This is a genomic window from Croceibacterium salegens, assembly GCF_009827435.1.
GTDB classification, from domain to species: Bacteria; Pseudomonadota; Alphaproteobacteria; order Sphingomonadales; family Sphingomonadaceae; genus Croceibacterium_B; species Croceibacterium_B salegens.
Genome location: NZ_WTYM01000044.1, coordinates 1 through 96,764, shown reverse-complemented (window position 1 = coordinate 96,764; position 96,764 = coordinate 1). Strand labels below are relative to the sequence as shown.

At 64.9% G+C, this 96,764-nt stretch carries 93 protein-coding genes and 1 tRNA gene; 38 read left to right on the top strand and 56 right to left on the bottom strand.

The genetic code is table 11. The features are described 5' to 3' along the window. The 8 genes from GRI89_RS11310 to GRI89_RS11275 form a co-directional block, all read left to right on the top strand. A partial coding sequence (locus GRI89_RS11310; protein WP_235913283.1) for a hypothetical protein occupies window positions 1-800 on the top strand: 800 nt, incomplete at its 5' end. A gap of 206 nt (window positions 801-1,006) precedes the next feature. Then, window positions 1,007-1,825, top strand: coding sequence for an alpha/beta hydrolase (locus GRI89_RS11305; protein WP_159795375.1), 819 nt, complete (start codon window positions 1,007-1,009; stop codon window positions 1,823-1,825). Between the two features lie 152 nt (window positions 1,826-1,977). Beyond that, window positions 1,978-2,589, top strand: a complete 612-nt coding sequence (locus GRI89_RS11300; RefSeq protein ID WP_159795372.1) for a DUF3885 domain-containing protein — start codon at window positions 1,978-1,980, stop codon at window positions 2,587-2,589. 195 nt (window positions 2,590-2,784) lie between these two features. Next, on the top strand, window positions 2,785-3,456 hold the full coding sequence (gene nthB / locus GRI89_RS11295; protein ID WP_159795369.1) for a nitrile hydratase subunit beta: 672 nt from the start codon (window positions 2,785-2,787) through the stop codon (window positions 3,454-3,456). 1 nt (window position 3,457) lies between these two features. After that, entirely contained in the window at window positions 3,458-4,120 is a 663-nt protein-coding gene (gene nthA, locus GRI89_RS11290) for a nitrile hydratase subunit alpha (protein ID WP_159795366.1), read from the top strand. Then, entirely contained in the window at window positions 4,117-4,413 is a 297-nt protein-coding gene (locus GRI89_RS11285) for a nitrile hydratase accessory protein (protein ID WP_159795363.1), read from the top strand. The genes nthA and GRI89_RS11285 overlap by 4 nt, the downstream gene beginning before the upstream one ends. 133 nt (window positions 4,414-4,546) lie before the next feature. Beyond that, window positions 4,547-4,813: an acylphosphatase gene (locus GRI89_RS11280; protein WP_159795360.1), complete on the top strand. Its 267-nt coding sequence runs from the start codon at window positions 4,547-4,549 to the stop codon at window positions 4,811-4,813. Between the two features lie 186 nt (window positions 4,814-4,999). Then, window positions 5,000-5,860 (top strand): hypothetical protein, encoded by an 861-nt coding sequence (locus GRI89_RS11275; protein WP_159795357.1) that lies wholly within the window; start codon window positions 5,000-5,002, stop codon window positions 5,858-5,860. 24 nt (window positions 5,861-5,884) lie between these two features. Here GRI89_RS11275 and GRI89_RS11270 read toward each other — a convergent pair whose 3' ends face one another. Both GRI89_RS11270 and GRI89_RS11265 read right to left on the bottom strand, forming a co-directional pair. Continuing rightward, on the bottom strand, window positions 5,885-6,721 hold the full coding sequence (locus GRI89_RS11270) for a substrate-binding domain-containing protein (RefSeq protein WP_159795354.1): 837 nt from the start codon (window positions 6,719-6,721) through the stop codon (window positions 5,885-5,887). Window positions 6,722-6,846: 125 nt separating this feature from the next. Continuing rightward, entirely contained in the window at window positions 6,847-8,181 is a 1,335-nt protein-coding gene (locus tag GRI89_RS11265; protein WP_159795351.1) for a chloride channel protein, read from the bottom strand. 171 nt (window positions 8,182-8,352) lie between these two features. On the opposite strand from GRI89_RS11265, the gene GRI89_RS11260 reads away from it, so the two are divergent. Then, the gene (locus GRI89_RS11260; RefSeq protein WP_235913281.1) at window positions 8,353-9,333 is read left to right on the top strand and encodes an RcnB family protein; all 981 of its coding nucleotides are present in this window, start codon (window positions 8,353-8,355) and stop codon (window positions 9,331-9,333) included. A gap of 79 nt (window positions 9,334-9,412) precedes the next feature. Here the strand turns inward: GRI89_RS11260 and GRI89_RS11255 are convergent, their stop codons facing one another. Then, window positions 9,413-9,967: a cytochrome b gene (locus GRI89_RS11255; protein ID WP_159795348.1), complete on the bottom strand. Its 555-nt coding sequence runs from the start codon at window positions 9,965-9,967 to the stop codon at window positions 9,413-9,415. Window positions 9,968-10,061: 94 nt separating this feature from the next. On the opposite strand from GRI89_RS11255, the gene GRI89_RS11250 reads away from it, so the two are divergent. Then, window positions 10,062-10,760 (top strand): prolyl hydroxylase family protein, encoded by a 699-nt coding sequence (locus tag GRI89_RS11250; protein WP_159795345.1) that lies wholly within the window; start codon window positions 10,062-10,064, stop codon window positions 10,758-10,760. A gap of 4 nt (window positions 10,761-10,764) precedes the next feature. On the opposite strand, the gene GRI89_RS11245 is transcribed toward GRI89_RS11250, so the two are convergent. Together GRI89_RS11245 and GRI89_RS11240 are read right to left on the bottom strand one after the other, a co-directional pair. Beyond that, a complete protein-coding gene (locus tag GRI89_RS11245; protein ID WP_328598218.1) occupies window positions 10,765-11,352 on the bottom strand; it encodes a DUF1003 domain-containing protein in 588 nt (195 codons plus the stop codon). Then, complete coding sequence (locus tag GRI89_RS11240; protein ID WP_159795342.1) at window positions 11,349-12,941, bottom strand: lysine--tRNA ligase; 1,593 nt, start codon at window positions 12,939-12,941, stop codon at window positions 11,349-11,351. The genes GRI89_RS11245 and GRI89_RS11240 overlap by 4 nt, the downstream gene beginning before the upstream one ends. Window positions 12,942-13,072: 131 nt before the next feature. Between GRI89_RS11240 and GRI89_RS11235 the strand changes: the two genes are divergently transcribed. The 3 genes from GRI89_RS11235 to GRI89_RS11225 are packed head-to-tail and all read left to right on the top strand — an operon-like array spanning window position 13,073 to window position 16,819. Then, the gene (locus GRI89_RS11235; RefSeq protein ID WP_159795339.1) at window positions 13,073-14,806 is read left to right on the top strand and encodes a MoaF N-terminal domain-containing protein; all 1,734 of its coding nucleotides are present in this window, start codon (window positions 13,073-13,075) and stop codon (window positions 14,804-14,806) included. Continuing rightward, complete coding sequence (locus GRI89_RS11230) at window positions 14,803-15,303, top strand: hypothetical protein (protein WP_159795336.1); 501 nt, start codon at window positions 14,803-14,805, stop codon at window positions 15,301-15,303. Before GRI89_RS11235 ends, GRI89_RS11230 begins: the two co-directional genes overlap by 4 nt. A 19-nt stretch (window positions 15,304-15,322) precedes the next feature. Beyond that, window positions 15,323-16,819, top strand: a complete 1,497-nt coding sequence (locus GRI89_RS11225) for a tannase/feruloyl esterase family alpha/beta hydrolase (protein WP_159795333.1) — start codon at window positions 15,323-15,325, stop codon at window positions 16,817-16,819. Window positions 16,820-16,875: 56 nt separating this feature from the next. Here GRI89_RS11225 and GRI89_RS11220 read toward each other — a convergent pair whose 3' ends face one another. Continuing rightward, window positions 16,876-17,934, bottom strand: coding sequence for a hypothetical protein (locus tag GRI89_RS11220; RefSeq protein ID WP_159795330.1), 1,059 nt, complete (start codon window positions 17,932-17,934; stop codon window positions 16,876-16,878). A 232-nt stretch (window positions 17,935-18,166) separates the two neighbouring features. Here GRI89_RS11220 and GRI89_RS11215 point away from each other — a divergent pair, with 232 nt between their 5' ends. The 3 genes from GRI89_RS11215 (at window position 18,167) to GRI89_RS11205 (ending at window position 21,774) form a co-directional block, all read left to right on the top strand. After that, window positions 18,167-20,890 (top strand): ATP-dependent DNA helicase, encoded by a 2,724-nt coding sequence (locus GRI89_RS11215; protein ID WP_159795327.1) that lies wholly within the window; start codon window positions 18,167-18,169, stop codon window positions 20,888-20,890. Between the two features lies 1 nt (window position 20,891). Next, window positions 20,892-21,425: a SixA phosphatase family protein gene (locus tag GRI89_RS11210; RefSeq protein WP_159795324.1), complete on the top strand. Its 534-nt coding sequence runs from the start codon at window positions 20,892-20,894 to the stop codon at window positions 21,423-21,425. A gap of 82 nt (window positions 21,426-21,507) precedes the next feature. Next, window positions 21,508-21,774, top strand: a complete 267-nt coding sequence (locus GRI89_RS11205; RefSeq protein ID WP_201290914.1) for a hypothetical protein — start codon at window positions 21,508-21,510, stop codon at window positions 21,772-21,774. A gap of 4 nt (window positions 21,775-21,778) precedes the next feature. On the opposite strand, the gene GRI89_RS11200 is transcribed toward GRI89_RS11205, so the two are convergent. The 5 genes from GRI89_RS11200 to rpmF form a co-directional block, all read right to left on the bottom strand. After that, a complete protein-coding gene (locus GRI89_RS11200; protein ID WP_159795321.1) occupies window positions 21,779-22,156 on the bottom strand; it encodes a MerR family transcriptional regulator in 378 nt (125 codons plus the stop codon). Between the two features lie 17 nt (window positions 22,157-22,173). Further along, the gene (locus tag GRI89_RS11195; RefSeq protein ID WP_201290913.1) at window positions 22,174-22,473 is read right to left on the bottom strand and encodes an integration host factor subunit alpha; all 300 of its coding nucleotides are present in this window, start codon (window positions 22,471-22,473) and stop codon (window positions 22,174-22,176) included. Window positions 22,474-22,584: 111 nt separating this feature from the next. Then, the gene (locus GRI89_RS11190) at window positions 22,585-23,550 is read right to left on the bottom strand and encodes a beta-ketoacyl-ACP synthase III (protein ID WP_328598217.1); all 966 of its coding nucleotides are present in this window, start codon (window positions 23,548-23,550) and stop codon (window positions 22,585-22,587) included. Further along, the gene (plsX, locus tag GRI89_RS11185) at window positions 23,547-24,602 is read right to left on the bottom strand and encodes a phosphate acyltransferase PlsX (protein ID WP_159795318.1); all 1,056 of its coding nucleotides are present in this window, start codon (window positions 24,600-24,602) and stop codon (window positions 23,547-23,549) included. Before plsX ends, GRI89_RS11190 begins: the two co-directional genes overlap by 4 nt. Before the next feature lie 27 nt (window positions 24,603-24,629). Beyond that, window positions 24,630-24,812, bottom strand: coding sequence for a 50S ribosomal protein L32 (gene rpmF, locus GRI89_RS11180; RefSeq protein ID WP_159795315.1), 183 nt, complete (start codon window positions 24,810-24,812; stop codon window positions 24,630-24,632). A 205-nt stretch (window positions 24,813-25,017) separates the two neighbouring features. Between rpmF and GRI89_RS11175 the strand changes: the two genes are divergently transcribed. Together GRI89_RS11175 and GRI89_RS11170 are read left to right on the top strand one after the other, a co-directional pair. Then, on the top strand, window positions 25,018-25,413 hold the full coding sequence (locus GRI89_RS11175) for an MAPEG family protein (protein ID WP_159795312.1): 396 nt from the start codon (window positions 25,018-25,020) through the stop codon (window positions 25,411-25,413). Between the two features lie 14 nt (window positions 25,414-25,427). Continuing rightward, window positions 25,428-26,369 carry an aromatic ring-hydroxylating oxygenase subunit alpha gene (locus tag GRI89_RS11170; RefSeq protein WP_159795309.1) on the top strand — a complete coding sequence of 314 codons (942 nt, stop codon included), beginning with the start codon at window positions 25,428-25,430 and terminating at the stop codon, window positions 26,367-26,369. On the opposite strand, the gene GRI89_RS11165 is transcribed toward GRI89_RS11170, so the two are convergent. Continuing rightward, window positions 26,366-27,028 (bottom strand): MBL fold metallo-hydrolase, encoded by a 663-nt coding sequence (locus GRI89_RS11165; protein ID WP_159795306.1) that lies wholly within the window; start codon window positions 27,026-27,028, stop codon window positions 26,366-26,368. The genes GRI89_RS11170 and GRI89_RS11165 overlap by 4 nt on opposite strands. Window positions 27,029-27,236: 208 nt before the next feature. On the opposite strand from GRI89_RS11165, the gene GRI89_RS11160 reads away from it, so the two are divergent. Next, window positions 27,237-28,850, top strand: coding sequence for a DUF5597 domain-containing protein (locus GRI89_RS11160; protein WP_235913274.1), 1,614 nt, complete (start codon window positions 27,237-27,239; stop codon window positions 28,848-28,850). Here GRI89_RS11160 and GRI89_RS11155 read toward each other — a convergent pair. The 6 genes from GRI89_RS11155 to GRI89_RS11130 form a co-directional block, all read right to left on the bottom strand. Then, a complete protein-coding gene (locus GRI89_RS11155; RefSeq protein ID WP_159795393.1) occupies window positions 28,847-30,409 on the bottom strand; it encodes an alpha-L-fucosidase in 1,563 nt (520 codons plus the stop codon). The genes GRI89_RS11160 and GRI89_RS11155 overlap by 4 nt on opposite strands. Before the next feature lie 55 nt (window positions 30,410-30,464). Beyond that, window positions 30,465-31,220 (bottom strand): class I SAM-dependent methyltransferase, encoded by a 756-nt coding sequence (locus GRI89_RS11150; RefSeq protein WP_159795303.1) that lies wholly within the window; start codon window positions 31,218-31,220, stop codon window positions 30,465-30,467. Window positions 31,221-31,326: 106 nt separating this feature from the next. Beyond that, on the bottom strand, window positions 31,327-32,523 hold the full coding sequence (locus GRI89_RS11145) for an MFS transporter (protein ID WP_159795300.1): 1,197 nt from the start codon (window positions 32,521-32,523) through the stop codon (window positions 31,327-31,329). Beyond that, the gene (locus GRI89_RS11140) at window positions 32,516-33,382 is read right to left on the bottom strand and encodes an SMP-30/gluconolactonase/LRE family protein (RefSeq protein WP_159795297.1); all 867 of its coding nucleotides are present in this window, start codon (window positions 33,380-33,382) and stop codon (window positions 32,516-32,518) included. Before GRI89_RS11140 ends, GRI89_RS11145 begins: the two co-directional genes overlap by 8 nt. A gap of 67 nt (window positions 33,383-33,449) precedes the next feature. Next, window positions 33,450-36,200 carry a preprotein translocase subunit SecA gene (gene secA / locus GRI89_RS11135; RefSeq protein WP_159795294.1) on the bottom strand — a complete coding sequence of 917 codons (2,751 nt, stop codon included), beginning with the start codon at window positions 36,198-36,200 and terminating at the stop codon, window positions 33,450-33,452. Between the two features lie 94 nt (window positions 36,201-36,294). Further along, window positions 36,295-36,570, bottom strand: coding sequence for a hypothetical protein (locus tag GRI89_RS11130; RefSeq protein WP_159795291.1), 276 nt, complete (start codon window positions 36,568-36,570; stop codon window positions 36,295-36,297). Between the two features lie 137 nt (window positions 36,571-36,707). On the opposite strand from GRI89_RS11130, the gene GRI89_RS11125 reads away from it, so the two are divergent. Continuing rightward, window positions 36,708-38,807: a spermine/spermidine synthase domain-containing protein gene (locus tag GRI89_RS11125; RefSeq protein ID WP_235913266.1), complete on the top strand. Its 2,100-nt coding sequence runs from the start codon at window positions 36,708-36,710 to the stop codon at window positions 38,805-38,807. Window positions 38,808-38,819: 12 nt separating this feature from the next. Here the strand turns inward: GRI89_RS11125 and GRI89_RS11120 are convergent, their stop codons facing one another. Continuing rightward, on the bottom strand, window positions 38,820-39,185 hold the full coding sequence (locus tag GRI89_RS11120) for an energy transducer TonB (RefSeq protein ID WP_159795288.1): 366 nt from the start codon (window positions 39,183-39,185) through the stop codon (window positions 38,820-38,822). Window positions 39,186-39,318: 133 nt separating this feature from the next. Between GRI89_RS11120 and argJ the strand changes: the two genes are divergently transcribed. Continuing rightward, the gene (gene argJ, locus GRI89_RS11115; RefSeq protein WP_159795285.1) at window positions 39,319-40,545 is read left to right on the top strand and encodes a bifunctional glutamate N-acetyltransferase/amino-acid acetyltransferase ArgJ; all 1,227 of its coding nucleotides are present in this window, start codon (window positions 39,319-39,321) and stop codon (window positions 40,543-40,545) included. Beyond that, window positions 40,542-41,348, top strand: coding sequence for an inositol monophosphatase family protein (locus GRI89_RS11110; RefSeq protein WP_235913262.1), 807 nt, complete (start codon window positions 40,542-40,544; stop codon window positions 41,346-41,348). The genes argJ and GRI89_RS11110 overlap by 4 nt, the downstream gene beginning before the upstream one ends. An 8-nt stretch (window positions 41,349-41,356) precedes the next feature. Here the strand turns inward: GRI89_RS11110 and trxA are convergent, their stop codons facing one another. The 8 genes from trxA to ahcY all read right to left on the bottom strand — a co-directional run bounded on the left by trxA (window position 41,357) and on the right by ahcY (window position 54,256). Continuing rightward, window positions 41,357-41,680: a thioredoxin gene (gene trxA, locus GRI89_RS11105; RefSeq protein WP_159795282.1), complete on the bottom strand. Its 324-nt coding sequence runs from the start codon at window positions 41,678-41,680 to the stop codon at window positions 41,357-41,359. 76 nt (window positions 41,681-41,756) lie between these two features. Further along, the gene (addA, locus tag GRI89_RS11100) at window positions 41,757-45,221 is read right to left on the bottom strand and encodes a double-strand break repair helicase AddA (RefSeq protein WP_159795279.1); all 3,465 of its coding nucleotides are present in this window, start codon (window positions 45,219-45,221) and stop codon (window positions 41,757-41,759) included. Next, a complete protein-coding gene (gene addB, locus GRI89_RS11095; RefSeq protein WP_159795276.1) occupies window positions 45,218-48,175 on the bottom strand; it encodes a double-strand break repair protein AddB in 2,958 nt (985 codons plus the stop codon). Before addB ends, addA begins: the two co-directional genes overlap by 4 nt. 119 nt (window positions 48,176-48,294) lie before the next feature. Beyond that, on the bottom strand, window positions 48,295-49,011 hold the full coding sequence (locus tag GRI89_RS11090) for a nucleotidyltransferase family protein (RefSeq protein WP_159795273.1): 717 nt from the start codon (window positions 49,009-49,011) through the stop codon (window positions 48,295-48,297). Next, on the bottom strand, window positions 49,008-49,985 hold the full coding sequence (locus tag GRI89_RS11085) for an aminoglycoside phosphotransferase family protein (RefSeq protein ID WP_159795270.1): 978 nt from the start codon (window positions 49,983-49,985) through the stop codon (window positions 49,008-49,010). Before GRI89_RS11085 ends, GRI89_RS11090 begins: the two co-directional genes overlap by 4 nt. Beyond that, window positions 49,982-50,419 (bottom strand): tRNA (adenosine(37)-N6)-threonylcarbamoyltransferase complex ATPase subunit type 1 TsaE, encoded by a 438-nt coding sequence (tsaE, locus tag GRI89_RS11080; protein ID WP_328598215.1) that lies wholly within the window; start codon window positions 50,417-50,419, stop codon window positions 49,982-49,984. The genes GRI89_RS11085 and tsaE overlap by 4 nt, the downstream gene beginning before the upstream one ends. Beyond that, window positions 50,416-52,764 (bottom strand): PAS domain-containing sensor histidine kinase, encoded by a 2,349-nt coding sequence (locus GRI89_RS11075; protein ID WP_159795264.1) that lies wholly within the window; start codon window positions 52,762-52,764, stop codon window positions 50,416-50,418. Before GRI89_RS11075 ends, tsaE begins: the two co-directional genes overlap by 4 nt. Before the next feature lie 85 nt (window positions 52,765-52,849). Further along, complete coding sequence (gene ahcY, locus GRI89_RS11070; protein WP_159795261.1) at window positions 52,850-54,256, bottom strand: adenosylhomocysteinase; 1,407 nt, start codon at window positions 54,254-54,256, stop codon at window positions 52,850-52,852. Window positions 54,257-54,708: 452 nt separating this feature from the next. Here ahcY and GRI89_RS11065 point away from each other — a divergent pair, with 452 nt between their 5' ends. Further along, window positions 54,709-57,747 carry a TonB-dependent receptor plug domain-containing protein gene (locus GRI89_RS11065; RefSeq protein WP_159795258.1) on the top strand — a complete coding sequence of 1,013 codons (3,039 nt, stop codon included), beginning with the start codon at window positions 54,709-54,711 and terminating at the stop codon, window positions 57,745-57,747. 109 nt (window positions 57,748-57,856) lie between these two features. Further along, window positions 57,857-58,336 (top strand): peroxiredoxin, encoded by a 480-nt coding sequence (locus GRI89_RS11060; protein ID WP_159795255.1) that lies wholly within the window; start codon window positions 57,857-57,859, stop codon window positions 58,334-58,336. A gap of 6 nt (window positions 58,337-58,342) precedes the next feature. Here GRI89_RS11060 and GRI89_RS11055 read toward each other — a convergent pair whose 3' ends face one another. The 7 genes from GRI89_RS11055 to GRI89_RS11025 all read right to left on the bottom strand — a co-directional run bounded on the left by GRI89_RS11055 (window position 58,343) and on the right by GRI89_RS11025 (window position 64,567). Next, window positions 58,343-59,863, bottom strand: a complete 1,521-nt coding sequence (locus GRI89_RS11055; protein WP_159795253.1) for a TolB family protein — start codon at window positions 59,861-59,863, stop codon at window positions 58,343-58,345. 58 nt (window positions 59,864-59,921) lie between these two features. Continuing rightward, window positions 59,922-61,214, bottom strand: a complete 1,293-nt coding sequence (locus GRI89_RS11050) for a UDP-N-acetylglucosamine 1-carboxyvinyltransferase (RefSeq protein WP_159795250.1) — start codon at window positions 61,212-61,214, stop codon at window positions 59,922-59,924. A gap of 31 nt (window positions 61,215-61,245) precedes the next feature. Further along, window positions 61,246-61,854 (bottom strand): GTP cyclohydrolase I FolE, encoded by a 609-nt coding sequence (gene folE, locus GRI89_RS11045; RefSeq protein WP_159795247.1) that lies wholly within the window; start codon window positions 61,852-61,854, stop codon window positions 61,246-61,248. Continuing rightward, a complete protein-coding gene (locus GRI89_RS11040; protein ID WP_235913261.1) occupies window positions 61,851-63,410 on the bottom strand; it encodes a phospholipase D-like domain-containing protein in 1,560 nt (519 codons plus the stop codon). The genes folE and GRI89_RS11040 overlap by 4 nt, the downstream gene beginning before the upstream one ends. A gap of 19 nt (window positions 63,411-63,429) precedes the next feature. Then, window positions 63,430-63,921, bottom strand: a complete 492-nt coding sequence (locus tag GRI89_RS11035) for a hemerythrin domain-containing protein (protein WP_159795244.1) — start codon at window positions 63,919-63,921, stop codon at window positions 63,430-63,432. 103 nt (window positions 63,922-64,024) lie between these two features. Beyond that, window positions 64,025-64,101: transfer RNA gene (locus GRI89_RS11030), tRNA-Arg, on the bottom strand. Window positions 64,102-64,147: 46 nt separating this feature from the next. Beyond that, on the bottom strand, window positions 64,148-64,567 hold the full coding sequence (locus GRI89_RS11025) for a (deoxy)nucleoside triphosphate pyrophosphohydrolase (RefSeq protein WP_159795241.1): 420 nt from the start codon (window positions 64,565-64,567) through the stop codon (window positions 64,148-64,150). A gap of 72 nt (window positions 64,568-64,639) precedes the next feature. On the opposite strand from GRI89_RS11025, the gene GRI89_RS11020 reads away from it, so the two are divergent. Both GRI89_RS11020 and GRI89_RS11015 read left to right on the top strand, forming a co-directional pair. Then, window positions 64,640-64,831, top strand: coding sequence for a Flp family type IVb pilin (locus GRI89_RS11020; RefSeq protein ID WP_159795238.1), 192 nt, complete (start codon window positions 64,640-64,642; stop codon window positions 64,829-64,831). A gap of 134 nt (window positions 64,832-64,965) precedes the next feature. Next, window positions 64,966-65,136 carry a Flp family type IVb pilin gene (locus GRI89_RS11015; RefSeq protein ID WP_159795235.1) on the top strand — a complete coding sequence of 57 codons (171 nt, stop codon included), beginning with the start codon at window positions 64,966-64,968 and terminating at the stop codon, window positions 65,134-65,136. Between the two features lie 86 nt (window positions 65,137-65,222). On the opposite strand, the gene GRI89_RS11010 is transcribed toward GRI89_RS11015, so the two are convergent. The 5 genes from GRI89_RS11010 to GRI89_RS18175 form a co-directional block, all read right to left on the bottom strand. Then, on the bottom strand, window positions 65,223-66,710 hold the full coding sequence (locus GRI89_RS11010; protein WP_159795232.1) for a M48 family metalloprotease: 1,488 nt from the start codon (window positions 66,708-66,710) through the stop codon (window positions 65,223-65,225). A gap of 92 nt (window positions 66,711-66,802) precedes the next feature. Continuing rightward, window positions 66,803-67,783: an acetyl-CoA carboxylase carboxyltransferase subunit alpha gene (locus tag GRI89_RS11005; RefSeq protein ID WP_159795382.1), complete on the bottom strand. Its 981-nt coding sequence runs from the start codon at window positions 67,781-67,783 to the stop codon at window positions 66,803-66,805. A 10-nt stretch (window positions 67,784-67,793) separates the two neighbouring features. Next, window positions 67,794-68,672 (bottom strand): tyrosine recombinase, encoded by an 879-nt coding sequence (locus tag GRI89_RS11000; RefSeq protein ID WP_159795229.1) that lies wholly within the window; start codon window positions 68,670-68,672, stop codon window positions 67,794-67,796. 105 nt (window positions 68,673-68,777) lie between these two features. Then, entirely contained in the window at window positions 68,778-70,610 is a 1,833-nt protein-coding gene (locus GRI89_RS10995; protein WP_159795226.1) for a hypothetical protein, read from the bottom strand. Then, window positions 70,607-70,741: a hypothetical protein gene (locus GRI89_RS18175; RefSeq protein WP_268891758.1), complete on the bottom strand. Its 135-nt coding sequence runs from the start codon at window positions 70,739-70,741 to the stop codon at window positions 70,607-70,609. Before GRI89_RS18175 ends, GRI89_RS10995 begins: the two co-directional genes overlap by 4 nt. Window positions 70,742-70,788: 47 nt before the next feature. Here GRI89_RS18175 and GRI89_RS10990 point away from each other — a divergent pair, with 47 nt between their 5' ends. Then, window positions 70,789-71,358: a shikimate kinase gene (locus tag GRI89_RS10990; protein ID WP_201290912.1), complete on the top strand. Its 570-nt coding sequence runs from the start codon at window positions 70,789-70,791 to the stop codon at window positions 71,356-71,358. After that, window positions 71,349-72,458: a 3-dehydroquinate synthase gene (gene aroB / locus GRI89_RS10985; protein WP_159795223.1), complete on the top strand. Its 1,110-nt coding sequence runs from the start codon at window positions 71,349-71,351 to the stop codon at window positions 72,456-72,458. Before GRI89_RS10990 ends, aroB begins: the two co-directional genes overlap by 10 nt. Window positions 72,459-72,466: 8 nt before the next feature. Here aroB and GRI89_RS10980 read toward each other — a convergent pair whose 3' ends face one another. From GRI89_RS10980 to GRI89_RS10970, 3 genes are all read right to left on the bottom strand, one after another. Beyond that, window positions 72,467-72,820 carry a Rap1a/Tai family immunity protein gene (locus GRI89_RS10980; protein WP_159795220.1) on the bottom strand — a complete coding sequence of 118 codons (354 nt, stop codon included), beginning with the start codon at window positions 72,818-72,820 and terminating at the stop codon, window positions 72,467-72,469. A 63-nt stretch (window positions 72,821-72,883) separates the two neighbouring features. Continuing rightward, on the bottom strand, window positions 72,884-73,861 hold the full coding sequence (locus GRI89_RS10975) for a DUF5597 domain-containing protein (protein WP_159795217.1): 978 nt from the start codon (window positions 73,859-73,861) through the stop codon (window positions 72,884-72,886). Window positions 73,862-74,026: 165 nt separating this feature from the next. Next, window positions 74,027-74,362 carry a beta-galactosidase gene (locus GRI89_RS10970; RefSeq protein ID WP_159795214.1) on the bottom strand — a complete coding sequence of 112 codons (336 nt, stop codon included), beginning with the start codon at window positions 74,360-74,362 and terminating at the stop codon, window positions 74,027-74,029. 139 nt (window positions 74,363-74,501) lie between these two features. Between GRI89_RS10970 and GRI89_RS10965 the strand changes: the two genes are divergently transcribed. After that, complete coding sequence (locus GRI89_RS10965; protein ID WP_159795211.1) at window positions 74,502-75,902, top strand: peptide MFS transporter; 1,401 nt, start codon at window positions 74,502-74,504, stop codon at window positions 75,900-75,902. Here GRI89_RS10965 and GRI89_RS10960 read toward each other — a convergent pair. The 4 genes from GRI89_RS10960 to GRI89_RS10945 all read right to left on the bottom strand — a co-directional run bounded on the left by GRI89_RS10960 (window position 75,899) and on the right by GRI89_RS10945 (window position 78,553). Next, window positions 75,899-76,345 (bottom strand): DUF488 domain-containing protein, encoded by a 447-nt coding sequence (locus GRI89_RS10960; RefSeq protein WP_159795208.1) that lies wholly within the window; start codon window positions 76,343-76,345, stop codon window positions 75,899-75,901. The genes GRI89_RS10965 and GRI89_RS10960 overlap by 4 nt on opposite strands. A gap of 10 nt (window positions 76,346-76,355) precedes the next feature. Further along, entirely contained in the window at window positions 76,356-76,628 is a 273-nt protein-coding gene (locus GRI89_RS10955; protein ID WP_159795205.1) for a hypothetical protein, read from the bottom strand. A 135-nt stretch (window positions 76,629-76,763) separates the two neighbouring features. After that, the gene (locus GRI89_RS10950) at window positions 76,764-77,024 is read right to left on the bottom strand and encodes a hypothetical protein (RefSeq protein ID WP_159795202.1); all 261 of its coding nucleotides are present in this window, start codon (window positions 77,022-77,024) and stop codon (window positions 76,764-76,766) included. Beyond that, window positions 77,021-78,553 (bottom strand): acyl-CoA carboxylase subunit beta, encoded by a 1,533-nt coding sequence (locus tag GRI89_RS10945; protein ID WP_159795199.1) that lies wholly within the window; start codon window positions 78,551-78,553, stop codon window positions 77,021-77,023. The genes GRI89_RS10950 and GRI89_RS10945 overlap by 4 nt, the downstream gene beginning before the upstream one ends. Window positions 78,554-78,685: 132 nt before the next feature. Between GRI89_RS10945 and GRI89_RS10940 the strand changes: the two genes are divergently transcribed. Then, window positions 78,686-79,342 (top strand): hypothetical protein, encoded by a 657-nt coding sequence (locus tag GRI89_RS10940; RefSeq protein WP_159795196.1) that lies wholly within the window; start codon window positions 78,686-78,688, stop codon window positions 79,340-79,342. Here GRI89_RS10940 and GRI89_RS18025 read toward each other — a convergent pair. The 6 genes from GRI89_RS18025 to GRI89_RS10915 form a co-directional block, all read right to left on the bottom strand. Then, on the bottom strand, window positions 79,339-79,593 hold the full coding sequence (locus tag GRI89_RS18025) for a hypothetical protein (RefSeq protein ID WP_235913250.1): 255 nt from the start codon (window positions 79,591-79,593) through the stop codon (window positions 79,339-79,341). The two genes, GRI89_RS10940 and GRI89_RS18025, sit on opposite strands and share 4 nt — an antisense overlap. After that, on the bottom strand, window positions 79,587-80,396 hold the full coding sequence (locus GRI89_RS10935) for a cytochrome c oxidase assembly protein (RefSeq protein ID WP_235913248.1): 810 nt from the start codon (window positions 80,394-80,396) through the stop codon (window positions 79,587-79,589). Before GRI89_RS10935 ends, GRI89_RS18025 begins: the two co-directional genes overlap by 7 nt. A gap of 41 nt (window positions 80,397-80,437) precedes the next feature. After that, complete coding sequence (locus GRI89_RS10930; RefSeq protein ID WP_159795193.1) at window positions 80,438-81,457, bottom strand: NAD-dependent epimerase/dehydratase family protein; 1,020 nt, start codon at window positions 81,455-81,457, stop codon at window positions 80,438-80,440. 16 nt (window positions 81,458-81,473) lie between these two features. Beyond that, a complete protein-coding gene (gorA, locus tag GRI89_RS10925; RefSeq protein WP_159795190.1) occupies window positions 81,474-82,820 on the bottom strand; it encodes a glutathione-disulfide reductase in 1,347 nt (448 codons plus the stop codon). A gap of 78 nt (window positions 82,821-82,898) precedes the next feature. Next, entirely contained in the window at window positions 82,899-83,588 is a 690-nt protein-coding gene (locus GRI89_RS10920; RefSeq protein ID WP_159795187.1) for a CDP-alcohol phosphatidyltransferase family protein, read from the bottom strand. A gap of 71 nt (window positions 83,589-83,659) precedes the next feature. Beyond that, window positions 83,660-85,051 carry a DEAD/DEAH box helicase gene (locus GRI89_RS10915; protein ID WP_159795184.1) on the bottom strand — a complete coding sequence of 464 codons (1,392 nt, stop codon included), beginning with the start codon at window positions 85,049-85,051 and terminating at the stop codon, window positions 83,660-83,662. A 252-nt stretch (window positions 85,052-85,303) separates the two neighbouring features. Between GRI89_RS10915 and GRI89_RS10910 the strand changes: the two genes are divergently transcribed. Together GRI89_RS10910 and GRI89_RS10905 are read left to right on the top strand one after the other, a co-directional pair. Next, window positions 85,304-85,870 (top strand): methyltransferase family protein, encoded by a 567-nt coding sequence (locus GRI89_RS10910; protein ID WP_159795181.1) that lies wholly within the window; start codon window positions 85,304-85,306, stop codon window positions 85,868-85,870. After that, window positions 85,867-87,087: an MFS transporter gene (locus GRI89_RS10905; protein ID WP_159795178.1), complete on the top strand. Its 1,221-nt coding sequence runs from the start codon at window positions 85,867-85,869 to the stop codon at window positions 87,085-87,087. Before GRI89_RS10910 ends, GRI89_RS10905 begins: the two co-directional genes overlap by 4 nt. A 4-nt stretch (window positions 87,088-87,091) precedes the next feature. Here the strand turns inward: GRI89_RS10905 and GRI89_RS10900 are convergent, their stop codons facing one another. Then, window positions 87,092-87,775: a hypothetical protein gene (locus tag GRI89_RS10900; RefSeq protein WP_159795175.1), complete on the bottom strand. Its 684-nt coding sequence runs from the start codon at window positions 87,773-87,775 to the stop codon at window positions 87,092-87,094. A 118-nt stretch (window positions 87,776-87,893) separates the two neighbouring features. Here GRI89_RS10900 and GRI89_RS10895 point away from each other — a divergent pair, with 118 nt between their 5' ends. The 6 genes from GRI89_RS10895 (at window position 87,894) to GRI89_RS10870 (ending at window position 94,069) form a co-directional block, all read left to right on the top strand. Continuing rightward, window positions 87,894-89,144: an NRAMP family divalent metal transporter gene (locus tag GRI89_RS10895; protein WP_159795172.1), complete on the top strand. Its 1,251-nt coding sequence runs from the start codon at window positions 87,894-87,896 to the stop codon at window positions 89,142-89,144. Between the two features lie 218 nt (window positions 89,145-89,362). After that, window positions 89,363-91,105 (top strand): amidohydrolase, encoded by a 1,743-nt coding sequence (locus GRI89_RS10890; RefSeq protein ID WP_159795169.1) that lies wholly within the window; start codon window positions 89,363-89,365, stop codon window positions 91,103-91,105. 493 nt (window positions 91,106-91,598) lie between these two features. Beyond that, window positions 91,599-92,522, top strand: a complete 924-nt coding sequence (locus GRI89_RS10885; protein WP_159795166.1) for an OmpA family protein — start codon at window positions 91,599-91,601, stop codon at window positions 92,520-92,522. 178 nt (window positions 92,523-92,700) lie between these two features. Then, entirely contained in the window at window positions 92,701-93,414 is a 714-nt protein-coding gene (locus GRI89_RS10880; protein ID WP_159795163.1) for a cytochrome b/b6 domain-containing protein, read from the top strand. Between the two features lie 4 nt (window positions 93,415-93,418). Continuing rightward, window positions 93,419-93,619 carry a hypothetical protein gene (locus GRI89_RS10875; RefSeq protein WP_159795160.1) on the top strand — a complete coding sequence of 67 codons (201 nt, stop codon included), beginning with the start codon at window positions 93,419-93,421 and terminating at the stop codon, window positions 93,617-93,619. A 12-nt stretch (window positions 93,620-93,631) separates the two neighbouring features. Further along, window positions 93,632-94,069: a molybdopterin-dependent oxidoreductase gene (locus GRI89_RS10870; RefSeq protein WP_159795158.1), complete on the top strand. Its 438-nt coding sequence runs from the start codon at window positions 93,632-93,634 to the stop codon at window positions 94,067-94,069. 302 nt (window positions 94,070-94,371) lie between these two features. Here GRI89_RS10870 and GRI89_RS10865 read toward each other — a convergent pair whose 3' ends face one another. The 3 genes from GRI89_RS10865 to GRI89_RS10855 all read right to left on the bottom strand — a co-directional run. Continuing rightward, entirely contained in the window at window positions 94,372-95,250 is an 879-nt protein-coding gene (locus GRI89_RS10865; protein ID WP_159795155.1) for a metallophosphoesterase family protein, read from the bottom strand. Between the two features lie 515 nt (window positions 95,251-95,765). Further along, on the bottom strand, window positions 95,766-96,059 hold the full coding sequence (locus GRI89_RS10860) for a VanZ family protein (RefSeq protein ID WP_159795152.1): 294 nt from the start codon (window positions 96,057-96,059) through the stop codon (window positions 95,766-95,768). A gap of 219 nt (window positions 96,060-96,278) precedes the next feature. After that, the coding region (locus tag GRI89_RS10855; RefSeq protein ID WP_159795149.1) for an FxDxF family PEP-CTERM protein at window positions 96,279-96,764 on the bottom strand (486 nt) is incomplete at its 5' end.

The following is a 96,764-nucleotide window of genomic DNA, read 5'->3' as shown; positions in this document are numbered from 1 at the left end:
AAAACATTGGAGATTTGGAGCACCTAGCCGCCCATGCTAAGGTTCGCAGCAGCGTCTTTGGGGGCAAGATTATGACTGGGCTGCTTTCGCGCTTCGGGGCATTAATCTTTCTTGGCTTTTTCCTAGTTGCGATCTGGGGTTTCTGGCCGACATATTTTTCCGGCCCATTTCATATGACCCAGGCCAGGCAGCAGTTTCCGCTCTACTATGTCCATGCGATTTCGATGACGCTCTGGTTCTGTCTGCTTGTCGTTCAACCGCTGTTGATACGAAAGGGCTATAGATCCCTGCACCGGCAGATCGGCAGGATAACGCCGCTCTTTGTGGCTTTCATCCTCACCGTCATGGTCCTTCTGATCCGGCAGCAGTTGATATTCATGGTCGGGCCGGATCAAGCCGTCCCGGAAGAACAGGTCGCGATGATTCCCCCCTTCCTGTTCATTTCCCTGGCCAGTGCCGCGCTCTTTGGAGCTTTCTTCACACTGGCACTCATCCACCGGAAACGGACTGCACTCCACGCACGCTATATACTATGCACGGTGTTCCCCATCATCACTGCAGCGACAGATCGCATCATCAACCGCACGGCTCCCACGGAGGCGACTTTCCCGGTCCTCGTCGGTTCATGGCTATTGTTGGACATTGTCTTGCTGACACTTGGGTTATGGGAACGCCGCAAGCTGGGAAGGCACAACCCATTCCTCATCGCCGCAGGACTTATGTTTGCCATGCAGGTATCGATGTTCACCTTGGCGCAGACGAGGCCTTGGCGGTCATTCTTCAACTGGTTTGTAAGCTAAATATCGGGCTCGAAGAAGAAATCACTTTCCCCCCTTAGCTGCCAAGTGGGAAACGACCCAAAGCGGACGCTTTCGAAACAGCTCAACCTACATAGTTCGGCCGCGATGGAACGTCATGCTAGCTTCTATACGTTCGAAGCAAATTGGAAGGTGCCGGCCGTCACGTGGCTTTGTGTATTGGAAGGATCAGGGAAAGGAGACTCACAATGAATAAGCGCGATTTCCTGAAGCTCTCTAGCGGGGCGCTGGCCGCTGGGGCCGCGTTTGCCTCAACCAATGCGAAGGCGCAGGTCTGCCGGGCGCCAGACAGCGAGAGCAAGACTTTCGTGCTAGTGCCGGGTGCATGGTGCGGAGCATTTGTTTACGACGAGGTGGCGTCGATATTGCGCACCAAGGGTCACACTGTCCACGCGCTCACACTGAGCGGCCTAGCCGAGGACTCGCACCGCCTGAACAACGAGATCAACCTCACCACTCACATCACCGACATCGTAAACGCGATCAAATTTCACGAATTGGACAATGTCGTCCTGGTCTCCCATTCCTATGGTGGCGTTCCCGCGACCGGAGCTGCCGACCGGATGGCCGAGCGCATCTCATCCCTAGTCTATCTCGACGCCTTTCTGCCCAAGGACGGAGATTCAGTTCTGAGCCTGAGTAGGGTGCCCGGAAGTCCCGAAGGGCCGCCTCCCGGCCCGCCTCCAGGCCCCTCAACCGGCGGAGCTCCCGCTGCGTTTCCGATGCCGACCGCGATGATGGACGAGTTCGGAATCCCGCAAGACCAACGTTGGCGCTACACACCCACGCCGATTGGGACCGGGTCCGAGCCGATTTCGCTGACTGGCGCAGTCGATGGCATCGCCAAAAAAGCCTATTTGTGGATACGCAGTTCGCCGCTGTTCCAGGGCAATTACGACAATTACAAAGATGATAGCAGTTGGTATGTCGAAGCATGGGACGGTGGGCACATGATGATGATCGATGAGCCGCAAAAGACTGCCGATTTCCTCCTGAGAGCCGCCTAACACCTTACGTCGCTACCTTGGAGGCCGACGAAGGCCAATGTCAGCTAACCACCTCGTCGTGAGCTCGTCGCCGAGCTATTCGAGCGTCGGGAGCGGACCGACCGCAAACGACCCAATTGCGGACGTCTTGCACTGCAAACTATAGACGAACAATGACTTTGACTTTGGGTCCAGACTGGGAGCGCAATTTGTGGGCCTCGCCGCATCGGCTCAGGTTTGGGCTAAATGAGGGCGGCGCTTATTTGACGATGTTCACGACTAGCTATGATCGCGCCCGTTGCCTGGCCCGAGCTGCGCTTCCAACGGACGGACTGATCGGCGTTATCGCTGCCTATCCCGACCCCAGAACAGATATAAGAGCTGAACAGCACGGTTGGATGGGGGGAACGGGCTTTGACTATCTCGAGGAGTTGGGAGTGCCGACCAAGGCGGCTCTTGCGACCTGGAAAGGCTATTGTTGGCCCGGGGATGACGAGGACGATGAGGCAGAGCTTTGGGTGCACCGCGCGGTTAATCTGACTTGGGATCAGGCGGATATTCTGATCTGGAATCAAGTCGCGCAGGACATCGGCATCGGCCCTGTTGCGCCAGTCAAATCCAAACTGGTGAATCTGGCGCACGGTGTGTCGGTCGACGCCTACGACGACCGGGGGATGGACATCACCTCAATCACCAAAGAGCAAACAGCTGGACTTTATGACCAGTTCAGAAGTTGGCTGCTCGACTATGACCGACCGCTAATGAAAGAAATATTCGAAGGCTGACGGGCCGTCCGCTTTCCACCCAGTTCGCGACCTCAACGCCGAGCTGGCAGAGCGCCAAGAACGGACCAGCCGCTAACGACCTAATTGCGGACATTTGTGCACCACCAAATATCTGTCCCAACGATTTCGTGACCTGCTATGCTATTCGAGGGTTACGATTACTGACCCACTGCATCGAGGCTTTGGGAGAAGCTGATGGACGGCATCCACGACATGGGCGGAATCACCACGTTCGGGCCGGTGATCCCCGAGCCCGGGTATCACCCATTCCACCACAACTGGCAGCGGCGCGCCTTCGCCCTGAACCTGCTGGCGACGCCGTTCCTCGGTCCGGTGGACCGCTGCCGCCATGCGCGCGAGCGAATCGAGCCGCCCCGCTACCTGAATCAGAGCTATTTCGAGAGCTGGATGACTATGGTCGCGATGCTGTCGCAGGAACTGGGCTTCGCCACGGCGGAGGAAATCGTGACCGGCAAGTCCAAGTTCAAGCCGGGACTGCCTTTCCCTGCTCCCGACGCGGAGGCGATTGCCGCTTTTCTCAAGGGTGGCGATCCGGCCATCCGCGATGTCGATATCACGCCTGCGTTCAAGCCTGACGACGAGGTCCGCGCCCGCAACATGGAGGTCAAAGGTCACACCCGCCTGCCCCGCTATGTGCGCGGAAAGCGCGGCACGGTGGTCGCCTATCGCGGCTGCCACGTCTTTCCCGACACGCATGCCCACGACCGGGGCGAAAACCCGCATCCGCTCTACGGCGTACGGTTCGAGGCGCGCGAATTGTGGGGCGATAATGTCACACGACGCGACTGCGTCTATATCGATTTGTGGGAAAGCTATCTGGAACCGCGTGCGGAAGGGGAGGCGTGACATGAGCCACGACGATCACGCCCATGACCACGGCCATGCGCATGATGCGCCGCCGAGCCCCTATCATAGCAGCCAGCGCAGCGAAGAGCGCAACCGCGAACTGACCGAAAAGGTCGCGCGGCTGGAAGATTTGCTGGTTGCCAAGGGGATCGTCGACCGCGGCGCGCTCGACCGCGCGGTGGACATCTACGAAAACGACCTTGGCCCGATGAATGGCGCCCGGGTGGTAGCTCGTGCGTGGACCGATCCGGCGTACAAGCAGCGGTTACTGGACAATGCCACCGCCGCAATCGCCGAGCTCGGCTATGGCGGGCTACAGGGCGAACACATGGTGGTGTGCGAGAACACGCCCGAGATACACAATGTCGTCGTCTGTACGTTGTGCTCCTGTTACCCGTGGCCGGTACTCGGCCTGCCGCCGACCTGGTACAAGGACTATGCCTATCGCAGCCGCGTGGTGGTCGATCCGCGCGGCGTGCTCGCCGATTTCGGCACCGAATTGCCCGACGATGTCGAAGTGCGCGTGTGGGATAGCAGCGCGGAGGTCCGCTACCTCGTCCTCCCCGAGCGACCGGCCGGGACCGAGGGGATGAGCGAGGAGCAGCTGGCCGAACTGGTCGAACGCGACGCGATGATCGGCGTGACCAAGGTCGAGCCGGCATGATCCAGGAACGGCTCGCCGATCCGGCCATTGCCGAAATGCCGGGGCGTGAGGCGCTGCCGCGCAAGAGCGGAGAGTTGGTGTTTCACGACGAATGGGAACGCCGCGCCTTCGCGATGGCGGTGAGCCTCGCCGAACAAGGCCGCTTCGCATGGGCCGACTTCCAGCAGGCGCTGATCGCAGCCGTGGCTGAGGCCGAAGGCGAGGATCCGCTCACCCCCAGTCGCGGCTATTTCGAAAGCTGGCTCGTGGCGCTTGAGGCGGTGCTGGCGGACAAGAGGCTTCTCGGAGAATGAGCTTAGGGTCAACGACTGCTTTCCACACGCTTAAGGTCATTCCCACGAATGCGGGAAGCCAGTCTGGTCTCTGCGCCGCGTGACGCTGAATCCCAAACTTCGTGAGGATGACGAGGTGAAGTAAGTTGGCCGCATGAACGCCCGCCATCTCATCATCCACGGACGCGTGCAAGGCGTGTTCTATCGTGAATGGACAGTCAGGACTGCGCATTCTCTCGGCGTGGCGGGGTGGGTCCGAAACCTGCCCGACGGCACGGTCGAGGCGCATGTCGAGGGCGAGGACGCTGCGGTCCTGCAAATGATCGCGGCGATGCACGAAGGACCCTCGCATGCCCGCGTCGAGCGGATCGAGGAGCGCGAGGTTGCGGTCGAGGGGTACGAGGGGTTTGGGAGGCGTTAAGGCAACCTTGCAGGCAAACCCACTTCGTCACCCCGGACTTGTTCCGGGGCGGTGCTCAACTTTTCCGGCGTTGCCAAGTAAAGCACTGGCCCGGAACAAGTCCGGGCTGACAACGGGGCTACGGTTACCCTAGAACGCGACGGCCCGGGTGCTGTCTGACGCCGGGAACGAGGGGGAGGAACATTCATGTCGCAGTGGACCAAAGGCGCAATCGGTCTGTCGGTTGCCCTGGCCGGGATGGCTTTTTCGACAAACGCCCACGCCGAATGCAGCCGCGCGATGCTGCAAGGGCTCGCGGCCACATACGTCGCGGCACAGGCGGCCGGGGACCCGGGCAAGTTGCCGCTTGCGGACAAGGCGTATTACGGAGAGAACAACCTGCCTGTGGCTATTGGCGCGGGCGTTCTCAGCCAGCCGCTGCCGGTCGATTTCACCCGCAGCTTCCTCGACACCACGCAGTGTGCGACCTTTACAGAGATAACTTCGGCCACAAACGCGCACCCCTACGTCATCCACACTCGGATGGAGGTGAACGACGCCGGCAAGGTGACCGTGATGGAGTCGATCGTAACCGACGACGGCGACTGGGTGTTCGGCGCCGACGCGCACCTTGCCCAGACACGAGTCGAGGACTGGGGCGAGATCCCTGAAGACAAGCGCGACAGGCGCGGGGTCCTGCAGGCCGCCGCCGACGCCTACATCAACAACTGGGGAGCACCGGACCTGCCCGTGCCGCACGGTACGCCCTGCGCCCGGCTCGAAGGCCGGATCTACACCGGCAGTCGGAACCCGGAGGGCAATACTTGCGACATGGGGGCGTTCCCGCAGCCGATTAGCACGGGTAACCGCCGCTACGTGATCGACGAGACCATCGGCGCTGTCAGCATCTTTCACAACTTCTCGTGGATCGATGCCGGTCTCGGCCCGTATCACCCAGGAACCCCGGCCAGCCAGACGTTCCGGATATTGAACGGCAAGAACCGCTACATTCACGAGGTGACAGTGTGCACAACGCCGAGCTGCGGCCGGAGCAGGCCCGGATCCTGAGCGCTCGCGAATTCTGAAGCGGCGTCAGGCCGCGCGCGCAACCGCTTCGATCACCGAAGCCCGCTCTACGATCTGGAACGGGATCTGCTCATGTCTCGCCCCGCGTGCAGGGTGGATGACGCGTTCCGCCACCAGCTTGCAGGCCATTTCGCCCATTTCCTCGAGCGGCTGACGCACGGTGGTGAGGCCGGGACGGATCGTCTTGGCGACGGCATTGTCGTCGAACCCGACCAGCGAGATGTCGTCCGGGACAGAAATTCCGGAGGCAACGGCGGCGTCGATGATGCCCGCGGCCATCTCGTCGTTGCTGGCGAAGATCGCGGTCGGTTTGGCGGCGAACAGCGCGGCAGCCTGCTCGCGTCCCGACTGACGCGAGAAGTCGCCCTGCGCGACCAGCGCGTGGTCGATCCGCAAGCCCTTGCCGCCGATAGCGTTGGCATAACCGTTGTAGCGCCGCATCGAGACGAGGTGGACGTTCGGTCCGCGCACGAAACCGATCCGCCGGTGGCCGCGCTGCAGCAGGTAGTCGGTGATCGCCCGCGCCGCGTCGTACTCGTCCATGATGACCGTGCAGCCGCGGCTGAGATCGAGCATCGGAGCGATCCGCACGTAGGGCAGCTTGCGCTCCTCGATCAGGCCCAGCACATGGCGGTCGTCCGACAATGGAGGCGTGAGGATGACGCCGGCGATCGTGTCGTCGGCGATGACGTCTGCCACCTGGCGGCCGCTGGAGAAAAGGTTCTCCGATACAACCTGGAAACCGGACGATCGGCCCGTGCGGGTCACGGATTCGCGAATTCGCGAGACATATTCGGCGCCGTTGTTGTCGAACAACAGCAGGATTCGCATGCCAGCGTTCATCTCTTCAGGCCCCTCTCAAGGCGCAACCCTTCCGCTTTTTGGCGGCTGTGAGCGATCCTAAACGCGCAGGGTGAACAATTCTTCAATGGCTGGCGAACGGTCGCGGGCCACGAGCTTCGGCTGCGTCAGGTGTAGCGGTTTTCTTCCGCCTTCGCCTCTGGCACCGGCGGCATGAAGTCCCGCGCCAGTGCGTGGTAGAGCCGCTCACGGCACACCATCGACCCGGCCCAGTCGCCGATCAGGCAGGTCGCGAACAGCGGCAGTATCACCGCGGTGGTCCCGGTCGTCTCGCTGAGGATGATCACTGCGGTCAGAGGAGCACGAACGACGCCGACGAAGTACCCGGCCATACCCAGCAGCACGATGGTGCCGCTCTGCTCGCTTGGAAACAGCGGGGTCAGCAGGTTGCCCAGCCCTGCCCCGACCGCCAGCGAGGGGGCAAAAATGCCGCCGGGAATGCCGCTAGCGCTGGTCACCAGTGCCGCAAGGAACTTGGCCGGGCCGAACCAGTAATCGCCGCGCGCGCCTTCGAGCAACGCCTTGGTCGGTTCATAGCCGGTGCCCCAGGTCGTACCGCCTGCGACCACACCGATCGCCGCGACGATCACTCCGCAGACGAGCGCGGTCACCAGAGGTCGCTTACCGAGCACGCCGCTCCAGCGGCCGCCCGGTCCGCGCAACGTGAGGAGCGCACGCGAGAAAAGCCCCCCGGCAACTCCGCCGAGAACGCCGGCGAGCGGCGCGGCGACGAGCACGCTCGACACCGGCATTCCGTGGCCGACGTGACCGAAATAGACGTAGTCGCCTGCGATCCCCTGGCTGGTCAGGCCGGCGATCATAACCGCCCCCATCACCAGCACCGCGACACGCTGCTCGTAGGCGACAGCCAGTTCCTCGATGGCAAAGGCGATCCCGGCGAGCGGGGTGTTGAAGGCCGCGGCGACGCCCGCCGCGCCGCCCGCGATGAGCACGCCGGGCGAAACGCGGACCTTTAGCAGGCGGTGGACCTGCACCATGATGGCCGCGCCGAGTTGCACGGTGGGCCCTTCGCGCCCCGCCGATGCACCGCCGAACAGCGCACCGACCGAGAGCAGAAGCTTGGCCACGCCGGTGCGGACCGAAAGAAGTTCGCCGCTCTCCGCCTTTTCCGAATCGCGGCTCGCGGCAATGACCTGCGGAATGCCGGAACCTCGCGCCTCGTTGGCCAGAGAACGGGTCAGCGCGGCGATGACGACAAAGATTACCGGAGTGAGGACCAAAGGCATGTACCATTCGCGCGCCGCCTGCGCCGCGAACACGCGCTGCGCGAAATCGCCGGCGGCGGCGAAGCCCACCGCGAGCAGGCCGATCAGCAGAGCGGAGACGAGCATGGCGAGCCGCCTGCGCCATTGCTGGAGCTCGACGAGGTCGTCCGGGACCCGTTCGGCGAGCCGCCGCAAGAGCTTGGCGAATGGCTGCATGGCAAGGGCCCTACATTCGCAATTGGCGCGGGTCCAGCGTTCAGGTGGGAGCCTCTCAACCTGAACGGGAGGCATACAGCGTGGTTCACATTCTTGTCAGCACAGCTGGAATAACAAGGAGTCATTCAAGGGGCCGCATCCCACTCAGCGGCAAGCTCAGGAGTAGCCGCGATGACAATTGGGAAGTTCTTCACCGGCGGGGCAGTGGCGGCCATTGCGGCTGCGCTGGCGCTCGCCTCGACACCGGTCGCCGCACGCGATGTCCGTGAAAACATGGGCCGTAGCTGGCAATCGGGTTCGAGCTCGAAATCGGACAACGCCCGCCAATCCCGCAGCGACAATGCGCGCAGCCAGCAGCGCAGCCAGCCGACCGCGCGGCAGCCCGCCCCACAACAGCAGCAGCAGCAGCGCTCGAGTCCGCCAGTTCGCCAGGCTCCGCAAGCCCGGCAGCGGGACAATCGCGGCACCCCGCAGGTCGCCCAGCGCGACACTTCACGCGGCAATGAGCGTTCGGGCAACAACGGCCAGCGCGGCAATGGCTGGAACCGCGGTGGCAATGGCACCCCGCCAGCGACGCGCAACGTCCCCGCGCCCGCTCGCAACGCGACTTATGCCGACGGGAACCGCAACCGCACCTATAGCGACAACGACCGCAACCGGAGCTACGACGGGCGCAACCGGAGCTACGACGGGCGTCGCGGCAATGACAATCGCTCGACCTACCGTGACGGCTATCGCGATGGCCGCCAGGCCGACCGGCGTGACGACCGCCGCGACAATCGCGCCGCCTACAACAATGGCCGGCGCGACGGATATCGCGACGGCCAGCGCGACCATCGCCGCTGGGACAACCACGGCTGGCGCAACGACCGCCGGTATGACTGGCGCAACTACCGCAACGCGCACCGCAGCACGTACCGTCTCGGCATCTACTATGCGCCGTACCGGAACTACTACTATCGCCGGCTGAACATCGGGTTCTTCCTCGACTCGCTGTTCTATTCGAACCGCTACTGGATCAACGATCCGTGGAACTACCGCCTGCCGGACGTTTACGGCCCCTATCGCTGGGTGCGGTATTACGACGATGCGCTGCTGGTCGACATGTACACCGGCGAAGTGGTCGACGTGATCTACGACTTCTTCTGGTAACCGCCCGGACCCACTCTTCGCCGGTGGAGTGGACCGGCGGAAGCGAAGCCCCCGTGCCGCAAGGCCGGGGGCTTTTGCGTTACGCCTCGGGCTGGCGCGGCTGGCCGAACGGCAGCATGCGCCACAGCTCGCCGTCCTTGTCCCAGAAATGATGCTTGAGCGCGCCGAGGATGTGCAGGCCGATCAGGTAGATGAAGATGTTGCCGAAGGTCCCGTGCAACTCGAGCAGTTCGTGCCCGCCATGGTCGTCCTTGGCGATTGGTAGCATCGGCACGGTGAACCAGCCGAAGAAGTCGATCGGGTGATCCTGCATCGAGGTGCCGATCCAGCCCATCAGCGGCAGCCCGATCATTGCCACATAGAACACGACATGGACCACACGGGCGAGCACGACCTCCCACTTCGGCAGGTGCGAACCGAGCGGTGGCTGTGCGTGGGTGAAGCGCCAGCCGAGCCGGATCAAGCTCAGCACAAGGATCAGGATGCCGGTAGCCATGTGCGGCCCAAGGACCTGCAGGTGCTGGTCGTGCGGCACGTGTTCTGCGGCCTCGGCGAGGCGCCAGTTGACGATGACCGCGATGGCGATGAGCCAGTGAAGGAGCATCGCTCCCTTGGAATAGCGGGTGACCGGCATCTGAACTCCTTTCGTCCATCATGGTAGCAAGCACGCCCGTTGCGGCAAGCTATGGCCTTGTCATGCGCGTCAGGGTTTGGAAAAGCTTTGCGGAATGACAAATTCCGACATCGCCAAGAAGTCTTTCGCACAGGCCAAGGTTCCCGACCAGGACGGGCTGCGGCGCACAGGCAGCAAGGTGCGCAAGCGGCTTGCTGCCAACCCGGTGGTCTATCCTGTACCGACGCAGGACCGGGCCGAGATCTTCGCTGTCGGCGACTTCATGAGCGCCGACGAGTGCGACCGAATGATCGGCCTGATCGACCAGGTAGCCAAGCCCAGCGCGGTGTTCGACCTTGCCTACGGCGCCGACTACCGCACCTCCTATTCGGGCGACGTCGATCCGCACGATCCCTTCGTGAAGAAGATCAGCCGGCGGATCGACGACCTGCTCGGGATCGACCCGTCGTGGGGCGAAACGATACAGGGCCAGCGCTACCTGCCCGGACAGGAGTTCAAGCCCCACAACGACTGGTTCTACACCCAGGCCAATTACTGGAAGATCGAGAAGGACCGCGGCGGGCAACGCAGCTGGACGGCCATGGTCTTCCTCAACGAAGTCGAGGCCGGGGGCACGACCGACTTCACCAGCCTCGGCCTGTCGATCGAGCCCAGGCGCGGCGCACTACTTGGCTGGAACAACGCCGATCCCGAAGGTCGGCCCAACGAATGGACGATGCACGCCGGAACACAGGTGGTATCCGGGATCAAGTACATCATCACGAAGTGGTACCGCACCAAGCGCTGGCGCTAGGCCGTCAGGTCAGCGGATCGTCCTTGCCGCCGTTGCGGGCGATGCGCCGTTCCAGCTTGTCGAGTTCGACCGAACCCTCCTCGTCGAGCTTGGCGCTTTGCAGGAACAGGTGCGCGAAGCGGTCGACCCGGCGCGACAGGCGCAGGATTTCGAGCTGAGTGCGCAGGTTGACCTCATAGTCGTGCCGCGCGGCCACGCGGTCCTTCGCGGCCTGCCGGTTCTGGCTCATCATGATGATCGGCGCCTGGATCGCGGCCAGCATCGACAGCATGAGGTTGAGAAAGATGTAGGGGTACTTGTCGAAGGCGGGGATGCCGAACGCGGTCACCGCGCCGCTGTTGAGGAGCATCCATGACAGCAGGACGATACCGAAGGCGGCGATGAAGCCCCAACTGCCGCCGACCGCAGCGACCCGATCGGCCAGCCTTTCGCCGAGGGTGGCATGGAGCTGCGCCGCCTCGTCGGCATCGATGCCGATGTAGGTTCCGGCGGCGACGCGGGCGAGAACGTCCTGTTCTTCCCGGTCGAGTTCTTCCAGCGAACGGCCGAGCAGGTCCTTGGCGAGCCGCTCGAGTTCCGCCGTTTCGGTCACCGCGCGAGCGCCTCGGCAATCAGCTTGCGCGTGTTTCCGACCCCGTAAAGCGCGATGAAGCTGCCCATGCGGGGCCCTTGTGCGCTCCCGAGCAGGGTTTCGTAAAGCGCCTTGAACCAGTGCCGCAGGCTTTCGAAGGCGAACGCCTCGTCCTTGCCGATCTCGTAGACCGCAGTCTGCATGTCCTCAGCCGAGGTATCGGCGGGAATGCCGGCGAGGTAGGCGTCAAGCGCCCTGAGCGCTTCGGCTTCGTTCGCCTCCGGCGCGCGCTTGTGCAGCGTCGGGGCGACAAAGTCGCGGTTGTAGTTGATCGCCGTGTCGATGAGCCTGGCGAGGTGCGGGTCCTTGCTCGCCCCGGCAATGTAATTGTCGACGTATTCGCCCAGGCTCTCCGCGGTCGCCTCGGTGCCCAGCACGCTGGCGAGATTGAGCAGCAGTCCGTAGGTCACCGGCAGGTTGTCACCATCGCCGCCTTCGTTTCCGTTGGCGCGCAGCAGGTGCCACACGGGGTTACCGAGCTGCTGTTCGAGCGGCTGTTCAGGAATTTTGGAGCGGAACTGCCAGTATTCGTCGACCGCGCGCGGGACGATCCCGGCGTGCAGGCTCTTGGCGCTCTTCGGTTCGCGGAACAGGTAGAGCCCGAGGCTCTCCTCGCTGCCGTAGCGCAGCCATTCGTCGATGGTCAGGCCGTTGCCCTTGGACTTGGAGATCTTCTCGCCGTTCTCATCAAGGAACAGCTCGTAGATCATGTTCTCGGGCATGCGCCCGCCGAGCGCGCGGACGATCCGGCCCGACTGGGTGACACTGTCGGTCAGGTCCTTGCCGCACATCTCGTAATCGACGCCGAGCGCGTACCAGCGCATCGCCCAGTCGACCTTCCACTGCAGCTTGGCCTTGCCGCCGAAGATGCATTGCTCGACCGTTTCGCCCTCATCCTCGAAGCGGACGATACCGGCAGCGGCATCGACGACCTCGACCGGTACCTGCAGCACCACGCCGCTCCTCTCGCTGATCGGCAGCACCGGCGAATAGGTCGCCTGCCGCTCGGCGCGCAGGGTCGGAAGCATGATGTCCATGATCGCCGAATACTTCTCGAGCACACGGGCCAGCGCGGCGTCGAAATCGCCGTGGTTGTAGCGGTCGCTGGCGGCGACGAACTCGTAGTCGAAGCCATAGCGGTCGAGGAAGTCGCGCAGCATTGCATTGTTGTGGTGCGCGAAGCTCTGAAAACCGGCGTTGAACGGGTCGGGAATGCGGCTCAGCGGCTTGCCGAGGTTGGCCTGCATCATCTCGTGATGCGGCACGTTGTCGGGGACCTTGCGCAGCCCGTCCATGTCGTCGCTGAAGGCGATCAGCCGGGTCGGTGCGCCGTCTGTGAGGATTTCGTAGGCGCGGCGCACCAGCGTGGTGCGCAAGACTTCCTGGAAGGTGCCGATGTGCGGCAGACCCGAGGGGCCGTAGCCGGTCTCGAAGACGACTGCCGCGCCATCAGGCTTGCCCTCGGGGTAGCGTTTGACGAGCTTCATCGCCTCCTGGAACGGCCAGGCCTTGGACACGCGGGCGGCTTCGATCAGGGCATCGTCAAACATAGCGCGAGGGGCCTTTGCCGAAGCGTGCCAGCGTTGCAAGTGTGAAGAGTTTGCCCTCGGGCAATCGGACCTTGCGCTTCGCCTCGTTCGTGGCAGGATAAAGTCAACGAAAAGGGAGAGAGGGGATAGGCATGGACATCGCCCGCAAGGCGTATCCCGACGTGCCGCTGTTCCGGTATCCATATACCGATCTCAGCGAAGGTCAGATCGCCGGCGCGATGACCGCTGCCGGCGGTCCTAAGGGGAAGCCCGCGTTCGATACCGCGGGGCTTGCCGGGAAGAGCATCCGGTTCACCGGCGAAGGCGCGCCCGCTCTATTGTGGGCCTTTGCCGCCAATAGCAGCGTGTCGCTCAACGGCGGACGAAGCGCCCCCTACGGCGCGCTGAACCTCGGCCCGATAACTCTCGTCACTCACCTCGTGCCCGACTCGACCCAAGCCTGGGCGCTGATCTGGAACCGCTCCACAAATGCTGCAACCGTGTTCGAACTGTGGTTCGGCGGCGGCCCTGCCCCTCGCGCCCGCGAAATCGACCGCGCTGTCTGGCATGGGACAATCGATGGGTTGGCTGCAGACGGTGCCGAACTGCACCATGCCACCCTGCGCAGCGAAGGCCGGGCCATCGCCTGGACCGAAGACACCGGCCTGCGGACGATCGAGTACTACTGCTCGGTATCCTACACCCACTGGATCGAACTCGACCGGCTTGAGGAGCATCGCGGCTATTCGGCCCCGGCGGATTACATCCAGCTGACCGAGGAGCTCTACGCCTTTGCCCGCGTGGAGGCGGAATTCTCCGGCTTGCTGCACCTCTACGTCTATGACGCCAACACGCTGCAATCGGCCGGCTTCCGGCTCGGCTTCAACGGCATCGACGAGCTCGAATATTACATGTTCCGCGGCACCGGCGAATGGCTCGGACAGAACGCGCGGTTCGAGAAGCTCGGCGATTTCAGCGCCGAGCCGCTCAAGATCGAGCGCGGCAAGAAGGGCGAGCGGCGCATCTACCGCCCGCTGGCGACGATGGACAAGATGACCTCCGCCGAAGTCGATGCGTCGATCGCGGCGGGCAATGTCCACGTCTTCGACCGCCCCAGCCCGATGGCCGGCAACGGCACCGAGAAAAGCGCTGGACTGTCCGGCAAGGCCTTCACCATCGCCTACGACAGCGGGCCGACGGTCGAATACCGCATGAAGGGCGCCGAAACGCTTGACTGGCGGATGGACGGCAAGGGCAGTTGGACCGAGGCGCGCTACAACGCGTGGGAGATGATGCCCGGCACCTTCATCTTCGGCCATCTGCTCGCTGGCACAAAGAACCACGACGGGCACATCGTCGTGGTCGACCTCGACGCCGGGCTCGCCACCTGCTTCCACGGCTATCTCCACACGCCCTACATCGCCAATGAAGCGGGCTGCGAGACGCTGTTCGGAAAGATAACCGGCGCGGGCATTCCCGATCCCGGCACCAGGCGGCACGAGCGCACGCGCGACCTGCTCGGGCGGGCCTTCACCTGGGAATATTCGCCCGGGCTCAACTCCATGCACCTCTATTCGACGCCCAACACGACGAGCTGGATCATCCCCACGCCCGACGGCCACTTCGCCACCGAGTGGAGCGGCAGCGGCGACTTCGTGAAGATCCGCGACCAGCTCTATTTCGCGCGCTGGCAGGAGGAGGCGTGTAACGGCACGCTCGGCACGATCTTTATCAACATGCGCACGATGCACGACGCCGGAATCGGCTATCACATGGGCAAGCAGGGCGGCCTCAGCCTGAGCGCGGTCGGCGCCCCGGCGCGCCATGCCGGCAAGATCGAGGTATCGCGCTTCTTTGGCCCCAACGCGTGGGAGAGAAAGGCATGAGCGAGACAATGACAGGCACCGACCGCCGCTCGTTCCTCAAGACCGGCGCCATCGCCGCCGCCCCGCTCGCCGCCCTCGCCCCCGTGGCCGCGCTGGCCGACGACGGAAGCAAGGCACGACTCGCGCGGATCGAGGACGAACGTGCGATTGAAGCGCTTGAACGCGAGCTGTTACGCCGCTTGAACGCGCCGGATACCGGCCGCTGCGCCGAAATGTTCGCTTGCGGCAAGGCCCCCGACCTCGGCGCGGTGTCGATCCGAGCCGACCTTGCGCGCGCGGAGTCGGAGATTGCCTTCGCCGATGACGCGAAAAGCGCCACCTTGCGCCGGACAGTCAGTGCCGAGCGCGAAATCCACTTCACCGGCAACACGACGGTCGAACAGATGGTCCGCCTGCAGGGTCACGGCAGCCACCGCCATGTCGAGGATCGCACGCTGGTAGCGCGGCTGAGCAAGAACAAGGACGGCTGGCGCTTCGAAACCGTCGAATTGGCCTGATTTCGGGAGAGAGAACTTGATGCGTACCGCTTCGATTGCCGCCGTTGCCCTGCTCGCCACCGGCTGCGCCGCCGACACCGCCCAGTCCACCGGGCCGGTCACCTTCAACGGCGTGCAGGAATGCTCCTCGCTCGACACGGCGAGCCTCGGCCTCGCCGGCGGACAGGCCACCTGGGTCGAGGCGAAGGACACCCTTCCCTCGTACTGCGAGGTTACCGGCATGCTGCATCCGGTCACCGGTTCGGACATCGGCGTGGTCTATCGCCTGCCCGAAGGGTGGAACGGCAAGGTCTACGGCGTCGGCGGCGGCGGCTGGATCGGCAACACCGACATCCGCACCGTGTCGGAGGCGCTCGGCCGCGGCTACGCGACGATGTCGACCGACGGCGGCCACCCGATCGGCAATGTGTGGGACAATTCCTGGGCCGCGAACGAGGAGAAGGCCAAGGACTTCAGCTACCGCGCGATCCACGAGATGACCGCGGCGGGCAAGAAGGTCGCCGCCGCCTACTACGGCAAGGCTCATACCCGCGCCTACTACCTCGGCTGCTCGACCGGCGGGCGCATGGGCCTGATGGAAGCTCAGCGCTTCCCGGCGGACTACGACGTCGTCGTCGCCGGCGCGCCGGTCTACACGCTGCAGGTGCAGACCAGCTCGGTGCTGCGAACCAACGTCTTCACCCAGAGCGGCGGCTTCAGCGCGGGCGATCTCAAGCTGGCCGAGGATGCCGCGCTTGCCCAGTGCGACGCCGACGACGGCCTCAAGGACGGGCTGATCAACAACCCGCGCGCCTGCCACTGGGACCCGGCGACGATCCAGTGCACCGGCGCCAAGTCCGATTCCTGCCTAAGCGCCAATCAGGTGACCGCACTCAAGGCGGTTTACGACGGCATCAAGTCGCCCGACGGCCAGTGGGCCATGCTGCCGATGAGCCGCGGGGGAGAAACGACCTGGTCGTTCTTCGTCGCTACCAACGGCGAGGGCAAGGACCCGACGCAGGGCGGCGGGCTCGTCGGGCTGGGCCCGATTATCTTCCCCGGCCGCACGGTCGACTGGGCGCACTTCTCCCCCGCCACCGACGTGCCGCAAGTCCGCTCGAGCGCCTTTGCCGCGATGTACGAAGCGAAAAGCACCGACCTGTCGAAGTTCTTCGGACGCGGCGGCAAGCTGCTGATGTGGCACGGTGAAAGCGACGCCGGTCCGAGCCCGGTCGGCAGTGCCGACTATGCCAAGGCCGTCATGGCGCAGAACCCGCGCGCCGCCGACCAGTACCGCTTCTTCCTCGCCCCCGGCGTCGCCCACTGCGGCGGCGGACCGGGCGCCGACGTCCTCCCGCTGCTCGACACCATCGAAGCGTGGGACAGCACCGGCAAGGCGCCCGACACCGTCGTCGCCAGCAAGCGCGACAAGTCGCTCACCCGCCTCGACTGCGCCTTCCCCAAGGTCGCGCACTACAACGGCAGCGGCGATGCCAACGACCCGGCAAGCTGGAGCTGCAAGGCCCCGGCGAGCTGACGCAAAGAAGGGCGGCCCTTGGGAGACCGCCCTTCCCTGCGAACCGGCAAAGAGGATCAGGCCGGTTCCAGGATGCGCGTGTCGACGTTCGTGGCAGGAGACGGACGTGCCGACCGCGCGGTGGGGGCCTGGCTCGGCCAGATCTGCGGGTACTGGCTGAAGTCGATCCACGGCCTGGCGTTCTCGAACTTGCGGCCGATCGACTGCAGGATCAGGCGGGCCCGGCGCCGGCGCGCGCGGCGGTTGGTGAACGGGTTTGCCTTGTCGGGCCGGGCGTCGACCATCCGCCTAATCAGCGCATCGCGTTCTTCGAAGGTCGCGGGCACCTCGCGGGGCAGGGCGACGGCTGCGCCGGTGCTCTCACTTTCTGGGTGATACACCGGTGCCGGACGCTCGACGATGACCGGCGCGGCAGCCGCCCGCGACATGGGCGTGGCGACCGAAGGCGGGCTCACCTCACGATACGGTACCGGCTTGTTGGGGACGATGACTGCTCGACGGTCCTGCGCGGTGCGCTTGCGCCGCCGAAACGCCATGGCGAGCAGCACGGCGACCGCGATAGCGATCAGGCCGGCCAGGGCCATGGCGAGAATTGCGGTAACGTCGCGCGCCTGCTCGGGCGTCGGCGCCATCTGCGCCGGGGGAGCGGCAGGCTCCGGCTGGGCGAAGGCATCCTGCGCGAGCGGGGCAACGGCGACGGGCTCCGCGAGGTCAACGGGCTTGCTTTCCGGAGCGACCGGAGCGGCAAGCGAAGCAGAGGGCGAGGGCCTGGGTGCCGGGGCAGCCTTCTTCGGCGCCGGGGTGGCAGCCTGCGGGGCAGGCGCCGCCTCTTCAACGGTCGGCTCCGGAGCGGCAGGAACGTCCTGCACGACCGGGACCGACGTGGTCGTCGGAGCGGGCTGCGAAGGCGAGACGGTCGTCACCGGCGCAGTGTACGCCGGAGCGGCCGGGTCGGGGGCCGCTGGCGAAGGTGCGGCAACCGGCGCGCTGTTGACGATCGGGCCGTCGAGCGTGGGAGTCGAAGCATCCTGCGCCAGGGCAGGAGCGACGGTCAGCGCGAGGGCAGCGGCAATCGCGGTCGTGGCGCTGAATGGGGTTCTGTTCTGGTTTCGCATAGTCCCAAAAAACCGCCGCCGCGCCGGGCCTGTTCCATGAATTGCCGTTCAGGAATCACCCAAACGCCCGGATTTCAGCCATTTTCTGAAAATCGAAAACCGGCGAGTCGAAACCGATTTGCGGCGAACCGAAACGCCCGACTCGCTGCAAATCGCCATCACGGCAGTGGATTTCCCGAGCCGCGCCGCGCCCGGCGTTTACTTTTCGTTCCGCCCCGGTAATCGTCCAGCCATGGAGCCGCTCGCCCTCCCCGCCCTCCATGCCAGCCACGCCGGGACCTGGCTTCGCGACGCTCGCGGTGTGACCCGCGGCGGCTCGAAGGGCGAGGCGATCATGGCCGCGGCGGACACCCCCCTGCTGCTTCTCAACGCCCCGCTGGTGGCCAGCCGGCTCGGCTATCCCGACCTCTCTGGCCTCGACCTGCTCGAACTTTACGCCTTCGTGCATCCGGCGCGTTTCGTTGTCCCCACGCCAAAGGGGCTCGCCCACGCGCTCGGACTCGAAGAAGCGGCGAGCGATGCCGATGTCCCGGCCCTGCTGCAAACCGCCGCCGCCGTGCTGCTCGATCGCTGCGCCGCCGACGACTGGCCCGAGCGCGAAGGTGCGTGGTCGGTCCTGCAATCGCTGGCCAAGCTGCGCTGGCCCTGGGCCGGGGTGCTCTCTGCTCATGTCCGCCAGCCGGAGAAGGCCGAGAAGTGGCTCTTCTCGCGCCTGCCCGAGTGGGAGGAAACGCCCGAGCGCCCCCAGCCCGCGCAAGTCGCCATCGACGAGTTCGAGATCGAGGCGCGGCTGGCAAAGCTGACCGGCGAAGGCGCCGAGCAGCGCGAGGGGCAGAAAAGCTATTCCCGCGAGGCCGGACGCATTTTCGCTCCGCGCGACCGCCGCAAGCTGCCGCATATCCTGCTGGCGCAGGCCGGGACCGGGATCGGCAAGACTCTCGGTTATCTCGCCCCCGCCTCGCTGTGGGCGGAAAAGGCGCACGGCACCGTCTGGGTCAGCACCTACACCAAGAACCTGCAGCGCCAGTTGCGGCGGGAAAGCGCCCGCGCCTGGCCCCCCGCACGACCCGACGGCAGCAAGCCAGTGGTCGTGCGCAAGGGGCGCGAGAACTACCTGTGCCTGCTCAACCTCGAGGATGCGCTGCAGGGCGGGTTCGGCGGGCGCGCGGCCGTGCTCGGACAGCTCGTCGCACGCTGGGCGGCCTACACGCAGGACGGCGACATGATCGGCGGCGACCTGCCTGGCTGGCTCGGCACCCTGTTCCGCAGCCGCGCGATCCGCAGCCTGACCGACCAGCGCGGCGAATGCGTCTATGCCGGGTGCCCGCATTACCGGAAGTGCTTCATCGAGCGCGCCGTACGCGCCTCGGCGCAGGCCGACCTCGTCATTGCCAACCACGCGCTGGTGATGGTCAACGCAGCCCGCGGTCGCGACCATGCCCAGCGCCCGACGCGCATCGTCTTCGACGAGGGGCACCATGTCTTCGAAGCCGCCGACAGCACCTTCGCCGCAGCGCTGACCGGGCAGGAGGCGATCGAGCTCAAGCGCTGGATCGTCGGGCCGGAGCGCGGATCGAAGGGCCGTCGGCGCGGGCTCGCGGCGCGACTCGCCGATGTCGCCAGCTACGACGAGGACGGCGGCAAGGCGATCGCCGCGGCGCGCGAGGCAGCCGACGCCCTGCCCTCCGACGGTTGGCTGCAGCGACTCGCCGACGGCATGCCCTCGGGCGAGATCGAGACGCTGCTCGCCGCGGTTCGCGCGATCACCTACGCCCGTGACGAGAGCGGCGGACAGGAGATGGGTTACGGCATCGAGACCGAGGCGGCCCAGCTCGACGGCAATATCGTCGAACTGGCGCAGCAGGCGGCGATGGCGCTGGGCGAGATCCGCCGCCCGCTGATCAAGCTAGGCGTGCGGCTCGAAGCGCTGATCGAGGATGCTCCTGACTGGCTCGACGCGCAGGGCCGCGCGCGTATCGACGGGGCGCGCCATTCGCTGGCCTGGCGCGCCGACACGCTTGCGGCGTGGGAGGCGCTGCTCGACCGGCTCGGCGGCCCGGCCGATCCCGATTTCGTCGACTGGCTGGCAGTCGATCGCTCCGACGCGCGCGAGTTCGACATCGGCATCCACCGCCGCTTCCTCGACCCGATGAAGCCCTTCGCCCGCGTCGTTCTCGAACCGGCGCACGGCGTGATGTTGACCAGCGCGACCCTGCGCGACGGGGAAGACTGGTTCGGCGCGATCTCAAAGTCGGGCGCCAACCATCTGGAAATCAAGCCTTTGCTGGCGGCGGCGGAAAGTCCGTTCGACTATGCCAGCAATGCCGAGGTGCTGATCGTCACCGACGTGAAGAAGGGCGATCTTGCGGGTCTGGCCGGAGCCTTCGCCGGGATCATCTCTGCTTCGGGCGGCGGCGTACTCGGGCTGTTCACCGCGATCCGCCGCCTGCGCGCGGTGCACGGACGCATCGCCGACCGGCTCGCCCGGGACGGGTTGCCGCTCTACGCCCAGCACGTCGACCCGATCGACACCGGCACGCTGGTCGACATCTTCCGCGACGACCCGCGCGCCAGCCTGCTCGGCACCGATGCGCTGCGCGACGGCGTCGACGTGCCCGGCCAGTCGCTGCGCTGCGTGGTGATGGAGCAGGTGCCCTGGCCCAAGCCGAGCATCCTGCACCGCGCCCGCCGCGCCGCAAATGGTGGCTCGGCACATGACGACGCGATCATCCGTGCCCGGCTGGCGCAGGCCTTCGGACGCCTGATCCGCAGCAAGGACGACCGCGGGCACTTCATCGTCCTCTCGCCCGCCTTCCCCAGCCGGCTGCTCTCGGCCTTCCCCAAGGGCACCCCGATTTTGCGCCTGACTCTCGAGGAAGCTTTACAGCGGCTCGGCGGCGGTGTTTCTTTAAACACGCCGGCCGCCGGAGAAGCGGCACACGGGGACCGACGCTGACATGAAACACCTTGGCCTCCTGCGCCACGCCAAGTCCGATTGGGACGATCTCGCCCTGCGCGATTTCGACCGCGGGCTGAACAACCGCGGGCGGCGTGGGGCAGCGGCGATCGGGGAGCATATCCGCAGCTTCGGCTGGCGCTGCGACATGGCGATCGCCAGTCCGGCCGAGCGCGTCCGCCGGACGATCGAAGCCAGCGGCCTCGACCTCGAACCCAGATGGGACGAACGGCTCTACCTCGCCGATGCGGCGACGCTGATCGCGGTGCTCAGGGAAATCGAGGGCGATCCCCGCCGCGTGCTGCTGGTCGGGCACAATCCCGGCCTGCAGGAACTCGTCTTCCGCCTCGCCGACCCGAACGTCGACGACGAACTGCTCGAACGCGCCGCGGAGAAGTTTCCCACCGCCACCCTCGCCGTGCTTGAATGCGATATCGAATCGTGGGCCGACCTTGCCCCCGGCTGCGCCCGCCTGGTGCACTTCGCCCGCCCCCGCGACCTCGATCCCGAACTGGGGCCCGAACGCGTCGGTTAACGCTACGGGGCCCCTACGTCCCAACGTTTGCAATTCGGCAAGGGTTCTAGGTTAAGACGCCGTTGGGAAAGGCGAGGCAAACTTGATCGAGATCGAAGTCCAGAACGAGACACACCAGAACCAGCTCAAACTGAAGTTCCTGGTGGTGCCTCGCATCGGTGAGGGAATTCGCCTGCTCGGCCCCGATGGCCAGTGGGGCTCGTTCGACGTGCTCGACGTGTGGTACGAAAAGGCCTCGTACGGCGACATCTGGATGCCGTTCATCCACGTTCGCGCGACCCCGCCGGAAACCGACTACGGCGCCGTCCTGCGGCCCGATGTGGAGGTCTACCCGGTCGACGCCGGGTAAGAGTTCAGGCTGCTTCGAGCGCCTTAGCCAGCCGCCCGCGAATCGCCATCAGCTTCGAGAGCAGCTCCCCGGAAGGAGCCGCCCCGCTTGCTGCTGCCAATGCAACCGGGGCGCTCTCCGCCTCGGCAGGTCCGTTTTCGAGAGCAAGGCGCGCGCCCTTGAGGGTGTAGCCCTCGTCATTCACCAGCCGGTCGATCATCTGGACCAGCGCCACGTCCTCGGGTCGGTAATAGCGCCGCCCGCCGCTGCGCTTCAGCGGCTGGAGCATCGGGAACTGCTGCTCCCAGTAACGCAGGACGTGCTGCTTGATACCGAGCGCGGCCGCCACTTCGCCGATCGTACGCATGGCCTGGGCGTCCTTGCCGTCGTCGAAAGACTGCATGGGAGGCCCGTTACTACTCACGAATCGGCGATCCGCGACTTGAGCTTCTGGCTGGCGCGGAACGTCAGCACCCGGCGTGGGGTAATCGGCACTTCGACCCCGGTCTTGGGGTTGCGTCCGATCCGCTCACGCTTGTCGCGCAGGATGAAGCTGCCGAAGCCGGAAATCTTGACGTTTTCGCCGTCGGCGAGTGCGTCGCACATCTTGGCGAGGATCGCTTCCACCAAGGCAAGGCTTTCGGCGCGAGAAAATCCCATCTTGCGGTTGATGGTTTCCGCAAGGTCAGCTCGGGTCAATGTACCAACCGATCGCATCATATGCGTCGTACCTCCCTGATAGCGACCCAGGAAAAAATGACCCCTTATGAAAATAGCGTAACAAATAATCGCTTGTTGGCAAGGTTATCGCCGACAGTTGCGTTTTTTTTGTCACAACCGCAGCAGGCTTGCCCCCCATGTGAAACCACCCCCCATGGCTTCGAGCATGACCAGGTCGCCCGGCTTCAGGCGCCCATCGCGCTTGGCCTCGTCGAAGGCCAGCGGCACCGAGGCGGCGGACGTGTTTGCGTGACGATCGACGGTGATGACGATCTTGTCGATCGGGAGGCCGAGCTTCTTCGCCGTGGCATCGAGGATGCGGCGGTTGGCCTGATGCGGCACGACCCAGTCGACGTCGGCGGGGCTATGCCCGCTGGCGACGAGGACTTCCTCGAGCACCTCAGCGAGATTGGTTACCGCGTGGCGGAACACCTCGCGGCCCTGCATCCGCACCTTGCCGACCGTCCCGGTGGTCGAGGGACCGCCGTCGACGTAGAGCAGCTCGCCATGCGCGCCGTCGGCATGGAGCCGCGTGGCGAGCACGCCGGGGCCGTCCTCCGGCACGTCTTCGGCCTTGAGCACCAACGCGCCCGCACCGTCGCCGAACAGCACGCAGGTCGCGCGGTCCTCCCAGTCGAGGATCCGGCTGAAGGTCTCAGCGCCGATCACCAGCGCGCACCTGGCCATGCCAGTGCGCAGCATCGAATCCGCCGTCGCCAGCGCATAGAGGAACCCGGAACAGACCGCCGCGACGTCGAACGCCGCACCGCCGCGACAGCCGAGTGCCTGCTGGACGCGAGTCGCGCTGGCCGGGAAAGTCTGGTCGGGAGTCGCGGTGGCGAGGACGATGAGGTCGACCGCGCTCGCGTCGATTCCGGCATCGGCGAGCGCAGCACGGGCCGCGTCGGTGGCCAGCGTCGCGGTCGTTTCACCCTCGCCGGCGATGTAGCGCTGGGCAATGCCTGTGCGTTCGCGAATCCATTCGTCGCTGGTGTCGACGGTCTTCGCCAGTTCGTCGTTGCTGACGACACGGCGCGGCAGGCCGGAGCCTGATCCCTTGACGACCGAGCGGATCACTTCGACTGTCCGTTACCGGTGACGCGCAGGCGTGCTTCGCCCAGTTCGGCCAGGTCGGCGGCAATACGTTCGGTCAGGCTTTCCTCCAGCAGGCGGGCGGCGACATTGACCGCATTGGCCACGCCCTTGGCGGTGGCGCTACCGTGCGATTTCACCACGACGCCGTTGAGGCCGAGGAAAACCGCGCCGTTGTGATTGTTCGGGTCGAGGTGGTGGCGCAGCAGCTCGGTGGCCGGGCGCGAGACCAGGAACCCGATCTTCGAGCGAAGCGAACTGGTGAAGGCGCTTCGCAGCAAATCGGTGACGAACCGCGCCGAGCCCTCGATCGCCTTGAGCGCGATGTTTCCGGAAAATCCGTCGGTCACGACCACGTCGGTCTGGCCGCGGTTGATCTTGTCGGCCTCGACGAAGCCTTCGAAGCTCATCGCCAGCCCGGTCGCGGCGCGCAGCTGCGCGGCAGCGGCCTGCACGCCTTCGGTGCCCTTGGTATCTTCGGTGCCGATATTGAGCAGCCGGACGCGCGGCGCTTCCTTGCCGGTGATGATGCGCGAATAGGCTGCGCCCATGATCGCGAACTGCACCAGGTTGCGTGCATCGCATTCGGTGTTGGCGCCGAGGTCGAGCATGATCACGTCATTGTCGCCCAGCGTGGGCATCAGCGCGGCAAGCGCCGGGCGGTCGATGCCGGGCATGGTGCGCAGCGCCAGCTTGCTCATCGCCATCAGCGCGCCGGTGTTGCCTGCGCTGACCGCAGCCCCCGCCTTGCCTTCCTTCACCGCATGGATGGCGAGACCCATGCTGGTGGTCTTCGCACGACGCAGCGCCTGCGTCGGCTTCTCGTCCATGCCGACGACGTCCTCGCAGTGGAGGATCTCGCTCGCATGGCGCATGTTGGGGTGTGCTTCGAGGGCGCGTTCGATCCGCGCCCGGTCGCCGACCAGCAGGAAGTTGAAGCGGTCGTGCTCGCGCCGCGCCAGCGCGGCGCCCGAGACGACCGTGCGCACGCCGTCATCGCCGCCCATCGCATCGACGGCGATACGCGGCAGGCTCATGCGCGAATTCCTCTCAAGTGAAAGGGCTTAGAGCCCCTTCGGCTCCATGATCAGGCGGCCGTTGTAGTGGCCGCAAGCCGGGCACATGTTGTGCGGGCGCTTGAGCTCACCACAGTTGCCGCATTCATGGAATGCCTCGACACGCAGCGAATCGTGCGAGCGACGGTTGCCCCGGCGGTGCGGCGATGTTTTTCTCTTGGGGACAGCCATTGCGTCACCTGTTCCTTAAGTCTCAAACCGTTGTTTCGAAGCCGCCCTAGGCCAAGCCCCCTGCCCGCGCAAGCGCGGCGCCGGAAGGCAACCATGCGGTGAAGGCGCGCCCTATAGCGAATTTTCGTGCCTGCGCAAGCGGCGCGGATTGCAGAGCGCCTCGCAGTGCCTTAGCCGAATGAAATCACCAGGGGGAGAGACCACCATGATCCTGTTGCCGACCACCCTCAGCGCTGCCGCCGCGGCGGCGCTGCTCAACTTCTGGCTTTCCACGCGTGTCGCCAAGGTGCGCCGGGCGAACCAGATCGCCCATGGCGACGGCGGGAATGCCCTACTGGGCCGACGGATGCGGGCGCACATGAATTTCGTCGAGTACACGCCGTTCGTCCTGATCCTGTGCGCCGCCATCGAACTGGCCGGCCGCGGCGGGATGATCCTCAAGGCGGTCATGGCAATCTATATGCTGGCGCGCGTGGCGCACGCCATCGGCATGGATGACGACAACGTACCGAAGACCCGCGTCATCGGCATTGCGATAACCTTCCTGACCATGCTCGGACTGGCGATCTATGCCGTGTTGATTGCCGCGGGAGTCGTCTAGACCGGACCCCGGCCATGTTTACCGATTTTGCCAATGTCTGGACCATTGTCGGTGCGGCCGACGATCTGAAGGCGGGCAAGATGCTGCCGCTCACCGTCGCCGGCGAGCGGGTGGTGCTGTTCCGCAATCCCGATGGCACGCCCGCCGCGTTGCTCGACCGCTGCCCGCATCGTGGGGTCCAGCTCTCGCTCGGCAAGCTCTGCAACGGCATGGTCGAATGCCCGTTCCACGGCTGGCGCTTCGACGGCAGCGGGGCCAACCGAGGTGTGCCGTGGAATCCCGACGCCAAGACCGAGGTGCTCGGCGCCACCGCACTGCCGGTGCGCGAGGTTGTCGGGCTGCTGTGGCTTTTCACCGGGCACGAAGCAGACGGCGAGCCGCAGCCGAGCCCGACGCTGACCGCAGCTGGCACGCGCACCATATTGCAATCGGAACGCTGGCAGACCCACTGGACCCGGGTGATGGAAAACATGCTCGACATGCCACACCTGCCGTTCGTCCACGGCGGCAGCATCGGGCGTGCGCTGCGCGACAAGACTGGTGAGCGCATGGACGTGCAGTGGACGCCGACCGAAACGGGAGCGCTGGTCGAGAACGTCAGCCCTGACCGCACGGGCAAGACCGGTTCGCTCGAATACCGCTATCCCAACGCGATGGAGCTCAACGTCAGCTCTTCCGACAAGGTCTTCCGCTTTATCTCGGTGGGCGTGCCTGAAACGGCGACGACGACGCGGATCATCTTTATCACCGTGCGCAGCTTCAACCGCTCGCGCCTGTTCGATCCGCTGTTTCGTTGGGGCAATCGGCGCATCGCGCGCGAGGACCAGGCGATCCTCGAAAGCTCCGACCCGTTCGAAATCCCGCCACCCGGTCAGGAGAAATCGGTCCGCACCGATGCGCCGACGCTCGCCTTCCGCAAGATCTGGTTCGAGCGCCTTAAAGGCAGCGCGGCCTAGGCGGCCCCGACCACGGCATCGCCGACGAACGGGTTGGACTGCCGCTCCCGCCCGAAGGTGCTGGTGCGGCCGTGGCCGGGGACGAAGGTCACTTCGTTGCCGAGCGGCCAGAGCTTCCGGGTGATCGAATCGATAAGGTCCTGGTGATTGCCCATCGGGAAGTCGGTTCGCCCGATCGAGCCTTCGAAAAGCACGTCGCCGACAAAGGCGAATTGCATCTGGCGGTGGAAGAACACCACGTGGCCCGGCGTGTGGCCGGGACAGTGGATCACCTCCAGCTCGACTTCGCCGAAGCTGACGGTGTCGCCGTCCTCGAGCCAGCGGGTTGGTTCGAACACCTTGGTCTCGATGCCGAAGCGCGGGCCGTCCTCGTCCAGCCGGCTGATCCAGAACCGGTCGGCTTCGTGCGGACCCTCGATCGGCAGGCCAAGCTCGGCGGCGAGAATTCCCGCCTGCCCGCAATGGTCGGCATGGCCGTGGGTCAGCAGGATCTTCTCCAGCGTCACCCCGGCGCGCGCGACGGCCTCTTTCAGCTTGTCGAGATCGCCCCCCGGATCGACCAGCGCCCCGCGCATCGTCTTCGAGCACCAGACGAGCGAGCAGTTCTGCACGAACGGCGTGACGGGAATAATCGCGGCGCGGAGGGGGCTTTCGGTCATGCGAGGCTAGGTGGCTGGAGCGAGTGGCGTTTGCAAGCTTTGGAGCAAGGCCTGCTAACGTCCCAAAAGCGGACGTAAGGCGAGACAACGCATAATTGCCCTGACGCCTTCGCCCCGGCTTCATTTGAATTGTTATAGTCCTACTCGGTCTAATTGCACTGCCGCGCGTATGGGCATTGTCCGACGGACTTGCTATCGTCTGGCCTGCATGGGGAGACGGATGGTCCTGACGCTGCTGGCGCCCGCGCTTGCCTTGCTGGCGAGTCAGCCTGCCGTTTCCCAAATCCTTCCGACGATCGAGCACCGCGACGGTCGCCATGCGCTGATCGTCGACGGCAAGCCGTTCCTCATGCTCGGGGCGCAGGCGCACAATTCGAGCAACTACCAGGCGATGCTCGACACCGTTTTCCCGATGCTCGACGAGATGCATGCCAACACTCTCGAAATGCCCGTGGCGTGGGAACAGGTCGAGCCGGTCGAGGGGCGGTTCGATTTCGGATTCGTCGATGCCTTGCTGGTTGCGGCCCGCCAGCACGACAAGCGGCTGGTGCTGCTGTGGTTCGGAACGTGGAAGAACACTTCGGCAAGCTACGTTCCGGAGTGGGTGAAGACCGACATCAAGCGCTTCAATCGCATGCGCGCGCCCGATGGGGCGGCGCACTACGCCCTCTCACCGCATTCGCGCACCACGCTCGAGGCCGACAAGCGCGCCTTCGTGGCGTTGATGCAGCACCTCAAGGCCGCCGATCCGCAGCACACCGTGATCATGGTGCAGGTCGAAAACGAATCCGGCTCATACGACCAGCCGCGCGACTTCGGGCCCGAGGCACAGAAGCTGTTCGACGGCCCGGTTCCCGCCGCGCTCCGCCGCAAGGGAACCTGGCGCGAGGCGTTCGGAGTTAGCGCCGATCGCGCCTTCAACGCCTGGTACACCGCGCGCTACATCGACGAGATCGCCGCCGCCGCGAAAGCGGTGCTCGACTTGCCCATGTACTGCAACGCCGCACTGTCCGATCCCTTCGCCGGACCCGAGGCATGGGGTGGCGCGAGCGGCGGGCCCGACTGGCCGATGATAGACGTCTGGAAGGCCGCGGCGCCGCACATCGATGTCGTCGCGCCCGACATCTACAACCGGGATGCCAAGGCCTACATCGCCTACCTTGACCACTACGCCCGCGCAGACAACCCGCTGATGGTGCCGGAAACCGGCAATGCGAGCGAATACGCCCGCTTCTTCTGGCCGACGCTCGGCCGCGGGGCGATCGGCTTTGCGCCGTTCGGGATGGATCGCTCGGGATATTCCAACTACCCGCTCGGCGCCACGGACGTCGACGATGCGACACTGAGCGCGTTTGCGGTGAAGTACCGCCTGTTCGCACCGATCGCGAACGACTGGGCGACGATCGCCCTCGCCCGTCCGACCTGGGGCTTCGCAAAAACTGACGACGGAGGGGACCAGTCGCAAGTCCTCGGTCGCTGGAAGGTCACCGCGCAGTTCGGCCTGCCGCAGTTCGGCGAACGCGATTGGACCTGGCTCAAGTGGGATCCGCCAGAGTGGGCCGATAAGCCGGTCGGCGGTGGGGTGGTCGCACAGCTTGGCCCGGACGAATTCCTTATTGCCGGCGACCATGTCCGGATGCGCTTCGCCCTCGCCGACCCGGCCAAGGGCGCGAAGATGCAGATCCTCTTTGCCGAGGAAGGCACTTTCGAGAACGGCAAATGGGTCATGCGCCGCCGCTGGAATGGCGACCAGACCGACTACGGCTTCAACTTCGCCGAGGAACCGGTGTTGCTGAAAGTCCGGCTCGGCACCTACCGCTAGACAAGACCAGCCCCGTAAATCCGGACGACCGGGACGAACTCGCCCCCTTGCGGCCGCGGAAGGTCGATGTGCAGCGCATCGCTACGCTGGGTGAAGGACACCGGGCGGCCGGCACCGGTTTCGACCCGTTCGACGGTCCCCTGACCCAGGCGGAACGTCTCGATCCGCGCGTCATCAGGCCAATCAAGGAAGATCGCGTGGACGGCGTCGCCCTTCGTCGTGAAGCGCACATCTTGTGCGGTGAATGGCGCGGCCTCGTGTTCGGCCATCAATCCGGTCGGCGGCTGCGTGGGCCCTTCGCCGAAAACCCGCCAAGGGCGCGTGCCGTAGATCGCCTCCCCGTTGGCCTCCGTCCACCGCGCGAGATCGGCGAGGATCACCTCTTCATCGGCGTCGATCGAACCGTCGCCGCGCATCGGCACCGACAGCAAGAGATTGCCGTTCTTCGACACGATGTCGGCGAGCCGTTGGATTACCAGCTTGGCGCCCTTGTAGCCGTGACGCTCGTAGAGCTCCCGGTCGTAGTGCCAGTTGCCTATGCAGGTGCAGGTCTGCCACGGTTCAGGCCGGATGTCGGCGACGAACCCCCGCTCGACGTCCTCCATGATCGCCTCGCGCTGGTAGTCACCGAGCCTCTTGGCCGTCAGCACGACATCGGGCGAACCATGCCATAACGTGGCCTGGTCGTAGAAATGCGCCACCGCATCGAGGCCATACTGGCCGAACGGCAACCGCGAATCGTCAAAGTAGACCAGGTCGGGCCGGTATTGCTCGACGAAGTCCATCTGCCGCGCCAGCCATTTGCGGGCAAAGGCCTCGTTGCCCGGCGGGACCATCTCGAGCCACTGCCCGTCGCGCGCGCCGTGCCACCGGTTCATCGCCTCGATGCTATCGATGCCGTCGGGAATGAGCATGTTAGGACCGGTGTAGAGATCCTGCGGATCGAGACCCTCCCAGAAGCGGCCCTTGCCATCGGCTGCGGTGAGGCGAAACGCGTCGTAGCGCTCGCCCATTCGCGGGCCCTCGACATCGTAGCCGTAGGCCGGTTGCCACCAATGCCACGCATGGCTTGAATGGTTCGAAATGCCGAACCTCAGCCCCGCCGCGCGGGTCGCCTTCTCCCATCGTCCGACAATGTCAGTCTTTGGGCCGACCATGGTGGCGTTCCAGCCGTGATGACGGCTGGCGAACATGTCGAAATTGTCATGATGGCTCGCCATCGAAACGATGTAGCGCGCGCCAGCGCGGCGATACTTTTCGGCCAGCGCCTCCGGGTCCCATTTGTCAGCCTTCCAGCGGCCGATCAGGTCGATGAATCCGAATTCGGCAGGGTGACCGTAAGTCTCAACGTGATGACGGTAGACGTGGTTGCCCTGCAGGTACATCTGCCGCCCATACCAATCGCCGTACTCGGGCACGCATTGCGGGCCCCAGTGCGACCAAATCCCAAACTTGGCGTCGCGAAACCACTCGGGGCATTCCCAGGCCGAGGCCAGCGTCGTCCAGTCGGCGAGAACGCCCGCCCGTGCGACTGCGGGCAGCGCAAGGCTGCCGGCCATTGCGCCCAGTGCGGAGCGGCGGGTCCAGCGAGTCACGATGGCGGCGGCCGGAACGCTATTCGGGCTTCTTGAACCTCAGCGCGAACTTGTCGCTCACGCCGCTGAACTGGCGCGGGCTGGCATCGTGCGGATCGTCGGGGTTGTGCAAGGCGTCGGATTCGCCGTCGAACACGAATCCTGCGGCGATGACTTGCGACTTGACCGCTGCGGGATCGATCCGATGGAGCGAATTGGTCGCTGTCAGCCCGGTACCCGGAGCAGCGTGGTCCTCGATGAAATAGAGCCCGCCCGGCTTGAGCGCGGCAAATGCCGCCTTGTCGGCCGGCTCGGCCGTGCCGCCATTGACGAAGTCGTGATAGTTCTCACTGGTCCAGGCGAGGTCGGCCATTTTCGGCAGCTTGTAGTTGCCGAAATCGGTCGGGATGATGTCGACGTTGCCGTACTGCGCGGCGAGCGCGTTCATCCGGTCCATATAGTCCTGCCGCCCGGCAAATCCCGCCGGGACCAGCGCATAGACATGACCGGTCGGGCCGACCGTCTTGGCCAGCAGGCGCGTGTAGTACCCACCGCCGGGCGAATACTCTATGACCACCATGCCCGGCCTGACCCCGGCGAAGGCGATGATCTTGCCCGGCTTGCGGGCCTCGTCGCGGGCGGTGTCCTCGGCCGGGCGCATCGTGTCGGCGACGGCGGCGGCGATGGCGTTCGCGGTCTCGGTCGTGATTGCGGCGTCTTCGGCGGCGAGCGGCAGCACGGTCACGACGAGCGCGCCCGATAGCGCAAGGGCGGCGGCGATTGCGGCGTGTTTCATGAACCTCTCCTTCGGGCAGGGATGCTAAAGCAACTGCCGCCGGGCGAAAAGGTGCCTGTTCGGGATAGGGAAAGCGCTCCGGAACGCGGCGCCGCACCGATCTTGGTCAGCCGTTCGCGCTGGGCTTTGCGAGCGCCACCAGTTGCAACGCCAACGGCACGATCAACGCGATCATCACGGCCCCAGCATACCACGGCAGATCGTGCCCGAACTCGTAGATCAGCCCGAAGGTCGGAGGCGCAACGATGCGCGAGAAGGCGTTACTGGCCATGAGAAACCCCATGACCGATCCCTGTCGGTCGACCGGCACCGTGCGGCTGGTCAGCGCCCCGGCGGTGGGGAAAGCGAGGCTGTGCCCCATCATCAGCAGGCCCATCAGCGCCACCGCTGTGTAAGGCTCCCGGAGGATCGGCTGCAATAGCATCGAGGCCGCCAGCGTGAAGAGGCCAAGCGCGATCACGCGTCCCTCGCCAAGGCGTGTTACCAGTGGCTGGAGGAAGAAGAGCTGGATGACAAGACCGCCCATCCCGATGGCGATAAAGGCGAAGCCGAGGTCGCGCGCGGTCCAGCCGAAGTTGGCCTCGCTCCACAGGCCGTAGACCGCCTCCATGCTGGCGAAGGCAGCGATGCCGAAGAAGCTGATCACGAAGAGCCGAAGCAGCGTCGGGTGCGTGGTGACGTAGTGCAGCCCCTCGCTGTAACGCGGCAGCGGCGCGGCCTTGCCGAGCGGCTCTTTGGCGTTGCGCAGGACGGCGAGCGACCACACGCACGTAATCGCACACAGCGCCGCCGCCGCGAGGATCGGGGCTCGGAAGTCGGCAAGGCTGCCGCCCGTTCCGGCCAGCAGGCCGCCGATGACCGGACCGAAGGCAAAGCCTACCGAAAAGCTCGACCCAAACAGGCCCATCGCCTTGGCGCGCTTCTCCGGCGGCGAGGCATCGGCGAGGAAGCCCTGCGCGACACTCAGCGTACCGCCGAAGAAGCCGTTGACGACGCGAACCGCGATGGCCAGCCACAGGCTCGGGACGAAGGCGAAGGCGACATAGGTCAGCGCGGCCCCGGCCGTAGTGACAATTAGCACCGCACGCCGCCCGTGCTTATCCGACTGCCGGCCCCAGTAGATCTCGCCGAAAACGTTGCCGAGGCTGTAGGCAGCGAACAGTAGCGCAACTTCGAACGGACCTGCCCCGAACAGCGGGCCGTAGAACGGCAGCAGCGGCAGGATCAGGCTGAAACCGGCGATGTTGACGAACACCGCGAACATCAGCGGCATCATCCGCTTGTAGTCGATGCCGTCAGCCATTGTACCTGGTTTCCGGAAGGCCCCGAACGCCAAGGTCGTCGATGACGTAATTCGCGCCATCGTCGGGGCCGGCTTCACGGCCCGGGATGAACGAGGGATCGATGGTCGGTACGAACAGGCGGTCGAGGTCGGGGCCGAAGAACATCACGCTCGCGGGAATGCGCGTCGGAAATTCGATCTCGCGCAGCACCTCGCCAGCGGGCGAAATGCATAGCACCACCCCGCCCTCGCAAATCGCACTCCACAGGTTGCCGTCGGCATCGACCGTCGCGCCGTCGGGGATCGGGCCCCACTTCTCGGAATTGAAGAAGGCGCGGCGGTTCGCCGCCTGCCCGGTCTCGATGTCGTAGTCGTAAGCGTAGATCGTGTGGCGCAGCGAATCCGCGTGGTAGAGCACGCGGTCGTCGGGAGACCAGCACGGCCCGTTGCCGAGGTGGACGTCGTCGTCGACTTGCGTCAGCACGCCACGGTCGAGCGAATAGAGCCCGCCGACGGGATGCGCCATCTTGCGATGACTGGTGCCGAACACGAACCGCCCGCGCCGGTCGACTTTGCCGTCCGCAAGCTGAACTTCGGGGTCGGGCGGATCGAGCAAGGCATGCGGTTCGACCGTGCCGCTCGCGAAATCGAGCAAGTGCACGCCGGTGCCAAGCGCAACGATGGCCCCGCCCTCTTCGCGCAGAGCCATCGAGCCGATGATGTCGGGCACGTCCCAACTCTTCAGGTCGTTCGTCGCCGGGTCCCAGCGGAACACCGCCTTGCCGACGATATCGATGTAGTAGAGCGCCTGTTCGGCAAAGTCCCACACCGGGCCTTCGCCAACCTTGCACTTCGGCAGGTCGAGCCGCGAGATGCGCATCAGTCACTCCCCTTTCCCGGCGGCGACTGTAACACTCGTTATGATTGCAGCAAGAGGGAGCGGCAGATCAGACCAGCGCGCCGTGACAGTGCTTGTATTTGTTGCCCGAACCACAAGGGCACGGCGCGTTGCGGCTGATGTCCTGCCCGGCAAAGGGATTGCCCGACGCACCACCCGGTCCGGCGGCTGCCATCGGCGATCCGGCGAGCGCGCCGAACAGCGCGGCACGCGCCGCCGAACCGTCGCCGTCGTTCGAATCCTCGAACCCCGTCAGCGGGTCGACGTGGCCTGTCAGGAAGTCCGGCAGGTCCGGCAGCGATGGCGGCGGAGGCGGCGGGGCGATGCGGAGTTGGCTGGTCAGCAGGATCTTTGTCACATCCTCGCGGATCGTTTCAAGCATCAACTCGAACAACCCAAAGGCTTCCTGCTTGTACTCGTTGATCGGCTGCTTCTGCGCATAGGCGCGCAGGCCGATGACCTGGCGCAGCGCGTCGAGCGTGGCGAGGTGCTCTTTCCAGTGATGGTCGAGCCGGTCGAGCAGGACCTGCTTTTCCACCTGTCGCCAGATCTCGTGATCGTTTTCGCCGATCTTCTCGTCCATCAGCTTGTCGGCGGCGGCGACGATGCGCTCCTCGATCAACTCGGGTTCGAGCGCGTCTTCCTTCATCCAGGCGTCGAACGGCAAGTCGATACCCGTGATCTCGCCGATGCGTTGCTTCAATCCGGCGACGTCCCACTGCTCGGGGTAAGATCCCGGCGGGCAGGCCATGCCGACGATGGCGTTGATAGCGTCGTGACGCATGTCGAGGACGACGTCGTCGACCTTCTCGGCGTCCATGATCTCGGCGCGCTGTTCGTAGACCACCTTGCGCTGGTCGTTCATCACGTTGTCGTATTCGACGACCTGCTTTCGGACCTCGTAGTTGCGCGCCTCGACCTTCTTCTGCGCGGTCTCGATGGCCTTGGAGAGCCACTTCGAACCGATCGCTTCGCCGTCGGCGAGGTTCGAGTTCATCATCTTGGCGAACAGCGTGTCCGGCCCGAAGATGCGCAGCAGGTCGTCTTCGAGGCACAGGTAGAAGCGCGACAGGCCGGGGTCGCCCTGGCGGCCCGAACGGCCGCGTAGCTGGTTGTCGATACGGCGGCTTTCGTGCCGTTCGGTGCCGAGCACGAACAGGCCGCCAGCTTCGAGCACCTTCTTCTTCTCTTCGGCGATCTCGGCCTTGATCCGGTCGATTTCAAGCGCGCGCTTGGGATCGTCATCGGCAATGTCCTTGAGCTCGTCATCGATGCGGAACTCGAGGTTGCCGCCCAGCTGGATGTCGGTGCCGCGGCCGGCCATGTTGGTGGCGATCGTTACAGCACCGAGGCGGCCGGCCTGGGCGACGATATGCGCTTCCATCTCGTGGAAGCGAGCGTTGAGGACGTTGTGCTTGACGCCTTCCTTGTCGAGGAACTGGCTGAGCAATTCGGACTTCTCGATCGAGACGGTGCCGACCAGCGTCGGCTGGCCGATCTTGCTCTTCTCGGCGATGGCCTTGGCGATGGCCTGGAACTTGTCCTGCGTGTTCTTATAGAACTCGTCTTCCTCGTCGATGCGCTGGACCGGAACGTTTGTCGGGATTTCGACGACGTTGAGCTTGTAGATGTCCCAGAATTCCGCCGCCTCGGTCGCCGCGGTGCCGGTCATGCCCGCCAGCTTGGGATACATGCGGAAGTAGTTCTGGAAAGTGATCGAGGCCATGGTCTGGTTCTCGGGCTCGATCCTGACGCCTTCCTTGGCTTCGACCGCCTGGTGCAGGCCGTTCGACCAGCGCCGCCCTTCCATCATGCGACCGGTAAATTCGTCGATGATGACGACCTTGTTGTCCTTCACGATGTAGTCGATGTCGCGCTTGAATATGATGTTTGCCCGGAGCGCCTCGCTCAGGTGATGCACCACCTGAGTGTTCTCGACGTCGTAGAGGTTGTCCGAGACCAGCAGGCCAGCCTGCATGATGCGGCGCTCGATCTCTTCGTTGCCTTCTTCGGTCATGTTGACCGTTCGAGCCTTTTCGTCGACGTCGTAGTACTCCTTCTCGAAGCCTTTCACGATCTCATCGAGCTTGATGTAGAGTTCGCTCTTGTCCTCGGTCGGGCCGGAAATGATCAACGGTGTGCGCGCTTCGTCGACCAGGATCGAGTCTACCTCGTCGACGATGGCGAAGTTGAAGGGGCGCTGCACCTGCTGGCTGCGCTCGTGCTTCATGTTGTCGCGAAGGTAGTCGAAACCGAATTCGTTGTTGGTGCCGTAGGTGATGTCGGACCCGTAGGCCTCGCGGCGCTGGTGCTCGGACAGGTTTGGTACGATCACGCCGACGGTGAGGCCGAGGAACCTGTATATCTGGCCCATCCATTCAGCGTCGCGCTTGGCGAGGTAGTCGTTGACGGTGACGACGTGGACGCCCTTGCCCTCGATGGCATTGAGGTAGGTGGCGAGCGTCGCCACGAGGGTCTTGCCCTCACCGGTCCGCATCTCGGCGATTTCGCCGCGGTGGAGCACGATGCCGCCAACCATCTGCACGTCGAAGTGGCGCATGCCGAGGACGCGCTTCGAAGCTTCGCGCACGGTAGCAAAGGCTTCGGGCAGGATGTCGTCGAGCGACTTTCCGCCTTCGAGCTGTTCGCGGAACTTCTGCGTCTGGGCGCGCAGTTCCTCGTCGGACAGCGCCTCGATCTGCGGTTCGAGCGCGGCGATGGTCTGGATCGTCTTGTCGAGCGACTTGACGTAACGGTCGTTGGAAGAGCCGAAAATGGCCTTGGCAATGGCGCCGATCATTGGGCGAAATCCTGCAAAACTGGAATAAAATCAGGGGCCGCGCGCGGCGCGGCAGCGGTCAGGTCTGTAAAGCGTATCGAGCGCTTTGCTCGCGTTATTCGCGCGCGCGATCGACCTGCAGCATCACCGGCGGGAAGTAGATGATCGAGGGCGCCGGCTTGGTGCCCTTCTTCTGTTCCTGGCGGCATTCGGTCGCGGGCTGCTTGCGCTCGTCGAGCCGGGCGACAGCCTGCTTGCTGCAGCGCGTGGTCAGCTCTGCCGACGCCACCATGCCGATTCCCGGCACTTCGAGCGCGCGCGCCTGCACGGGGGCACCGATGGCGGCGAGCCCGGACAGGAGTGCGAAAAGCGTGATCAGCCTGCGTAGCATGCGCGGCCTAGATAGCGCTTGCCGGGCATTTGTCCATCGGAAGCCGGAAACCTTTAACCTGTTAATAACCATAAGCCACGTAACCGCCGCTCTTGAACACCTGGCCGCTTCGGCTTCAGGGGGGCGGGAGCAGTCAATTGAACGGCATTGCGGGGACCATGAACGACAGCGCGGCAGCCAACGGCCTTGGGGCCAAAATCAGGGCGGCGCTCGCCGTCTCCGAAACCGACCGTGAGGATGCGAACAACAGCGCGGTCGCCCGCCTGCTGATGTCGAGCTTCCTGATGCTGTTCCTCGAATTGGCGCTTATCCGCTGGCTCGGCGCCAACGTCGTGCACTTGTCCTACTTCTCGAACTTCGTGCTGCTCGGCTCGTTCCTCGGCATCGGCGCGGGCTTCCTGATCAGCCGCAAGAACTGGTCGATCTGGCCCGTCTCGCTGCCGCTGCTTTCCGCGCTGGTCATCGGCGTTCAGCGCTTCCCGGTCTCGATCGAGCGTAGCGGTTCCGATGTGATCTACTTCACCGCTCTGCAGATGAATGGACCGCCGGCATGGCTGGCCCTGCCCGTGGTCTTCGTGCTGGTCGCGACCATCCTTGCCGGCCCGGCCGAACTGGTCGGGCGCTGCTTCGCGCGCCTCAGCCCGCTCGCCGCCTATCGCTATGACCTGATCGGCTCGCTCGCGGGCATCCTTACCTTCACGACGTTGAGCTTCCTTTGGGCCCCCTCGATTGTCTGGGGCGTGATCGCCATGGGCATCTACCTGTTGCTCAGCAATCCGCGCCGCCGTATCGTCAACGGTGCCTGGGCGCTCGGCCTCGTCCTTTCGCTGGTCGTCGAGACGATGCAGCCGGGCGTGAGCTGGTCGCCCTATTACAAGGTCACCCAGGAAGAGGTCGTTTCGGACGAGCCCGGCTTCCTGCTGATCAAGGCCAATGGCGTGCCGCACCAGATGATGGCCCCGGCCCACTGGAAGGTCGAGCAGGGCGAACGCATCTACGAAACGCCGTACCTGCGCCTGCCCGAGAACAGCCTCGAGGACGTGCTGATCATCGGCGCGGGCTCGGGTTCCGACGTCGCGATCGCGCTCTCCGAGGGAGCCAAGCGGATCGACGCGGTCGACATCGACCCGAAGATTCTCTCGATCGGTGCCGCCAGGAACATCGACAAGCCCTATCAGGACCCGCGCGTGCACCGCCACGTCAACGACGGCCGCGCCTTCCTCGAATCGACCGACCGCAAGTACGACCTGATCCTGTTCGCGCTGCCGGATTCGCTGACGCTGGTCTCGGGCGCCTCGCAGATTCGCCTTGAATCGTTCCTCTTCACCGAAGAAGCGATGGAATCGGTCCGCCGCCACCTGAAGGACGACGGCGCTTTCGCGATGTACAACTACTACCGCGAGGACTGGCTGATCGACCGGCTCGCGGGCACCGCCGCCAAGGTCTTCGGCCACAAGCCGTGCGTCGATACCTTCGCCGGGGCCCAAGCCACGGTCAGCATCGGCCTCGACGCCGCCAACCAGAAGTGCGCCGCCGAATGGCAACAGGCCTCGCAGGGCGAAATCAAGCCTGCGACGGACGATTCGCCGTTCCTTTACTTCCGCGGCAACAACTTCCCGCCGCTCTACGCCATCACGCTGATCGCGATCCTGACGACCTCGCTGCTCACGGTGCGCGTGCTCGGCGGTCCGCTCAAGCCGATGCGGCCTTATGCCGACCTGTTCTTCATGGGCGCGGCGTTCCTGCTGCTCGAAACGAAGAACGTGGCGACCTTCGCGCTGCTGTTCGGCACCACGTGGTTCGTCAACGCGCTGGTCTTTGCCGGGGTGCTGCTGATCGTGCTCGCCGCGGTCGAGTTCACCCGCAAGGTCAAGACTCCGCCGTTGCCCGTGATCTACACCGGTATTGCGCTGAGCCTCGCGCTGGCCTGGGTGATCAAGCCGGAAATGCTGCTGCCGATGTCGTTCTGGCCTCGCCTGATCTCGGCGACGCTGCTCGCGTTCATCCCGATCTTCCTCGCCAATGTTGCCTTCGCCAAGCGCTTCCGCACCTCGGGCGACAGCCAGGCGGCCTTTGCAATCAACCTGCTCGGCACGATCGTCGGCGGGTGCTTCGAATATGCCGCGCTGTTCACCGGGTACGACAACCTGCTGATCGTCACCGGCCTGCTCTACCTCGCCGCCTTCGTGCTCATCCCGCGCGAAAAGGCCGCAGAGGCCGCACCGGCTGCTGCCTGATGTCGAGGGCGGTCAGCCTGCGGGCTGGCCGCCGCGGCTCCCCGGAGTGGCGTAGAAGTATCCGTTGTAATAGCGCGACACATCCTGGAACAGCGTCCCCTGTTCACGATTGAAGCGGGCGGTCTTGCGAAGCTGCTTGCAGACCGACTTGTCGAACAGTTCGTCGCCGCTGGTGCGCATCACCCGGCAGACGTTGGCGCGACCCCGCTCGTCGATTTCGAGTTGGTAAGTAACTGTTCGCCTTTCTTGGCCGGGGCCGAATTGCAGCTGACTGTTGTCGATCTGGAGCGTGCCCTCCTTGGGCATCGGGGTCGTCGCCTCGACTGCGGCGACAGGTGCCGGTGCCATTGCCAGCAGCAGGATGAGGCGAAATCTCATTATAAATTCCAGTTCTTCAGATATTTGCCTGAAGAAAACATAGTGCGAGAGGCCGCGCGGTCGCAAGGCCGATCCGTGTCCTGTTGTTCACATGCTTGACCGGCGCAACGGTCACGCTAGGCCGACTGCCACCATGGACCTCGATCGCTCACCCCTCGCCCAGCCCTTCCCGGCCATTCCGCCGATTGCCGGCGTGACGCCGCGCATCGCGCGCGCCGGATACAAGAACTGGGGGCGCTGCGATCTGACCTTTGTCGAGGTTGCTCCGGGCACGACCGTTGCCGGGGTCTTCACCCGGAACGTGTGCTGTTCGAGCGAGGTCGAACTGGGCCGCGAGCAGGTCCGGCTCGGCAAGGCGCGGGCGCTGGTGGTCAACGCCGGCAATTCCAACGCCTTCACCGGCTATCGCGGGCGCGACGCGGTGGAGACGATCATGGCGCAAGTCGCCCGCCATCTCGACTGCGAACCGAGCGAGGTGTTCGTCTCCTCGACCGGGGTGATCGGCGTGCCGTTGCCCAAGGACAAGGCCCAGGCCGGGGTGGAAGCGGCGCTGAACGCACCGGAGTGCTCGTGGGAAGAAGCGGCGGCAACCATCGGAACCACCGACACTTTCAACAAGGGCGCACTCGCCACGGCGGTTGTCGGCGGCACGACCGTGACCATCGGCGGAATCATCAAGGGCAGCGGCATGATCGCGCCCGACATGGCGACGATGCTCGGCTACATCTTCACCGACGCGGCGGTCGATCCGGGCTTCCTGCAGGAGTGCCTTTCGGACGCCAATCACGACACCTTCAGCTGCATCACCGTCGACGGCGACACTTCGACCAGCGACACCGTGCTGGCCTTCGCCACCGGCAAGGCCGGCAACGCCCCCCTCGCCTCGTTCGACGACGCCGGGGCCGACGCCTTCGCCGCAGCGATTGCCGACGTCTGCCGCCAGCTCGCCCACCTTGTGGTGCGCGACGGCGAAGGGGCGCAGAAGTTCATCGAGATCGCCGTCACCGGCGCGACGAGCGACGCCAGCGCGCGCCGCGTCGGCCTCGCCATCGCCAACTCGCCGCTGGTCAAGACCGCCATCGCCGGCGAGGATGCCAACTGGGGCCGCGTCGTCATGGCTGTCGGCAAGGCCGGTGAGCCCGCAGACCGCGACACACTGTCGATCGGCTTCGGCGGCACCTGGTGCGCGAAGGAAGGCCTGCCGCTGGCCGACTATGATGAAGCGCCGGTCGCCGCCCACCTCAAGGGCCGCGAGATTTCCATCGAGGTCGATCTCGGCCTCGGCGAAGGCCGCGCCACGGTGTGGACCTGCGACCTGACGCACGGGTACATTTCGATCAACGCGGACTACCGCTCATGACCGACATCATGGCCTTCCACCGCGCCGTGGAGGACCTGCTGCGCGACGTCACCGAAAAGGCGATCCTGCCCTATTACCAGCAACTCGCCGCCCACCAGGTCGAGGACAAGGGCGGCAACGATCCCGTCACTGTGGCCGACAAGCTGTCGGAAGAGATGCTTATCGACGGGCTCGCGAAGATCATTCCCGGCCTGCCCGTCGTCGGCGAGGAAGGTTCGCACGCCGATCCATCGATCATGGACCACCTCGCCGGGGACTGCTGGATCGTCGACCCGATCGATGGCACACGCAATTTCGCCCACGGCAAGCCGCCGTTCGGCATCCTCCTGGCGATGGCTTCGGGCGGGGAGACGCACACCGGGTGGATCTACGATTGCCTGTCGCAGCGCCTCTGCATCGCGCACAAGGGCAAGGGCGCCTTCGTGAACGGCGAGAAGATCACCGCCCGGGAAACCGGCGAAGAGCAGCCGGTGGCGGCCATCTCGCTGATCTTCATGGACCAGGGCAGGCGCGAGGCCGTGCGCCAGCACATACTCCCGCATTACCGACTGGTCGACGTCCCCTATTGCGCGGCCGAGCAGTACCCGCGGCTGGTGCTGGGCACCAACGACGTCTCGCTGTTCGAGCGCACCATGGCGTGGGACCACGCCGCCGGCGCGCTGTTCGTCAACGAGGCCGGCGGCAAGGTCGCGCGGCCCGACGGATCGCCGTACCGTGTTGACCAATGGGCACTGCCGGGCCTGATCGGCGCGGCTTCGCCTACGCTATTCGATGCGATGGCGGAGCAACTCGCCGGCTTGTGAGGCCGGGGTCAGCCCAGTTCGCTCTCCAGCCAGCCCTTGAGCTGGCTCTTGGGCGCGGCGCCGAGCTTCTTGGCGACCGGCTGGCCGCCCTTGAACAGCACCATCAGCGGGATCGACTGCACGCCGATCTGGCCCGGGATTTCCGGGTTCTCCATGATGTCCATCTTGGCGATGGTCACCTTGCCGTCGAGTTCATCGGCAATCTCTTCGAGCGCCGGAGCGATCATCTTGCACGGCCCGCACCACTCGGCCCAGAAATCGACGAGAACCGGGGTCTCGGAATCGAGCACGTCGGTCTGGAAGCTGGCATCGGTGACGTTCTTGGTCGGCATTTTGGGGACTCCTTGAGATTGCCGTCAATCTAGGTCGCACCCGGGCAGTTGCAACGGGTGCTGCCCGATAGCTTTGCTAGGCGGGGGATAACGCCGCCTTGTGTTCCGCGAGCAATTCGGGCGGTATCGGGACCAGCCGCGGGGTTTGGGTGTAGAGCACCGCCGCCTCGATCCGCCGCCCCGGGTAGATCGCCGCCAAGGCCGCAACATAGGCCGCCATCTGCTTCAGTGTCGTGAGGGGGACATCGGACAGACCGGCAGGCGGACGCCGCGCGGTCTTGAAATCGACCACCAGCACGCGATCCTTCTCGACCAGCAGGCGGTCGGCGGTACCTGCCACGACCTGCCCCTCGACCGTGGCGGCAAGTGGAACCTCGGCCAGTGCACCGGGCCCGAAGATTTCCGCCCAGCCCGGTTCTTCCAGCACCGCCAGCGCCTGGACGAGGATCACGTCGCGTTCCGCCGCCTCGACGTCGGGCGCCTGCCGGGCGAGCCAGTCCCGCGCGCCGTTCTCCCGCAGCAGCGGCGGAACTTCGGGCAGGCGTTCGAGCAGGCGGTGGATCAGCACCCCCCGCCGCGCGGCAAAGCTGTCCGAACCGGGCGGAAGCGGCGGGTTGGCGTCGTCGTCCTGACCCACGGCGCTCGGCGCCAATGGGCGCGGAGGGCGCGGTTCAGGGCCGACCGGGGTGGTCGCCCAGCCGGGGAGCGCCGGACGCCCGGGTTTTTCTCCATCGGTCGCCTTGGGCAGGACGGGCGCGCGTTCGCCGTGCTCAAGCCGCCAGCCCCACACCGGGTCTTCGATTGGAGTGGCATCGACCAGCGGCAAGAGTCGGGCGTACCACGAATCTTCCGCAGGCTCGTCTTCCCTTGCGCCGAGCGCCCCACCGACAAACAGCGCCTCTTCGGCACGGGTCATGGCGACATAGAGCAGCCGCCAGTGCTCCTGCCGCTCGGCCAGCGCCGCTTCGGCCTCGGCATCGGCGACGCGGCCTACTCTCTCGTCTTTGCCGAGCGTAGGAATCGGCAATTTGCGCCCCTCCCCGCCCGGCACGTCCTCGGTCAATTCCAGCCCACGGACCGGCGACTTGTCGGGATTGCCCGTCGCGTCGGCAAGGATGACGATTGGCGCCTGCAGGCCCTTGGAACCGTGCACGGTCATCACCCGCACAAGGCCCTCGTTCGCCCCCGCTTCGCGCTTCAATTCGCCATCCCCAGCGTCGAACCAACGGATGAACCCCTGCAGGCTCGGCGTGTAGCTGCCGGCATAGTTCAGCGCCGCGTTGAGCAGTTCGTCGATAGGGTCGTTGGCTTCCCGCCCGAGCCGCGCGACGAGGTTGCGCCTTCCCTGCCACGGCCCGACCAGCATCCAGTGCAGCAATGCCTGCGGCGGTTCGAAATCAGCCCGACGCAGCAGGTCGCGAAGCATTTCGGCGACGCGCATCGCTTCGGGTTGGCGCGATTTGCGCAAGTGATCCCACAGCGCCGTCTTGTCGGGCCGATAACCGAATTCGAGCAACTGTTCCTGCGTCCACCCGATCAGGGGGCTGACCAGCAATCCGGCAAGGCTCAGGTCGTCGAGCGGCTGCGCGGCAAAGCGCAGTGCGGCCATCAGGTCCTTGACCGCCAGAGGCGCGCCGAGGCGCAAGCGGTCGACACCCGCCACCCGTACACCCGCCGCCTGGAGCCGCGCCACGATCAGCCCGGCGAGTTCTCGCCGCTTGCGCACCAGCACCATGATGTCGCCCGGCCCGGCATTGCGCTTCTCGCCCTTGACCAGCGCAATCGGTTCGGTGGTCAGCCAGCGCTTGACCTGATCGGCGATCCTGTCGGCCATGCGCCGTTCGGAACTTGGCAGCCAGGTGTCGGGCGCCTCGTTGTCGGCCTCCTCATCGAGATCGTCGTCTTCCTTTTTCTTCTCGACTGGCTTCCACAGTGCGACGAGCCCGGGGCGCTGGTCGCCCACGTGGGGTTCGGGCGGATTGGCGAGCCCGAACGCTGCCGGACCAATCTCGTCGATCGCCTTGTCGACAAAATCGAGCACCGCCTGCGCCGTGCGGAAAGAGCGCCCGAGGCCGTAGTTGCGCAACTCCCGCGCGTCGGGGTCATTCGCCGCAAGTTCGGCCATGACCTTGTCGTAGCGGCGGCGTGCGGCCTCGAAGTTCTCCGGGCTGGTGCCCTGGAAGCGGAAGATCGCCTGCTTGTAGTCGCCGACCACGAAGATCGTCCGCAGCTTGCCGTCGGCCTGGCCCTGCCCGGCGAAGTAGTCGCCGGTCAGCGCGTCGATGATCGACCACTGCGCCTCGTTGGTGTCCTGCGCCTCGTCGATCAGGATGTGATCGAACTGGCGGTCGAGCTTGTAGCGGATCCAGTCCGACAGCGCCGAATTACCGAGCAAGTCGGCGGCGCGGCGGATCTGGTCGTCGAAGTCGATCAGCCCCTCGCGCAGCTTGGCCTCGTCCCACGCCAGAGCAAAGCGGCGGCCGATGGTCAGCGCGGGGACGAGAATCCTGACCAGTTCGAGCAAGGCCCGGCAATCGAGCACCTTCTGGAGGCTGGCGCTGACTCGATCCAGGTCGCCCTCGTAGGCCGGTTCACGCTTGAGGATGTTGTTGAGCTGCTTGCCCTTGCGATCCGGCGTGGCGAAATCGCTCTTGTTGAAGAGGGTGCCCTTGAAGATCTCGATGGCGGCGACACGGCCTGCCGGATCGAGCGCAAGCCACGCGTCGGCCGCATCGGCTCCCTCGCGACCGGTGGTGGAGTTCCAGGTGGCAAGAGTGTCGCGGCAGGCCTTGAGCGACCCGACGTCGAACACATCGTCGGCGCACAGCGCTTCGAGCAAGTGCTCACCAGCATCGCTCGGCAGCCCGAGCAGGCCGCGCACGCGCTCGTGCAGGGGCTCCTGCCAGCTGCCCGGACCAATCCACGCCTCGCGTGCATTGGCGCAACGCATCAGCCAGCCGCGCGCACCGTCCGGTCCCATCCGCACCGACATCTCGGACAAGGCGTCGAGCATCTCGCTGTCGCCCTGCTCCTCCCACGTCACGAGGAGATCGGCGAGGACCTGGTGGGCGAGCAAATCCTTGTCGCGGTCCTCCATTGGCTTGGTGCCGGGAATCAGGCCCGCCTCTTCGGGAAAGGCGCCGAGCAGCCACTGCGAGAAAGCGTGGATCGTATCGATGCGCAGGCCGCCGCCCGGGCAATCGAGGACTTCGGCAAAGAGCGAGCGGGCAAGGCTCAGCTCCTCCTTCGTGCCGCGCGCGCCGATGGCGTGAAGATCGCCTGCGAGCAGCGTCTCATCCATGCGCACCCAGCTTGCGAGAACTTCATTGACGCGGGTCGCCATCTCGGCGGCACCGGCCTTGGTGAAGGTCAGGCACAGGATCTGCGACGGACTGACGCCCGGCGTCAGCAGGAGACGCAGCACGCGCGCCGAGAGGACCTGCGTCTTGCCGGTCCCGGCGCTGGCCGAAAGCCAGACGCTGTCGCGCGGATCGACCGCCAGTGCCTGCTCGCCCTTGAGCGGATAGACCTTGCCGCTCATGTCTCGTCCTCGCGCCTGAGCCACTCGTCGAGCCGCATGAGCTGGTCGTAGGTGTCGTAGCCCGGCGCGTCAGGGTTGAGCCGGGCGGTGAACGGCGCGTCACCGAGGATCCATTTGTCGAGCGCCTCGTCGAGATAGCGCTGCGCTTCGGGCAGGAAATCCTCCAGCGCGATGCCGCTGCGCTTGCTTCCGGTCAGGATCGGCGTGGCGATGTAACCGAAACCGGAGTCGCTCTTCTTCGACTTGGCGAGCGACCAGTATTCGAACGCCTCGGGGGTGCCCGAGAGACCCTTGAATCCCCCGCGCTCTGCCATCAGGCCGGTGGTTCCGAGCTGCAGCGCATAGCCTTGCTCGACCTGCTCTCCGCTCGGGGGCTGGCCGGTCTTGTAATCGACAATCGCCAACGTGCCGTCGGCGTAACGGTCGATCCGGTCCGCCTTGCCGAATATCTCGACGCCGCGGACCATCATCGAGCCCCATTCCTCGAACAGCGCCGGGGTCCGGTCCGGATTCGCGGCGATCTGCGCCTCAACCCATTCGAGCGCCTTCATCAGCCGTGGCCGCCAGAGCGCGCGCATCAGGGGGTGGTGATTCATCTGCGTGAGCACTTCGTCGGCGACTTCGGCCATCGGCCGCCCGGTCTTGTGCCACTTCTCCAGAACCTCGTGCGCCGCCGTCCCCTTCCACGCGGGGGTCGGCTCCGCATCGAGCAGGTCGAGCTGCTTGAGCCGCAGGATCGCCGAAGCGTAGAACTGGTAGGGGTCGGAACGCAGGCGGTCGAGCGCGGTGACGCTGACGCGCACCTTGCGCTGTTCGGGGCTCGGAACAGGCTTTGGTTGCGGATATTGAAGCGCTTGATCAGCATCGTCGAGCGCACGCGCAAGCGCCAGCAGCGCCTCGTCGCTCGCCTCGCCGGCCATCCTCTGGCCGAGCAGCGCCTTCACGCGCAGCAGGAAGCGGCTCGGGATCGTTGGCCCCTGCACGTCGCGCGCCGAGCGGCTCAGCACCACCTCGGGCGCACCGAGCATCCCGGCAAGGTCGTGCGCAGAAAGCCCGATGCGAAAGTCCGGTCCCGGCACTCCCAGAACCCTCAGCAGCGCCGAGGGCAGCAACGGATCGAGCGTCGGCGTAGCGGGCCAGGTCCCTTCGTTGAGCCCCGCGCAGATCACAAGGTCGGCCCGGGTCATGCGCGCTTCCAGCAAGCCGTAGATTGCGACACGTGGGTGGCTGCCGTAGGGTGGTCGCACGGCGACGCCTTCGAGCAGGTCGCGCAGCGCAAACGGCAATTCGGCGGGCGCCAGCGCAAAGCCCGCCTCGCCCGCATGCAACCGCAGGTCCTCGACCAGCGCCGACAGCGCCCGCCCGTCCTCGCGCGCCCAAAGGTTCTCACCGGCCAGCGCTTCGCCTGCGGCCACCAGCCTGTCGAGCAGGTCGGAGAGAGGTGCCTCAGCCTCATCCATCAGCGGAGCGAGGATCGATTCCACCTCGCTCCACCAGTCCTCGACTTTTGCCTCTGCCGACAACTCGCGCAGCGCTTCCAACTCCGGCGCAGGGCGTGGGCCGCGCAGTTGCAGTTCAAATGCGCGGACTTCGTCGAGCCACGTCCCGCGATCATCGCCGAGCCGCACCAGCGGATGCTCGAGCAGCGCCATAAGCGGCACGGGAGCGGCCTGTTCGGCGGCGACTTCAGCGAGGATCAGGAACAGCCGTCCCGCAGGTGTCTGCGACAGCGGGCGGCCTGCGGAATCGTCAGCTTCAATGTTCCAGCGCCGCAGGTGATGCACCACGCGCCGCGCGAGGCCGCGGTCCGGGGTAACGACCGCTACGCGCTTCTCCGGCTCCTCGACGGCCTGCCGCACGAGCAGCGCAATGGCCTGCGCCTCCTCCTCGGGATTGGCCGTCTCGACGATCCGCACGCCTGCCAGCCGTCGCTTGTCAGACGGCAGATCAACCCAGCCCTTGGATGCCTGGGGCGGCAGGAACAGGTTGGAGATTGCATGGCTGCGCTCGGGCGGACCCTTGCCCTGCCCGGCGCGGTGCCACGGCTGCACCTCGGTGCGGTTCACTCCCATGCGGTTGAGCAACAACTTGAGGTGGTATTGCGGGTGCGTGACGGCATCGCCCTTGGCCAGTGGCGGATCGGCGTCAGGCGCACCCGCATGGCCGAGCTCGTCCCACACCTCCGCGCTCATCGACAGGTCCAGGTCGGGCAGGATCACCGCCCCACCCGGCAATTCCGATACCACGCGCAGTAAATCGGCAAGCGCTGGAGCGGCGCTGGTCACACCCGCCGCCACTACCGACGTCTTCGGAGGATCCGACCGCCAGCGCTCGACTGCAAGCGCGAACAACCTGTTGCGCCGGGTGGCCGCGTCAACTTCACTTCGCTCTGCCAGCTCCGCCCGCCACCGGGCGTGGACTCGCGCGAAAAGCCGGGTGTTTTCCTTCCAGTGATCGGCCTGATCGGCAAGGACCTGCAGCACCGGCTCCTGCCACAACGCCTCGGGATCGATATCCTCGATTAGCAGTCGGTCGATCGCTGTGGCAACCTGCTTGGCCAGCCGCAGCCTGGCCGCGCCGGGTAGCGGCCGGTCGTCGCTGCCGCGAAATTCCTCGCCCGCCAGTTGCGCCAGCCGGAACAGACGCCGCGTCGGGTCGGCCGCCGGTGGGATCGCTGCACCTGCGCCGAGCGGGTCGAGCAGTGCGCCGAGCGTTTCGTCGAGATCGAGGTCGCCGACGGTCGCCATGCGCGGCATCAACAGGCCGGCACCGGACAGGCGGATGAAAGCCTCCGACACTGTCCGAACAGCGCGGCTGCTCGGAAGCAGCAAGGTTAGGCGGGCAAGGCCGACTTCAGGTTCGGAGTAGCGGGGAATCAGCCCGGCGACGAGCGCATCGGCGAAGCCGCGGTGCGCGGCGATGGAGTAGACTTGTGGCCCGGAGCGATCAGCCATGGCCTTGTCTTAACTCGTCTTTGCGAGCGGAGCGAAGCAATCCAGATCGGTTGTACACATCACACTGGATTGCCGCGTCGCTTTCGGTTCCTCGCAATGACGAAAGATTCGGTCGGCAATCAGCCATCCCGGAGTGCGGCTTCGGTCGGGGCGATTGCCGCTGGAGTGCCGACTTCGAACCACTCCCCGGTGAATGCGATGCCGTAGAGCCGCTCTTCCTCGATGGCGCGCGACCACAGGAGGTTTGTCGAGAACGGCCCTTGCGGCGCGTCGCGCATCAGGCGGTGGCTGACGAGTTGGATGCCCGAATAGATGAACGGGGCGATGCGGCCCGAGCGGCGCCGGGTCAGCCGCCCGTCGCCGGTCATGTGGAAGTCGCCCTTGCCGCGGAAATTGTGCGCCCCGCGATGCGGTACGAGCAGCAGCAGCGCATCCATCTTCTCCGGATCCCATGTCCGCGACAGGTCGTGGAAGGCGTCTTGTGGCCCTTCGAGCCAGATGTTGTCGCTGTTGATGGCGAAGAACGGGTCGGGCAGCAACGGCAGCGCCTTGGTCATCCCCCCGCCGGTTTCAAGCAGGAGTTCGCGCTCGTCCGAAACGGTGACCTGCGGCGCCGTGCGCGCCACGACGTGCGCCTCGAGCGCATCGGCGAGGTAGTGGACGTTGACCACCGCCTTGGCCACGCCGGCATCGGCGAGACGGTCGAGCGCGTGATCGATAAGAGCCTTCCCGGCGACCCGTACGAGCGGCTTGGGCTGGCTGGCGGTAAGCGGACGCATCCGCTTGCCCAGCCCGGCGGCAAGGACCATCGCGGTATCGGATGCCAGCTCTGTCATGACAGGTCGCCGCCGCCGCTAGCGCGGATATGTTGCGGAATGTTGGCGTCGAACCATCCTGCCACCGGCGCGAGCGCAGGATGCGCAAGGTCGCGCTCCAATGCATTCCACACACGCGGAATCATCGCAGTGTAGTGCTTCTTGCAGTCGCGCTTCCACAAGCGGACGAAGATGCCGACGATCTTGGCATTCCGCTGTGCGCCAAGGCGGGCATAGTCGGCGAGGAAATCCGGACCGGCATCGACCTGCGACAGGTAATGGTCGAGCATTGCCCGTTCGAGATCGGGCGAAACATCGCGCCGCGCGTCCTGCAGCAGGCTGACGAGGTCGTAGGCCGGGTGGCCGACCAGCGCGTCCTGGAAATCGATCAAACCCTGCTCGCCGCCATCGAGCAGCATGATGTTCTCGGCGTGATAGTCACGCAGCACAGTGACGCCCGGCTGTTGGCGCGGAAGCATCGGGGCGAGTACCTCGTCCCAGGCCGCAACATAAGCGGCAGCGTCGACGTCCAGCCCTGCCGCCGGGGCATACCATTCGGTCAGCAAAGCCGCTTCGCGCTGGTACACAGCCATATCGTAAGGCGCGAACGGGCCGGGTGGCGAGTTGTGCAGGCTCACAAGAGCATCAATCGCCCGGCGATAGGTTTCGGTCTCCGCACCGGGATTATCGTCGAGCCAGTCGCGCATACGGTCGGCGCCGAAATCCTCGATGAGCACCAGCCCGCGGCCGCGATCCTCGGCGTGGATTTCCGGTGCGCGATGTCCGTGGTGCGAAAGCCATGCGCCGACGTCAAGGAAGGGGCCCGGGTCCTCGTGTGGCGGCGGGGCATCCATCAGCATAGCGCTGCGATCAGCATCGCGGATACGAAAATAGCGCCGGAAGCTGGCGTCGCCGGCCAGCGGCTCGACGGCGCTGCCGCCCCAACCGGCGCGATCAAGGAATTCGTCCAGCCCTGCGGGCAACTCTCCACTCATGGAAGGCGCCCTAGCCAATCCTCGCCGCCTTTCACAATCGCCTTGCGACCGCTTTCAGCAAATTCCAGCGTGACCGACAGGCAAGCGGCTTCGTGCGCGAAGCCTCCGGCTCTGTCGGGCCATTCTGCGAGCAGCGCGGCGCCCTCGCGATAGTCGTCGAGCCCGAGTTCTCCGGCCTCCCGAGGCGATTCGAGGCGGTAGAAGTCGGCATGGACCAGCGGCGGATCGAGCCCGTCGTAAGTTTCGACGATGGTGAAGGTCGGTGACGGAACCTCGCCCTTATGGCCGAGCGCGGCAATGATTGCGCGCGCCAGCGTCGTCTTGCCGGTACCGAGGTTGCCGGTCAGCGCAACGATGTCGCCAAGCCTAAGCCGCGCAGCGATGCGCACGCCGAACGCCTCCATCGAGGCCAGGTCCGGCAGGTCGACGGTCACGGCAAGAGGATCGTGGCGGTGGTTCCCACACCCTGCTCGCTCTGCAGTTCGAGCTTGCCGCCGTGCGCCTCGATCAGCTGGCGGGCCAGCGGCAGGCCGAGCCCGCCGCGCCGCGCCCCGGGCATGCCGCCAGTGCCGATGCGATATCCTTCAAGGGCGCGCGCCAGTTCACTCGGTTTCATGCCGGGGCCGTTGTCGGAAATGACGATCCGCACGCCCTGTTTCATCCGCGACAGCGCAACCACAATTCGCCCCCCTTCTGGCATCGCGGCAATCGCATTGTCGAGGATGTTGCCCAATGCGCGGCCGAGCTGACGCTTGTCGACTACCACCGTCCCAATGCCCTTGTTGCCGCGCAAGTTGAGCGTGAGGTCGTTATCCTCGATCACATCCTCACGCTCACGTACGACGGAAGTGACGAAGGCTAGCAGGTCGACCTCTTCCGTGGCGATCGGAAGAAGCCCTACCTCGCTCTGGGTAAGATCGAGCACCGTTTCGATCTGTTGCGACAGGCGCTCAACAGAGGCGATAATCGCCGCGATGTATTCCTGGCCCTTCGAAGTCAGCTTGCCGGCGACCCCACCCTGCAGCAACTCGGCAAAGCCACCTATCGAGGTCAAAGGCGTGCGGAATTCATAACTCATGTTGGCAAGGAACCGGGTCTTAACTGCATCGGCCTCTTCCAACGCGCTAGCGCGCTCGCGAAGGACGTCTTCAGCTTTTTTCGAATCTGTCACGTCAAGCACTGTCAGCAACCCGTTGCCATCGGGCAGCGGGACGCCGGCGAATTCGAGGGTGCGGCCGTCGGTGAGGGTCACCTGCCCGCCGCGCTGCTGACGGTCGAGCGTGGCCGAGCGAACTACATCGCCAATTGCCTTCCATTGCCCGGGTCGAGCAAGTTGCCGGCTGATCTTTTCTAGCACCTTATCGATCCGGGGGTGTTCGTCGAGGAAATGTTCGGGCAGACCCCAAATATCCCCGAAGCGGCGGTTCCACAGCTGCATCCGTCCGTCGGGCGCAAAAACCGCGAGCGATTCGAAAAGGCTGTCGAAAGTCGCGGCGCGGGTCCGCAGCAGGGTGTCGCGCATCGCCGAGAGGGCGAGCGGTTCGGAGCGGTCCTCGGCAATTATCACAAGCCCGCCGTCGGGCATCGGCTGGGCCACGACGCGCAGGTGCGTGCCGTCGCTCAAAGTCCAGGCCTCGTCGTGCGAGGCATCGGAGGCGAACCAGTCGACCAGCTCGCGCCGCCACGCCGGGAAATCGCGCACTTCGGGCACCCGCCCGGCATCGCGCGCGATGTCGAGGAAGCGCTCGAACGAAGGCGGATCGACCGCCGAATTGGCCGGAAGCGAGAACTGCCGCTGGAACGGCTGGTTAGAAAACGACAGACGCTGCTCGGAATCGAACTGGGCGACGCCGATCGAAAGCTGATCGAGCATCTGCCGCTGCGCCTCGCGGAAGGCGCGGAAGGCGCGCGACTGCTCCTCCATCTCCTCGATGTCGATGGCGTAACCGGCGACACCCTCCTGGCCGAGCGGCAGATCGCTGACCCGCACGGTGCGGCGCTGGCTGCCCACTGTCGCCTGCACGATGCGCTCGATCGGCAGGTCCTTGTCGCGGGCCTGTGCGGCGATCTGCGCCGCGGTGAGGCCGTCGACCCGCTCGATCAGCTCGACCTGCTTCTCGACGACCGCGTCGGCGTTGTCCGCCCCGACCGCCTTGACGTAGGCGCTGTTGACCAGCCGTAGCTTCATGTCGGGACCGCGGAACCACATCGGCATCGGGGCGGCCTCGATCAGCCCGACCAGCGCGGCGAAGTCGTCGCGCGCGTGCTGCGTCTCCTCGCGCAGCCGGGTCAGTTCGACGTGGCTTTCGGAGAAGTCGAAGAACCAGACCAACGCCGCGCCCGGCGGGGCGACGACCGGATCGGCGACCTGCCCGCGCAGCGCCAGGCTGCGCTCCGAACCGCGCGGAGTTACGACCATCCGAAACGGCGCAGCCGTCTTCTGCGTGCGCCGAACCGCCTCGGTGAGTTCGCCCATCTCGAATTCGCCCAGCCCACTTTCGCCGGTCGCCTCGGACAGTTCGCTGAGATAGCCGGGAAGGCTGTCGAGCCCGAGCCAGCTTGCGAGCTTGTCGGGACCTTCGATCTTCATATCCGCCCGCACCAGCAACGGTACGGCGGGCGAATCTTCCATCATTCGCGCGAGGCGCCGGGCGTTCGATCGTGAGGCACGCGCCTGGCGCGCCGTCTTGCTGGCGCCCAGCGCCAACCAGCCGGCGCCAAACGTCCACGCGGCCAGCATAAGGCCGAGCAGTACCAGTGCGGTTGGCGTGAGCTCCATCACTTACAGCTATGAGCCGCGCGCCACTGATGCAACAGACCGTAAGGGCTATCCCCTCCCGCGTGTGGCGGGAGGGGATGCGCGATCAGTAGCGATAGTGGTCCGGCTTGAACGGACCTTCGACCGGCACGCCGATGTAGTCGGCCTGCTTCTGGGTCAACTTGGTCAGTGCAACGCCGAGCTTTTCGAGGTGCAGCGCCGCGACCTTCTCGTCGAGGTGCTTGGGCAGCACGTAGACGTCGTTGTCGTACTGCTCGCCCTTGGTGAACAGCTCGATCTGCGCCAGCACCTGATTGGTGAACGAGCAGCTCATAACGAAGCTGGGGTGCCCGGTGGCGCAGCCCAAGTTCACGAGGCGACCCTTGGCGAGGATGATGATCTGCTTGCCGTCGGGGAAAGTGACGATGTCGGTCCCCGCCTTCACTTCCTTCCAGTCGTAGTTGTCGAGGGCGGAAATCTGGATTTCGGAATCGAAGTGGCCGATGTTGCAGACGATCGCCATCGGCTTCATCGCCTTCATGTGCTCGGCGGTGATGACGTCCTCGTTGCCGGTGGTGGTGACGAAGATGTCGGCGCGCTTGGTCGCCTGCTCCATTGTCACGACCTCGTATCCTTCCATCGCCGCCTGCAGCGCGCAGATCGGGTCGATTTCGGTCACCAGAACGCGGGCGCCGCCGTTGCGCAGCGAATCCGCCGAGCCCTTGCCGACGTCGCCAAAGCCGGCGACGCAGGCGACCTTGCCGGCCAGCATGACGTCGGTGGCACGGCGGATCGCATCAACCAGCGATTCCTTGCAGCCGTAGAGATTGTCGAACTTCGACTTGGTGACGCTGTCGTTCACGTTGATCGCCGGGAACGGCAGCTTGCCCTGCTTGGCGAGGCTGTAGAGACGATGGACGCCGGTGGTGGTCTCTTCCGACACGCCGTGGATGTTCTTGACTGTCTCGGTCAGGTAGCCCGGCTTGGCCTTGATGAACGCCTTCAGCGCGCGCTGGAACTCGACTTCCTCGGCGTTGCCCGGCTCGGGCAGGCTCTCACCGGCCTCGATGCGGGCGCCCCACAGCGCGAACATCGTCGCGTCGCCGCCGTCGTCCAGGATCATGTTGCAGGTCTCGTCTTCGCCCCAGTCGAAGATCCTGCCGACATAGTCCCAGTATTCGGCCAGGCTTTCGCCCTTGATCGCGAAGACCGGAATGCCCTGGTCGGCGATGGCCGCCGCGGCGTGATCCTGGGTCGAAAAGATGTTGCAGGTCGCCCAGCGCACTTCGGAGCCCAAAGCGACGAGCGTCTCGATCAGCACCGCCGTCTGGATCGTCATGTGCAGCGAACCGGTGATCTTCGCGCCCTTGAGCGGCTGCGAAGCGCCATATTCCTCGCGCGTTGCCATGAGACCCGGCATCTCCGTTTCGGCGATCGCGATCTCGTCGCGGCCGTACTCGGCCAGGCTGATGTCCTTGACGATGTAGTCGTGCTCGGCAGTGGCAGTAGCCATGCGTGGAAACTCCTTCGAAGTGTGATGAAGGCGTCGCCGGGGCTCCATGCTTCGCCAGTGTCGAAATTCTCCATAGACCGGGACGGCGCGCGGCGCAAATGGGCGATTCTTGGGCCTTTCCGCTTCGGCGAATGGCGCTGCTCAATCGACCAAATGTACCCTCCCGACGCCAGTCGGCATTCGTCCGCCGTCCATCGAAATCAACGGGCAGTTCCACGGGAATGTCCGAAATTCATGCTGCAAGCCGTCCCGATCGGCGATCACCCGAAGGGTGACGGCGAAGACCCGGCGAGCGCAAAGGGGCATGTCGGGATTGCCGCATCCGTGGTGCAATGGCGCCCGGACCGGAACCCTTGTCACAAAGCCATGCTCCGCGACCGAGAGAGCTTGTCTGGATCGAACCGGCGGCACCTGCCGCAATTCCGGTTCACGGTAGTTCAGGGAGCAAGAGCATGACACGAATTTCAACCCTCGCCCGTATCCTCCTCGCTGGCGTAGCCGGACAGGCACTGCTCATGGCGCCCTCCGTGTCCGCTCAGGACGATCCATCGTCCGACGAGCAGATTGGTGAAGTGACCGACGAGAGCTCCACCGACCTCGCAGCGGAAAGCGCGGAAGAAGGCCCGGCCATAATCGTCACCGGATCGCGCATCCGGCGGCAGGACTTCGACACGCCCAATCCGGTGCTGTCGGTGGGCACGGCCCAGGTCGAAGAGTCGGGCACGACCAATCTCACCGATTTCCTCAGCGGCATTCCCGCCCTGCAGGGATCGTCAGGCTCCGACCGTAACGGCGGTGAGCAGGCGGCGATCGGCTTCACCGGTCTCAACCTGCTCGACCTGCGCAACCTGGGAACGCAGCGCACGCTGGTGCTGGTGGACGGGCGCCGGCACGTCGCCGGGACGAACGGCACCCAGGCGGTCGATATCAACACCATCCCGAGCGACCTGGTAGAGCGTGTCGATATCCTCACCGGCGGCGCCTCGGCCATTTACGGCGCCGATGGTGTGTCGGGCGTGGTCAACTTCGTGATGAAGCACAATTTCGAAGGAATCACGGCTCGCGGCCAGTACGGCGTCAGCGATGCCGGGGGCGGCGCGCAGAAGCTCGCCGCGCTGACCGCAGGTACGAACTTTTCCGATGGTCGGGGCAATGTCGCCATCGCCTACGAACACGGCGAGGAAGACCGGCTGCCCTATGCCAAGCGCAAGCGCTATTCCGCCTCGCGCCTGACCGCGTTCTACCTCAATCCAGACGATCCGGAGAACCAGGGTGGCTACACTGGCCCCAACGACAACGGCATAGCCGACAACATCCCGCTGGCCGACGTGCGCTATTTCGACACCAACCGCGAGGGCGGGATCGACATCGATTTCGACGGCTTCCCTGATTACCTCGTCAACAGCGACGGCAATGTCGTCGCGTTCGACGGTGGAAAGTTCGTGCCGGACTTCTACAGTCAGGGCGGCAACGCCACGCACGTCAGCGACTACCGTCTCGACATCCTGCCCAAGATCAACCGCGACATCGTCAACGTCATCACGCACTACGAATTCTCGCCCGAGATAACCCTGTTCGCGGAAGGCAAGTACGCGAATATCAAGTCGTTCTCGCTGTCCCAGCCGACCTACGACTATTACCTCTACATTCCGTTCGACAATCCCTTCATTCCCGCTTCGGTCGCGGCAATCGCGCCTTACGGCGACGTCCTGGTCAACCGCGACAACTTCGACCTCGGCATCCGCGGCGAGGACATTACGCGCGAGACCTGGCGCGGCGTGATCGGGCTGCGCGGCGACCTGACCGACAATCTCAACTACGAGGTCAGCTACACCTATGGCCAAATGAAGGCGACCAACCACTACGTCGACGACATGTTCACCGACCGTTTCTACGCCGCGATCGATGTGGTGGAGGACCCGGCGACGGGCCAGCCGACCTGCCGGGTCAATCTCGACCCGTCATGGACACCGTTCCAGCCCTACAACTATACACGCAACGAGATTCCGCCGACCACCTTCCAGCCCGGCGAGTGCCTGCCACTCAACATTTTCGGCGAGAACGTGGCCGACCCGGCGGCAATCGCGTGGGTCCAGGCCGATACCACCGACCGTGAGAAGCTTACCCAGAACGTGGTGTCGGCAAGTGTCTCCGGCGACCTTGCCAACGTCTTCACCTTCCCTGGCGGCGGGGCACTCGGCTTCGCCGTCGGCGCGGAATACCGCCGCGAGACCAGTTCGTTCGATCCCGACGACTTGCTGGAACAAGGGCTGACCTATGGCAACAAGCTGGGGCCGGTGGTCGGCAAGTACGACGTCTTCGAACTGTTCAGCGAGGTTCGCTTGCCCATTCTGCAGGGAATGCCCTTCGCCGAAAACCTCGAGGTCGGCGGCGCGGTCCGCTATTCGGACTACTCGACGATCGGCACGACCTGGGCGTGGAAGGTCGACGCAAACTACTCGCCGGTGCGCGACATCGCCATTGTCGGCACCTACTCCACGGCGGTTCGGGCGCCCAACATCGGTGAGCTGTTCGCCGCGCCCAGCCAGACGTTCCTGTTCATCACCGACCCGTGCAACCAGAACCAGGTCCAGAACGGAACCCAATACCGTGCAGCCAACTGCGCCTCGCTGCTGACCTCGCTCGGCGCCGATCCCTCGACCTATCGCGATACCCGGTCGTCCAGCCTGCCCGGCTCGGTTACCGGCAATCCCGACCTGAGCGAGGAAACCGCCAAGACCTGGACGGTCGGGGCCATACTGCAGCCGAGCTTCGTGCCGGGCCTGTCGGCGCGGTTCGATTGGTACGACATCAAGATCAAGAACGCGATCAACACCGCCACCGCCAACGAGATCGCCGGCCTGTGTGTCGACCAGCCGACGCTCGACAACCCGTATTGCGCGCAGATTACGCGCCAGAACGGCACCGGAGGCACCGCCGATCCCGGCAACATCGTCGACTACACGCTCAAGCCCTTCAACGTTGCGGCCTTCCGCACCGCAGGGCTCGACGTGAACCTCAATTATCGGTTGATCACCGACAACGCCGGCATCTTCACCGTCAACCTGATCGGCAACTATCTTGATCGGCTGACCTTCATTTCGGTCCCCGGCGCGCCGGTGACCAACATCCGCGGAGAGGCCATCACCCGGTCGCCCAAGTACACCGTCAACGCCGACCTCACGTGGACGTTCGACGCCGTGACCATCAATTATGGTCTGACCTACTTCTCGAAGACCTCGCGCTACACGAACGTGCAGATGGCCGGCAATCCGGACATCGTCGACGACCGCTATCGCTACCTCAAGGAGCGCTGGCAGCACGATATCTACGCGCGGTTCGACGTGTCCGACGAGGTGCAGGTCTTTGGCGGTGTGAACAACCTGTTCGACCAGAAGCCTTCCATTGGCACGACCTTCTATCCGGTTAGCGCGGTCGGCCGCTTCTTCTACTTCGGGGTCAAGGTCGGGTTCGACGACTTCAAGTTGTGACATTGCCGGGGGCGCGGCGGGCTTGCTTCGCCAGCGCCCCTTTTGCCGCTTGCGTCTCGCGAAGCGCCCACTATCTCCACCTCGCAACTAGTGGCTGGAGACAGAAACGATGACGATTTCCAAGGGAGACACGCTGCCGGACGTGACGCTGGTCAAGGCCACTGCCGAAGGTCCGCAAAAGGTCCAGTCGGGCGAATACTTCAAGGGCAAGAAGGTGGCGCTTTTTTCGGTGCCGGGCGCTTTCACCCCGACCTGCTCCGCCAAGCACCTGCCGGGCTTCGTCGAAAAGGCCGCCGAACTCAAGGCCAAGGGCATCGACGAAATCGTCGGCACCGCGGTCAACGACGCCTTCGTGATGGGCGCGTGGAACAAGGCCTCCGGATCCGACGACATCACCATGCTGGCCGACGGAAACGGCGATTTCGCCACTGCGCTCGGCCTGACGATGGACGGCTCGGGCTTCGGCCTCGGCACCCGCGGCCAGCGCTATTCGATGATCGTCGACGACGGTGTGGTCACCGAACTCAACGTCGAAGCGCCGGGCGACTTCAACGTCTCGAGCGCGGAGCACATGCTCGGCCAGCTCTGAGCGTAATCAGCGCTTCAGCCGATAGCTGACGAAGGCAATCCGCTTCCCGTCGGGTGACCAGCTCGGCACGTTGATCGTTCCTTGCCCGCCGAACAGGCGGGTAAGGACGGTCGGCGGTTCGCTGCCGTCGGCCGGCATGAGCCGCAACTGCACGTCCTCGCGGTTCGGCGGGTGGTCGGTGACCGCGACGTCGTCGCCGAACGAGATGTAGGCGATCCACTTTCCGTCGGGCGAGAGGTGCGGGAACCAGTCGCGCCGCACGGGATCGTGCGTCAGGCGAACCGGATCGGAGCCGTCGGCGTTCGCGCGCCACAACTGCATCGCCCCACTGCGCGTCGAATTGAAGTAGAGGAAGCGGCCGTCGGGTGAATACTCAGGCCCGTCGTCCGATCCCGGCCCGACGACCAGCGGCCAGGGATCGCCTCCCTCGGCTTTCACCCCCCAGATATCGTAGGTGCCGTCGTCCGCGCCGACACGGACATAGGCCAGCGTCGTTCCGTCGGGCGACCAGGCATGCCAGTAGGACCGCGCCTTGGGATCGCTGACCACGGTACGCACCGGCTTCGAACCGTCGAGCGTGACGACGTGGATGCGGCTGAGGTTGTCGGGCTCACTCTGGTCGGAAATGGCCATCAGCGACCCGTCAGGCGACAGGCCGTGGTCGTTGTTGTTGGCGTTGCGCCCACCGGTATCGACCGCACGCGGCTCCCCACCCTCGACCGGGATGCGCCAGATCCGGCCGTCGCTGTTGTAATATAGTGCCGCGCCGTCGCGGCTCCAGTTGGGCGCTTCGATCTTCCGGTCGAAGTGGCGCACCACCGTGCGGGTCCGCACACCGCCGACCTCCATCGTTTCGAGCGTGGCCTCGACCTGCGCCGCGTAGCCTGTGTCGGGAACGTAGGCGAGTTGCGGAACGGTCAGTTCGACGTTCGAGAAGCGGGCCGTCTCGGCCTTCGCATTGTCGTGCGCCGAAACCGCCAGCCCGACGAGATAAGGCGCCTGAAAGGCGATGCGGAAACTGCCGCCGGCCTGGTGCAGCACACCGTCGCTGCCCGCGACCGAGAAGTAGACGAAGTTGCCCTGGCGCTCGAGCCGCACACGGCCGGGATGCGACACGTTCGAGACGATCTGCCGCGTAGGTCCGCCGGGGACCTCGCGATATTGCAATGCCACCAGCCCGTCGCCGTGAACCATGACATCGGCATAAGCGGCGTTGGGCGAGAGGTCCTGGCGGATCATCAGCCCGGCCTTGCGATGTGGATCGCCGCCCTCACCCTCGAAGGCGATATCGGCGGCGATGTGCAGGTCGCCCGACCGTTGGGTCCAGACATAGTGGAACGCGTCGGCCTCGCCCCAGATGTTCGCGCCGCCGCCGGTTACCCGGTAGGTGCTACCATCCAGTTCGACGCTGCCAGCGAGGGCGGCCTCTCCGACGTCACCTTCGGAAGCGAATTGTCCGAGGTCCTCCGCGACCGACGGTGCGGCGCAAATCAGCGACACGGCAACAAGCAAGTGGCGCAAGATCATCGGTGTTCCTCCCCCGAGGTGCTCCGACGATAGCGCTACCTGCCGGTACTTGCGAGCGTCAGTCCATCCACTGCACGTCGGCACCCAGCGCGACGAAGTTCTTCACGAAGTCGGGGTGCGCACGCTTGATCGGATCGGCGTCGAGGATCGTCGATTCGCCGTCGATCGCGCTCGCCACCATCAAGAGGGCGATGGCCACGCGGATGATGTAGGGGCTGGTCACCGTCGCCGGGGCGAGCTTGTCGCCGCCGAAGGTGATCAGGCGGTGCGGGTCGCACAGCAGGGTGTGGGCGCCGAACAAGCTGAGTTCGGTATGCCAGGTCAGCCCGCCTTCGTAGACCTTGTTCCAGAACATCATCTGACCCTCGGCGCGCACGCCAAGTGCGATGAAGATCGGCAGCAGGTCGGCCGGGATATAGGGCCATGGCGCCGCCTCGACCTTGGTGATGAGGTGAGCGGTGAAGTTTACCTCGACCTTGAGCCGGGACGGCCCGGCCATCCGCGACCAGCCGTCTGCGTGCGTCACCTCGGCCCCGAACTTCTCGAACGTGCGGTCGATCAGGTCGAAGTGTTCGGGGCAGCCGTTGCGCACCGAGATGTCGCCGCCGGTCACTGCCGAGAGGGCTAGGAAGGTGGCGATCTCGTGGAAATCGTCCTGAAAGGTGTAGTCGGTGCCGCCGAGCTCGGTCCCGCCGACAACCGAGACCATCGAGGTGCCCTTGCCTATGATCTTTGCCCCGCAGGCCTCGAGGAAATCGCACATCTCCTGGACGTGCGGCTCGCAGGCGGCGTTGACGATCTGGCTCGTGCCCTGGACGGTCAAAGCGCAGAGGATGAAGTTCTCGGTCGTCGTGACCGAGGCATATTCGAGCCACATGCGCGTGGCCTCGCCCTTGCCTGTTCCCTTGAAAACGATCTCGCCGCCATCCTGCTCGACGTCCGCCCCGAAGGCGCGGAACACCGCGACGTGCGGGTCGATCTCGCGCGCGCCGAGCGTGCAGCCCTTGACCGCATGCTCGAGCCGCACGGTGCCGAGCCGCATGATCAGGCCGGGGATCATCATGATCGAGGCGCGCATCGCCTGCGGCAGGCGCGCGCCGCTGCCCTTGGCGATGGACGAATGGTCGATGTTCAGGACCTTGCCGTTCTTGTCCCACTCCACGGTGGAGCCGATCTCGCGGAAGAAATCGACGATGCGCAACACGTCGGTGATTTCCGGCACGTTGCGCAAGGTCACCGGCGCCTCGCTCAGCAGCGTGGCGCACAGCACCGGTAGGACGGCATTCTTGTTTGCCGACGGTTCGATCCTCCCGGTCAGCTTGTGACCGCCACGAACCAGCAATGAACTCATCTAGGTAAACCCCTGAAACAAACGATCCGATTCAATAGCCCATCAGCTTGAGCACTTCTTCGCGGCTGCGATGATCGCTGCGGAAAAGCCCCATGACCTGGCTGGTGACCATCGACACGCCCGGCGTACGTACTCCGCGAGCGGTCATGCAGGCATGGCTGGCATCGATCACCACCGCAACCCCGCGCGGCTTGAGGTTGTCCCAGATGCACTGCGCGACTTCGGCGGTCAGACGCTCCTGGATCTGCAGGCGCCGGGCATAGGCGTGGAGCACGCGAGCAAGCTTGGAAATGCCGACCACGTGGTCCTGCGGCAGGTAGGCGATCGCCGCCTTGCCGATGATCGGCGCCATGTGGTGTTCGCAGTGGCTCTGGAACGGAATGTCCTTGAGCAGCACGATCTCGTCGTACCCGCCGACTTCCTCGAAGATGCGGCTGAGGTGGCTGGCCGGTTCCTCGGTGTAGCCGACGCAGTATTCCTTCCACGCGCGAGCGACGCGCTTGGGGGTGTCAAGCAGCCCTTCGCGCTCGGGATCGTCGCCGGCCCATCGGATCAGCGTGCGGATCGCCTCCTGTACCTCGTCGGGTACTTCGGGCTTTCCGCGCGGGTCGTCTTCGTCCGGTCCAACAAGGCTACTCATCGATTCCCCAGTCTGCGTCGCTGGCGCCTGCGCGCCATCGCCCGGCTCATTAGGCCTGGTCGCCGAAAAAGGCCACGCTTCCTCGCAGCGAGGAATTCGAACATTTCCTCGGGCGTTTCGGGATCGAGCAGTTCGCTGTCGGCCAATCCCTTCTCGGTTTCGGTAATCTCCTCGATATGCAGCTTGCGCAGGCTGCGCCCCCGATCGGTGCCGAGCGCATCGATCATCGTCGCCATGGAGCCGTGCTTTTCCAGCAAGGGACCGACCTCGTTCTCCTCCAGCGCGAGGTGTTCGGCCAGCAGCGAGTGGCGCAAGGCGCGGATAGCATCGCCGCAATGGCCGTTCCCCGCACGGGCACAGTCGATGAACACGTCGCATTCGCTGTCGAGCCCCATCGAGCGGTTGTTGAAGTTGGCTGACCCGATCCGCAGCAGCGTATCGTCGACGATCATCAGCTTGGCATGGCAATAGATCGGGGTCTCGCCGGTATAGGGCACGTAGAAATGCAGGCGGCCATGCCGGTCGAGCTCCTGCAGGGCGTGGGCCAGCCGGGTGCGCGCGGCGCCCATCGCCTCCTGCTCGACGAATCCTTCGGCCTGCAGGGCGTGGACGACGACCACTTCGGGCGGATCGTCTCCGGCGAGGCGCTCACCGATGGCCTCGGCCACAACGCGCGAGGCGAAATACTGGCTTTCGGCGTAGATGAAGCGCTTTGCCCTGCCGATCTGGCTGGCAAACAGCTCGGCGATCTCGTGCACTTCGGTCACCTCGCCATGTGCCGCCCTCGTCCTCGCGATGCCGACCTCGACGTCGGTGAACTGCGCTTCGAAATCGTCCGGCCATGCGCTGCCGCCCTCGCACTCGACGGGTTCGAGCGGTTTGCCACCTGCCCTTCTCCAGCGCTCGCGCCCCAACTCGCCGAGCGTGGCCGCCACTTCGCCTTCGAGCATCATCGTCGCATCGTGCCACGGTTCGTAGGGCTTGCCGCGCGGAGTGCGTCGGCCCGGGTCGTCTTCTCGGTGCTGGCGCGTGTCCCAGCGCGCCGAGGTCATATCGATGCCGCCGCACACCGCCAGCCGGTCGTCGATCACTGCGATCTTCTGGTGATGGCTGCAGCCGAGCGGGTGGTTGGTGTCGAACTTGAAATCGATCCGCCGATGCGGCCACCAGCGCACGAGGTCGACCAGCATCGTCCCGCGCCCGAAGAACTTCACGAATCCCAGGCTCCACTTGAGGATGCGGATTTCCAGCCCCGGCCTCGTGCGCCGGAGCCAAAGGATGAAGCTGCCGAGCCGAACGGGTTGGCCCCGGTTCCACGCCCGCTGCCACCAGCGGCGCCCCCTGCCGAGGTGGATACGCGTATCGAAATCCCAGCCGATCAGCATGATGCGGCGACGCGCCTTGAGCATCGCCTGCTGCATCAGGTCGAAATAGTCCGCCGCGTCGACGATCACGCTGGCGCGACTGGCCTTTGCATAGCGCCAGACGCCGGGCTCGACGCAACTGTCGTCGAACCCGGCATTCTCGATCTCGCTTTGGCTGTCCCGATCGTTCAATCGACCTGCGCCGCCCCGCCTATTCGTTGGCCTCGTCCATCTTCTCGGGCGTTACCTCGGCGTCGGCCTTTTCGGCCCGCTTGCGACGTTCGAAGACGCTGCGCATGAAGGCGCGGTCTTCGTCGGTCAGCATCTTCTCAAAGTCGGGGAAGTGTTCGTCCTCTTCCTCGTCGATGTGATGGCGGTAGCGCTCTTCGAGGTTCTTGAACTTTGCCAGCCAAGCGCCCGTCGCCATTCCGGTCGCCGCGAGGTCGTTGAGCATTTCCTCGATCTCGTGGTGCTCGGCCACCGAATGGCGCGTTTCGTCGGTCGCCGGGGGTTTGCGCATCATCGTCGAATAGAGCGCCTGCTCCTCGGCCGCGGCATGGGCCTTCGCCTCGAGGGTGAACTCCTCGAACAACTCGCGCCGCTCGGCGGTTTCGCCATGCGTCTGTGCAAGGCGATCGAGCAGGTCGCGGTGCCTTTCGTGGTCCTGCTTGAGGCGGGCGAAAATGTCGGCATCTTCGGTCATTGGAACTCCTGTTCGTCTTGAAAGAAGAACAGGATTCCGGGGCACAAGTTCCGCGACGGCAGAACCAAACAAGGCCACCCTCCGGCTGGAGGATGGCCTTGATTGGCGCGCCCGGAAGGATTCGAACCTCCGACCGCCTGATTCGTAGTCAGGAACTCTATCCAGCTGAGCTACGGGCGCGCTTGAGGGGCGCCACATAGGGGCGCCTCCCCGGCTTGGCAATCCCCTATCCGGTCAATTCCTGCAGTAACCGGCGGTCCATGGGCGCGAGCGGCAACCGGGCTGCATCCGCTGGTGAGAACCAGCCGAATTCCTGCCCCTCAAGCCCTTTGGGGACGCCGGTCCAGACCGGACAGGCATAGAGCTGGAGGGCTATGCCCGGGCTGGTACCCTGCCGTGCTTCCTCCGCTGTTCCGAGCGGCTCCATTGCCGTCGGGTCGAGCGTCAGCGCAAGTTCCTCCTCGATCTCACGGGCCAGGGCAAGACGCTGATCTTCCTGAATTTCCACCTTGCCGCCAGGGAACTCCCACAGGCCGGCGTGATGCTTGCCGTCGGGGCGTAACTGAAGCAACAATCGACCTGCCTCATCGCGTATCGCGGCGGCCACAACGGGAAGCCATGTCGGGTTTCTTTCCACGTCAACCATTCAGGCGAACCAATTGTTAATGACGATGTGCGAATTCCCTTCATTGGCACGCAGATCGGGGGATCGAAAGCCATGAAGACATTAAAATTCCTGCGGGATTTCGCGCGTGACGAGCGCGGTGCGACCGCAATTGAGTACGGGCTGATCCTCGCGATGGTTTTTCTCGCGATGGTCGGTGCCGCCTCGGCCCTGGGTGACGAGCAGACGTCAATCTTCAGCCGGATGTCGACCACATCGGTCTCGGCCATGCAAGGCTCCGTCTGAACGCCACCAAGGTGAACGCAGGGTAAATCTGAGCATTAGGAATTTCTCAACCTCTAATCACTAATTCCAAAATCTGCTTGATCCGAAGACAGGGGGTCGAGCCGGGTACCGAAGACTGAACCAGGAGACTGACCATGAAGTTTTTCAAGAACCTGCTTCGTGATGAAGCTGGCGCCACCGCCATCGAATACGGCCTTATCGCTGCTCTGATCGCCGTTGCTGCGATCACCGCGATGCAGGGCCTGGGCAACCAGCTCTCGACGACCTTCAACCAGGTCACCACCACGATGAGCGGCGCCGTCTAATAGACGCGTAGCCAATCGGCTAACGGAAAGGGCGGCAGGGAAACCTGCCGCCCTTTTCTTTTGCCCGCGATGCGACCCTAGCGACCCTAGCGCGCGCGGACGACGATCTTGTACTTCTGGCCCGGCACCACCTGGGCCGACCCGAACAGGCCGTTCAGGATCCGGAAGCGCTGTTCCTGCGCATCCGAGAACGCCATCCGCCGCGCCAGCGTTCCGACGCTGTCGTTGCTGCCCGCGGTGACCACCTGGATCTTGCGCGGAACAATCGCGCTGGCCTCGGTCGCACTTATCCGGCGCAGCGACTGGAACATCGGGTTGAACACGCCCGCCTGCCCCGCCGGGGCGATGGCGGCGAAGTGGAACGCCTGGGTGTTCGAGAACTGGTAGGCGTAGACCACGACATCGACGTTCTGCGAGCCGTTGCTGACCCGCGCCTGCCCGACGGCGGCCGGGATGCCGTTGATCGTGGTCTTCTGGATCGACTGCGGCGCCAGCGTCGACTGGTCTCCGCCAATCGCCTTGAAAACACTGGCGACATAGGTGTCGAGATTGCCATTGAACAGACCGCTCGAAAACTGAGCCTGGCCGGTCTGGCCGCCGATCGACACGGCGCGCGTGCCGTTTATCATGTAATAGCCCTGCGGGACCGAGAAGGTCAGGCGATATTCGGGATGCGTGAAAGTCCGACCTTCGATCATGCCCTGCTTGGGGTCGTCGCCGTAGGTCAGGCCGTCGATACGGGTGAGGAAGGTATCCCGGTTGGTCACCCCGCCCACGCCGGCCGTATCCGCCAGTTGCAGCGCATTCTGCACCCGGCCCGCCGGATCGGGGTGAGTCGAGGCCCATTCGGGAATCGTCGAATCGCGGCCCATCAACTGCGCATCGAGCGAATTTTGCGCCGCGAGGCTTTGGAGCACGCTGGCCATGGCCCGCGGATCGTATCCGGCGCGCTTGAGGTAGGTCACGCCGAGCTGGTCGGCCTGCAGTTCCTGGTTGCGCGAATAGCTTAGTGTGGCGAGCTGCGGCGCGGTACCGGCGATCTTCTGGCCAAGCTGGCCGAGCGCGCTGTCGCCGAGCACGGCGCCGGCAAGAACCTGCCCGAGCACGCCGAGAATCGCGTTCTGCTGCGCCTGCGCCTCGCGCCTGGCCGAATGGCGCGCGGCAACATGGCCGACCTCGTGCCCCATGACCCCGGCGAGTTCCGCCTCGTTGTTCATCAGGTCGACGAGCTGGCGGGTGATGTAGACATAGCCCCCCGGCACCGCGAAGGCGTTGTCGACCGAACTGTTGAGCAGAGTCACCGTGAACGCCGACTGCGCGTTGGCGAGTCCGGACTGGACGGCGATGTTCTTGCCCACCTGCTCCACATACTGCGCCTGCGGACCGGTTTCCGCGCCACCGAATTCGGCGACGAACTGCTGGTGGTATTGGGCGCCTTGTGCTGCTTCCTGCTGGGTAATCGGCGAACCGGCCGGAACCCCGGCGCCGGGCACGGTGGTGCAGGCGGCCAGTGCCAGCGAAGCGGCACCGGAAAGGATTATCGCCCGAATTGGGCGGCGTAAGGTCGTTGGCATCGGCGACTCCTCATCGTGCGGGACGCGCAGTTCCATGGCGAACCGCGGCGAATCGTTGCGCAATGAACCGTCAGGCCGTTGCGATGTTCCCGTCAGCCGTTGCCACGACGTTCGCGGCGCGAACGCTTGTCGCCGATTGCCAGGAAACGATCCTCGCGCATCTTGCGAAGCGCCTTGGCGCCCTTGCCCGAAAGCTTGGCCAGCTCGCCGTCGATGGCCTCGGCCAGTGTCGCGGCGACGGCCTCGCGGTCACGGTGCGCCCCGCCGACCGGTTCGGGAACGATGCGGTCGATCACGCCCAGTTCGAGCAGGTCCTGCGCAGTGATCTTCATCGCCTCGGCTGCCTGCGGGGCCTTCTCTGCCGTACGCCACAGGATCGAGGCGCAGCCTTCGGGCGAAATGACCGAATAGACCGCGTGTTCGAGCATCAGCACGCGTTCAGCGCTGGCCAGCGCCACCGCGCCTCCCGAACCGCCCTCGCCAACAATCGTCGCGACCATCGGCACCGGCAGCGCGAGGCATGCCTCGGTCGAGCGGGCAATGGCCTCGGCCTGCCCGCGCTCCTCCGCCTCGATGCCGGGAAACGCGCCCGAGGTATCGACCAGCGTCACCACCGGCAGCCCGAAGCGCCCGGCCAATTCCATCAGTCGGATGGCCTTGCGATAGCCCTCGGGCTTGCCCATGCCGAAGTTGTGGCGAATGCGGCTTTCGGTGTCGTGGCCCTTCTCGTGACCGATCAGCACGACCTTGCGCCCGCCCTTGAGCGTGGCGAGTCCGCCGATGATCGCGTTGTCCTCGCCATAATGGCGATCCCCGCCGAGCGGCATGAAGTCCTCGAACATCAGTTCGAGCCAGTCCTTGAAATGCGGCCGTGCGGGATGGCGCGCGACCTGCGTCTTCTGCCACGGTGTCAGCGCCTTGTAGGTGCTGTCGAGCAGTTCGGCGCTCTTCTTTTCGAGCCGCGCGATCTCCGGCGAAATGTCGACGTCGTCGCCTGCGGATGCAGCGCGCAGCTCGGCAATCCGCGCATCGAGCGCCGCAACGGGCTTCTCGAACTCGAGATAGGAAATCATGGCGGCGGCGCTACCCGCCGCGACGGCGTTCGGCAAGGGGATGCCGTTCATTGACCAGGGTCACAAGCCGCGCCGCGTCGACGTGTGTGTATATCTGGGTGGTGGCGATATCGGCGTGGCCGAGCAGCGTCTGCAGCACCCTGAGGTCGGCCCCGCCCTCCAGCAGGTGCGTGGCGAAGGCATGACGCAGGACGTGCGGGCTGACCTTGGCCGGGTCGATCCCGGCGCGCGCCGCGAGTTCCTTGAGCAACTGGTAGAGGCGGATGCGTGTGATGTGCTTGGTGCGTGAGGGGAACAGGAACTTGCCCCCTGCCTCGCGCACCGCCAGCCAGCGCCCGAGCGCCTGTTTGGCGCGCCCCGAGACCGGGACCATGCGCTGCTGCCCGCCCTTGCCCGTTACCGTCAGGAACGGCGCGTCCCGCGGCACCGCGGCGAGCGACAGCGAGACCAGCTCGGTAGCACGCAGTCCGGAACCATAGAGCAGTTCGAGCAACGTCAGCATCCGCACGGCGGCCGGGCCATCGCCTTCGGCTTCGAGTGCGGCGCGCGCAAACATCGCTTCGACCTCGGCGTGGCTGAGGATCTTCGGCAGCGGGCGGCGCCTTGCCGGTCGAGGCAGGGCAGGCGACGGATCGTCCATGCGCAGCCCTTCGTCGACAAGGAAACCGTAGAACTGCCGCAGCGCCGAGGCCTTGCGCGCCACGCTCGACGGGGCAAGCGGGCTCCAGGCGGTGGCGAGGCTCGCCAGGGCATCGCGATCGGCCATTGCCAGGTCACCGAGCAGCTCTTCTGCCGCTTCGAGGTCGCGGCGGTAGGCCGCCATCGTGTTTGCCGCTGCCCCCCGCTCCGCGGCGAGCATGGCGAGGAAGGCATCGATCGCCTCGCTCATTTGCTGCCCTCCCGTAGGCGGGAGCAGGCCGGGGGGTGGGCAAGACCACAACCCGGGGCGCGTTCCTCGCCCACCCCTAACCCCTCCCGCTTGCGGGAGGGGAATTCATCCGCGCGCCACCGCTTCGGCGGCGATCATGCGGGCTTCGGCGCCGAGCCCCGCGCGGTCGAGCGCGCGGACGATGTGGAACAGGTGCCGGGCGGTCATCTTGTCCCACCCGCTGCCCTGCATGCCGAGCCCGGCGAGCAGCGCAACGAGCGCCGGGTTGCGGTACTCGCCGGCCTTGTCGATCGCGTCGCTCCACTTGCTCGCCCGATCGAGCGAGAGGTCGAGCCGGCCGGCCTCGGAGCTGAGGTCGCCAGAGTCTATACGCCCGAGCCCGGCCAGACCTGCGACGAGGAATCGTGACTTACGCTGGTCGATGCTCTTGTCGTTGTCGATGAACTCGCTGAGCGCGCCGGAACTGACGGTGCCCTGACGGTTCGGCTGGGCCAGCGCGAGCAGCGCCCAAGCCTGGCTGCCCTCGTTGACCAGCGGGCCCCAGCGCATCGCGTTGCGGTCGAGACCGGCGGTCAGCATCGAGGCGATGAACGGCGAGGGATCGGACATAAGGTCGCGTTCGACCGGCAGGCGCGCCGCGGCATAGGCGGTCAGGACCTGGCGACCGTACTGGTCTTCGCCCCCGCCCCACACAGCTTCGATCGCTGCGACGCGGTCGGCGGGGGCCGCCGCGACATAGGCGGTGCGCAGGGTGTTCGAACGATCCTTCACGTCGCCGGTGACGTCGTCGTCCGCAAAGATCTGGCTGTAGAGGTCAATCATCGCGCGCGAGGACAGGATGCCGTCCTTGCCGGCGCGGTCGGCGGCGGCGGCACGCTGGTCGAGCGGGACCGCCGGGATCAGCACGTTTCCGCGCATCAGGCGGCTGCTCGCCCCGTTAAGCAGCGAATCGGGAATTTCGATGCCGAGCGCGCGCGACAGCGACAGCCGCCACGGCGTCAGCTCGTCGACCCCGTCCCATTCGATATTGACCGCGCGGCGTCCCTCGCCCGCCGCTCCGGCAAAGCGCTGGGCAAGCAGCACGTCGATGCGCGGCGCGGTGCCGCGCGACAGCATGCGGCCGAGATCGCGCTCGGCGGTGCGCGATTCGCCGCCGAAAGCGTCGCAGATCGCGCGAACCATCAGCCATTCGTCGTCTTCGCGCAGGCCGCCCTTGAGCTCGGCCACCGGGCACATCCCGACGAGGTCGCCGGTCTGGAGGTAGGCATCGAGCGCGGCGCTGGCGAGCTTCTCGTCGTAATTGGCCGAATCGACATCCTGCACGAGGCGGCGCGACACCGCACCTTCGCCCATGCGGTTGAGCACCGTGGCGCGCAGGGCGGCAAATTCGACCGGATCCATATCGTCCGGCGCATCGAGCCGGCTGGCGAGCGCGCGGCGCAGCAGGATATGGCCCCAGCGCGAGACGATCGGCCCCTTGGTGCCGGCAAGCGCGGCGCGGACCAACGCAGCGGGTTGGGCGGACAGCGAACCGGGAGCGAAACCTCCCTCGCCCGCGCCGAGTACCCCGACCTGTTCGAGCGAGCGGCGGGCGCCGGGCGGAATGTCGTACTTGGGCTTCAGGCCGAACAACTCGTCGAGTTCGCCGCTGTCCATCTTCTCGAGCTCGGCGATGCTAGGCAGGCTTTTCGGGACGACCGTCGGCAGGAGGTTCGGATCGGTTGCGTCGCCGGGCAGCTGCTGGATCACCGGAGTGGCGCCCGGGAGGGGCGCTGCGGGGACAGGAGCAGCGGGACGCGCCGTCGCGCTCGGCCGCGGAGCCGGTGTCGGGGTGGGGTTGTCGAAGATCGGCGGGAGCAGCGATTCCGGGCTGCCGGCCAGCGCCAGCGCTGGGGTAAGGACTAACGCCGCCCCGGCTAGCCAAGTCGCGCGCCTCATTGCCCGTCCCCCGGCAGCTCGATGGCCCGCTCGATCATGCGCAGCTCCTCGCGTCCACCGTCGATCCAGGCAAAGGCTATCACGGTCATCACCAGCACCACGAGGGCAGTCACGATCCTTTTGCGTCCCATCCGGCAATCCTTGCGCTGGCGTCTAGAGGCAGATAGCGCCTGCGGCAATGACCTTGGACGGCCATACCCTGAACGATGCGGAAATCCGCCAGCTTGCCATCCGGCTCGATCGGCCGGTCGTGCTCGTCGGAATGATGGGTGTCGGCAAGTCGACCGTCGGGCGCAAGTTGGCCACTTTGCTCGACCTTCCCTTCGTCGACGCCGACGATGAAATCGCCGAGGCGGCGCAGCTGACAATACCCGAAATCTTCGAACGATTCGGCGAACCCTATTTCCGAGACGGCGAACGTCGGGTCATCGCCCGGCTGCTCGAAGGCGGCCCTTCCGTCATTGCCACCGGCGGTGGCGCCTTTGCGCAGGACGACACCCGCGCCATGATCCTCGAACGCGGCCTTGCGGTGTGGCTCGACAGCGACGTCCCGACGCTGATCGACCGGACCAGCCGCAAGGACAACCGGCCACTGCTCAAGGGTGGAGAGCCGCGCAAGATCCTCGCCGAGCTGAAAGCGAAGCGCGACCCGCTCTATGCTCTCGCCCCTGTCCATGTGATCAGCGGCAGGGGCCCGCACGGCGATACCGTCACCCTCATTCTCGGAGCGCTGGCCGGATGCCTGTAGTCGCCGTCGAACTCGCTGGCCGCCCCTACGAAGTTCGCGTCGGCACCGGCCTGCTGGCCGACCTGCCGGCGCAGTGTGGCAAGCTGCTGCGCAAGCGCCGTGTGCCGATCGTGACCGACGAGAACGTCGCTCGCGATTGGCGCGGTATCGCGCAGCAAAGCCTTGACTCGGCTGGATTCGAGCCGCAATGGCTGGTCCATGCCCCAGGCGAAGGTGCGAAGTCGTGGAGCGGCCTCGCACGCACGATGGATTGGCTGCTCGAACAGGAGGTCGAGCGCGGCGACCACATCCTCGCGCTCGGCGGCGGGGTGATCGGCGACCTGACCGGGTTTGCGGCATCGATCCTAAAGCGCGGCTGCGGTTTCATTCAGTTACCGACCAGCCTGCTGGCGCAGGTCGACAGCTCGGTGGGCGGCAAGACCGCGATCAATGCCAGCGCGGGCAAGAACCTCGTCGGCGCCTTCCACCAGCCGTCGCTGGTGCTCGCCGACCTCGACACGCTCACCACCCTGCCCGCGCGCGAACTGCGCTGCGGCTACGCCGAGGTGATCAAGTACGGCATCCTCGGCGACCGGGCGTTCTTCGACTGGTGCGAAACGGACGGCGCGAAGGTGGTCGCTGGTGATCGCGCAGCGCAGGAATACGCCGTGACCGAGAGTGTGAAGGCCAAGGCCCGCATCGTCGCCGAGGACGAGCGCGAGACCACCGGCAAGCGCGCCCTGCTCAACCTCGGCCATACCTTCGGCCACGCGCTGGAGGCGGAGACCGGCTTCTCGGACAAGCTGCTCCACGGCGAAGGGGTCGCACTCGGCATGGTCCTCGCCGCGCGCTATTCGGCCCGGCGCGGTTACATCTCCGACGACGACGCGGCGCGGGTGACCGCGGCGATCGATGCCGTCGGCCTGCCGAGCGAGATCGCCGCGCTGGACATGGACTCCGACGGCCGCAAGCTCGCCGCGCACATGCTCCACGACAAGAAGATGGACGCGGGCACCTTGCCCTTCATCCTGCTGCACGGCATCGGCGCGGCATTCCTCGACAAGGAAGTCTCGCTGGAGGACGTCGCAGCGTTCCTCGACGAGGAACTGCAGGCGCACTGAGCGCCGGTTCAGTCTCCACAAGGATAGGCTTGCATCAGCGCGAGCGCGACGAGGCTTGCCCCGGATTCGCCCAGCTCGTCGGGATTGTCGTCTAGATAGTCGAGCACCGCGGCTTCGAACTCTGGAACGGTCGTATCGTCCTCGGGACATGCGAACGGCTCCAGATTCTCTGTTTCATCGTCGTATTGAAGCGCTTCAATGACACCGAGAATGTACCCGCCGCAGATCGCCTGGCTGCGATCGTCCTGCGCGTTGCACAGGAAATGGAGCCGGTTCCCGTCCATGAACGCGGCCTGCGCCGGCGCCGCGAAGGCGAACAGGGCGGCGAGAGTGGCAGCGACGGCGAGGGGCAGGAATCGCATGGCAAACTCCGGAAGAACGGCGCCTTTTCTGGCCGCGCAGGCGAGTCGGCAAGCCGGAATTTCTTAGTATCGGTAGAGCCGGAACTTCTGGATGCCGAATGCGCCGGGCGGCAGGCGGACGTGGCGGCCCTGGTGGGTCTGGTCCCCGTTGAGACGCCGGCCGTGGCTCCACTCTCCACCTTCAAAGTGGCCTTCCTCGACGAAATCGAACCCCATCCTGCCTTCGCCGTCCTGCGGCTCCACGGTCAGCCTCATCCCGCTTCCGGCAAGCAGGTAGTCTTCCCCACCGAGCCAGATGAGCAGTCCGCCGTGGCTTGCCGGGTCCTGCTCGTTGCGCGGAGACCACGGATCGATGGTCGTAACGCTGAAGCGCGCGCCACCGAGGTCAGCGGTCAGCGGTGCGAGGTCGGCTTCGCCCTCGAAGCTCACCGGGTTGCCTAAACCGACGATGCGCCCTTCGGCCTGTGCCTTGGTCACCAGCGGGGCAATCTGGCGAAGCATGGCGTAGAGTCCGCCGATCCGTTGCGCGTCCGCTTCCCCTGCGTCTTCGATGGCGAACGGGCTGAAACCGATGGCATGACGGAGGCCGATCGAACGCAGTGCGTTGGCCACCAGCGCCCCGTCGGACGGGCAGCTGGCCTCGGGAATGAACAGCGGGCGCACCCCGGCTTCCGTGTAACCGTCGACGATCCCGGCAAAGTTCGGGAAGTAGATGTCGGGGGCGATGAAATCTATCGACGGTGCACCCTCGCGCCATTCGCGCGCCAAATGCGCCAGCGGCCCGCCGCTCGGGTAATTGCCCGGAGCCACGCACGGCCGGCCCTGCGCGCCGTTGACATACATGGGTAGCGGATACTCGCGCTTGCCCGTCGCCGCGACAGCATCGACGTAGGCCGCATAGGCCCGCGCCTGCGTGCGCTCGTCGGCCGCCGCATCGGCGCCCGTGCCGCCTTCCCTGGCGAAGGGCAGGAAGCCGACCTCGTTCTCGACCTGCACCATCAGCACGGTGCGCGCGGAGTCCACCTCTCGCAGGTGCCGCATCAGCGCGGCGAAGGCGCGGGCATCGGAATCGCGCGCCGCTTTCGACGAAGCAGAGATGATCTCCTGCGCCCTGCCAGCCTCGCCCGTGGTCCGCGCAAAGCGCCGGGTGTCGCGCTTGACCCATACTGGCGCGTAGCTCGACGTCGAGTTCTTCCACGTGCCGAACTACAGGAGCACCAGCCGCATGTCGTGCGCCCGTGCATCCTGCAGCAGCCAGTCCACGCTGGAGAAGTCGAACCCGCCTTCTTCCGGTTCGATCAGTTCCCAGTAAACCGGCGCCAGTACGGTGTTGAGGTGCATCGTCTGCAGCTTCGCCCACCTGTCCGCCATGTATTCGCGCGACGAGGTCGAGGAATTGCCAAGCTCGCCGCCAAGGATGAGGAACGGCGCGCCATCGGCGATGAGCTGCGTCGCTTCGCCGCGCTTTTCGAGGTGCGGAACGTCCTGCGCGGCGGCGGGCGCGGCGATCAGGAACAGCAGAATGGCAAGCGACTTGCGCATCGCCGCGTTGTGCCGCCGGTAGCGCTACCGGGCAAGCCATTGAGCGACATTGCGATTCCAGACAGCCGCGAATTTGCGCGAGACTCGCGCTGGTGGCGGCGATAAGCGGTCGCAAACGAAACCAACGAGGATCGCCTGAATGACTGCCGCCGAAGCCAGGCCCGAACATCTCGACGAGGCCCCCGAAAGGGCGGACCGCGCCTTTCTCGGGCATCCCAAGGGCCTCGGCTATCTCTCGGCGGTCGAATGGTGCGAGCGCTTCTCGTACTATTCGATGCAGAACCTGCTTGCGCTCTACATGGTCAACTACCTGTTGCCGCAGCGTTTTTCCGACGTCATCGGGCTCGGCTGGCTGCAGCAGTGGCGCTACGGCGGGGCTGAGGGACAGGTCCTCGCCTCAGCGATCTTCGGCGACTACTCCTCGCTCGTCTACCTCACCCCGATCCTCGGCGGGCTGCTCGCCGACAAGTGGCTCGGACGCCGCGCGGCCCTGGTCGCGGGGGCGGTCGTCATGTCGATCGGCCACTTCCTCATGGCCTTCGAGGGCGCCTTCATCTTCGCGCTGGCGACACTGATCGTCGGCGTTGGCCTGTTCAAGGGCAACATCGCCAGCCAGGTCGGCGAACTCTACAAGCCGGGCGACCTGCGGCGCGCGATGGCGTTCCAGATCTTCTACATCGCCATCAACGTATCGGTGATCGTCGCGCCGTTCATCTCGGGCACGCTCGGCGAGAAGGTTGGCTGGCACTACGGCTTCGGCTGCGCCGGCGTGGTCATGGTGCTCGGCCTGCTGGTCTACCTCAAGGCCGGTCCCTGGCTGCCGCCCGACAACAAGCCGACCGCCGAGAACAAGGCCGCACGCGAGGCTCTGACCCGTAACGACTGGAACCGGGTCATCGCCGTGTTCGTGCTGGTCCCAGTCATGGCCGTGGCGCTGCTCACCAACCAGCAGATCTTCAACGCCTACCTCGTCTGGGCCGACCAACAGTTCGACCTCAATTTCTTCGACTACCGCATCCCCACGACCTGGCTAATGGCGCTCGACGCGGCGCTCAGCTTTTCGATGCTGGTCGCAGTGGCGGCGTTCTGGAAATGGCGCGCCAACCGCACCGGCACCGAACCCGACGAGCTCGGCAAGATGGTGATCGGCAGCTTCTTCACCATTGCTGGTGGGCTGTGCCTCGTCATGGCGACGGTGACGCAGGGCGACGCCAAGATCGGCCTCCTCTGGCCCTTCATGTTCCACTTGCTCAACGCGATCGGCTTCAGCCACATCCTGCCGGTCAGCCTCGCGCTGTTCACCCGCCTGGCGCCGCGGCAGATCAACGCCACGGTGGTCGGCATCTACTACCTCGCCTTCTTCCTCGCCAACCAGATCGTCGGCCATGTCGGCGGCTGGTATTCGAGCATGGACACCGCTCAGTTCTGGCTGATCCACGTCGCAACCGCGGCGGTCGGGCTGGTCGCCTTCGCGGCGTTTAAGATGTTCCTGGCCGAGCGGCTGATGGGCGAGAACGAGTTCGAACCGACCGCAGCCTAGGCGACCAGCGCAGGCTCCAGGTCGATCCGCTCGAAGTCGGACAGGAGCGCGTCGAACAGCAGGGCGCGGTGGCATTCAGCGGCGTTGCGCTCGTAGCAGAGCAGGCATACGCGCTTGCCCTCGGCCAGCGCACGGAGTTCGGCCATCTGCGCCATCGCTTCCGGAAGTTCGAGCTGCCCGGCGTAGACCTTTGACAGCGTGGCATGGTCCCCGCGCCTTGCTGCAGCGCGCCCCACGGCGGGCGTGCCGAGGTCTCGGAAGTGGCGATAGGCGATCCCCGCGTCCTCGACCGCAGCCTTGAGCGAGTTCTTCGAGAACCCCGGCCGGCGCGAAAGCGGCAGGTAGCGGATGTCCGCCAGCACCTCGACCCGGGCCTCGACCAGCGCCCCGACGAGCGCAGCCTGCGAGGCCTGTTCGTAGCCGATGGTGAGGATTGGCGGCATCGTAGGTTCTCTAGGCCATAGTCCCGCCCGTGGCGCGTTTCTTCAGCAACTGTGCGTGTTCGAGGAAGACCGCATGGCGGCGATCCTTGGGCAGGCCCTTCAGGGCATTGGCAAGCCGCACCATGTCTTCCTTGGGCACTCCGTCGTAGACCTCGAGGTAGCGGAACGGCGGGATCTTTCGCCCGAGCACGTCTTCCGCACCGAGATAGTCCCTCGGATCGCGGGGCAGGACGAAATTGTCCCACTCACCGTTCAGTCGCTGGATTCCGACCAGGAAGGCCATGTCTTACCTTTCAATCGTCATGCTGAACTCGTTTCAGCATCCATTTCGCCCAACCGACCAGCCCGCGCGGGTGGCGAGATGGACCCTGGAAGCGAAGCTGTGCAAAGCACAAACAAGTTCAGGGTGACGATGGGGCTAGAGAATTAGACCGACAAGGAGAATGACAAAGCTGGTTGCAACGGCTGCAATCCACGGAACAACCCGAAGCCAGCGAAGCCCGTCGTCAAAAAGTTCCGGCTCGGCAGATCGCGTGATTGGCTTGTAGAAAGGCGGCCATCGTCCCCAACGCGGCAGAACACCGGATTTCTCGGCCTTGGCAACCTCAAGTCGGACGAAGGCAATCAGTAGTCCAAATGAAGTGATCAATAGAATTACGATGAGAGCCAATGACGTCACAGCGGCAAATTATCGTGCTTCTTCCACGGGTTCTCAAGCTGCTTGTTCCGCAGCTTCCGCAGCCCCAGCGCGATCCGACGCCGGGTCGAGTGCGGGTAGATCACCTCGTCGATGAATCCTTTTGAGGCTGCGACAAACGGGTTCGCAAACCGGTCCTCGTATTCCTTAGTCCGCGCGGCAATCTTGTCGGGGTCGTCCTTTTCGGAGCGGAAGATGATCTCGACCGCACCCTTGGCGCCCATCACGGCGATCTCGGCGGTTGGCCAGGCGTAGTTGAGGTCGCCGCGCAGATGGCTCGAAGCCATGACGCAGTAGGCACCACCGTAGGCCTTGCGGGTGATCACGGTGATTTTCGGCACGGTCGCCTCGGCATAGGCGAACAGCAGCTTGGCGCCGTGCTTGATGATGCCGCCATGTTCCTGGGCCGTGCCGGGGAGGAAGCCCGGAACGTCAACGAAGGTCACGATCGGAATTTCGAACGCGTCGCAGAAGCGCACGAAGCGCGCGGCCTTGCGACTGGCATTGATATCGAGCACCCCGGCGAGAACCATCGGCTGGTTGGCGACCACGCCCACAGTGCGCCCCTCGACCCGGCCGAAACCGCAGATGATGTTCGCCGCGTGGTTCGGCGCAATCTCGAAGAATTCGCCCTCGTCCAGCACCTTCCGCACCAGTTCGTGCATGTCGTATGGCTGGTTGGCGCTCGCGGGCACCAAAGTATCGAGGCTGTCCTCGAGCCGGTCCCACGGGTCCTCGGTTGGCAGTTCAGGGACGCCGGAGCGATTGTCGCTCGGCAGCAGGGAGATGAAGTCGCGCGCGGCAAGGAGCGCCTCGATGTCGTTCTCGAACGCGCAGTCGGCGACCGAAGTCTTGGTGGTGTGGACTACCGCGCCGCCCAGTTCCTCCTGCGTCACTTCCTCGTTGGTGACGGTCTTCACTACCTCGGGGCCGGTGACGAACATGTAGGAACTGTCCTTCACCATGAAGATGAAGTCGGTCATTGCCGGGGAATATACCGCCCCGCCCGCGCACGGGCCCATGATCAGCGAAAGCTGCGGCACTACGCCCGAGGCGAGAACGTTGCGCTGGAACACCTCGGTGTACCCGGCGAGGCTGGCAACGCCCTCCTGGATGCGCGCGCCGCCACTGTCGTTGATGCCGATGATCGGCACGCCGGCCTTCATCGCCCGGTCCATGATCTTGCAGATCTTCTGTGCGTGCCGCTCGGACAGCGAGCCGCCGAACACGGTGAAGTCCTGCGAATAGACGTAGACCAACCGCCCGTTGATCGTGCCCGAACCGGTGACGACGCCATCGCCCGGCACGGTCTGCCCGGCCATGCCGAAATCGACTGCGTTGTGCTCGACGTACATGTCGAGCTCCTCAAAACTGCCCTCGTCGAGCAGGACATCGAGCCGCTCGCGCGCGGTGAGCTTTCCCTTGGCGTGCTGCGCGGCGATGCGCTGCTCGCCCCCGCCCATGTGGGCGGCGGCGCGGCGGCGTTCGAGTTCTGCGATGTTGGCGGACAAGGCGATCCCCTTGATATGTCGCTTTGGTTGCGGCGGTAACCTTGTGCGGGGGGCGGAGCAAGGGCTTCGGATGAGTCAGCCCACGGCAAGGCACACTGGCCTATGCACCGTCTGCAGGATAGGGAGCCCCGCATGATCTTGCCGTTTCTTTCGATAATCGCCGTCGCGCAGGCTGCCGCCGCGTCTGCGCCGCCGCCCCCGCCCGAACCGGTGCGCTTCACGCAGCGTACCTTCATTTCACCCGCCGGCGAGCCGTTTCGGGACTACGACCGCGAGGTCAATCCGATCGTCACGTGGTTCACCGCCGCCGACATCAACAGCGACGGAAAGCTCGACCTCGGCGAGTTCACTGCGGACTTCATGCGCTATTTCAAGGTCCTCGACCGCAACCGCGATGGTGCAATCGACGGGATCGAGCGGACCTACTACGAGGAGAACATCGCTCCCGAGGTCGCCAGCTTCGGCTGGGCAGGAGGCGGCACCTTGACTGTCGACGACCAGTCCGACGCTGCCCTGCCCAATGCCGACGGATCGTACGGGACCGGACTGAGGCGCTCGAAAGACTACGACGATGAACCGCCGCAGGGTGCAGCCCAGTTCGACCTCTTGGGATTGCCCGAACCCGTCGCGGCGATGGACGTCGAAATTCGCGGCCGGGTGACGCGGAGCACCGCGCAATACGTCGCCGGGCTGCGCTTCCAGCAGCTCGACAAGGACAGCAGGGGCTACCTGACGCTCGAGGGTCTGCCGCGAACCTACGCCGAACAGCGCACCGGCATGCGGCGCTAGCCGGGTAGCTTGTCGGTTTCGCCGAAGGCGCGCCCGCCTGAAGGCGGGTGATCGACCAGGCCGACGACCGAAACAGCCACCACGAGAACCAGCAGAACTGCCGTGACAACTCCGAGCGCAAGTGCTGCATGGCTCAGAGGCCTCGTGGCGGCAGGCGCACGCCCGGAGCGGGCCCGGTGTGCGGTGTAGCGGGTTTCGTCGTTAGCCCAGTTGCGGGCCACCCAGATCGCCGAGAGCGCGAATGTTAACATGCCGGGATCCACATGATCAGGCCGCCGGTCAGCTCGTCGGTGAGCGGCGAAACGTGCCACTGGCGACCAATCTCGACGTACGCTGAGTAGATCGCCACATCTTTCGTCGTGAGCAGGGCGCCGAGAACGATATTCCCGAGCGCGGCGGCGGCGAACATTGTCAACCGTTTGCCTAGCCCAGGACCCAAAGGCACCGGACGGCGATCGAAGATGACCGAGAAGAAGATCAGCCCGGTGAGCAGCAACGAGAGGTGCCACAAGTAGTGGATCGACTCGTTCAGGATCGCCAGGTTGTGATACTTCGGCAGCATCCAGAAATAGCTCGCGGCGACGAACAGCAGCGTAGCGACCGGCGGCCAGCGCATCGCTCCGATCAGCCTGCACAGCCAGCCCGAGCGTGCAAAAAAGCCGGTCAACCAGTTTGGACTGCCGCGTATCAGGGCACCTTGCGGGGCGGACAGGAACAAGAGCATCGGCGTAACCGTGCGTAGCAGCATATGTTCGACCTGGTGGACCGCGAAGACGTGGTCGGCCAGCTCTCCGACCGGCGAAACGAGGGCGATGAACAGCGCGCCGAGCCCGGCAAAGAACACCCGCGCGCGCCAGCGCCCGCGGACCAGTCCGTGCCCGCTGCCGCGCCAGTATATCAGCGCTACGATGATGAGGCTGACGACGATCTCTGGAGAGAAATCCCACAGCGACCAGACGCTCTGGTTTTCATGCACCGGATCTACATGAGCGAACGCAGGGCTCGCAGTCACGAGCGCGACCGGCACCGCAGAGCAAATCGCTAGCGACCTCATTATGTGGAGTGCCTCGCGCATCGCATTCACGAGGTCAAGCGTCAGGCCCGGACTATGCCCTTCGCTGCAAGGCTGCGCGCTGTGTCCTCCAGCGTCTGCCCGGGATCGATGAAGGTGAAGCCGAGCACTTCCTCGGTGTGCCGTCCCGATACTTCGCGTAAGTTGCGCAGTTCACCGCGCACCTGTCTCATGGCCGGGACGACCAGCGAGAGGAGCTTCACCACCCAGTCGGGCATGCGCCGCGTCGGCACCTTGCGCGCCAGTTCGGGTGTGCGGGCACGAAGGATCGCGGCGAAGTCGGACAACCACAGGAAACGGGTCGCGGTGGGGAAGCGCTCGCCGCGCACGGTCTCGGTAGGGGCTTCGATCGCCAGCACATGCGCCCTTGCGACGTCGCGAACGTCGCTGACCGACATGCCCATGTCGGGAAGCGCCGGGAAGCGCCCTTCGAGCATCTTCTTCACCACCTGCACCGAGGTCGAGAGGTCGGCGTCGTGGACCGGGCCGAACACCGCGACGGGGTTTATCGAGCAGTACACCATGTCGTGGGCGTGGACCGCGACCCAGTCGCGCGCGGCGCGTTCGGCGACGGTCTTGGACTCGATGTAAGGCGGCACACCGGCGGTGAGGTTGGTCCAGTCGGTGTAGTCGAAGTAGTCTTTCTCCGGCTGGCCATAGGCGATCGCGGCTGCGGAACTGGTGTGAATGAAGCGCTTGATACCCGCCTGATTAGCATGTTCCAGCGCCCGAAGCGTGCCTTCGCGCGCTGGAACGACAAGGTCGTCCTTGTCTTTCGGCACGCCCATCGGGAACGGCGAGGCGACATGCGCCACCGCGTCGCATCCGGCGTTGGCTTCGGCCCAGCCGGCATCGGCTAGCAGGTCGGCCTCGAACACCTGCAGCCGATCGCCCGCCTCGGGCCAGCGGGCGCGAAGGCGCGGTTCGCTCCTGGCCTTGCTGCGGACGGTGGTGTTGACCGCGAAGCCCCTGGCCAGCAGCTGGTCGATGAGCTCGCCGGCGATGTATCCGGTGCCGCCGGTTACCAGCACGCGCTTCGTCATCTGCGACCCTCCCCGGTTACTTCAGAAGCACCAGTTCCTCGGCCATCGAGGGGTGGATCGCCACTGTATCGTCGAAGGCCTGCTTGGTCAGCCCGGCCTTCACCGCCACTGCGGCGGCCTGCAGGATCTCGGCCGATTCCGGCCCGACCATGTGGATGCCGAGGATCTTCTCGGAGGTGTCGTCGACGATCATCTTGTAGAGCCCGCGCTCCGGGTGCGAGCTGAAGATGTTCTTCATCGGCCGGAAATCGGACGAATAGACCTTGATGTTGCCGTATGTCGAACGAGCCTCGCCTTCGGTCATGCCGACCCCTGCAAGCGGCGGCTGGCTGAACACCGCGCTGGGGATGGCGCGATAGTCGACGGTGCGCGGCTTGCCGCCGAACACGGTGTCGGCGAAGGCATGGCCCTCGCGGATCGCCACCGGGGTAAGCTGGACGCGGTCGGTCACGTCTCCGACGGCGTAGATGCTGTCGCAACTCGTCTTGTTGTACTCGTCGACCTTGATCTCGCCGTGCTTGCCGAGGTCGACCCCGGCGCTCTCCAGCCCGAGACCTTCCGTGTTGGGCGCGCGGCCGACGGCGATCAGCACCTGGTCGACCTTGACCGGGTTGGTCTCGCCGAAATCGACCACGAGGCAGCCGTCCTCGTCCTTGTCGATGCGCTGGATCAGGCTGTGCATGCGGAAGTTGATGCCGCGGCCCGAGGCGATGTGCAGCATGCGCTCGACGATCTGCTCGTCATAGCCGCGCAGGATGCGGTCGGTGCGGTTGACCACGGTGACCTCGCTACCGAGCGCCTGGAAGATGCCGGCGAATTCCATCGCGATGTAGCCGCCGCCGACAACCATCAGGCAGTTCGGCTGCTCTTCGAGATGGAACATCTCGTTCGAGGTGATGCAGTGCTCGACGCCGGGAAAGTCTGGCATCGCCGGACGCGCGCCGGTGGCGACGAGGATGACCTTCGCGGTAACCTCGCGCCCGTTCGCCAGCTTTACCGAGTGCGGACCGGTGATCGTCGCCCGCTCGCGAAACACCTCGACCTCGTGGCCTTCCAGCGTCTTTCCGTAGAGCCCTTCGAGCCGGTCGACGTCGTTGTTCACGAAGTCGCGCAGCGACGGCCAGTCGAAGCTCTTGCCCTCGATGGTCCAGCCGTAAGAGGATGCGTGCTCCAGCTCCTCGGCGAACATCGAGCCATAGACGAGCATCTTCTTCGGCACGCAGCCGCGGATTACGCAGGTCCCGCCGACGCGGTACTCTTCGGCCACGGCGACCCTGGCGCCGTGCGAAGCGGCGATCCGGCTGGCACGCACGCCGCCGGACCCGGCGCCGATGGTGAAGAGGTCGTAGTCGTAGTCGGCCATTCGGGCGCTCCAGTTACATGAGCGCGCGATATGGCGAGTGATGGCGGTCTTGCCAACCGCGCGCCGCGCCTCGTGTCCTCAATTACGAGGCGGTTCCTCGATCGCGAGACGCTTGGCGATCCTGGCGGTCTGCAGCACGAACAGGGCCAGCAGCACGACACCCACGCCGCCCACGAAGAGGTCGAATGGGTTAAGGTAGAATACGACCGCTGCTTCGCGACCGGCGAAATACATCGCCAGCGTCAGCGCGATGAGGACCAGCCGCAGCTCGGTCGGCCCGGCGTTGAGGTAGGACAGGCGCAGTTCACCGAGCACACGGACCGAGAGGAAAGCGTGGATCGACATGAGCAGGTATCCGGCGAGTGCGACCAGCGCGACTTCGAGCTGTACAAAGGGAGTCAGCCCGATGCCGACAACCAGGAGGGTGGTGGCAAAGCCATCGCAGCTATGGTCGAGGAAATATCCATAGCGCGGCCGTTCGATCTTGCGGAACCGGGCCAGGCTGCCGTCGAGCGAATCCCCGAACCAGTGGACGCAGTATCCGATCACCGACAGCCACAACCAGTCGCGGTCGTAATTGCTGCCGATGCTGCCCGCGAACACCATCAGCGCCCCGACCATTCCGAAGGCCGTCAGCATGTCCGGCGTCACAGGACGCGGCATCTGCAGGCACAGGAAGTTGAGCGCCCGTCGTTCCGCGCGGGCAACGAGGTTTTCCTGGATCCGGTCGATCGCGGTGATCTTTGGCTTGAAGGCTGGTTCCACCATGTTCTTTCAGCAGGACTGCATGCCCGGTACGTAAATCACGCACCGGGCAAAAAGGTCCGATGGCCGCCCGCTCAGCCTGAGTGCTGCACGGAAGAGCGGCGACGGCGATTGCCGGCACCACTGCGCTTGCCGCGTGGTGCGCCCTGCACGCCGCCCTGCCCGCCTTCACGGCGCGGCTGGCCGGCGCGGTTCGAGTGCTTCTTCTTCGGCTTGGTACGGCGCGCTTCGGCGCCTTCGCCGCCGCGCGGGGTGACCTTGGGACGGGCAAGGCGTGGCGCCTGCTCGCGTTTGGTCGGTCCGACGCCTTCGACGACGGCGCGGAACCGCTCCGGCAGCGGCAGGCGCTCGAACGTCGCGTCGGTCGTTTTCTGGATATCCTTGAGGTAGGCGCGCTCGTCCTCGGCGCAGAAGGCGATGGCCACACCGTCGTTACCGGCGCGCGCTGTGCGGCCAATACGGTGAACGTACTGCTCGGGCACGTTGGGCAGCTCGTAGTTGATCACGTGGCTCACGCCCGGGATGTCGATGCCGCGCGCGGCGACGTCGGTGGCGATGAGGATCGGGGTCTTGGCGCTGCGGAATTCGCCGAGCGCACGCTCGCGCTGCGGCTGGCTCTTGTTGCCGTGGATGGCGTTGGCAGGGATGCCGCGCTGGGCGAGCTTCTTCACCACGCGGTCTGCGCCGTGCTTGGTGCGGGTGAAGATCAGCACGCGTTCGAACTTGCCGGGCACCGGGTGGCGCTCGGACAGGATCAGTTCGAGCAGCGACTGCTTCTCGTCCTGCTGGACCATGAACAGGTACTGGTCGATGCGCTCCGCCGTGGTCGCCGCCGGGGTGACCGAAACGTGGACCGGGTTCTTGCAGTACTGGCCCGAGAGGTCCTTGATCGACTTCGGCATGGTGGCGCTGAAGAACAGCGTCTGCCGCTCGGCCGGAACCAGCTGGCTGATGCGCTTGAGCGCGTGGATGAAGCCGAGGTCGAGCATCTGGTCGGCCTCGTCGAGGACAAGGATCTCGACGCCGTCGAGCTTGAACGCCTTCTGGTCGATGAGGTCGAGCAGGCGGCCCGGCGTGGCGACGAGGATGTCGGTGCCGTGGTGCAGCTTGTTGCGGTCCTTGCCGACCGAGGTGCCGCCGACGATCGACTGCACCTTGAGCCCGGCCATGGCGCCGTAGTCCTTGGCCGACTGGGCGATTTGCCCGGCCAGCTCGCGGGTCGGCGCCAGCACCAGCATCCGGCACGACTTGAACGGCGTGCGGTTTTCCGCCTCGCGCAGCCGGTCGATGCTCGGCAGCATGAACGCTGCGGTCTTGCCGGTGCCGGTCTGGGCGATGCCCATCAGGTCACGCCCTTCGAGCACGGCTGGAATGGACTGCGCCTGGATCGGCGTCGGCGTGTCGTAGCCCTTCATGTCGAGGGCCTGGAGAACGGGCTGCGAAAGCCCGAGTTCTTCGAATTTCATGTCTGTATAACTCGCAAAATATGCGACGCGCAGCCGGAATGGGCGCGCGGCGCGGGGGTCAAAACCGCCCGCGTGAAAAGGGAAGCTTCTTGAAGAATATCAACCGGGACGCGGCCGGGGCGGATATGTCTCTACCGCCGCTTCACGCTGGCACGCGCGTTCCGATGGCGGCCATGTGGTGGCAAATGTAACAAAAGTCAATCGAAACCCATGTCTTGCACGTGGCGCAACACGTGGCACAAGCGCGCGCAGATGGCTCGCACTTACATCATCGTCGTCGCCGTGATGTGGATCGGCTGGCTGCTGAGCTGGCAGGTTGCGGCGTTCTGGCGCAGCAGGCCGACGGTGCAGGCGCCGCGCCGCGACTATCGCTGGATGATGGGCCTGATCGCGCTCGGCCTGTTGCTCGATTACGGCATCTACCCCAAGAACCAGCCGCAGCTCTGGCCGGTCGGGCCGGTGCTCGGCTGGGCGATGGTCGGCCTGACCGCCGCAGGCATTGCCTTTGCCTGGTGGGCGCGCATCGCGCTCGGCAAGCTGTGGTCGGGTGGGGTCGAGCGCAAGGCCGAGCACCGCGTGGTCGAGACCGGACCTTACGCCTACGTCCGCCACCCGATCTACACCGGGATGATTGCCGGGGCGACCGCCCTCGCCGCCTTGCAGGCCAAGCCCTTCGCGGTGCTCGGCGCGGCGCTGTTCGCGCTCGGCTTCATGTTCAAGGCGCGGCTGGAGGAGCGCTTCCTCGAGACCGAGCTTGGCGGCTACGAGGACTATCGCCGCCGTGTGCCCATGCTCATTCCCTTCGCGCGCTTCAAATGAGCCGGTCGACCACGTTCGCGCCGCTGGCGCACCGCATGTTCGCGCTGCTCATGGCCGGCGTTCTGCTGACCAACCTGGGCAACTCGGTACAGGCGGTGGGCGCTTCGTGGCAGCTGACAGCGATGGGCGAGCCTGCCGACGTCGTCGCGCTGGTGCAGACCGCGCTCAACCTGCCGATCCTGCTCCTCGCCCTCCCCGCCGGGGCATGGGCCGACATGCACGACCGGCGGCGCATCGTGATGGCGACGCAGATCTTCATGCTCGCGCTAACGCTCTTGCTCGCAGCGCTGACGCTGGGCGGTACGCCACCGGCCTGGGCGGTGATCGCGCTGACCGCGCTACTCGCCTGCGGCATCGCCAGCTTCAGCCCGGCGATGGGCGCTAGCATTCGCGGCACCGTGCCCGCGGCCGAGCTTGCGGCGGCGGTGGCGCTCAATATCCTCATCTTCAACACCGCACGCGCCGCCGGTCCGGCCATCGGCGGGGCGATTGTCGCCGTCGGCGGCGCGGGAACGGCCTTCGTAGTCAACGCAGCGTGTTACGCGGCGGCGATCGTCCTCTACCAGCGCTGGAGGCCCGAACCGCAGCCGTCGCGCGAACCGCGCCCGCTTGGGGCGATGGTCGCCGAGGGGCTGCGCCACGCCTTTGCCAGCAGGGAAATCCGCGCGATCTTCCTGCGCGCCCTCACCTTCACCGCCGCCGGAGCGGCAGCGTGGGCGCTGATGCCGCTCGTTTCCGCGCGGCTGCTCGACGCCGGGCCTTCCACATACGGCCTGCTGCTTGGGGCGCTCGGGCTCGGCGCGGTGATCGGCGCGGCGAGCGCAACCTGGTTCCGCCAGCGCTACAGCGCCGAGGCGATCACCCGCACGGCGGGCGTGATCTACGGTCTTGCCATTGTCGCCGTCTCGCTGCGCCCCGGCCTCTTGCCGACACTGGCGCTGCTGGTGGTCGGCGGGGCTGGCTGGGTGCAGGCGCTGTCGGGGTTTTCGGTCTCAGCGCAATTGTGGGCCCCGCAAGCCGCGGTCGGTCGGGTGGTGGCGCTGGCCAGCGCGGTCACCTTCGGAGGGCTGGCAGCGGGGTCATGGTTGTGGGGCCACTATGCCGAGAGCTTCGGCGTCGCAGGGGCCCTGCTCGCTTCGGGCGCGGCGATGGTCGTGCTACCGCTGCTCGGCCTGCTGGTGCCGATGCCGGCGCACGCGGCGCCGCAGGGCGCCTAGCGGCCTACTTGCACTTGGGGTGCGTCTGGATGTCGCGGATGTCGACGATCACGGAGTCCGCCGATGTCGTCTGCACACAGAGCCGGGTCGGGCGGTAGTAGTAGATTCCGTAGAGCGTATCGCCCGAGGAGAGCGAATCCACGTTTTCGAACCCGCGCTCGCGCAGGACATCGATTGCGTCGATGGCGTTCATCCCCTGGATTCCGGCGATGCTGCCCATCGCGCTGCCGCCCGAATGGCCGATGCTGGCGTGATCGGACGCACCGCTCGAAGGCCGCCCGGTGACCGAGATCGCCAACCGGTAGTTCCCGCTCTCGCCGCGCCGCGCGGTCGCGCGCATCTGGTAGACACGGATCGTCCAGTTGCCCGACTTGCTCAACGTGCCGGAATAATTGTCGCCGCTGGTCGAGCCGACGAAGTCCGCCTCGCCGGTGCTGCCCGGGGGCATGACGTTGAAGTAGATGATCGCGTCGCCGCTCTTGTTGACGGTCATGGCCTGCCCGGCCTGCGCGTTCACCATGTAGTCGACGATCTGTTCGCCCTTGAGCGTGCCGCCGACCGTGGTGCCCGTGGAACCGCTCGGGAACGAGACGGTCTGGGAACTCATTTGCGCAGTCGCGGGCGACATCAGCGGATAGGCGGCGGCGAGCGCCGCGCCGAGAACAAAGGCCTTGCCGGAAATTCGCATGGCAGTCCCTCCGATTGGCAGTCGGGCGGCTGAAAATGTTGCCGCAAGCTGGGCACTTGCCAATTTTTCGCCTGCGTGGTCCACCTGTCCTAAAGGGCAGTGGGGGAGTGATAGACCGATGGCACAAGGCTTGTTGCGGCGGCTCGCCGGGCCGGGGCTGATCTTCACCGGGGCGGCCATCGGCACCTCGCATCTCGTGCAGTCGACGCGAGCCGGCGCGCTCTACGGCCTCGCGCTGCTGTTCGTGATCGTGCTGGCCAACGCGCTCAAGTACCCGGCCTACCGCTTCGGGATCGACTTCGCCCACGGCCGCGGCCGCTCGCTGCTGACCGGATACCGCGAGCTCGGCAATTGGGCGCTGATCCTGTTCCTCGTCGCCGTGGCCCCACTGGTGCCTATCATCTGGGCGGCGCTGGGCGCCGCGACAGCGGGCATCGTCTCGGTGGTGATCGGGCCGGTGCTACCAGTCCCCGTGCTTGCCGCGCTTATCCTCGCCGCCGCCACGGTGCTGCTGCTGGTCGGGGGGTACCGGCTGCTCGACAGGGTCAACGCGGTGCTGCTGGCGTTCCTCGTTATCTCGACGGTCCTGACCACGATCATGGTCCTGCCGCGCGTCGAGTGGGGCACCGTGGCAGACTTCGGCTGGGCCGCCGACACCAGGGCGCTACTGTTCATCGTCGCGCTCGCCGGATTCATGCCCAACCCGATGGACGTTTCCGTCCCGCTCTCGCTGTGGAAGGTCGAGGCCGACCGCACCCTGCCGCCCGGCACTCGCGCTTCGCTCGCCGAAACGCGCAAGGCGTTCTTCTGGCCCTATGTCCTGACCGGCCTCATGGCCGTCTGCTTCTGCCTGATGGGCGCCGGGGTCATGCACCCCGACCATATCGCCCCGCTTGCCGATGCGCCGGGTTTCGCCGGACAGGTCGTCGACCTTTATCGCGCCGCGCTGGGCCCGATTGCCGCGTATCTCGCAGCAATCGCCGCGCTCTCGGTCATGCTGACGACGGTCATCGCGGCAATCGATTCCTATGCCCGCACTTTCGCCGCGTCGCTCGAGATCTTCGCCGGGCGCGAAGACGTATCCTACGGCCAGCGCGAGTACATGCTGTTCGCCCTGGTCTTCGTCGGCATTGCGGTTGTCGCGCTTTTCACGATGATGCAGGACCTGACGAGCTTCCTCGACTTCGTCACCTCGGCCAGCTTCGTGATCGCCCCGCTGGTGGCGCTGCTCAACCACCTCGTCGTGACGCGCTGCGAGATGCCCGAGGCCGACCGCCCCTCAGCCGCGGTTCGCGGGGTCAACGTGGTGGCGATCGTAGTGATGACCGCGCTCGCGGCGATGTATTTCCGGCTGACGCTGGGAGGTTAATCCGAACTGCTGCAAGCTGGGCAAAGTCCGGTTTGGCAGCGAAGCCCAACAGGTTCGAAAGTTGGACTTCGCTGCCGCGGCATAATTCAGAGCCTTTGCATTCGATCCCTAGTCACCACCTCGGAGGACAAGAATGCACAAGAGCTTCTTTAGGTCTGTCCGCACTCGCCCTGATACTGGCAGCTTTTTCGACCGCCGATAGCGACGCCGCCGCCGACATGATAATCAGCGGCGGCCCCATTGTGACGATGGCGGGCGACGAACCGCAATATGTCGAAGCGGTGGCCGTCGATGACGGAAAGATCGTCTATGCCGGTGACCTGGCCGGCGTGGAGCCGTTCCGCGGTGGAGACACGGTCGAGAAGGACCTTGGCGGCAAGACGCTGCTGCCCGGCTTCGTCGATGCCCACGGCCACATGGTGATGGGCGGGCTGCCGGCCCTGTCCGCCAACATGCTCGCCCCGCCCGACGGCGAGATCACCGACATCCCCGATATGGTGGCCACGCTCAAAAAGTGGGCGGCGGACAATGCCGATGCCGTGAAGAAGGCAAACGTCATCATCGGTTTCGGCTACGACAACGCCCAGCTCAAGGAACTGCGCCACCCAACCAAGGAGGAGCTCGACGAGGTCTCGAATGACGTCCCGGTCATTATCGTTCATCAATCGGGACACCTCGCCAGCGTCAATACGGCCGCGTTCGCGCTGGTTGGCTACGACGCATCAACCGAGGACCCCGAAGGCGGCGTGATCCAGCGAAAGCCGTGTACTCAAGAACTGAATGGCACGCTGGAAGAGACTGCGTTCTTCCCGGTCATCGGCAAGGCTCTTGAAGGTGTTGGAGCGATCGGAATCGAAACGTTCGCCAGGGAAGGGGCAAGAGCCTGGACAAAGTACGGCTACACGACGGCCCAGGAAGCCCGCTCTGTTCCGCCGATTGTCGAGGTTTTAAAGAAGCTGGCGGGTGAGAACCAGTTCAATATCGACGTCATCACCTTCCCCGACGTGCTGGTTGACCGCGACTATATCCTCGCCAACTACAGCCCGACCTATACCAATCACTTCCGGGTTGGCGGAGCTAAGCTGACCATCGACGGTAGCCCGCAGGGCTTCACCGCCTGGTGCGACCAGCCATATTACGATCCGGTCGGCAACTACCCCGCAGGCTACAAGGGTTATGCCGCTGCGCCCGAAAAGGATGTGATGGACCCAATCGAGTGGGCCTTCGACAACGACGTCCAGATCATCACCCATGCCAATGGCGAGGCCGCATCGGACCTGCTGATCAAGGCAGTCGACGCGGCGGAGAAGCATCACACCTACGTCGACCAGCGCCCGGTCCTGATCCACGGCGAGTTCCTGCGCGAAGACCAGGTCGATTCCTTCCAGCGGCTCCACATCATCCCGTCGCTGTTCCCGATGCACACGTTCTACTGGGGCGACTGGCACTGCGAGCACACTGTCGGGCCGAAGCTGTGCCCGAACATATCGCCGACCGGCTGGGTGCGTGCGCGCGGCATGATCTTTACCACCCACCACGACGCGCCGGTGGCCCTGCCGGATTCGATCCGCGTGCTCAGCGCCACGGTCAATCGCACCAGCCGGACGGGAAAGCCGATCGGGCCGGACCAACGGGTCGATGCCTACACCGCGCTGCGGGCGATGACGATCTGGTCGGCATTCCAGATCAACGAGGAGAAGACCAAGAGCTCGATCGAAACCGGCAATCTGGCCGACTTCATCGTGCTCTCGGACGATCCGCTGAAGGTCGCCCGGAGACGCTCGACAAGCTCAAGGTGCTCGAAACGATCAAGGAAGGCCAGACCGTCTACGACGCCAGCAAGGACAGCAGCTCATAGGTCCCGGCACCCGCACCCGGCCCGATTGACCGGTTCGGGCCGTCTGCGCGCGGAATTCCGGATAGGAACGCGGCCAAGGAGCAAGAAAGATGAGCGCTTTTAGACTAACAGCTGGACCACTATAGTTAGCAATAAGTTTACAAAACACTGATAATTTAAGTTTCCTTCTCCCAGTCCATTTGGATGGGGATCGAATTTAGTAACGAAACACCAATATTTCTGGATCAAAACGATCAAAATCTTGTCGCGGAACACACTTGCTTACTTCCCAGCTTGTGCATTTCGCCAATCGCAAACGCACTTCCGACGGTCCCAATGAGAGGTCTTCAAAAGTCTCGCTATACACTTCGATGCATTGAAGACGCTAATCCTAAGAATTGACAGCTCCCCCTACGTTGTGAAAGCGGTTGCCTCGAGGACAAGCTAAAATCCATGTGCGCGCCAGTTAGGCACGCACAACGTTGACCACACTCCACTCACCGCACAAATCGCTCAAATCGCCCATGCTAGCCTTTCACCTCCATCAATGTTAATTTGCTAGCAAGGTTTGGAAGGACACGCGGGCGCCCACAGTCTTGTATGAAAGGGTTAGCGTAATGAATATCAACTCCAAGAAGCCGGGCGTGGTCTCGCTTATCGCGATGCTCGCCGTGGCGGCGCCAGGGAGCCTTTACGCACAGGAACTGGAGGCCGTTAAGGGCGACACCGGGCAAGGCGAAGTCCTCACCACCGTCGTGGGCTCGGTTCCCGCGGACATTGCCGGGATGCCGGAAGGCCCCGAAATCGAAGGGATCATTTCCGCAAGGAACGGCACCGCACTGCAGGTGACCAGCAAGGATGGCACCAGCACGCGGATCAACATCAGCGCGTCGACCGAAATCAGGGCCAAGAAAGGCCTTTTCGGTCTCGGCAGCGACAAGCTCGCGCAGGATGCGCTGCTCAACGGCCTGCCGGTCAACGTGAAGACGGTGCAATGGGGCAACGGCCTCGTGGCGAGCCGCATCAAGTTCTCGGGCGACGATCTCGAGACTGCGGCGATGATCCGCAACGGGACGGCGCAGCGTTTCGGCGAGCACGACGTTGCGATCCAGCAGAACGCCGCGGCGACCGAGGCGTTGCGCGGCCGTATCGGCGACATCGACCAGTACAACGTCAAGGGCGTGACCAACGTCTACTTCGACACCGGCAAGGCGGTGCTTTCGCCCAAGGCGAAGGCCGACCTCTGCGCCACGGCGGCAGATGCCGACGCAATGCAGAACGCGCTGATGCTGGTGGTCGGCTACACGGACTCGGTGGGTAGCCAGGAATACAACCAGACGCTCAGCGAAAAGCGCGCCGGCGGCGTGGTCAACTACCTGCAGCAGGCCTGCGGCTGGAAGCCGTACCGCATGCTGACCCCGACCGGCATGGCCGAGGCGGATCCGCTGGCCGACAATTCGACCCCCGAAGGCAAGGCGCAGAACCGCCGCGTCTCGGTCAACATCCTCGTCAGCAAGAGCGTCGACGGACTGGGCGGATAACACGCACGGGCGGGTTGGCCGCGGTTGCGCCAATCCGCCCTGCTTCCCTGTAGCGCAGGGACCTGCGGAGGGCTGAAGCTTCTCCGCAAGGCCAATTGGTGATAGCCCCCCTGAGGGGGCTTGCGATGGGCCAGTCAAGCGAAGCCGAAGCGGATACCGGGGTGCGCGAGCACCGCCTGTGGGTCCCCGCCTGACGCACTGGCTGATCGCGCTCGCGGTGATGGTGCTGATCTATTCGGGCGTCATCATTCTGATGGCGCATCCCAGGCACTACTGGGGCACCGCCGGCAACGACCTGATCGAGCCGCTTTTCGAAGTCCCGCTGGGTCCCAACTACCACGCCATCGGCTGGACGCGGGGCACGCCGTTCTTCGACTGCACTGGCGGGCCGGAAACCGCCAATCGGCTGGTCGAGCCGTGGAACAAGAACGGATGGGCGCGCAGCCTCCACTTCCTCGCCGCGTGGTTTTTCCTGGCCGGCCTAATCGTCTACCTCGCAATCGGCCTGTTCACCGGCCATGCCCGCAAGTACCTGCTGCCGCAGCGTAGCGAGCTCGGGTGCAAGAACCCGTGGCATGACGTCAGGGCGCACCTGCACCTGCCGATGCCTTCGGCCGATCCCGGCCCACCCTACTCGATCCTGCAAAAGCTAGCCTATGCGCTGGTGGTGTTCGTCGCGCTGCCGCTGACGTTCCTCACCGGCATCACCATGTCGCCCGCGATCAGCGCCAGCTACCCGATTCTGCTGGACGTGTTCGGCGGCACGCAGTCGGCGCGCACCATCCACTTCTTCACCTTCGCCTTCCTCGCAGTGTTCGTACTGGTCCGCCTCGCCATGATCCTGTTGACGGGCCCTGCACGGCAATTGCGCGGGATGATCCTGGGGAGATGACGACATGAGCGGCAAACCACTCCAGCTATCGCGCCGTGCCCTCATCGGCGGCCTCGCGTCGAGCGAAGGGCTGCTGCTTTCCGGATGTGCCGACCAACAGCCGCCGACCTACGGCAACCTCCTGCGGATGGGCGATAACCTGACATACGGTGCCCAGCGCGCGCTGTTCTCGCCCACCGCGCTGGCGCGCGAATACGACCGCTAGGAAATCACCTCGATGCCGGCGATCGGCACCTTCGACCCGGCCCGCCCGGACGTGGGCTGGCCCGAACCGCAGTGGGGCAAGGAATACGCGATCCTGCGAAACGGGGACTTTGCCGACTTTCGCCTGCAGGTCGAAGGCATGGTCGACCGGCCCGGCAGCTTCTCGCTCGCCGAACTCCAGCGGATGAAGCGGCGGACCCAGGTCACCAGGCACATGTGCGAGGAAGGCTGGACCGCGATCGCCGAATGGACCGGCGTGCCCCTGCGCACGGTGCTCGAGGCCGCCGGGATCCGGAAATCGGCGCGCCACATCGAATTCCACTGCTTCGACCAGTTTGCCGACAGCATAGACATGGTCGATGCGCTGCATCCGCAGACGATCCTCGCCTATGACATGAACGGGCGCGAGCTGCCGATCGGCCATGGCGCTCCCCTGCGCCTGCGGGTCTAGCGCCAGATCGGCTACAAGAGCCTGAAGTACCTGCGCCCGATCGTGGTCACCGATACCTACAACGAACTCGGGGTCATCGAGCGCGGATGGGCCAGGTGCAACGGTATCTGAGCAACAGTTCCATTGACCGGATGAACGACCGCTTTTTGGATCATCAGCCGACAGTGCGCATTTCTTGTTCCACTTTGCGGCACCGAGTGTCCGATAATGGGGCCTTGTCAGATGGCCCCAAGACATACCTTCTTGGACAAATACCTGTTCGAAGTTGAAGCTATGTCAAGTTACGCTGGTCATGTTAGGAATCAACTTTGTATTCTTGAAGCGTCCAGAGCAGACTGAAACACGTACTTTCGCGCCGTAGAAACGAACCACCTGTAGGGTCCTTGCATTCCCAGGGCCGTCAGCTCATTCGAGCTGTAGGCCCGAGTATCGATATTAATGCGGTTCACCATAATTTCTGGCTCAGACGTTTCGCTGTGACCGTGCACAATCATCGCACCATGAAAGTTGGTGTTCTGCAGAAATTCCTGCCTAATCCATAAGAGATCCTCCCTTCGCTGTTTGCACAATGACACACCAGGCCGCACTCCAGCGTGGCAATAGAAATAATCACCATTCCGATAGGACAGTGGCAGTCTCTTCAACCAATCAAGCGTGTCTATGCCCACTACATTCTTTAGCGCGTCGCCTCGCTCTTTGGGCGAGAGTTGCACGAATTGAGATATGTCCAATCCATAACTCGCGAGCGTTGCATCTCCTCCGTTAGCGAGCCAAATTTGTTGCGCATCAGCGTTGCCATTTGCACTCGCCAGCAGGAGGTCTTCATGATTTCCGCATAGAACCACGAGGCGTCCGCGGTTTTGCAATTCCATTCTTTTCGCAAGCTCAAGCATTTCTCGCGACTGCGGCCCCCGGTCGACTAGGTCGCCTAGCAAAATTATGCGAATAGTCCCCTTCTTTCTTGATTGGGAGTCTTCCTCGAGCTGCGCGAGAAGTTTCCTAAACAAGTCCAAACGGCCGTGAATATCTCCAACCGCATAAACTCTCTCACCAACGCATGTTGAGGGCAATCGCTTACTACGGACGGTCGCCGCCAAGTTTGACAACGTCCAAAGCGCCTCTTTGAATCGCACTGTATTCAACCATATCGCGGAGCGTTTGCAAGATTCGCCGTATTCCATGACGCTGCCGACCTAGCCACAAATGCTTGAGTATTTCTTTCATTTCTCGACTCACAGATTAAACATAGCCCGACTAGTTTCTTCAGATGGAGCAATTTGGTTCACTCAAATCGCAAGTCTTCGATCTTGGCAAAGTCTGCTTCTGAACTCACGTGACGCGATGCAACTACACAGACAGATTGACCCAGTTTCGATCCGGGTATGTCCCGAGACGTTCGCGCTCAATTCGCAAATTTTTTGTTGTGCCCAGGTGATGCAATCGAAGGGACCCGAATTGGTAAAGTCGAGACCGCTGCCCAGCGGGCTGAATGTTTTCCGCCTATAAAGGACTGGTCGACGAAAATGCATCCTTCTTTCAATTCAATCGAAATCCGACTTTGCAATGCAATAGGTCAATTTCGGTTTCCCACCCAGTTCGTGACAATATCGCCGTGTGCGCCGGGTGCTAAGAGCGGACCGGCTGGCAACGCCCCAGTCAGGAAAGTTCACATTGCCACTTGCTAAGGAAGTGCCGCCTAATCGATCTCTGAGGCGCTCTTTCTGTTCGTATTCATCAATTTCACCGCGGCCAATCCAAAACAGATTGCAACCACGTCAGCTAAGAAGTCCACCCAATCAGCGTCGCGCCCGAATCCCATTGCCCATTGTATGACTTCGATCAGCCCGCCGTAGAGCGCGAGCAAGCCGAAAATGGTTAGGAGTTTCTTACGTGGCCAAAGGCTCTTGGCGAATGAAGCGAGCACGAAGAACGCTAGCATGTGATTAAGTTTGTCAGAGGCAAATACACTCGGGGCCATCTTACTAGGCATCAGAGCAGCCACAAAAATGGCACTAAGCAATAGCAAAAAGATAAGCCGAAGGACCTTGGAAATTCGCATCACTCGGCAATGCATAATATGCATTGCTGGCATGTGAATTTCAATGACCGCTTCCCACCCAGTTGGCGACCGCATAGGCGAGCGAGGGGGTCGCCAACTGGGTGGAATAGCTGCTAGCGACCCTGGTCACGCGTTCAGCGGGCAGCGAGCTTAGGTATATGAAAGCCGGATACGTCTGCCAGCTTTCGCGTCCTTGCGACGCCGCATGGCGAAACCAAGGACCGCGAAACCCACGATCATCATTGTCCATGTGGCTGGCTCGGGGACTGGCAACTCAGGTTCGCGAACAACCTTCCCGAACGACAAAGTGCCCGCAAAACTCCCGCGTCCGCCCGTATAGCCGGCAACATTCAGGATATTAATCGCCTGCATCATCACGGGTGGAATGGTGCCGAATTCGGAAATGCCACCATCAGGACTGAAAAAGGCAAATGGAATTCCATTCAAGGTTGCTGAAGTAAAATTGATGTTGTTTGAAGCCGCCGTCGCGGGGCCAGTGGTAAGGGCTGCACCAACGAGTTGCCATCCGGGATTGGCCGCGAACGTGCCGCTAGCCGTAAAAATGCCAGCGCATCCTGTGGGGCCCAAATCACAGCTAACCTGATTCAAAGGGCCGATGCCCGACTGGAAAGTGCC

Coding starts and splice junctions, on each gene's coding strand:
- GRI89_RS11305 (WP_159795375.1), top strand. CDS start 1,007: ATGAATAAGCGCGATTTCCTGAAGCTCTCTAGCGGGGCGCTGGCCGCT.
- GRI89_RS11300 (WP_159795372.1), top strand. CDS start 1,978: ATGACTTTGACTTTGGGTCCAGACTGGGAGCGCAATTTGTGGGCCTCG.
- nthB (WP_159795369.1), top strand. CDS start 2,785: ATGGACGGCATCCACGACATGGGCGGAATCACCACGTTCGGGCCGGTG.
- nthA (WP_159795366.1), top strand. CDS start 3,458: ATGAGCCACGACGATCACGCCCATGACCACGGCCATGCGCATGATGCG.
- GRI89_RS11285 (WP_159795363.1), top strand. CDS start 4,117: ATGATCCAGGAACGGCTCGCCGATCCGGCCATTGCCGAAATGCCGGGG.
- GRI89_RS11280 (WP_159795360.1), top strand. CDS start 4,547: ATGAACGCCCGCCATCTCATCATCCACGGACGCGTGCAAGGCGTGTTC.
- GRI89_RS11275 (WP_159795357.1), top strand. CDS start 5,000: ATGTCGCAGTGGACCAAAGGCGCAATCGGTCTGTCGGTTGCCCTGGCC.
- GRI89_RS11270 (WP_159795354.1), bottom strand. CDS start 6,721: ATGAACGCTGGCATGCGAATCCTGCTGTTGTTCGACAACAACGGCGCC.
- GRI89_RS11265 (WP_159795351.1), bottom strand. CDS start 8,181: ATGCAGCCATTCGCCAAGCTCTTGCGGCGGCTCGCCGAACGGGTCCCG.
- GRI89_RS11260 (WP_235913281.1), top strand. CDS start 8,353: ATGACAATTGGGAAGTTCTTCACCGGCGGGGCAGTGGCGGCCATTGCG.
- GRI89_RS11255 (WP_159795348.1), bottom strand. CDS start 9,967: ATGCCGGTCACCCGCTATTCCAAGGGAGCGATGCTCCTTCACTGGCTC.
- GRI89_RS11250 (WP_159795345.1), top strand. CDS start 10,062: ATGACAAATTCCGACATCGCCAAGAAGTCTTTCGCACAGGCCAAGGTT.
- GRI89_RS11240 (WP_159795342.1), bottom strand. CDS start 12,941: ATGTTTGACGATGCCCTGATCGAAGCCGCCCGCGTGTCCAAGGCCTGG.
- GRI89_RS11235 (WP_159795339.1), top strand. CDS start 13,073: ATGGACATCGCCCGCAAGGCGTATCCCGACGTGCCGCTGTTCCGGTAT.
- GRI89_RS11230 (WP_159795336.1), top strand. CDS start 14,803: ATGAGCGAGACAATGACAGGCACCGACCGCCGCTCGTTCCTCAAGACC.
- GRI89_RS11225 (WP_159795333.1), top strand. CDS start 15,323: ATGCGTACCGCTTCGATTGCCGCCGTTGCCCTGCTCGCCACCGGCTGC.
- GRI89_RS11220 (WP_159795330.1), bottom strand. CDS start 17,934: ATGCGAAACCAGAACAGAACCCCATTCAGCGCCACGACCGCGATTGCC.
- GRI89_RS11215 (WP_159795327.1), top strand. CDS start 18,167: ATGGAGCCGCTCGCCCTCCCCGCCCTCCATGCCAGCCACGCCGGGACC.
- GRI89_RS11210 (WP_159795324.1), top strand. CDS start 20,892: ATGAAACACCTTGGCCTCCTGCGCCACGCCAAGTCCGATTGGGACGAT.
- GRI89_RS11200 (WP_159795321.1), bottom strand. CDS start 22,156: ATGCAGTCTTTCGACGACGGCAAGGACGCCCAGGCCATGCGTACGATC.
- GRI89_RS11195 (WP_201290913.1), bottom strand. CDS start 22,473: ATGATGCGATCGGTTGGTACATTGACCCGAGCTGACCTTGCGGAAACC.
- plsX (WP_159795318.1), bottom strand. CDS start 24,602: ATGAGCCTGCCGCGTATCGCCGTCGATGCGATGGGCGGCGATGACGGC.
- rpmF (WP_159795315.1), bottom strand. CDS start 24,812: ATGGCTGTCCCCAAGAGAAAAACATCGCCGCACCGCCGGGGCAACCGT.
- GRI89_RS11175 (WP_159795312.1), top strand. CDS start 25,018: ATGATCCTGTTGCCGACCACCCTCAGCGCTGCCGCCGCGGCGGCGCTG.
- GRI89_RS11170 (WP_159795309.1), top strand. CDS start 25,428: ATGTTTACCGATTTTGCCAATGTCTGGACCATTGTCGGTGCGGCCGAC.
- GRI89_RS11165 (WP_159795306.1), bottom strand. CDS start 27,028: ATGACCGAAAGCCCCCTCCGCGCCGCGATTATTCCCGTCACGCCGTTC.
- GRI89_RS11160 (WP_235913274.1), top strand. CDS start 27,237: ATGGGGAGACGGATGGTCCTGACGCTGCTGGCGCCCGCGCTTGCCTTG.
- GRI89_RS11155 (WP_159795393.1), bottom strand. CDS start 30,409: ATGGCCGGCAGCCTTGCGCTGCCCGCAGTCGCACGGGCGGGCGTTCTC.
- GRI89_RS11150 (WP_159795303.1), bottom strand. CDS start 31,220: ATGAAACACGCCGCAATCGCCGCCGCCCTTGCGCTATCGGGCGCGCTC.
- GRI89_RS11145 (WP_159795300.1), bottom strand. CDS start 32,523: ATGGCTGACGGCATCGACTACAAGCGGATGATGCCGCTGATGTTCGCG.
- GRI89_RS11140 (WP_159795297.1), bottom strand. CDS start 33,382: ATGCGCATCTCGCGGCTCGACCTGCCGAAGTGCAAGGTTGGCGAAGGC.
- secA (WP_159795294.1), bottom strand. CDS start 36,200: ATGATCGGCGCCATTGCCAAGGCCATTTTCGGCTCTTCCAACGACCGT.
- GRI89_RS11130 (WP_159795291.1), bottom strand. CDS start 36,570: ATGCTACGCAGGCTGATCACGCTTTTCGCACTCCTGTCCGGGCTCGCC.
- GRI89_RS11120 (WP_159795288.1), bottom strand. CDS start 39,185: ATGAGATTTCGCCTCATCCTGCTGCTGGCAATGGCACCGGCACCTGTC.
- argJ (WP_159795285.1), top strand. CDS start 39,319: ATGGACCTCGATCGCTCACCCCTCGCCCAGCCCTTCCCGGCCATTCCG.
- GRI89_RS11110 (WP_235913262.1), top strand. CDS start 40,542: ATGACCGACATCATGGCCTTCCACCGCGCCGTGGAGGACCTGCTGCGC.
- trxA (WP_159795282.1), bottom strand. CDS start 41,680: ATGCCGACCAAGAACGTCACCGATGCCAGCTTCCAGACCGACGTGCTC.
- addA (WP_159795279.1), bottom strand. CDS start 45,221: ATGAGCGGCAAGGTCTATCCGCTCAAGGGCGAGCAGGCACTGGCGGTC.
- addB (WP_159795276.1), bottom strand. CDS start 48,175: ATGGCTGATCGCTCCGGGCCACAAGTCTACTCCATCGCCGCGCACCGC.
- GRI89_RS11090 (WP_159795273.1), bottom strand. CDS start 49,011: ATGACAGAGCTGGCATCCGATACCGCGATGGTCCTTGCCGCCGGGCTG.
- GRI89_RS11085 (WP_159795270.1), bottom strand. CDS start 49,985: ATGAGTGGAGAGTTGCCCGCAGGGCTGGACGAATTCCTTGATCGCGCC.
- GRI89_RS11075 (WP_159795264.1), bottom strand. CDS start 52,764: ATGGAGCTCACGCCAACCGCACTGGTACTGCTCGGCCTTATGCTGGCC.
- ahcY (WP_159795261.1), bottom strand. CDS start 54,256: ATGGCTACTGCCACTGCCGAGCACGACTACATCGTCAAGGACATCAGC.
- GRI89_RS11065 (WP_159795258.1), top strand. CDS start 54,709: ATGACACGAATTTCAACCCTCGCCCGTATCCTCCTCGCTGGCGTAGCC.
- GRI89_RS11060 (WP_159795255.1), top strand. CDS start 57,857: ATGACGATTTCCAAGGGAGACACGCTGCCGGACGTGACGCTGGTCAAG.
- GRI89_RS11055 (WP_159795253.1), bottom strand. CDS start 59,863: ATGATCTTGCGCCACTTGCTTGTTGCCGTGTCGCTGATTTGCGCCGCA.
- GRI89_RS11050 (WP_159795250.1), bottom strand. CDS start 61,214: ATGAGTTCATTGCTGGTTCGTGGCGGTCACAAGCTGACCGGGAGGATC.
- folE (WP_159795247.1), bottom strand. CDS start 61,854: ATGAGTAGCCTTGTTGGACCGGACGAAGACGACCCGCGCGGAAAGCCC.
- GRI89_RS11035 (WP_159795244.1), bottom strand. CDS start 63,921: ATGACCGAAGATGCCGACATTTTCGCCCGCCTCAAGCAGGACCACGAA.
- GRI89_RS11025 (WP_159795241.1), bottom strand. CDS start 64,567: ATGGTTGACGTGGAAAGAAACCCGACATGGCTTCCCGTTGTGGCCGCC.
- GRI89_RS11020 (WP_159795238.1), top strand. CDS start 64,640: ATGAAGACATTAAAATTCCTGCGGGATTTCGCGCGTGACGAGCGCGGT.
- GRI89_RS11015 (WP_159795235.1), top strand. CDS start 64,966: ATGAAGTTTTTCAAGAACCTGCTTCGTGATGAAGCTGGCGCCACCGCC.
- GRI89_RS11010 (WP_159795232.1), bottom strand. CDS start 66,710: ATGCCAACGACCTTACGCCGCCCAATTCGGGCGATAATCCTTTCCGGT.
- GRI89_RS11005 (WP_159795382.1), bottom strand. CDS start 67,783: ATGATTTCCTATCTCGAGTTCGAGAAGCCCGTTGCGGCGCTCGATGCG.
- GRI89_RS11000 (WP_159795229.1), bottom strand. CDS start 68,672: ATGAGCGAGGCGATCGATGCCTTCCTCGCCATGCTCGCCGCGGAGCGG.
- GRI89_RS10995 (WP_159795226.1), bottom strand. CDS start 70,610: ATGAGGCGCGCGACTTGGCTAGCCGGGGCGGCGTTAGTCCTTACCCCA.
- GRI89_RS18175 (WP_268891758.1), bottom strand. CDS start 70,741: ATGGGACGCAAAAGGATCGTGACTGCCCTCGTGGTGCTGGTGATGACC.
- GRI89_RS10990 (WP_201290912.1), top strand. CDS start 70,789: ATGACCTTGGACGGCCATACCCTGAACGATGCGGAAATCCGCCAGCTT.
- aroB (WP_159795223.1), top strand. CDS start 71,349: ATGCCTGTAGTCGCCGTCGAACTCGCTGGCCGCCCCTACGAAGTTCGC.
- GRI89_RS10980 (WP_159795220.1), bottom strand. CDS start 72,820: ATGCGATTCCTGCCCCTCGCCGTCGCTGCCACTCTCGCCGCCCTGTTC.
- GRI89_RS10975 (WP_159795217.1), bottom strand. CDS start 73,861: ATGCGGCACCTGCGAGAGGTGGACTCCGCGCGCACCGTGCTGATGGTG.
- GRI89_RS10970 (WP_159795214.1), bottom strand. CDS start 74,362: ATGCGCAAGTCGCTTGCCATTCTGCTGTTCCTGATCGCCGCGCCCGCC.
- GRI89_RS10965 (WP_159795211.1), top strand. CDS start 74,502: ATGACTGCCGCCGAAGCCAGGCCCGAACATCTCGACGAGGCCCCCGAA.
- GRI89_RS10960 (WP_159795208.1), bottom strand. CDS start 76,345: ATGCCGCCAATCCTCACCATCGGCTACGAACAGGCCTCGCAGGCTGCG.
- GRI89_RS10955 (WP_159795205.1), bottom strand. CDS start 76,628: ATGGCCTTCCTGGTCGGAATCCAGCGACTGAACGGTGAGTGGGACAAT.
- GRI89_RS10940 (WP_159795196.1), top strand. CDS start 78,686: ATGATCTTGCCGTTTCTTTCGATAATCGCCGTCGCGCAGGCTGCCGCC.
- GRI89_RS18025 (WP_235913250.1), bottom strand. CDS start 79,593: ATGTTAACATTCGCGCTCTCGGCGATCTGGGTGGCCCGCAACTGGGCT.
- GRI89_RS10935 (WP_235913248.1), bottom strand. CDS start 80,396: ATGAGGTCGCTAGCGATTTGCTCTGCGGTGCCGGTCGCGCTCGTGACT.
- GRI89_RS10930 (WP_159795193.1), bottom strand. CDS start 81,457: ATGACGAAGCGCGTGCTGGTAACCGGCGGCACCGGATACATCGCCGGC.
- gorA (WP_159795190.1), bottom strand. CDS start 82,820: ATGGCCGACTACGACTACGACCTCTTCACCATCGGCGCCGGGTCCGGC.
- GRI89_RS10920 (WP_159795187.1), bottom strand. CDS start 83,588: ATGGTGGAACCAGCCTTCAAGCCAAAGATCACCGCGATCGACCGGATC.
- GRI89_RS10915 (WP_159795184.1), bottom strand. CDS start 85,051: ATGAAATTCGAAGAACTCGGGCTTTCGCAGCCCGTTCTCCAGGCCCTC.
- GRI89_RS10910 (WP_159795181.1), top strand. CDS start 85,304: ATGGCTCGCACTTACATCATCGTCGTCGCCGTGATGTGGATCGGCTGG.
- GRI89_RS10905 (WP_159795178.1), top strand. CDS start 85,867: ATGAGCCGGTCGACCACGTTCGCGCCGCTGGCGCACCGCATGTTCGCG.
- GRI89_RS10900 (WP_159795175.1), bottom strand. CDS start 87,775: ATGCGAATTTCCGGCAAGGCCTTTGTTCTCGGCGCGGCGCTCGCCGCC.
- GRI89_RS10895 (WP_159795172.1), top strand. CDS start 87,894: ATGGCACAAGGCTTGTTGCGGCGGCTCGCCGGGCCGGGGCTGATCTTC.
- GRI89_RS10890 (WP_159795169.1), top strand. CDS start 89,363: ATGATAATCAGCGGCGGCCCCATTGTGACGATGGCGGGCGACGAACCG.
- GRI89_RS10885 (WP_159795166.1), top strand. CDS start 91,599: ATGAATATCAACTCCAAGAAGCCGGGCGTGGTCTCGCTTATCGCGATG.
- GRI89_RS10875 (WP_159795160.1), top strand. CDS start 93,419: ATGAGCGGCAAACCACTCCAGCTATCGCGCCGTGCCCTCATCGGCGGC.
- GRI89_RS10870 (WP_159795158.1), top strand. CDS start 93,632: ATGCCGGCGATCGGCACCTTCGACCCGGCCCGCCCGGACGTGGGCTGG.
- GRI89_RS10865 (WP_159795155.1), bottom strand. CDS start 95,250: ATGGAATACGGCGAATCTTGCAAACGCTCCGCGATATGGTTGAATACA.
- GRI89_RS10860 (WP_159795152.1), bottom strand. CDS start 96,059: ATGCCTAGTAAGATGGCCCCGAGTGTATTTGCCTCTGACAAACTTAAT.